Origin of the sequence: Variovorax sp. SRS16, from assembly GCF_901827165.1 — a bacterium.
In the GTDB taxonomy this organism is placed as follows: Bacteria; Pseudomonadota; Gammaproteobacteria; order Burkholderiales; family Burkholderiaceae_C; genus Variovorax.
Window position 1 is genome coordinate 5,175,048 of the sequence record NZ_LR594666.1, and the last position, 112,950, is coordinate 5,287,997.

Annotated in this window: 100 protein-coding genes (2 of these 100 running past the window's edge); 42 read left to right on the plus strand and 58 right to left on the minus strand. The window is 69.5% G+C overall.

Annotation, left to right across the window (positions count from 1 at the left end; translation table 11 throughout):
• From E5P2_RS25040 to tssK, 19 genes are all read right to left on the minus strand, one after another.
• Positions 1-145, minus strand: the 5' end (the start) of a protein-coding gene (locus tag E5P2_RS25040; RefSeq protein WP_162569797.1) for a DUF3540 domain-containing protein. Its footprint begins 494 nt before the window's first position; 145 of the gene's 639 nt are visible here — the first part of the coding sequence; the start codon lies at positions 143-145; the stop codon falls past the left edge of the window.
• A 25-nt stretch (positions 146-170) separates the two neighbouring features.
• Positions 171-1,229, minus strand: a complete 1,059-nt coding sequence (locus E5P2_RS25045; RefSeq protein ID WP_162569798.1) for a pentapeptide repeat-containing protein — start codon at positions 1,227-1,229, stop codon at positions 171-173.
• Complete coding sequence (locus E5P2_RS25050) at positions 1,226-3,874, minus strand: DUF2169 family type VI secretion system accessory protein (RefSeq protein WP_162569799.1); 2,649 nt, start codon at positions 3,872-3,874, stop codon at positions 1,226-1,228. Before E5P2_RS25050 ends, E5P2_RS25045 begins: the two co-directional genes overlap by 4 nt.
• Before the next feature lie 7 nt (positions 3,875-3,881).
• Positions 3,882-6,251 carry a type VI secretion system Vgr family protein gene (locus E5P2_RS25055; protein WP_162569800.1) on the minus strand — a complete coding sequence of 790 codons (2,370 nt, stop codon included), beginning with the start codon at positions 6,249-6,251 and terminating at the stop codon, positions 3,882-3,884.
• A 319-nt stretch (positions 6,252-6,570) separates the two neighbouring features.
• Positions 6,571-9,255 (minus strand): type VI secretion system ATPase TssH, encoded by a 2,685-nt coding sequence (gene tssH / locus E5P2_RS25060; RefSeq protein ID WP_162569801.1) that lies wholly within the window; start codon positions 9,253-9,255, stop codon positions 6,571-6,573.
• A gap of 19 nt (positions 9,256-9,274) precedes the next feature.
• A complete protein-coding gene (tssG, locus tag E5P2_RS25065; protein ID WP_232080841.1) occupies positions 9,275-10,387 on the minus strand; it encodes a type VI secretion system baseplate subunit TssG in 1,113 nt (370 codons plus the stop codon).
• The gene (tssF, locus tag E5P2_RS25070) at positions 10,363-12,249 is read right to left on the minus strand and encodes a type VI secretion system baseplate subunit TssF (protein ID WP_232080842.1); all 1,887 of its coding nucleotides are present in this window, start codon (positions 12,247-12,249) and stop codon (positions 10,363-10,365) included. The genes tssG and tssF overlap by 25 nt, the downstream gene beginning before the upstream one ends.
• 24 nt (positions 12,250-12,273) lie before the next feature.
• Positions 12,274-12,789, minus strand: coding sequence for a type VI secretion system baseplate subunit TssE (tssE, locus tag E5P2_RS25075; protein WP_162569804.1), 516 nt, complete (start codon positions 12,787-12,789; stop codon positions 12,274-12,276).
• Positions 12,782-13,606 carry a type VI secretion system accessory protein TagJ gene (locus tag E5P2_RS25080; protein ID WP_162569805.1) on the minus strand — a complete coding sequence of 275 codons (825 nt, stop codon included), beginning with the start codon at positions 13,604-13,606 and terminating at the stop codon, positions 12,782-12,784. Before E5P2_RS25080 ends, tssE begins: the two co-directional genes overlap by 8 nt.
• A gap of 19 nt (positions 13,607-13,625) precedes the next feature.
• Entirely contained in the window at positions 13,626-14,177 is a 552-nt protein-coding gene (locus E5P2_RS25085; protein ID WP_162569806.1) for a type VI secretion system tube protein Hcp, read from the minus strand.
• Positions 14,178-14,198: 21 nt separating this feature from the next.
• Positions 14,199-16,196: a caspase family protein gene (locus tag E5P2_RS25090; RefSeq protein WP_232080843.1), complete on the minus strand. Its 1,998-nt coding sequence runs from the start codon at positions 16,194-16,196 to the stop codon at positions 14,199-14,201.
• Between the two features lie 7 nt (positions 16,197-16,203).
• Positions 16,204-17,313 (minus strand): hypothetical protein, encoded by a 1,110-nt coding sequence (locus E5P2_RS25095; protein ID WP_162569808.1) that lies wholly within the window; start codon positions 17,311-17,313, stop codon positions 16,204-16,206.
• Between the two features lie 25 nt (positions 17,314-17,338).
• Positions 17,339-18,103 (minus strand): hypothetical protein, encoded by a 765-nt coding sequence (locus tag E5P2_RS25100; RefSeq protein WP_162569809.1) that lies wholly within the window; start codon positions 18,101-18,103, stop codon positions 17,339-17,341.
• A gap of 75 nt (positions 18,104-18,178) precedes the next feature.
• A complete protein-coding gene (gene mltA, locus E5P2_RS25105) occupies positions 18,179-19,792 on the minus strand; it encodes a murein transglycosylase A (protein ID WP_162569810.1) in 1,614 nt (537 codons plus the stop codon).
• 57 nt (positions 19,793-19,849) lie between these two features.
• Positions 19,850-21,754 carry a serine/threonine-protein kinase gene (locus E5P2_RS25110; protein ID WP_162569811.1) on the minus strand — a complete coding sequence of 635 codons (1,905 nt, stop codon included), beginning with the start codon at positions 21,752-21,754 and terminating at the stop codon, positions 19,850-19,852.
• Positions 21,751-22,404, minus strand: a complete 654-nt coding sequence (gene tagF, locus E5P2_RS25115) for a type VI secretion system-associated protein TagF (RefSeq protein WP_232080844.1) — start codon at positions 22,402-22,404, stop codon at positions 21,751-21,753. The genes E5P2_RS25110 and tagF overlap by 4 nt, the downstream gene beginning before the upstream one ends.
• Positions 22,405-22,486: 82 nt before the next feature.
• Entirely contained in the window at positions 22,487-26,086 is a 3,600-nt protein-coding gene (tssM, locus tag E5P2_RS25120; RefSeq protein ID WP_162569812.1) for a type VI secretion system membrane subunit TssM, read from the minus strand.
• Entirely contained in the window at positions 26,083-27,408 is a 1,326-nt protein-coding gene (locus E5P2_RS25125; RefSeq protein WP_162569813.1) for a DotU family type VI secretion system protein, read from the minus strand. Before E5P2_RS25125 ends, tssM begins: the two co-directional genes overlap by 4 nt.
• Positions 27,405-28,736 (minus strand): type VI secretion system baseplate subunit TssK, encoded by a 1,332-nt coding sequence (gene tssK, locus E5P2_RS25130; RefSeq protein ID WP_162569814.1) that lies wholly within the window; start codon positions 28,734-28,736, stop codon positions 27,405-27,407. Before tssK ends, E5P2_RS25125 begins: the two co-directional genes overlap by 4 nt.
• Before the next feature lie 160 nt (positions 28,737-28,896).
• Between tssK and E5P2_RS25135 the strand changes: the two genes are divergently transcribed.
• Genes E5P2_RS25135 through E5P2_RS25150 form a run of 4 tightly spaced genes read left to right on the plus strand, consistent with a single transcriptional unit; the run spans position 28,897 to position 32,507 of the window.
• Positions 28,897-29,571: a Crp/Fnr family transcriptional regulator gene (locus tag E5P2_RS25135; protein ID WP_162569815.1), complete on the plus strand. Its 675-nt coding sequence runs from the start codon at positions 28,897-28,899 to the stop codon at positions 29,569-29,571.
• 59 nt (positions 29,572-29,630) lie between these two features.
• On the plus strand, positions 29,631-30,212 hold the full coding sequence (locus tag E5P2_RS25140; RefSeq protein ID WP_162569816.1) for a hypothetical protein: 582 nt from the start codon (positions 29,631-29,633) through the stop codon (positions 30,210-30,212).
• On the plus strand, positions 30,212-31,516 hold the full coding sequence (locus E5P2_RS37885; RefSeq protein ID WP_162569817.1) for an amidase: 1,305 nt from the start codon (positions 30,212-30,214) through the stop codon (positions 31,514-31,516). The genes E5P2_RS25140 and E5P2_RS37885 overlap by 1 nt, the downstream gene beginning before the upstream one ends.
• Positions 31,517-31,535: 19 nt before the next feature.
• Complete coding sequence (locus E5P2_RS25150; RefSeq protein WP_162569818.1) at positions 31,536-32,507, plus strand: Bug family tripartite tricarboxylate transporter substrate binding protein; 972 nt, start codon at positions 31,536-31,538, stop codon at positions 32,505-32,507.
• A gap of 6 nt (positions 32,508-32,513) precedes the next feature.
• Here the strand turns inward: E5P2_RS25150 and phnD are convergent, their stop codons facing one another.
• Positions 32,514-33,539 (minus strand): phosphate/phosphite/phosphonate ABC transporter substrate-binding protein, encoded by a 1,026-nt coding sequence (phnD, locus tag E5P2_RS25155; RefSeq protein ID WP_162570661.1) that lies wholly within the window; start codon positions 33,537-33,539, stop codon positions 32,514-32,516.
• A 242-nt stretch (positions 33,540-33,781) separates the two neighbouring features.
• Between phnD and E5P2_RS25160 the strand changes: the two genes are divergently transcribed.
• The 3 genes from E5P2_RS25160 to E5P2_RS25170 all read left to right on the plus strand — a co-directional run bounded on the left by E5P2_RS25160 (position 33,782) and on the right by E5P2_RS25170 (position 38,880).
• Entirely contained in the window at positions 33,782-35,674 is a 1,893-nt protein-coding gene (locus E5P2_RS25160) for an ATP-binding response regulator (protein WP_162569819.1), read from the plus strand.
• Between the two features lie 168 nt (positions 35,675-35,842).
• On the plus strand, positions 35,843-36,880 hold the full coding sequence (locus tag E5P2_RS25165) for an ABC transporter substrate-binding protein (protein ID WP_162569820.1): 1,038 nt from the start codon (positions 35,843-35,845) through the stop codon (positions 36,878-36,880).
• Positions 36,877-38,880, plus strand: coding sequence for an ATP-binding response regulator (locus E5P2_RS25170; protein WP_162569821.1), 2,004 nt, complete (start codon positions 36,877-36,879; stop codon positions 38,878-38,880). Before E5P2_RS25165 ends, E5P2_RS25170 begins: the two co-directional genes overlap by 4 nt.
• A gap of 39 nt (positions 38,881-38,919) precedes the next feature.
• Here the strand turns inward: E5P2_RS25170 and E5P2_RS25175 are convergent, their stop codons facing one another.
• Positions 38,920-39,798, minus strand: a complete 879-nt coding sequence (locus E5P2_RS25175) for a hypothetical protein (protein WP_162569822.1) — start codon at positions 39,796-39,798, stop codon at positions 38,920-38,922.
• Positions 39,799-39,833: 35 nt separating this feature from the next.
• Positions 39,834-40,697, minus strand: coding sequence for a hypothetical protein (locus E5P2_RS25180; RefSeq protein ID WP_162569823.1), 864 nt, complete (start codon positions 40,695-40,697; stop codon positions 39,834-39,836).
• A 160-nt stretch (positions 40,698-40,857) separates the two neighbouring features.
• On the opposite strand from E5P2_RS25180, the gene E5P2_RS25185 reads away from it, so the two are divergent.
• Both E5P2_RS25185 and E5P2_RS25190 read left to right on the plus strand, forming a co-directional pair.
• Positions 40,858-41,634, plus strand: coding sequence for a hypothetical protein (locus E5P2_RS25185; RefSeq protein ID WP_162569824.1), 777 nt, complete (start codon positions 40,858-40,860; stop codon positions 41,632-41,634).
• Complete coding sequence (locus E5P2_RS25190) at positions 41,631-42,506, plus strand: FkbM family methyltransferase (protein WP_162569825.1); 876 nt, start codon at positions 41,631-41,633, stop codon at positions 42,504-42,506. Before E5P2_RS25185 ends, E5P2_RS25190 begins: the two co-directional genes overlap by 4 nt.
• Here the strand turns inward: E5P2_RS25190 and E5P2_RS25195 are convergent.
• From E5P2_RS25195 to E5P2_RS25220, 6 genes are all read right to left on the minus strand, one after another.
• Positions 42,503-46,243: a beta strand repeat-containing protein gene (locus tag E5P2_RS25195; RefSeq protein WP_162569826.1), complete on the minus strand. Its 3,741-nt coding sequence runs from the start codon at positions 46,241-46,243 to the stop codon at positions 42,503-42,505. The genes E5P2_RS25190 and E5P2_RS25195 overlap by 4 nt on opposite strands.
• Positions 46,244-46,417: 174 nt before the next feature.
• Positions 46,418-48,139, minus strand: a complete 1,722-nt coding sequence (locus E5P2_RS25200; protein ID WP_162569827.1) for a ShlB/FhaC/HecB family hemolysin secretion/activation protein — start codon at positions 48,137-48,139, stop codon at positions 46,418-46,420.
• Positions 48,136-50,268, minus strand: coding sequence for a CHAT domain-containing protein (locus E5P2_RS25205; RefSeq protein ID WP_162569828.1), 2,133 nt, complete (start codon positions 50,266-50,268; stop codon positions 48,136-48,138). Before E5P2_RS25205 ends, E5P2_RS25200 begins: the two co-directional genes overlap by 4 nt.
• 210 nt (positions 50,269-50,478) lie before the next feature.
• Complete coding sequence (locus E5P2_RS25210; protein WP_162569829.1) at positions 50,479-50,841, minus strand: SPW repeat protein; 363 nt, start codon at positions 50,839-50,841, stop codon at positions 50,479-50,481.
• 79 nt (positions 50,842-50,920) lie between these two features.
• Positions 50,921-53,098 carry a catalase HPII gene (gene katE / locus E5P2_RS25215; protein ID WP_162569830.1) on the minus strand — a complete coding sequence of 726 codons (2,178 nt, stop codon included), beginning with the start codon at positions 53,096-53,098 and terminating at the stop codon, positions 50,921-50,923.
• Between the two features lie 50 nt (positions 53,099-53,148).
• The gene (locus tag E5P2_RS25220) at positions 53,149-53,295 is read right to left on the minus strand and encodes a hypothetical protein (RefSeq protein ID WP_174262698.1); all 147 of its coding nucleotides are present in this window, start codon (positions 53,293-53,295) and stop codon (positions 53,149-53,151) included.
• 299 nt (positions 53,296-53,594) lie between these two features.
• On the opposite strand from E5P2_RS25220, the gene E5P2_RS25225 reads away from it, so the two are divergent.
• Complete coding sequence (locus tag E5P2_RS25225; RefSeq protein WP_162569831.1) at positions 53,595-54,413, plus strand: transglutaminase-like domain-containing protein; 819 nt, start codon at positions 53,595-53,597, stop codon at positions 54,411-54,413.
• 15 nt (positions 54,414-54,428) lie between these two features.
• Here E5P2_RS25225 and ligD read toward each other — a convergent pair whose 3' ends face one another.
• Complete coding sequence (ligD, locus tag E5P2_RS25230; RefSeq protein ID WP_162569832.1) at positions 54,429-56,990, minus strand: DNA ligase D; 2,562 nt, start codon at positions 56,988-56,990, stop codon at positions 54,429-54,431.
• 11 nt (positions 56,991-57,001) lie between these two features.
• On the minus strand, positions 57,002-57,946 hold the full coding sequence (gene ku / locus E5P2_RS25235; RefSeq protein ID WP_162569833.1) for a non-homologous end joining protein Ku: 945 nt from the start codon (positions 57,944-57,946) through the stop codon (positions 57,002-57,004).
• A 153-nt stretch (positions 57,947-58,099) separates the two neighbouring features.
• Here ku and E5P2_RS25240 point away from each other — a divergent pair, with 153 nt between their 5' ends.
• On the plus strand, positions 58,100-58,483 hold the full coding sequence (locus E5P2_RS25240; protein ID WP_162569834.1) for a hypothetical protein: 384 nt from the start codon (positions 58,100-58,102) through the stop codon (positions 58,481-58,483).
• A 4-nt stretch (positions 58,484-58,487) separates the two neighbouring features.
• On the opposite strand, the gene E5P2_RS25245 is transcribed toward E5P2_RS25240, so the two are convergent.
• Together E5P2_RS25245 and rpe are read right to left on the minus strand one after the other, a co-directional pair.
• Positions 58,488-59,501 (minus strand): succinylglutamate desuccinylase/aspartoacylase domain-containing protein, encoded by a 1,014-nt coding sequence (locus E5P2_RS25245; protein WP_162569835.1) that lies wholly within the window; start codon positions 59,499-59,501, stop codon positions 58,488-58,490.
• A 53-nt stretch (positions 59,502-59,554) separates the two neighbouring features.
• A complete protein-coding gene (gene rpe / locus E5P2_RS25250) occupies positions 59,555-60,250 on the minus strand; it encodes a ribulose-phosphate 3-epimerase (RefSeq protein ID WP_162569836.1) in 696 nt (231 codons plus the stop codon).
• A gap of 107 nt (positions 60,251-60,357) precedes the next feature.
• Between rpe and E5P2_RS25255 the strand changes: the two genes are divergently transcribed.
• The 4 genes from E5P2_RS25255 to E5P2_RS25270 all read left to right on the plus strand — a co-directional run bounded on the left by E5P2_RS25255 (position 60,358) and on the right by E5P2_RS25270 (position 62,172).
• Positions 60,358-60,744, plus strand: coding sequence for a DUF4345 family protein (locus tag E5P2_RS25255; protein ID WP_162569837.1), 387 nt, complete (start codon positions 60,358-60,360; stop codon positions 60,742-60,744).
• A 37-nt stretch (positions 60,745-60,781) separates the two neighbouring features.
• On the plus strand, positions 60,782-61,033 hold the full coding sequence (locus E5P2_RS25260; RefSeq protein WP_162569838.1) for a hypothetical protein: 252 nt from the start codon (positions 60,782-60,784) through the stop codon (positions 61,031-61,033).
• Between the two features lie 99 nt (positions 61,034-61,132).
• Positions 61,133-61,447 carry a copper-binding protein gene (locus tag E5P2_RS25265; protein ID WP_232080845.1) on the plus strand — a complete coding sequence of 105 codons (315 nt, stop codon included), beginning with the start codon at positions 61,133-61,135 and terminating at the stop codon, positions 61,445-61,447.
• A gap of 80 nt (positions 61,448-61,527) precedes the next feature.
• Positions 61,528-62,172, plus strand: a complete 645-nt coding sequence (locus tag E5P2_RS25270) for an FABP family protein (RefSeq protein WP_162569839.1) — start codon at positions 61,528-61,530, stop codon at positions 62,170-62,172.
• 189 nt (positions 62,173-62,361) lie between these two features.
• Here E5P2_RS25270 and E5P2_RS25275 read toward each other — a convergent pair whose 3' ends face one another.
• From E5P2_RS25275 to E5P2_RS25325, 11 genes are all read right to left on the minus strand, one after another.
• Positions 62,362-62,946 (minus strand): molybdopterin-dependent oxidoreductase, encoded by a 585-nt coding sequence (locus E5P2_RS25275; RefSeq protein WP_162569840.1) that lies wholly within the window; start codon positions 62,944-62,946, stop codon positions 62,362-62,364.
• Positions 62,947-63,036: 90 nt separating this feature from the next.
• On the minus strand, positions 63,037-63,477 hold the full coding sequence (locus E5P2_RS25280; protein WP_162569841.1) for a cupin domain-containing protein: 441 nt from the start codon (positions 63,475-63,477) through the stop codon (positions 63,037-63,039).
• Between the two features lie 71 nt (positions 63,478-63,548).
• Positions 63,549-64,943, minus strand: a complete 1,395-nt coding sequence (locus E5P2_RS25285; RefSeq protein WP_162569842.1) for a GntT/GntP/DsdX family permease — start codon at positions 64,941-64,943, stop codon at positions 63,549-63,551.
• Positions 64,940-65,461 (minus strand): gluconokinase, encoded by a 522-nt coding sequence (locus E5P2_RS25290; RefSeq protein WP_162569843.1) that lies wholly within the window; start codon positions 65,459-65,461, stop codon positions 64,940-64,942. Before E5P2_RS25290 ends, E5P2_RS25285 begins: the two co-directional genes overlap by 4 nt.
• Positions 65,462-65,603: 142 nt before the next feature.
• Positions 65,604-65,969: a cupredoxin domain-containing protein gene (locus E5P2_RS25295; RefSeq protein ID WP_162569844.1), complete on the minus strand. Its 366-nt coding sequence runs from the start codon at positions 65,967-65,969 to the stop codon at positions 65,604-65,606.
• A 28-nt stretch (positions 65,970-65,997) separates the two neighbouring features.
• Entirely contained in the window at positions 65,998-66,939 is a 942-nt protein-coding gene (locus E5P2_RS25300) for a metallophosphoesterase family protein (protein ID WP_162569845.1), read from the minus strand.
• Between the two features lie 67 nt (positions 66,940-67,006).
• Positions 67,007-67,444 carry a CBS domain-containing protein gene (locus E5P2_RS25305; RefSeq protein WP_162569846.1) on the minus strand — a complete coding sequence of 146 codons (438 nt, stop codon included), beginning with the start codon at positions 67,442-67,444 and terminating at the stop codon, positions 67,007-67,009.
• A gap of 44 nt (positions 67,445-67,488) precedes the next feature.
• The gene (locus E5P2_RS25310) at positions 67,489-68,544 is read right to left on the minus strand and encodes a 2-oxoacid:ferredoxin oxidoreductase subunit beta (RefSeq protein ID WP_162569847.1); all 1,056 of its coding nucleotides are present in this window, start codon (positions 68,542-68,544) and stop codon (positions 67,489-67,491) included.
• Positions 68,541-70,394 (minus strand): 2-oxoacid:acceptor oxidoreductase subunit alpha, encoded by a 1,854-nt coding sequence (locus tag E5P2_RS25315; RefSeq protein ID WP_162569848.1) that lies wholly within the window; start codon positions 70,392-70,394, stop codon positions 68,541-68,543. The genes E5P2_RS25310 and E5P2_RS25315 overlap by 4 nt, the downstream gene beginning before the upstream one ends.
• On the minus strand, positions 70,391-72,223 hold the full coding sequence (locus tag E5P2_RS25320) for an FAD-dependent oxidoreductase (protein ID WP_162569849.1): 1,833 nt from the start codon (positions 72,221-72,223) through the stop codon (positions 70,391-70,393). The genes E5P2_RS25315 and E5P2_RS25320 overlap by 4 nt, the downstream gene beginning before the upstream one ends.
• Positions 72,224-72,351: 128 nt before the next feature.
• Positions 72,352-72,609 carry a DUF3297 family protein gene (locus E5P2_RS25325; protein ID WP_162569850.1) on the minus strand — a complete coding sequence of 86 codons (258 nt, stop codon included), beginning with the start codon at positions 72,607-72,609 and terminating at the stop codon, positions 72,352-72,354.
• A 90-nt stretch (positions 72,610-72,699) separates the two neighbouring features.
• On the opposite strand from E5P2_RS25325, the gene apaG reads away from it, so the two are divergent.
• The 4 genes from apaG to thiL all read left to right on the plus strand — a co-directional run bounded on the left by apaG (position 72,700) and on the right by thiL (position 76,581).
• Positions 72,700-73,095, plus strand: a complete 396-nt coding sequence (apaG, locus tag E5P2_RS25330) for a Co2+/Mg2+ efflux protein ApaG (protein ID WP_162569851.1) — start codon at positions 72,700-72,702, stop codon at positions 73,093-73,095.
• Positions 73,096-73,161: 66 nt separating this feature from the next.
• Complete coding sequence (locus tag E5P2_RS25335) at positions 73,162-74,430, plus strand: cation:proton antiporter (protein WP_162569852.1); 1,269 nt, start codon at positions 73,162-73,164, stop codon at positions 74,428-74,430.
• 35 nt (positions 74,431-74,465) lie between these two features.
• Entirely contained in the window at positions 74,466-75,590 is a 1,125-nt protein-coding gene (locus E5P2_RS25340) for a YbdK family carboxylate-amine ligase (protein WP_162570663.1), read from the plus strand.
• 7 nt (positions 75,591-75,597) lie between these two features.
• Entirely contained in the window at positions 75,598-76,581 is a 984-nt protein-coding gene (gene thiL / locus E5P2_RS25345) for a thiamine-phosphate kinase (protein WP_162569853.1), read from the plus strand.
• Between the two features lie 42 nt (positions 76,582-76,623).
• On the opposite strand, the gene E5P2_RS25350 is transcribed toward thiL, so the two are convergent.
• From E5P2_RS25350 to parS, 3 genes are all read right to left on the minus strand, one after another.
• Positions 76,624-77,784, minus strand: coding sequence for an MFS transporter (locus tag E5P2_RS25350; RefSeq protein WP_162569854.1), 1,161 nt, complete (start codon positions 77,782-77,784; stop codon positions 76,624-76,626).
• Between the two features lie 81 nt (positions 77,785-77,865).
• Positions 77,866-78,318 carry an RES family NAD+ phosphorylase gene (locus E5P2_RS25355; protein WP_162569855.1) on the minus strand — a complete coding sequence of 151 codons (453 nt, stop codon included), beginning with the start codon at positions 78,316-78,318 and terminating at the stop codon, positions 77,866-77,868.
• Positions 78,318-78,671 carry a type II RES/Xre toxin-antitoxin system antitoxin gene (gene parS / locus E5P2_RS25360; RefSeq protein WP_443083531.1) on the minus strand — a complete coding sequence of 118 codons (354 nt, stop codon included), beginning with the start codon at positions 78,669-78,671 and terminating at the stop codon, positions 78,318-78,320. The genes E5P2_RS25355 and parS overlap by 1 nt, the downstream gene beginning before the upstream one ends.
• A gap of 2 nt (positions 78,672-78,673) precedes the next feature.
• Here parS and E5P2_RS25365 point away from each other — a divergent pair, with 2 nt between their 5' ends.
• Genes E5P2_RS25365 through E5P2_RS25380 form a run of 4 tightly spaced genes read left to right on the plus strand, consistent with a single transcriptional unit; the run spans position 78,674 to position 81,770 of the window.
• On the plus strand, positions 78,674-79,600 hold the full coding sequence (locus E5P2_RS25365) for a LysR substrate-binding domain-containing protein (RefSeq protein ID WP_162569857.1): 927 nt from the start codon (positions 78,674-78,676) through the stop codon (positions 79,598-79,600).
• Positions 79,601-79,633: 33 nt separating this feature from the next.
• Positions 79,634-80,335: a phosphatase PAP2 family protein gene (locus tag E5P2_RS25370; protein WP_162569858.1), complete on the plus strand. Its 702-nt coding sequence runs from the start codon at positions 79,634-79,636 to the stop codon at positions 80,333-80,335.
• Positions 80,332-80,571: an acyl carrier protein gene (locus tag E5P2_RS25375; protein WP_162569859.1), complete on the plus strand. Its 240-nt coding sequence runs from the start codon at positions 80,332-80,334 to the stop codon at positions 80,569-80,571. Before E5P2_RS25370 ends, E5P2_RS25375 begins: the two co-directional genes overlap by 4 nt.
• Complete coding sequence (locus tag E5P2_RS25380) at positions 80,568-81,770, plus strand: beta-ketoacyl-[acyl-carrier-protein] synthase family protein (RefSeq protein WP_162569860.1); 1,203 nt, start codon at positions 80,568-80,570, stop codon at positions 81,768-81,770. Before E5P2_RS25375 ends, E5P2_RS25380 begins: the two co-directional genes overlap by 4 nt.
• A gap of 55 nt (positions 81,771-81,825) precedes the next feature.
• Here the strand turns inward: E5P2_RS25380 and E5P2_RS25385 are convergent, their stop codons facing one another.
• Together E5P2_RS25385 and E5P2_RS25390 are read right to left on the minus strand one after the other, a co-directional pair.
• On the minus strand, positions 81,826-83,658 hold the full coding sequence (locus tag E5P2_RS25385) for an ATP-binding response regulator (RefSeq protein ID WP_232080846.1): 1,833 nt from the start codon (positions 83,656-83,658) through the stop codon (positions 81,826-81,828).
• The gene (locus E5P2_RS25390) at positions 83,651-84,271 is read right to left on the minus strand and encodes a response regulator (RefSeq protein ID WP_162569862.1); all 621 of its coding nucleotides are present in this window, start codon (positions 84,269-84,271) and stop codon (positions 83,651-83,653) included. Before E5P2_RS25390 ends, E5P2_RS25385 begins: the two co-directional genes overlap by 8 nt.
• A 149-nt stretch (positions 84,272-84,420) precedes the next feature.
• Here E5P2_RS25390 and E5P2_RS25395 point away from each other — a divergent pair, with 149 nt between their 5' ends.
• Positions 84,421-84,702: a hypothetical protein gene (locus tag E5P2_RS25395; RefSeq protein WP_162569863.1), complete on the plus strand. Its 282-nt coding sequence runs from the start codon at positions 84,421-84,423 to the stop codon at positions 84,700-84,702.
• Here the strand turns inward: E5P2_RS25395 and E5P2_RS25400 are convergent, their stop codons facing one another.
• Entirely contained in the window at positions 84,703-85,614 is a 912-nt protein-coding gene (locus tag E5P2_RS25400) for a LysR family transcriptional regulator (RefSeq protein ID WP_162569864.1), read from the minus strand.
• A gap of 95 nt (positions 85,615-85,709) precedes the next feature.
• On the opposite strand from E5P2_RS25400, the gene E5P2_RS25405 reads away from it, so the two are divergent.
• The 11 genes from E5P2_RS25405 to E5P2_RS25455 all read left to right on the plus strand — a co-directional run bounded on the left by E5P2_RS25405 (position 85,710) and on the right by E5P2_RS25455 (position 99,663).
• On the plus strand, positions 85,710-86,696 hold the full coding sequence (locus tag E5P2_RS25405) for a Bug family tripartite tricarboxylate transporter substrate binding protein (RefSeq protein ID WP_162569865.1): 987 nt from the start codon (positions 85,710-85,712) through the stop codon (positions 86,694-86,696).
• 7 nt (positions 86,697-86,703) lie between these two features.
• A complete protein-coding gene (locus E5P2_RS25410; RefSeq protein WP_162569866.1) occupies positions 86,704-88,365 on the plus strand; it encodes an FAD-dependent oxidoreductase in 1,662 nt (553 codons plus the stop codon).
• Positions 88,366-88,465: 100 nt separating this feature from the next.
• The gene (locus tag E5P2_RS25415; RefSeq protein ID WP_162569867.1) at positions 88,466-90,664 is read left to right on the plus strand and encodes a hypothetical protein; all 2,199 of its coding nucleotides are present in this window, start codon (positions 88,466-88,468) and stop codon (positions 90,662-90,664) included.
• Positions 90,665-90,699: 35 nt separating this feature from the next.
• Positions 90,700-91,518, plus strand: a complete 819-nt coding sequence (locus E5P2_RS25420; protein ID WP_162569868.1) for a class I SAM-dependent methyltransferase — start codon at positions 90,700-90,702, stop codon at positions 91,516-91,518.
• Between the two features lie 130 nt (positions 91,519-91,648).
• Positions 91,649-93,250, plus strand: a complete 1,602-nt coding sequence (locus E5P2_RS25425) for an AMP-binding protein (RefSeq protein ID WP_162569869.1) — start codon at positions 91,649-91,651, stop codon at positions 93,248-93,250.
• A gap of 91 nt (positions 93,251-93,341) precedes the next feature.
• Entirely contained in the window at positions 93,342-94,445 is a 1,104-nt protein-coding gene (locus E5P2_RS25430; protein WP_162569870.1) for a mandelate racemase/muconate lactonizing enzyme family protein, read from the plus strand.
• Positions 94,446-95,828, plus strand: a complete 1,383-nt coding sequence (locus E5P2_RS25435; RefSeq protein ID WP_162569871.1) for a phenylacetate--CoA ligase family protein — start codon at positions 94,446-94,448, stop codon at positions 95,826-95,828.
• Between the two features lie 51 nt (positions 95,829-95,879).
• Positions 95,880-96,983 carry a thiolase family protein gene (locus E5P2_RS25440; protein ID WP_162569872.1) on the plus strand — a complete coding sequence of 368 codons (1,104 nt, stop codon included), beginning with the start codon at positions 95,880-95,882 and terminating at the stop codon, positions 96,981-96,983.
• Positions 96,980-98,191, plus strand: coding sequence for a thiolase family protein (locus E5P2_RS25445; RefSeq protein ID WP_162569873.1), 1,212 nt, complete (start codon positions 96,980-96,982; stop codon positions 98,189-98,191). Before E5P2_RS25440 ends, E5P2_RS25445 begins: the two co-directional genes overlap by 4 nt.
• A complete protein-coding gene (locus E5P2_RS25450) occupies positions 98,188-98,658 on the plus strand; it encodes a Zn-ribbon domain-containing OB-fold protein (RefSeq protein WP_162569874.1) in 471 nt (156 codons plus the stop codon). Before E5P2_RS25445 ends, E5P2_RS25450 begins: the two co-directional genes overlap by 4 nt.
• A 42-nt stretch (positions 98,659-98,700) precedes the next feature.
• Positions 98,701-99,663: a Bug family tripartite tricarboxylate transporter substrate binding protein gene (locus E5P2_RS25455; RefSeq protein ID WP_162569875.1), complete on the plus strand. Its 963-nt coding sequence runs from the start codon at positions 98,701-98,703 to the stop codon at positions 99,661-99,663.
• 23 nt (positions 99,664-99,686) lie between these two features.
• On the opposite strand, the gene E5P2_RS25460 is transcribed toward E5P2_RS25455, so the two are convergent.
• Positions 99,687-100,610 (minus strand): LysR family transcriptional regulator, encoded by a 924-nt coding sequence (locus E5P2_RS25460; RefSeq protein ID WP_162569876.1) that lies wholly within the window; start codon positions 100,608-100,610, stop codon positions 99,687-99,689.
• Positions 100,611-100,818: 208 nt separating this feature from the next.
• Here E5P2_RS25460 and E5P2_RS25465 point away from each other — a divergent pair, with 208 nt between their 5' ends.
• From E5P2_RS25465 to E5P2_RS25480, 4 genes are read left to right on the plus strand one after another with little or no spacing between them, the layout of a single operon-like run.
• Positions 100,819-101,352, plus strand: coding sequence for a phosphatidylglycerophosphatase A family protein (locus E5P2_RS25465; RefSeq protein WP_080696298.1), 534 nt, complete (start codon positions 100,819-100,821; stop codon positions 101,350-101,352).
• A 5-nt stretch (positions 101,353-101,357) separates the two neighbouring features.
• On the plus strand, positions 101,358-101,855 hold the full coding sequence (locus E5P2_RS25470) for a CinA family protein (RefSeq protein ID WP_036088355.1): 498 nt from the start codon (positions 101,358-101,360) through the stop codon (positions 101,853-101,855).
• A 10-nt stretch (positions 101,856-101,865) separates the two neighbouring features.
• Positions 101,866-102,351 carry a nuclear transport factor 2 family protein gene (locus E5P2_RS25475; protein ID WP_443083532.1) on the plus strand — a complete coding sequence of 162 codons (486 nt, stop codon included), beginning with the start codon at positions 101,866-101,868 and terminating at the stop codon, positions 102,349-102,351.
• Between the two features lie 21 nt (positions 102,352-102,372).
• Positions 102,373-102,681, plus strand: coding sequence for a GNAT family N-acetyltransferase (locus E5P2_RS25480; protein ID WP_162569878.1), 309 nt, complete (start codon positions 102,373-102,375; stop codon positions 102,679-102,681).
• A 6-nt stretch (positions 102,682-102,687) separates the two neighbouring features.
• On the opposite strand, the gene E5P2_RS25485 is transcribed toward E5P2_RS25480, so the two are convergent.
• The 3 genes from E5P2_RS25485 to E5P2_RS25495 are packed head-to-tail and all read right to left on the minus strand — an operon-like array spanning position 102,688 to position 105,402.
• Positions 102,688-103,689, minus strand: coding sequence for a Bug family tripartite tricarboxylate transporter substrate binding protein (locus E5P2_RS25485; RefSeq protein ID WP_162569879.1), 1,002 nt, complete (start codon positions 103,687-103,689; stop codon positions 102,688-102,690).
• Complete coding sequence (locus E5P2_RS25490; RefSeq protein ID WP_080696291.1) at positions 103,686-104,018, minus strand: DUF4387 domain-containing protein; 333 nt, start codon at positions 104,016-104,018, stop codon at positions 103,686-103,688. The genes E5P2_RS25485 and E5P2_RS25490 overlap by 4 nt, the downstream gene beginning before the upstream one ends.
• Complete coding sequence (locus E5P2_RS25495) at positions 104,011-105,402, minus strand: acyclic terpene utilization AtuA family protein (protein WP_162569880.1); 1,392 nt, start codon at positions 105,400-105,402, stop codon at positions 104,011-104,013. The genes E5P2_RS25490 and E5P2_RS25495 overlap by 8 nt, the downstream gene beginning before the upstream one ends.
• 136 nt (positions 105,403-105,538) lie before the next feature.
• Here E5P2_RS25495 and E5P2_RS25500 point away from each other — a divergent pair, with 136 nt between their 5' ends.
• The gene (locus E5P2_RS25500) at positions 105,539-106,261 is read left to right on the plus strand and encodes a GntR family transcriptional regulator (protein WP_162569881.1); all 723 of its coding nucleotides are present in this window, start codon (positions 105,539-105,541) and stop codon (positions 106,259-106,261) included.
• 45 nt (positions 106,262-106,306) lie between these two features.
• Here E5P2_RS25500 and E5P2_RS25505 read toward each other — a convergent pair whose 3' ends face one another.
• Positions 106,307-107,080 (minus strand): YecA/YgfB family protein, encoded by a 774-nt coding sequence (locus E5P2_RS25505; protein WP_162569882.1) that lies wholly within the window; start codon positions 107,078-107,080, stop codon positions 106,307-106,309.
• Between the two features lie 65 nt (positions 107,081-107,145).
• On the opposite strand from E5P2_RS25505, the gene E5P2_RS25510 reads away from it, so the two are divergent.
• Both E5P2_RS25510 and E5P2_RS25515 read left to right on the plus strand, forming a co-directional pair.
• Complete coding sequence (locus E5P2_RS25510) at positions 107,146-108,801, plus strand: FMN-binding glutamate synthase family protein (protein WP_174262701.1); 1,656 nt, start codon at positions 107,146-107,148, stop codon at positions 108,799-108,801.
• A gap of 97 nt (positions 108,802-108,898) precedes the next feature.
• Positions 108,899-109,756, plus strand: a complete 858-nt coding sequence (locus E5P2_RS25515; protein WP_443083563.1) for a hypothetical protein — start codon at positions 108,899-108,901, stop codon at positions 109,754-109,756.
• A 1-nt stretch (position 109,757) separates the two neighbouring features.
• On the opposite strand, the gene E5P2_RS25520 is transcribed toward E5P2_RS25515, so the two are convergent.
• From E5P2_RS25520 to E5P2_RS25535, 4 genes are all read right to left on the minus strand, one after another.
• Positions 109,758-110,276, minus strand: coding sequence for a Dps family protein (locus E5P2_RS25520; RefSeq protein ID WP_162569885.1), 519 nt, complete (start codon positions 110,274-110,276; stop codon positions 109,758-109,760).
• A 74-nt stretch (positions 110,277-110,350) separates the two neighbouring features.
• Positions 110,351-111,304 (minus strand): ribokinase, encoded by a 954-nt coding sequence (gene rbsK, locus E5P2_RS25525; RefSeq protein ID WP_232080847.1) that lies wholly within the window; start codon positions 111,302-111,304, stop codon positions 110,351-110,353.
• Positions 111,301-111,708: a PIN domain-containing protein gene (locus tag E5P2_RS25530; protein ID WP_162569887.1), complete on the minus strand. Its 408-nt coding sequence runs from the start codon at positions 111,706-111,708 to the stop codon at positions 111,301-111,303. Before E5P2_RS25530 ends, rbsK begins: the two co-directional genes overlap by 4 nt.
• A gap of 26 nt (positions 111,709-111,734) precedes the next feature.
• A protein-coding gene (locus E5P2_RS25535; RefSeq protein ID WP_162569888.1) for a THUMP domain-containing class I SAM-dependent RNA methyltransferase crosses the window boundary here: on the minus strand, positions 111,735-112,950 show its 3' portion. Its footprint extends 11 nt past the window's final position; the window shows 1,216 of its 1,227 coding nt (coding positions 12-1,227); the start codon falls outside the window, past its right edge; its stop codon occupies positions 111,735-111,737.

A 112,950-nucleotide genomic window follows, 5' to 3' on the forward strand; every position in this document is an offset into this window, starting at 1 on the left:
GGCAGCTCGCCGCCTGCCTGGCGACCTGCTCGCCTTGTGCCGTGCGCAGCGTGCACAGGCCACTGTGGTCGATCGCCGTCACGGTGCCGACGCCGTGCAGGGGCATCGCGCAAAGCTGCATCAGGGGCTCGTCTCGTGTGCTCATTCAATGCTCCATCGTCATCCGGGCGTCATCCGGGCAAAGGCACCGGCCGCCATTGCTCGGCGGCCAGCAATTCGGGTTCGCTTTCCAGCGCACGCGGCCGGTCGGTGTACTGCGCGCCCGGGTCCGTCACGGCATGCAGCTTGGCGCGGAACATCTGCGCGCCGCGCAGGTCGGCCTGGCTCAGGTCGGCATGCGAGAAGTCCGCATAGGTCAGGTCGCAGCCGCTGAGCACCGCGCCCGGCAGCACCGCGTTCGCCCAGTTGCTCTGGTAGAGATCGGCCGAACGGAAACTCGCCTTCGACGCGCGCGCGCCGGCGAAGATCGCCTGCCTGAGCACCGCGTGGTCGAAGCAGGCACCCGACACATCCGCCTCCATGAAGATCGCGTTCGGCGCATGCGCCTTCTCGAAGCGCGCCTCGGCCAGCTGCGCGCCCTGGAAATTGGCCTGCGCGATGCGCGCCTGCGAGAAGTCGCAGCCGCGCAGGTCGGCGCCGATGAACTGGGTGTTGACGAAGCTGTGGTGCGCCAGCTTCTTGCCGGCCAGGTTGGACTTGAGCAGCACCACGTTGGAGAACGCGGTGCCCTCGAACTTGCAGTGGCGCAGGTCGCATTCGAGCAGCACCGAGCGCTCCAGCGTGGCGGCAGAGAAATCGATCATCGCGGTCGTGCAGCTGGCCATCGTGACCTTTTCCAATGCAGCATCCTTGAACAGCAGCTTGTCGACCGTGCACTGCGAGAAGGTCACGAAATCGAGCGTGCTGCCCGTCAGCGCCAGGCCCGCGATCGCGCACTGGAAGAAGGAGGCATTGTTCAGCTGAGCGCCCACCATCACGACGCGCTCGAAACGGGTCTCGAAGAAGGTGGTGCCGAAGGCGCGGCAGTCGCCGAGGTCGGTGCGCACGAAGTTGCAGCGCACCAGCTGGCTGGCCGACAGGTCGGCGCCGGCCATGCGGGTGCCCTGGAAGGTGCAGCCGTCGAACAGCGTCGCCGACAGGTCGGCGCCTTCGAAGTCCATGCCCGACAGGTCCTGCCCCATCACCGGCTCGGCGTTCTGCACATGGCGCAAGACCTCGGCGCGGTTCATGACGGGCTCGTGGCGCCGGCCGGCGGCCGGTGGCGCGGATAGGTGCGCATGCGGGTGATCAGCGCATCGTCGAAACGCTCGCCGCCGCCGAGGCGCACGCGCGCGAAATCGCTCTGGAACAGATTGGCCCGCCGGTAGTCGGTGGCTTCGAGCCTTGCATGCTGGAAGACGGCTTCCTGCAGGTTCGCTGCGCTCAGTTGCGCCTGCTTCAATTCGGCGCGCACGAAGCGCGCCTGGCGCAAGTCGGCCTGGCGAAAGTCCGCTCGGGCCAGATCGCATTCGCTGAAGTCCGCGCCCTGCAGTTGCGCCTGCATGAAGCGCGAGCCCGCGAGCGCCGCGCCGCGAAAGCTGATGTTCGGCAAGTGCGCGCCGTCGAAGTCGGTGCCCGTCAGCATGCAGTGCTGCGCGAAGCAGCCCGACGCGATGCGCAAGCCGCGAAAGGACGCGCGCTCGGCACGCACGCTGACGAAGGCGCACTTGGCGAATTGCGCCTGCGAGAAATCGGCGCCGCCCAATTCGCATTCGACAAAGCTGCATTGCGCGAAGCGCGCGCCGGCAAAGCTGCAGCCGCGCAGGTCGCGGCGAAAGAACACCAGCATCGCCTCGCACGTGGCCTCGCCGAAATCGAGCGCCACCATCACGGCCTCGTCGAAGCGCACGCCGTCGAGCTTCGCGCCGCGCAGGCGCACCTCGTGCAGGCGCGCCTTCTGGAACCCCGTGCCCACCAGACTGGCACCGCCGAAGTCGCATTTCTCGATGCGCGCGGCGCCCAGGTTGGCACGGTCGAAGCGTGCGCCCTGGCATTGCGTGGACAGCAGCGTCGCATGCGCGAGCACGGCGTCGCAGAGGTTGGCGCCGGCCAGCAGCGTGCCCGTGAGGTTCGCGCTTTCGAGCAGCGCGCCCTGGAAATCGGCGCCCTGCAGGTCGAGGCCCGAGAGGTTCGCACCGGTCAGGTCCCAGCCCGCGAAGCTGCCCTTGTGCGCATGGTGGGCGCTCACGCGCGCGCGCAATGCGGTCGAGGCCTTGCCGGCCACGCCGTCGGCCGCGTGCTGGTAGTGGGCCATCGCGCGATAGGCCTGCAACTGCTTCTTGTCGCCGTCGTGCCACTGCGCGATCAGCTTCTCGTCGGCCAGCATGTCTTCGAGTTCGCGCACGTCGCCCTTGTGGGCCTTGCCGAGTTCGACGAACCTCCTGAAGTCCTCGACCAGCGCCGCGGCGAAGGGCTTGGGCGGCCCGCGTGTTTCGAGCCCGGCCATCTCGCGCTCGATCACGCCGAAGTCCTTGTTCTGTTCCGCGAAGACTTTCTTCACGTCCGCGAGCATCGCGGCCTTGTCCTTCTCGGCCTGGGCGTTGAGTTCGATGCGTTGGGTTTCCATCTGCGCGCGCAGGCGGATCAGGTCGTCGAGCGTCTTCACCTCGGGCTGCGGCGGTCCCTTCACCGCGGGCGCATGGCCGGCATCGGGGTCGAGCCCGTAGGACGCGACTTCCGCGCGGGCCGCCACGCGCTCGGCTTCGGCGCGGCGCTGGCCGCGGACCAGCGCGCGGTTCTCGATCGGCGTCAGGTCGAACAGCGGCACGACGAGATCGGCCGGCATCAGGTCGTCCTCGCGCAGGGATTCGAGCGCACCGTTCTCCTTGTCGAGCCGCTTGTCGCGCACATGGAGGTAATGCGCGGCAGGACGCGGCGCATCGAGGTCCTCGATGCCGGCCAGCACATGGACCACGTCGGCGCCGTCGTCCTCGGCGATCTCGTGCATGCCCTGGAAGATCAGGATCGCGCGCTCCGCGTCCGGAAAGCACCACAGCGTGTTGAACCGCATGCGGACTTCCCTGAACTTCTCCTCGCCCGCGCGCCGCTGCGTGACGAACACGCGCGTGCGCAAGCCAGGCAGCCGCCCCTGCAACAGCGGCTGCGTGGGATGCAGGTTGTGGAAGGCATAGGCTTCGTCGCCCTTGAAGGGCTCGGCCTGCTGCTGGTCCTCGGGCGCGCTGTTGAAGGTGGTCCAGTCGGCATCCGAGGCCACGGCCGGAAACTCTTCGGTCATCCAGCGCTGGTCGTAGGTGCCGCGCTTGGCTGCGCGCTGCGGCCACATGCCGTCGAGCGGGCCGAAGCCGGCCGGCATGCCAACGGCCTCGCGCGAGTTCAGCGCGAAACGCGGATCCTCGATGCGCGGCAGCAGGCGGATGCGGTGCCCATCGAGTTCGTGGTCTTCCATGCCCATGCCGAGCGGGTTCTCCGGCAGCGCCGGCCCGCCCCACGCATGCGACCAGCCGAGCGGCAGACTGGCGAAGGCTTGCGCGGGCGAGATCGCATTGCCGTCCCAGTAGCGCTCGCCGTGCACGATCAATTGCTTGCGCAGCGCGCCCACCTGCGCGGCCACGGCACAGGCCGTGCGGTCCTTGCCATGGGTGTAGGCCGAACCCGAGATCAGGTATTCGCTGCGCACGCGCGGCATGCCTTCTTCCAGCGGCCACTGCGCCTCGGCGCGCGTGGCCCAGAAGGTCCACAGGTCCTTTTCGGTCCACAGCTTGCGCGCCTCGCCCATGGCCACCATCAACAGCGCCGACACGCCCAGCGAGGTGCGGCCGCGGAACTCGAAGCAGCGCGTCACCAGCGAGACGGGAAAGGCCTTGATGACTTTCACGCGTGCCTCACAGGAAGATCTTCAGCGTGTCCATCTCGATGCCGGTCGCGTTGCTGAGCGCTTCGAGCGCCGAGGCCTTCTGCACCGCGGTCGCGCCCACGGTCTCGACGCCGACCACTTCGGTCTTGATGCCGATGGCCGCATTGGTGCAGGCCGTGGCTTCGCCCTTGACGATGTTGGCTTCGAGATTGATGCCCGAGAAGTTGAACTGGAACGCATAGCCGATCTGGTTCTGGCCGCCGATCTGGCCGAGCTGGAAGTCGACGATCTTGGTGCCGCCCGGCGCGATGACGTTGAAGCCGCCGGCCGCGATGAAGGTCATCGGCCCGCCCGAGGTCACGTTGATGGCGGCGCCCACCGTCTGCGTGATGCCCGCGCCGACGGTCTGCGTCACGCCGGCGCCGATGGTTTGCGTGATGCCCGCGCCCACCGTCTCGGTGCGCGAGGCGCCGATGTTGACGGTCTCGCTGGCGCCGACCGTGAGGCTGCGGTTGGCGCCGATGGTCACGCTCTCGCTGCCGCCCACGGTCTCGGTGCGGTCGGCGCCGATCGTGATCTTCTCGTTCGAGCCCACGGTCTCGGTGCGGTTGCTGCCGATGTCGATCTTCTCGTTGACGTCCACCGTCTCGGTGCGGTTGTTCTTGATGTGGCTGGTCTCGTCGTGGTCGATGGTCTTCTTGCGGTCATGGCCGACCCAGTGCGTCTCGTCGTTCTCGACCTCGATGTCCTGGTTCTTCTCGGCATGCAGAAAAACCTGCTCCGAGCCCTTCTTGTCGTCGAAGCGGAACTCGTTGCAGTTGGCGGCGCTGCCCTTGGGCGTGGAGCGCGTGCGAAAGCCGCTCTGCGTGTGCGAGTCGAAGGGCTTGGGCTGGTCGTCGTCGTACAGGCGGCCGATGATGATCGGACGGTCGGGGTCGCCGTTGAGGAAGTCGACGATCACCTCCTGGCCGATGCGCGGGATGAAGTAGCCGCCCCAGCCCTTGCCGGCCCAGGGCTGCGACACGCGCACCCAGCAGGTGGATTTCTCGTTGCTCTCGTCGTAGCGGTCCCAGTGGAAATGCACCTTCACGCGGCCGAAATCGTCGGCATGAATTTCGTCGCCCTTCGGGCCGACCACGATCGCGGTCTGCGGCCCCGGCATGGTGACGCGCGGCGTGAGGCGCGGCGGGCGGAACAGCATGTCGAGCGGCGTCACGGTGAGCAGGAAGGCGCTGGTGCCGGGCATGCCGGTTCGCAATGCGGGCGCGCTGTCGATCAGTTCGGCGAGCGCGCTGCGCGTGTCGGCGTTCACCGCATCGTCCGCGAGCGCTTCCTTCAGCACGGCACCGAGCGGCTTCGGCTCTTCCTTGAGGTCGAGGCTCTCGTAGCCGGGGTGCGTGGCGACGAAGGTGCAGGCCGCGATCAGGTAGTCGCCGTCGCGCGTGCCGTCGGGATCGCCCGCGAACTTGAAGGCCTTGCCTGCCGCCACGTCGGGCCAGGTGGTCAATGCCCAGTGGCGCTGGCGGCGCGCGACCAGTTCGTCGAGACGGAGCTTGGCGGTGTGGTCGGTGTCGTCGCCATCGAAGTAGCCGCCCGGGAATTCGAAGGCTTCGAGGTCGGCGAGTTCGTGCGTGTCCGGGTCGCCCTTGTCGGCGCTGAGCTTCTTGCGGATGGCCTTGAAGTCGCTGTCGCGGGAGGCGAACTTGCCGGTGTCGAACTGGTGCGTGCTGACGAAGCGGGTGATCTCGTTGTAGCGGCCCTCGGTCACGCCGCTCTCGACGTGGTGCAGGGTGTCGGCGACGGGCAGCTTGTCGTGCGCAACGTCGCTGGTGTCCGACAGGTGCATGGTGCCGGGCGCGTCGTGGGCATCGAACCAGTAGTAGATGCCCTCGTCCTCCATCAGCCGCGAGAGAAAGCCGTAGTCGCTCTCGCCATGCTGCACGCAGTAGCGCCGCGGCTTGTGGGTGCCGATGACCTTGTCGGTGCGGGTCTTCTTGAAGCGCTTGATCGGGCTGTCCTCGAACACCGCGTCGAGCACGTCGAGCACCTTCTTCTCCTGCAGGATGCGCGAGTTGGTGCGCCGCGCGAGCAGGCCGAACCAGGATTGCAGCGAGATCTCGTAGCGGAAATAGCGGCCGACTTCGCCGACGTGCGTGAAGCGCACCGCGTGCCCCTGGCAATGGCGCTCGTGCTTGGCGCCGTCGGCATCGAGGAATTCGATCACCACGTCGAAGGCATGGCCGAGGATGTCCTTGTGCGCGAGCTTCTCGTTCTTCGAGAGCACCGTGAGCACGTAGAACGACGGCCGCGACAGGGTCTCGTGGCCGATCACGCGCCAGAACATCAGGTCTGGGGCGGCTGGGGAGTCGCTCTGGATCTTGAATTCGTATTCGGCCATTTATCAGGTCCTCTCCCTTGGATGGTCCACCCCGCACCGTCCACAAGGCTCCGGGTTGATGCAAGAACTACTGCGCTCCTCAGACCGCACCCACGCCGCGCCGATCGAATCGTTGTGCAGCACCGAGGCCCGCGAAGACCACGGGTCGTCAAACCGGCCGAGGAATACAAGCCTTCGAGCCACCACAGAGCCCGGCAGGCGGTGCGGGCTGTGCCGACGCAGTGAAGCCGGCACGGCCCGCACCGCCTGCCGGGCGGCCCATCGGTGGGGCAACCACACCCCGCGCAGCAAATCAGCGCGAGACAAGCGACGTGAGACCTCAATCGAAGGCATACGTGAACTCACTCTCCTTGACGTCAAGCGCCACGCGCCGGATCTCCCCACCCGCAGCCAGCCGCTGCAGGTACTCGACCGAGATGGTCGGCAGCACGGTGTTGGTCAGGATGGCGTCGATCACGCGCCCGCCCGACTCCGGATCCTGGCAACGCGCGACGACCTGCTCGACCACCGCCTCGCTGTACTCGAAGGGCACGCCGTGGTTGGTCTCGACCCGCTTCTTGATGCGGCCCAGCTGCAGCCGGACGATCTTCTTCATCATGTCGGGCGACAGCGGGTAGTACGGGATGGTGACGATGCGGCCCAGCAGCGCCGGCGGAAACACCTTCATCAGCGGCGCCTTCAGCGCATCGGCCAGCGCGTTCGGCTCGGGCAGCAGCTCGGGGTCGCGGCACATGCTCATCACGAGCTCGCTGCCGGCGTTGGTGGTGAGCAGGATGATCGTGTTCTTGAAGTCGATCATGCGGCCCTCGCCGTCTTCCATCCAGCCCTTGTCGAAGACCTGGAAGAAGATCTCGTGCACGTCCGGATGCGCCTTCTCGACCTCGTCGAGCAACACCACCGAATAGGGCCGGCGCCGCACGGCCTCGGTCAGGATGCCGCCCTCGCCGTAGCCCACATAGCCGGGCGGCGCGCCCTTGAGCGTGGAGACGGTGTGCGCCTCCTGGAACTCGCTCATGTTGATGGTGATGATGTTCTGCTCGCCGCCGTAGAGCGCCTCGGCCAGCGCGAGCGCGGTCTCGGTCTTGCCGACGCCCGAGGTGCCGCACAGCATGAAGACGCCGATCGGCTTGCTCGGGTTGTCCAGCCGCGCGCGCGAGGTCTGGATGCGGCGCGCGATCATCTCCAGCCCGTGCTTCTGGCCGATCACGCGCTGGTTCAGCGTGTCGGCGAGCTTGAGCACGGCCTCGACCTCGTTCTTGACCATGCGGCCGACCGGGATGCCGGTCCAGTCGGCGACCACCGAGGCCACGGCCTGCGCATCGACGGAGGGCAGGATCAGCGGTGACTCGCCTTGCACGGTGCTGATCTTTTGCTGCAGTTCATGCAGCTCGGCCAGCAGCGCGGCGCGGTCGGGTGGCGCTGCGGCGCCCTCGGCCGGCGCATCCACCGGCTGATTGCCCTTGCGCAATTGCGCACGCAGTTCGAGCAGCCGATCGACCAGGCCCTTCTCTTCCTTCCACCGCGCATCGAGCACTTCGAGCTGCGCCTTCGATTCGGCCAGCAGCGCCTGCACCTGCGCGGCGCGCTTCGTGACGTCGATGCCGATCGTCTCCTCGCGCCCGATGATTTCCTCCTCGACCGTCAGCGCCTCGATGCGCCGCATGCAGTCTTCCACTTCCGGCGGCGTCGCATGCTGCGAGACCGCAACGCGCGCGCACGCGGTGTCGAGCAGGCTCACCGCCTTGTCGGGCAGCTGCCGCGCGGGAATGTAGCGGTGCGACAGCTTGACCGCGGCCTCGATCGCCTCGTCCATCAGCTGCACGCGGTGGTGCTTCTCGAGCACGCTGGCCACGCCGCGCAGCATCAGGATCGCCTTGGTCTCGTCGGGCTCGGGCACCTGCACGACCTGGAAGCGCCGCGTCAGCGCCGGATCCTTTTCGATGTATTTCTTGTACTCGGCCCAGGTGGTGGCGCCGATGGTGCGCAGGTTGCCGCGCGCGAGCGCGGGCTTGAGCAGGTTGGCCGCATCGCCGGTGCCGGCCGCGCCGCCGGCGCCGACCAGGGTGTGGATCTCGTCGATGAACAGGATGATCGGCGTCGGCGACGACTGCACCTCGTCGATCACCTGCCGCAGCCGCTGCTCGAACTCGCCCTTCATGCTGGCGCCGGCCTGCAGCAAGCCGATGTCGAGCGTGAGCAGCTTCACGTCCTTCAATTGCGGCGGCACATCGCCGCGCGCCAGGCGCTGCGCAAAGCCTTCCACCACCGCGGTCTTGCCGACGCCGGCCTCGCCCGTGAGCAGCGGGTTGTTCTGGCGTCGCCGCATCAGGATGTCGACGATCTGGCGGATCTCCTCGTCGCGACCGGTGACCGGGTCCATCTCGCCCTTCTTCGCCTTCTCGGTGAGGTCGACCGCGAACTTCTTCAACGCATCGCCCTTGCCCATCGCAGCCGGTGCCATCGCGCCCGTGTCCTCGCCGGGCGCGCCGCTGCCCATGCCGGTGCCGTCCTGCGCGCGCATCTTCGATTCGGGCGAGGCGTCGCAGATCTTGGCGAAGTTGTCGGCCAGGTCCTCGACCTTGACCTTCTCGAACTGCTTCGAGAGGCCGAAGAGCGGATTGCGCAGGCTCGGCGTCTTGAGCATGCCGACCAGCAGGTAGCCGGTGCGCACCTGGGCCTCGCCGAACTGCAGCGTGGCATAGGTCCAGCCGCGCTCGATCGCGTTCTCGATGTGCGGCGAGAAGTCGCTGATCGCGGTGGCGCCGCGCGGCAGGCGGTCGAGTGCGGCCGTCATGTCCTTGGCAACGACCGAGATGTCGAGCTGGTAGTGCTGGATCACGCGGTGCAGGTCGGAGTCCTGCGCCTGCAGCAGTTGCGCGACCCAGTGTTCGAGCTCGACGTACGGATTGCCGCGCATCTTGCAGAACACGGTCGCGCCCTCGATGGCCTTGTAGGCCAGCGCATTGAGTTTGCCGAACAGGGCGGTGCGGCTGATTTCACTCATGGGAAGTCTCCGTGTGATGTCAAGACGAACGAGCGTCCGTGGATGAAAGTGCGACAGCGCGCACAAGGCGCGCATCGCCGTCGATGCGGACGTCGGCTGCGTCGCCGGCCCGTGGCCGTTCGCCGAGCCACGAGATCCAGCCGAGCCGCGGTGCGTTGCCGCCGCGCTGGCGGCCGAGGCGCGTGGGCGGCACCTCGGCCTTCTCCAGCATCAGCTCGGCATCCCAGTAGAGTTCGTCGCCCAGCAGCTGCTGCATCCAGCGTTGCAGCGCGGGGCGTGCGGCGCCGATCGGCAGGAACTCGCGATAGCGTTCGAGCGAGAGCGGCCCGAGGTGCAGCCGCACGCGGTGCTGGCGGTCCCAGGCGCGCCGGCCCAGCATCGCGCCCAGGCCCATCGTGCGCGAGGCCTCGCCGCGGCCGAGGCGCGTGAGCTCTTCGGCGGGCAGCGGCATCCAGTGGCCGACCCAGGGCTCGAGCCGCACCGGCACGCCGAAGTAGCTGCACAGCACGGCTTCGACACCCTCGGCGTTGTGCACGCGGCGCGCGAGCCAGCCCGAGAAATGCAGGCGCGCATCGTCATGGATCTCGTCGCGCTGCTGGCGCGCTTCGGTGCCGATGCCGACCAGCGCGCCGACATGGCGCCGAAAGCCGTCCTCGCCCGGCCGGTCGAGTCCGACCGCGGGCCGCGATTGCGCCCACGCGCGATAGAGGTAGAGCGCGAAGCGGTGCGAGAAGGTGTCGAGAAAGGCAAGCCAGGTCGGGTCGCCGTGATTGAGGGTGCGTTCGCGGATGAAGTCGCTCAGGTGCACCGGCAGCGGCCCGTTCGGCCCGAGGTAGCCGAAGAACTGCTGGCGCAGGCGCGGCGGCGAATCGGCGGTCGCGGGCTCGAAGCGGCTGAAGCTCGCGGGCGCGAAGGACAGCGAAGGCTCCTGCCCGACGCGCACCGGCTCCGCGCTCGGCAGCAGCGCATGGCCCCAGCGCGGCGACGCGGCCGCGAGCGATTCGAGCCGGCGCATGACGGCGAAGTAGTCATACGCCCACGGATCGGCCGACCACGCGAGCAGCCGTTCGCCGACGCTCTCGGCGGGCCGCGCGGTCGATGGCGGCGCTACAGGATCTGGCGTGTCCCGCACAGCGGCCTCCATCGCATGGTCTCGCCGCGGCCGGAGATCGTGAGCACGGTCTCGACGAAGTGATTCACCTCGACATGCCGCGCGAGGTAGCGCGCCAGCACCGCGCCGAACAGGAAGGCGCTGTGCCCATGGAAGGCGCCGCGGTCCACTTCGAGCGTGACCTCCAGCCCGCGCCCGAACGCGATCGGCCCGGCCAGCGGCAGCCGGCGCGCGACCGGCTTCGCGCGCACCGACAGCAGCCCGCGCACCTGGCCCTGGCGCACCTCGTCGGCATGCACGGCGTAGAGCATCAGCATCTCGCGCAGCGCGGCCGCACCTTGTTGCGGCGTGCTGTCGGCGAGAGAAAGATAGTTGAGCGCGAGATGGTCGATCACGCGCCAGCCCAGTCCCTGGCTCACCACCGGCGACACCGGCCGCGACGGACCGCGCACCATGCGCACGCGCTGCACCGGAAACGCATCGATGCAATCGAAGTCGTTCTCGCGCCCGAGCGGCATCAGCAAGGGCAGGTCGCGGTTGGTGACCTGCGCCGTGACGGCCAGCTGCCGCATCGCACTCGCATAGGGTGCCTGCTGCGGATCGACGATCTGCATGTAGAGCTCGGAGCCGATGTGGCTGCTGCGATGGCCTTCGGTGCGCTGGCGCACCGACAGCATGCGCGGCTCGCGCGTGGTGGTGAAATAGGCCGGGTGGCTGTGGCGGCTGCCGTGGAAGGCGGCATAGAAAGGCAGGAAGACCTGCTCGGACGCGGCCTCGGCACCGGGGCTGCCGTGGCCCACCACCTCGGTCACGGTGTGCACTTCGAAGTCCTGCGGCCGCGTGCGGTCGGCCAGCAGATGGAACTGGCTCACGCCCTCGGTCACCGCCACGCGGTCGAGCCGCTTGCTGAAGAGGTTGACCGCGGGCACGCAGTTCAGCTGGATGTTGTCGGCGCTCACCAGCTTCTCGAGCGCCGCGTCGCCGCGCGAGAAGAGCACGACGATCTCGATGTCGCTCGTCGCCATCGTCGCGAGCACGCGCGCAAGGCCGGTGATGCGCGCGAACTGGAAGCGCTGCGGAAACGCGAAGTACTCCTGCACCAGCCGATGGCCCGAGAAGCCGGTGGCCGTCGCCGGCAGCAGCGCCTCGTCGTCGTCGAAGCCGACCGGCTCGACCACGCTGCCCGGCAGGCTGCGCACCGCGCTGCCGGCCGCGCCGCTGGCCGTGCCGTTGGCACCCAGCGGCTGCACCAGCACGCCCAGCGGCTTGCCGAGCATGCATTCGTGCAGCTGCCAGGCCACGTCCTCGGCGCCGCCGAAATGGATCAGCAGTTCATCGAGCGGGATCTGGTCGAAGCGCAGCGCCGCCGTGGCACGCAGCGCGACGCGCAGGCCGCCGCGGATCTCGCGCGACTGCGGATGCTGGTTGAGCGGCAGGTCGGGCGCATAGGTGAAGTACTGCGCGCGCTGCACCTCGATCGGCCAGACGCGCAGCGCACGCGCGGTGCGGAATTCGCAGTGCGTGTTCTGCCCCACCGCCTGCCGCGCGCGCAGCCCGCTGCCGCGCGGCAGCACCGGGCCGCTCGCAAGGCTCGCGTCGTCGGGGTCGGTCGCCATCGACACCACGATCATCGACGGCGTCGGCGCCATGAAGTGCGGATAGACGATGTCCAGCAGATGGCCGGTGAAGCGCGGGTACTCGGCATCGAGCTTGAGGCCGACGCGCGCCGACAGGAAGGCCGTGGCCTCGATCAGCCGTTCGACATAGGGATCGGCGACTTCCTGGCCCTCGATGCCGAGGCGGTTGGCGATCTTCGGAAACGCGCGCGCGAACTCCGACGCGCTCTCGCGAAAGTAACGCAGCTCCTGTTCGTACAGGGTCAACAGGCGCGGGTCCATCGAACGCCCCTATCGCTGTGGCAAGGCCATGTCCTGGATCTCGATGCGGCCCTCTTCGAGGTCGATCCGGCTGCGCATCAGGAATTCGAGCGGCACGGGCTGCGCCCAGAGCATGCCGCGGATCTGCAGGCCGATGCGGTTGTGGGAATCAAGTGCCGAGCCTTCCATGACGAGTTCAACTTCGAGTGTGCGAGGCAGGATGCGGGGCTCGAACTGCAGGATCGCGTTCTTCAAAGCCTGTTCCATGCTGACACGCTGAACGGAGGACGTGAACTGGCCGGACAGCATAGGCAATCCGTAGTTGAGCACCGAGCGCGCCGCGTTCGGATAGCGCTTGTCGTCGAAGGCCAGGCCGTAGCCCGTCGCGTTGAAGAGCCAGGACAGATCGCGCAGCACGGCCTGGCGCAGCGCCTGCCGCGTCAGCGTGCGCTTGTCGTCGCTCTCGCGCTTCTCGCCCGGCGCGTTGTCGACCAGGCGATCGAGCAGCGAGGGCTGCAGGCGCTCCTGCGCGGTGAGCTCAGCCATCGCGGCCTTCCGCGGGCGATGCGGCAGCGGCATCGAAGAGGATCTCGCGCACATCCAGCAGCGCATGCTCGCCGGCATCGCTGCTCCACATGCGCTGGCCGAGGCCGGCCCAGACCTCGGGGCGCAGCTCGCGCCACTCGGTCTTGCGCGCAAGCTGCAGCGCGCCGTCGCCGCTCTTCTCGGTGCCTTCGTAGCGCGCCGGGACCAGCGCCAGCGTCTCGCCGCCGTTTTCGAACTGCAGGTGCGCGGGCAGCCACACGGCGTCGCGCAAATCTTCGGGCGGATCGAACTTGAGGTGCGCCAGGCGCGCGAACGGCACCCAGTAGTAGCGCCCGTTCACGAAGGCTTCGAGCACCGGGCCGAGGCGCATGTCGGCATCGGCCAGCCATTCGAAGGGCTGGCCGTCGAGCGTGCCCGCGCTGCCCGGCGCGGCATCGAAGGCGCGCTGGCGCAGGTCCTCGGCCATCGCGACCTCGCCGCGGCCCTGGCGCAGCAGCGATTCGATCAGGAGCGCCAGCCACTCGTCGGGCTGGCCGAACACCATCGGCGTGCGCGTGCCGGCGAACACATCGGCGCGCAATCCTTCGCAGCGGATCGCCTCGCCATAGACCTGCTTCATCGGCACCGCGAGCGCATCGAGCTCGGCCGCGACATTGAGCTGGTTGAGCGCGCGCTCCCATTGCCCGAGCACGCACAGGAGCTGCGCCATGAAGACGCGCAGCTTGCTGTCGCCGGGCTTGGCGCGCACCTCGTCGCTGAGGGCCCTGAGCGCACCCGTGGGATCGGCGGCTTGAAGGAGTTCGGCGGAAAGTGTCATGACGGCCTCTCTTGGTGGTTCACCCGAAGACACAACTGCGGACTGCACCGCGTTGGCCCGTAACTTTTTGAGGTGCCGATCGAATCTCGATCTTCCGGTACGCGAAGCACACGATCTCGCACGCCCGCTTCGGCTTGCCGCCGGTGAGGATCGCGTGCGAATCGACGCGCGCACCCTCGAGCACGAATTCGAGCGTCGGCTGCATGTCCTTGGCGGTGTCGCCTCCGGCCTTGAAGACCGACAGCTGCACCTTGATGTCGCTGTCCTGGTTCTTCATCAGGCTCGCGATCGAGGCCGTGGCCGCGTCGCAGTCGCGGATCACGATCAGCGACTTGTTGCGCACCTTGCCCTTGCTGGCGCCGGGCGGCGTGACGACCTCGGCGAGGTAGGTGTAGCCGGCGATGTCCATGCGCTGCTTGCCGTCCTCGTAGGCGCGCTCGGACTCGCCCTCGACCACCGCGCCCTTGTTCTCGATCAGCATCACGAAGTCGTTGCCGGATTCACCCGACATGTGGTCCAGGAGGCGCAGCGCCTCGTCGGGGTCCAGGGTTCCATCGAGGGTCCAGCTCATGTGCGTCTCCTGAAGAAAAAATCATTTCGAAAGCGGTGCGTCGGCCGGCCATCCGGGCATCGCGGCATAGACCTGGTGCTGCCGCTCGGGCCGCGGCAGGCCGCGCACGCGCAGGTCGGGCATCGCGTCGGTGGGGCCGACGCCGAACAGGCGCGGTGCGCTCCACGGCGCGGCGGGCGCGGCCAGCACCAAAAGGCGGCTGCCGCCGGCGCCGAGCCAGGGCAGCTCGAAGCGTTTGGCAGCGGGCGCGTCCGGCGCGCCGCGCTCGAAGCGGTTGGTCTCGCCGTCGTCGCGCGGGAACACCGGATGCAGGCCGCCCTCGGCATCGATGCCGACGATCACCAGGTCGAGCGAACGGCCGCTGGTGTTGCGCACATTGAGCGCCATGCGCTCGCCGGCCGCGGGCGCGGCGATGGGCTCGGCCGACTGCGCCGCGCCGCTGCGCGCGAGGCGCGGGCCGTTCCAGACTTCGAGCACGGCTTCGAAGCCATCGAGCTGGCCGCCCTGCGCGAGCGCATTCAGCCGCAGCAGCCACTTGAGCTGCGCCAGCGCTTCGAGCCGCCGGCGCAGCCCGGGCAGGTCGGCGATCGGCGCGCCGCCGCGCGCCTGCGGGCCGAGCAGCGCGGCCAGTTCGGGCGAGACGACGTCGAGGCGATGGCCGCCGCCGGCAAGTTCGGTCCAGCGCACGTCGGGCTCGCCTTCGCGCACGCGGCGGATCGCGCTCGGGTAGCGCAGCGCCAATCCCTCGGGCAGGCCGCGCGCGGCGGCGACGCGCAGCATCACGGAGGCCGGCTCGTCCTGCGGCGTCAGGCTCCAGTCGACGCTGCCCGGCAGCGCCGCGAGCTCGGCCGGCACATCGAGCTGCGTGCGCCCGGCCTCGACCTGGGCCAGCCGCGCGTCGGCGCTGCGCACGATGCCGTCGTCGCGGGTCGCGAGCACGCGCACCGCCTGGCCGGCTTCGAGCCCGTCGAGCTGGCCGGCATCGATCGCCAGGCGATCGCCCGCGCGCTGCGCCGGCCACACGGGCCGCGTCGACAGCGGCGCCAGGCTGTTGGCGAACAGCGCGAGATCGAGATTGCCTTCGGCCACCGGCGAGGGCAACTCGCGCGTCGGGAAGCGCGCCGCGAGTTCCTCGATCACCGGCGGGTAGAGCGCGAGCACGTCGTTGAAGAGCTCGCGCCAGGTGGCCGGCTGGCGCTGCAGCGCCTCGGCGACGGCCCAGGTCAGGAGGCCCTGCGGGCGCGCCGTGCGGTCCTTGCGCGGCAGCTTCAGTTCGGGCGTGACCTGGTGGCTCTCGGAGGCGAAGAAGGCGACATAGCGGGCACGCGGCATGCCGGTCTCGCCGCTCGGCGCGGCCGGTGCGGGCGCTGCGGCCGCGCCGCGCGCCAGCTGGTCGACGCGGATGCCGCGAAAGCGCACCTCGTCGTCCGGCGGCCCTTCGGCCACCGGCAGCGCATCGCGCAGGCCGCGCGTCATCGAGGTCGCCGAGCAGGTGTCGAACACCGACCAGACGAACACGTCGCGCGCCAGCAGGGCACCGATCCAGGCATCGAAATCGACATCGCGCACGCCGCCCGACAGCACGGCATCGGTGCCGATCGTGCCGCGCACATCGCGCGCCAGGAAGTTCTCGGCCAGGCCGTCGGGCTCCTGGTAGGTCTTGACGACGTTGCGCAGCCGCGTGCCGTGGCCCGAGAAATACAGCAGCACGAAATCGCCGCGGCGCGACTGGGCCACGAGCCGCGCCAGCGCGTCGTGGATGCGCTGCGCGTCGGGCAGCTGCGCGCCGTCGACGCCGTCCGCCAGCACCGTGATGTCGGCCGCCGCGAAGCCGCGCCGCAGCAGCGCCTGGCGCATCAGCAGCACGTCGTTGCGCGGCGCCTGCAGCCACAGTGCGGGCGGCTGGTTCACCAGCTCGGACACACCGACCAGCAGCGCGCGCTGGACCGCGCCCGCGCTCGCCGCCGCGCCCGCCATGAGCAGCAACAACACGAGGCGCAGGGCGCGCGACATGGCCATGCGCCGCTCAGGGCGCCCCCACCGATTCGACCAGCGGCGAGGCCGCCAGCAGCGCCTGGCCTTGCGCGACGTCCACCAGGTGCACGCGCCAACGGCCCTGCGCATCCGGACCGCCGACCACGACGGCGCCCGTCGCGGCCAGCAGTGCGTTGGCCTCGTCGAGGCCGATGCCCTTCTTCCATTGCACGACGAGGTCTGCCGACAGCGGCTCGGCGGGATCGGTCGGCACCGAGCGGAACTGCACATCGTCGGCATCGCCCGCATCCGGCACGCGCAGCAGCGCGGCGTTCTGCACCACGACCACCAGCGCGAGGACCGCGAGCGCCGGCCGCACCAGCGCATCGGCGGCGAACCAGCGCCGCGTGCGCGTCCACCAGCCTTCGTGGTGCAGCGGCACGACGGCCTGGCTGCGCGGCGCCGGATCGGCGGGTGCCGGCACGGCCAGCCGGGCAGCGGCTTCTCGGTACAGGTCCTGGTAGTCGGTGCGCGGATCGGCCTCGCCCAGCGGCGTGCCCGACAGCACGGAAAAGGCGCCGCCCGCGTTGCGCAGCGCGATGCGGCCGGGCTCGGGCGCGATGGCCGGCGCCTGCTGCGCCGCCCATTCGTCGTGCACCGCGCGAACGGCCGCGAGCCGGGTGGCCGAGAGCTCGCCCAGCACGCGTGCGCGCGGCGGCGGCGCCTCCTCGAGGGTGAGCAGGTTCCAGGCCTGGACCATGCCGAACATCGGTTCGAAGGGTTCGTCGCCGGGTTCGAGCAGCACGTCGAAGGCACCCGCCCAATCGGCTTCGCCGGCGGCCATCCAGCCGCGCCAGAGAGCGCCCTGCACGCGGCGGTCCAGCAGCACGCCGAACAAGCGGCCTTCGTGCGTCACGCCGACCAGCCGGCCCGGCGCCCAGTGCGCCGCGAAGGCGCGCCGCGCCACGGCCTCGCGGCGGCGCGCCAGCTCGGTCAGCGGCAGCAGCAACAGCGACTCGAGGTTCGGTCGCGGCGCGGCGGCAGCGCGCGACGGCCGCCATGCCACGCAGGTGTCGCCATGGCCTGGCGCGCCGTCGTCCGAGGCATCGCGCGCGAACATGCCGCGAATGAGGTTCAGCGGTGGCCAGAGCTCGGGGGTCATGCAGTGTCCTGAAGGAGTGAGGGCTTCAGGCACAAGACGCTTCAGCGCCGAGGATTTTGAAAACCTGCAGGATCGCGCCCATGTTGTCGGCATCGATCGCGATGCCCAGCGTCTGCGTGATCCACCGGCCGAGCGTGGTGCGCGCATAGTCGGCCGGCAGGCCTTCGCGCTTGTGCACGAGGCCGAGCCGGCCGGCGCGGTAGTGGTAGGACGCGATCAGATGGCGCGAGGCGATGCCCGCCAGGCCGCCCTCGGCTTCGCGGCCGAAGCCCTCGCACAGCAGGATGCGCTCGGGCTCGGGCAGGGTGGCGATGAAGGCGCGCGCGGCCGCATGCACCGCGCCCGCGCTGAGGCCGTGTTCCGCGAGCTCGTCGTCCGCGCTGTCCGCGGCGCCGACCTGCGCCTCGAACTGGCTTTCGCTGATCTGGTCGCCGATCGAGAGCTTGCGGCGAAAGGCGCTGGCGCGCGTGCAGTCGATCAGGTAGCGGCGGAAGTACGCGCACAGCGCGAAGGCATTCGTCGGCGCGCTGTGCCCGCTGGCCTCGCGCCGCGCCGCATCGTCGGCCTCGTCGGGATCGGCATCGAGGCGCAGCACCTTGACGTAGATGAACTGCGCCACCAGCTCCTGCCGCCCTTCGCCGAGCGCCTGCAGCTCGGGTGGGTTGCAGGTTCTGAGCGCGCCGCCGACGATGCGGTACATCGATCCCATCTCCTCGGAGGACAAGCGCTGGCGATGCCGCCAGAGGCGGACGAGCTCGACGCTTTGTTCGGGGGAGAAGACTTCCTGCATGGGGATCAATGGGCCTACGCGCGCGGGGCTCTTGTTCCCTCTCCCAGAGGGAGAGGGAGCAAGACAGACGGGCAATCAATCGTCGACACAGGAACCCTCTTCAGGGACGAGGCACTGCGGCAAGTCCGCCCCCACCGCCCCACCCCGCGTGCGGATCGTCGAGCTCGCCGCGGCCGCCACCGCCAGCCCGCGCGGCAGCAGGATCCACAGCTGTCCGCGTTCCTTCATGCGCCGCGCCTGCGTCGCGGCCTGCTGGCCGTTGCCGAAGAAATAGTCGGCGCGCACCGCGCCGCGGATCGCGCCGCCCGTGTCCTGCGCGATCGTCAGCCGCTGCATCGGCGCGCCGCTGCCCGGCGTACGCGTCGAGACGAACACCGGATAACCCAGCGGCGTGCTGCGCGGATCGACCGCGATCGAGCGTCCCGCCGACAGCGGCACCCCGAACGCGCCGACCGGCCCGCCGGCCGCCGTGTCCGCCGACTCCTTGAAGAACACATAGCTCGGATCCTTGATGCCCGAGCCGATCACCGGCCCGGTCACGCGGCGCCCCGGCACCATCACCGCGCCGCTGGCCACCGGAACCGCCAGCGTGAAGCCGCGCGTGCGGATCACGCTGCTGTCGTTGACCTCGTCGTCGCCGTCGTCGAGCTCCAGCTCGATCGCGCCGCCGCGCGTCTTCACCGGCGAGCGCGCCTTGCCCGACGAGGACTGCGCCAGCGTCGGCCGGAAGGGCTGTCCGTTCTGCTCCGCATAGGCGACGCGGATGATCTCGCCGTTGGCGAGGCGGATGCGGCCCGAGCCCTGGATCTGCATCTCGTACAGCGCGGTCGCGCTGCTCACGAAGGCCAGCACCTTGGCGTTCGGCGCGCCCTTGGTCTCGATCTCCTCGCGCGTGTAGTAGGGCAGCAGCCGCCGGCCGTCGGCGCGCAAACGCACCTTGCGGTCGAGCGTGTCGCGCGTGATGGTCGAGAGATCGAGCGCATAGAGGCCCGGCGCGCCCATGTCGCGCGTGCTCAGCCCGCTCTGGATGACCACGTTGCGCCCCACGATGCGCGCGGCCACGGTGCCGCTGCCCGGCGGCAGCTTGCGCGCGTCGGCGAACACCATGTCCTCGGGCTGGCCGTACACCGGATAGATGAAGGGCGCGGCGTACTGGCGGCTGCCCGCGATCTCGGGCTCGAAGTAGCCGGTGACCACGCCGTCGGGCCGGCGGTCGTCGTCACGGATCTGGTAGGCCGAGAACTCGCGCTCGAAGAAGTTGCGGATCGCGGGGTTGTTCCTGCCGTCCACCTGCGCGGCGCGCGCGCAGACTTCCTTCCATTCGGTGCCGCGACCGGTCAGCACCTTGCAGCTGCCGAGGAAGGCCGGCCAGCTTTCGGAGAAATCGTCGCCGCGCCAGCCGGGCACGGTGTCGAAGGGCACCGAGGTGTAGGTCGCGAGCTGGGTCGAGAAGGTGCGCGCCTGCCCGGCCACGCTGGCGCCCAGCGTGCTCGGCCGTTGCGACGGCGTCTCGGGCTCGGGCGCCGCGATGACCACGGGCCGCTGCGGTGCCGGCGCGGGCGCGGGCGCCGCGGTCGTCGATGCCGTGTTCGACGCCGGCATCACGCCGCAGCCGGCGAGCGAGGCCGCAAGGGCCGCGGCGGCCCAGCGCCGTGCAGGCGAAGGGAGGATCGGCGACAGTGGCTTCATGAAGGTCTCCTGGTCGGAAGGGAAGAAAGGCCCGTGGGGCCGCTGCCCTGCAGACGATTACTTCTCGGTGATTTGGAAAGTCCCGACGCCATAGACGTCGTTGCAGGGCGCGCCCGGAGCGCACACCGGTTTGCCGAGCAAGGGCGGCGGACCGCTGCCGCGCGAGGCTTCGAGCGCGGCCAGCACGGGCAGCGGGAACTGCGGGAACACGCCGTCGTTCTGCACGCCGGCGGCGCTGAAGTCGCGCTCGTGCTCGCTCACCAGCACCGCGAAACGATCGATGCCCTTCGGCCCGCCCGCATCCATCGGCCACGAGGCGCGCGGCAGCGACAGCGTGGCACCGGCGCCGATCTTGTTGTACTTATCAAGCAAATTCGGGAACAGCAGGAACATCTCGTTGGCACTGGACAGCAGGAAGACGTAGACGAAGCCCTCGCGCTGGCTGCGCACCTCGAACGAGAGCTTGTCCTTGCCGACCAGCACCTCGGGCTTGCGCGTGCTGGCGCTGACGACGAAGCCGGGCGCGGCGCCTTCGGCCAGCGACTGCAGCGACTCGGCCGGCGTGCGCGGCGTCGGTGGCGGCGCCGGTGGTGGCGGCGGCACGGGCGCAGGCGCGGGTGCCTGAGCGACCTCGACCGGCGCCGGCGGCGCGGCCGCCACCGCCGGCTGCGTGTCGGCGGACCGGCCCTGCAGGAACCACCATCCGCCCGCGGCGGCCAGCACCGCGACCAGGCCCGCGGCCGCGACGACGGCGCCCTTGCGCGAGGGCGCCGCGGCCGGCGGCGACGCAGCGCCCGCACCCGAAGCCACCGGCGCCGCGGGTGCCGGCGGCGGCACGCGGTACGCGGCCGGCACGGCCGGCGGCCGGATCACCGTCGCGCCGCCATCGAGGCCGAGCGCCTCGCGCAGTTCGGCCATCGACTGCGGCCGCGATTCGGGCCGCACGCCGAGGCCGGCATCGATGGCGGCCAGCAGCCCGGCGCCGTAACGCTGGCGCAGCAATTCGTTGCCGGCCAGCGGCACGTAGCTGTCGGACAGGAGGCGCGCGACCGAGGGCGGCGGCGCGCGGCCGCAGACCGCGACGTGCATCACCGCGGCCAGCGCATAGACGTCGGTCCACGCGCCCTGCGACATATCGGGCATCTCGGCGTACTGCTCGATCGGCGCATAGCCGGGCTTGAGGATGACGGTGATGGCCTGCGTCTTGTCGGTGATCACGCGGCGCGCGGCGCCGAAGTCCAGCACCACCGGCCGGCCCGAGCCTTCGAGCAGGATGATGTTGTCGGGCGCGATGTCGCGGTGGTAGCAGTGCGCGGCGTGCATCACCGACAGCGCCTGCGTCACGCCGTCCATGATGCGCAGCAGCCAGCCCTCGTCGACGCCGCCCGGCATGCCGGCGAGCGCCTGGCGCAGCGTGTCGCCGCGGTAGAAGGGCATCACCATGTAGGTGGTGCCGCGCTCCTGCCAGAAGCGGTAGACCTTCAGCAGCGAGGGATGGTCGAACTGGGCCAGCAGCCGCGCCTCGTTGATGAAGCTGCGCATGCCGAGCTCGAAGGTTTCGCGATGGCGTTCCGACAGCGGCATCACGGTGCCGTCGAGCTGCCGCGTCGACAGCGAGGTCGGCAGGTATTCCTTGATCGCGACCACGCGCTCCAGGGTCGGGTCCCAGGCCTCGTAGACGACGCCGAAGCCGCCCTGCCCGACGATGCGCGTGACCTCGAACTCGGCCAGCCGGCTGCCGACCGGCAACAGGCCGGCCTCGGCATGGGACGGCGTCTCGTTGCGCGAGGCCGCGGCGACGGTCGGGATGTCGCGCGCCGCGGCGGGCGAGCCCGAGCCCGCGGTGATGATGGTCGCGCCGTCGTCCGCGGCCGGTGCGGGCGCAGGCCGGCCGGTGATGACCTGCGTCGGATCGAAGTCGTCGCCCGGCGGCGCGGTGGAGGCAGGTGGCTCGTTGTTCACTTCGCCTCCGTGCCCTGCGCCGGCGCGCCGGCCGCGAAGCCGAACAGCGCATCGAACTGCTCGTCCTGCGGCAGGCCGTGCGTGGCCATGCCCGGGCCGGCCTCGCCGGCCGGATCGATGAACCAGAGCGACTGGCCGAACTCCGGCAAGGCCATCGCGGACGCGCTGTCGCCGCCGCCGGCGACGGCCTCGCCGGAAAAGAGCTGCAGCAGCCGGGCCTCGAAGCGCACCGCATCGAGGTCCTGTTCGAGGCCGTCGAAGGCGGCCTGTGCGGCCAGTGCCCACCATTGCTGCGCGCGCGCCAGCACCTGGCCGTGCAGCTCGGTGGGCGCCCACACGAGCTCGTCGGCGACGGTCAACGGAAAGTAGCGCCCGACCGCATCGACCGAAGGCATCAGCACGCCGAGCCAGGACTGGTTGCCGATCACGCCGTCGCCGAGCACGAAGAACCACAGCGGCGCTTTCAGGTAGCGCTCGGTCCAGTCCGCATGGCGCGCGCGCAGGCGGGCCATGCCGGCCTGCAGCCAGCGGTCCCAGGCGGCGCGGAAGACTTCGGGCAGCCGCCGGTACGCGAAGTCGCCGATGCCCGGCAGCTTGCCGAACCAGCCCGGCATGCCGTCCGCCTCCAGGACGCTCGACGGATTGCTCACTTGCGCCCCCACGCTCGGCACTTCGTGTCCTCGCTGCCCCCCGAGGGGGCGCGAGCTTGCTTGGGGCGGCCCGGCGCGGCGCTCACAACCCCTCCGGGCACGAGAACTCGCGCAGCTCGCGCAGGCGGATCGGGTGCTGCACGCTGTTGGTCGTGACTTCGAAGCGCGCCTTGCGCGCGCCGATCTGGAAGGTGATGAAGAACTTTTCGGGCGCGTCACCGGCCTCGAGCTGGCCGCCATCGAGCACGCGGAACAGGGCCCAGGGGCCGTCCACCGCCAGGCCCGAGGGACCGCTGGCCGAGGGTGGGCTGACTTGCACGCGCACCTGGTTGCTGCCCTTGGGGCCGGGCCACTGCACCGCCATCGGCACCACCGGGCCGTGTGAGTACTTCACCAGCTGGCCGTCGACGTCGAGGATGAATTGCGTGATGGTCTCGTCCATCTCGACCGGCTTGAAGTCCAGGCGCATGGCGGGCGTGCGGCCGGCGGCGCGGAAGAAGATGTCCTTGATGCGCGCGGCGCGCTCGAACTGCGCGAGCGCCTGCGTGGTGACGGCTGCGCGCTCGGCCACCGGCTTGTAGCGCCAGGGCTTGGTACTGGTGTCGACCAGCGCGGCCAGGCGCTTCTGGAAGAAGTCGTCCATCAGTCCGCCGGGGCCGAACATCTGGCCGAAGTCCTCCGGCAGCACGTCGCGGCTGCTGCCGGGCACGAAGGGATAGCGGCCGGCGATCGCACGGTTGCAGAAGTCGGTGACCGGGCGCAGGTCCTGGCTCAGGTTGCCGCGCTCGGCCACGCTGGCCTGCGTGGCGCCGGCCTGGCTGAGGTTCTCGACCATCGAGCGCACCGGCTCGGGCAGGCGGCCGGCATCGGACTTGAGCTTGCCCGCGACGTCGCCGGGCGGCGGCGAGGTCCGCGCCTTGACCGCCGTGTCGACCGCGGTGAGGTACACGTAGACCTCGTTGAAGAGCTTGAGCGCATCGTCGATCGGCGCCGGCTGGCCCGGCGCGACCGCGGTGACGAGGCGGCGCAGCGGCTCGAAGCGGTCGTCGACGATGCTCTCGATGCGCTTGCCCGGCGCGACCGCCTTGTTGGGGTCGCCGCCGAACAGATCTTCCAGGCCCTTGCGCGTATTGCGCACGGTCTCGGTGGCCTTGCTGACCACGTCCTTGGTCGTCTCGGCGGGGATCAGCGTGGTCTGCTTGACCACCGCACGCAGGAAGTTGGCCAGCGGCGAGTCGACGCCCGAGAGGATGCGCGCGGTCTCGATGTTCTTCTCCAGCCCGGTGGCGCGCACCAGGCGCACGTCGGCCAGCATCGCTTCCCAGACCTTCACGTACTCCTCGAGGTAGAGCCGGCGCACGCGGTCGGTCAGCGCGCCGAGCTGGGCCGCATCGCGCAGCTTGTCGGCCACGCCGCGGTCCTGGCCGAGCACCCACGGGTCTTCCTGCGCCAGCAGCGCGGTCTGCACCGTGACCGCGCTCTGGAAGCGCTTGTGGTAACCGTCGTAGGTGAACATGCCCGGCACGCCCTCGGTCAGCGGCTTGCCGCTGATGCGCTCGAACACCAGCGGCGCCGACGGTCCGGCCGCGGTCGCGATGCTGAAGGGCGGCACGTCGCTGCCCAGGCGCTGGCGCTTGAGGCGGCTGAAGACGCGCTGCTCCAGCGGATAACTCGCGAGCACCGCGCGCACGTTGCGCACCAGGTTCTCGTCCATCTTGAGCGGCGAGCGCGGCGGGCCTTGCGCGATCAGCACGTCGAGCTGGTCTTCGAGCAGCTTGCGCTGGTCCTCGGGAACGCCGCGGTCCAGACTGCGGGCCCAGTCGAGCGTGATCCAGGCCTTGAGCGCCTCGGCATCGAAGTGCTCGGGCTGGTTGAGCATGAGGTAGGTCTTGAGCGCCTCGTAGCTGAATTCGAGGTTGTCCTTCTGCGCGGTGCGCAGCTGGTCCTCGATGCGCTTGGCGAGCTGCGGCAGGAAGGCCTCGTTGAGCGCGCGCTGGTGCGCCAGCATGGCGGCGGCATCGAGCTTGTCGCCCTGGTAGAGGCCGAGCGTCATCGACAACGGCGGATCGCCCTCGCGGTTCTCGGGCGCGCGCCAGATGTTGCGCAGGCCCTGCAGCACGGGCGCGACCTCGACCAGGTTCTGCACGCGCGCCGGCAGTGCCGCCAGCGTCTGGCGTGCCGGCTCGATGCGCGCCTCGACCGCATGCAGGTACGCCAGGTTGCGCCAGCTGCTGTAGCCCCAGCCCGCGAGCAGCGCGACGGTGACCAGCGTCATCGCCGTCACCGCGGCCAGCCGCACGGCATGGCGCCGGCGTTCGAGCTTGACGTCGGCGCCGGCCAGCCGCTGCTCGGGGAACACCACGTCGCGCAGCAGCGACGTGAGGAAGTAGCTGCGGCCGCTGCTCTTCTGCGGCGGCAGCATCGCGCGCTCGAGGCCGAAGCTGCGCGCGAGGCTGCCCATCACGCGGTCGATCGGACTGCCTTCCTGCGTGCCGCTGGTGAAGTACACGCCTCGCACCCATGGCGGCTGTGCGAAGCGAGAGCCGGTGAAGACCTGGTCGAGCAGATCGGACAGCAGCGGCCCGACGGCGCCGAACTGCGCCGGGAAGCCGAAGATCGCAGCGCGCCGCGTGCCGTCGGTCTCGCGCTGCATGCGCGCGATGAGGCCGTCGTTGACGCGCGCGTGCAGCAGGGCGAACTCGCGCTGGAAGGCCGCGCCGAGCCCGGCTTCGTCGACCTGCGCGCTCTCCTCGACCGGCAGCGTGAAGCCGAAGACCTGCGCGCGCTGTTCCTTGCCGAGGTCGGCGAAGTATTCGCCGAAGCCGTAGAGCAGATCGCTCTTGGTCACCAGCACGTAGACCGGCAGCCGCGTGGTGAGCTTGGCATCGAGTTCGAGCAAACGCGCGCGGATCGAGGCCGCGAGCGAGGTGCGCGCCTCGGCGCCCTGGCTCAGCAGGTCGGCCACGCTGACGGTGAGGAACACGCCGTTGAGCGGGCGCCGCGGGCGCACTTTCTTCAACAGGCCGAGAAAGCCTTCCCATGCACTCTTGTCCTCGGCCTCGTGGCTGTCCTGCGTGGTGTAGCGGCCGGCGGTGTCGATCAGCACCGCGTCGTCGGTGAACCACCAGTCGCAGTTGCGCGTGCCGCCGACGCCGCGGATCGCGCCGGGGCCGAACTTGTCGGCCAGCGGGAACGAGAGGCCGGAGTTGACCAGCGCCGTGGTCTTGCCCGCGCCCGGCGCGCCGATGAAGACGTACCACGGCAGGTCGTAGAGATAGCTGCCGCCCGACAGCGAGAGCCAGTCGCGCCAGCCGGGCTTGCGGCCGGCCGCGTGCAGGCGCATCTGCTTGAGCGTGGCGACGGCTTCGGTGAAGCGCGTGCTGAGGATCTTCTGCTCGCCGTTGTCGGCCTGCGCGGTGGCCTGCGACGCGGGCGCCTTCATCAGGCCTTCGGTCAGGTGCCGGCTCGCCTTGCGCGCACGCCAGCGCCGCCACAGTGCGCGCAGGACCACGATCAACACGATGACGCCGATCAGCACGGCGCGCGCCATCTCGCTTTCGAGCGGCGCCAGCGCGCCGATGCGGATCAGCGGCCCGACCCACCAGATCAGGATCGCGATGACGAGCAGCGCGAGCGCGGTGAGCAGCAGCGGACTGAACAGCCAGCCGAACAGCTTCTTCATCGCTTCACCTCCGCGAGATCGGCGGCCACGCGCTCGGGCGGACTGAGCAGCACGATGTCGACGCGGCGGTTGCGCGCGCGGCCGGCCGGCGTGTCGTTGCCGGCGATCGGCTCGGCATCGGCCTTGCCGTCGGAGCGCATGCGCGCGGGATCGACCAGCGTCGACAGCGCGCCCTTCACCGCATCGGCGCGCGCGGCGGACAGATGCCAGTTGGACGGGTAGCGCATCGAGCGGATCGGCTGGTTGTCGGAATGGCCGGTGATCAGCACATCGCCCTTGACCTCGGCCAGTGCCTGGCCAATGCGGTTCAGCACCGGCAGCGACTGCGCCATCGGCTCGGCGCTGCCGGAGCCGAAGAAGCTGTCGCCGCGCAGGCGCACCGTGCTGCGGTCGGCCTCGTCGGTCACGGTGACCAGGCCCTGCTTGATCTCGGGCTCGAGGAATTTCGCGAGCCGCGGCGCCTTGGCCATCACCGCCGGCGGCGCAATCTGGACGTTGGGCACGCGCAGGCTCGAAACCGCCGCGTAGGTGGCATCGGAGCGGTTGTTGAGCGAGATCCTGAGGCCGAACCACGCGAGCGCCAGCACCAGCAGGAAGCCGACCGCGAACACCCACAGCGGCAGCGACTCGCGCAGCCGCGCCGTGCCCGCGGCCTGGCCGCGCCAGTGCGGCGACAGCTCGGCCTCGGGCGCGGGCCGGTCCTTGGCGATCAGGTCGGCCAGGCGCTGGCGCACGGTGTCGAGCTGCGCGCGGCCGTTCTCGACCACGCGATAGCGGCCTTCGAAGCCGAGCGCAAGCACGCTGTAGATCAGCTCCAGCAAGGGGCGGTGCGTGGGCACGTCCTGCGCGAGCTTGGCCAGCAGCTGGAACACCTTCTCGCCGCCCCAGGTCTCGTTGTGGAACTGCACCAGCAGGCTCTGCTTGTTCCAGCCGGCCTGCACGCCCCAGGGCGTGTTGGCCACGGCCTCGTCGAGCGCGGTGCACAGCACATAGCGCGCGGCCAGCACCGATTCGTTGGCGACGCCGGCGCGGCGCGCGTCGGCATCGAACTGGTTGACGGCCTCGGCGGTGGAGGCGCGCAGCGCCTGCACGTCGCGCGGCTGCACGAGGTTGCGCAGCTTGCCGATCAGCACCAGCAGCTTGCCCGCGGCCGACACCAGCGGGTTCAGCAAGCCGAGCTCACCGAGTTCACCCGGCAAGGCATCGCCGCCGCCCATCTGCGTCGGCGGCACCGCGGCCGCGCCGCCGCCCGGCGCGCGCGGCTTGGGCTTGATGACCGTGCGCTCGGATTCGTAGGCGGCAAAGGGATCGGGCGTGGTCATGATCTGATGGCCCAGAACGCGAGGTCCAAACCAGGGAAGTCGCCTGCGATGTGCATCGCGACGCCGCCCGACTGTTCGAGCTGGCGCCAGAGATCGCTGCTGCGCGTCTCGAGCTCGAAGTAGTTGGCGCCGGTGTGGAACGGGATCTGCCGCGGCGCGACCGGCATCGGTGTCAGCGTGACGCCGGGCAGCGCGAGATTGACGAGATCGCGGATGCGCTCGACCGGACCGATCTTGACCTGCGTCGGAAAGCGCGCGCGCAGCGCCTCGCTCGGCATCTGCGCGTTGACCGCGAGAACGAAAGTCGCGTTGCGCTGCAGCTCGACATCGGGGATCACCGCCACGCGCACGCCATGCTTGCGGTCGTGCAGTTCGATGCGGATGGCCGACTGTTCGAGCACCATCGACAGGCTGCGCCGCAGGTCGTCCATCACGGGACGGAAACTCAGGGCGAGGTCGTCATGGATGTAGGGACCGAAGCGCGTGACGCGCCGCGCATCGCGAAAGGTCGCGAGATCGCCGGCCAGCGCCAGGGCGTGTTCGAAGAAGCGCTGCGGATGCAGCATCGCGCTTCGGGCCATGTGCGCGAACACGGCCTCGTTGCGGTTGACCGTCTGCAGCAGCATGAAGTCGGCGATCTCGGCCACGCCGCCGGTGCCGCCCTGCGTCATGCGCCCGGCCAGCGCCTCGCCGCGCTGGCGCAAGAGGCCCAGCAGTTCGTCGAGCCAGGCACGGATGACCGCATGGCCGGCGACGTCGAGCAAGGGCGGCAGCAACGCGCGGTCGAGCTGCACCTGGTTGTCGACGCGGCGCTCGACCACGCGCGTGACGTTGAGCGTGGTCCAGGCGTCGGTCGCGTCGCCGGCGCGCATCAGGCGCGTGTGCAGCGTGCCGAGCTGCAGCGTCGCGGTGCGCTCGCCGGCGGTGTTGGAGTCGGGCACCTCGGATTCGAGCACGCGGTGCCGCACCAGGTCTTCGTAGGCTTCGGCATCGGCCTCGCGCGCGCCGGCACGGCGCAGCGGCAGCGCCAGCACCACCGGCTCGTCGCGCATCGTGGACGGGATCTCGATCGGCTCGGGCAGCGGATCGACCGCCGGCATGTCGAACACCGTGCCGTCGCCGAACAGGCCGACCGCGCGCACCAGCGCCAGCTTGCCGAGCGACAGCGCAGCGGCATCGATCTCGAGCTCGGCAAAGCCCCAGGCATAGGGCGTGGTGCTTCGCAACAGCAGGTGCCGCGCATGGTCGGCATGGCGCTCGCTTTGCTGCAGGTGCTGGGGTTGCAGCAGCATCCCCTCGCTCCAAACCACTTTAGTACGCCAACTCATCCGCGCTCCGTCGACGGCAGGGAAATCCCCGCCTGAATGGAAACATCTAGTTTCCGGCGCGGGGGTGCGGCGGCAAATCTGGCGAATGGCCTAGGGCGGTGTGGCGGCCTAGTGCGAAGGGGTTAGGTGATGGCGCGGCCGGTGTACGCTTTCGGGGCCGATGAGCATCTACGCGACCTGGGACGGTTCCCTCCAATGCACCCGGCCCTGGCTCGATGCCCGGGGCCTGGGCGAGCGCGTGTGGGTGCCGGCCGGCACCACGCTCAGCGAAGCGCAGGCCGTGCACGGCCACTTCCATCTGATCCGCGCCGGCTACATCAGCGCGACCATGGCGCGCGCCAACGGCGCGCCGCTGCTGCTGGAGATCCTCGGACCGGGCACGCTGTTCGGCGCCGGGCCGGCCTTCGAGCGCAGCCCGCGCTTCGCGACCACCTTCGCGATCACCGATTGCACGCTGGACTGTTTCGATGCGGCCACGGTCGAATCCGCATTCGGCACGCGGCCCGAACTCGCGGTCGCGCTGATCCGCCTCATGAACGTCACGCAGCGCTCGCTGGCCCGCAAGCTGATGCGCTTCACCTCGTCGACGCCGGAAGAACGGCTGCTCGAACTGCTGGCGCGCGTGTCGCGCGTCGAGCAATTGCAGAACCCGCAGCGCGATCGGCCCCAGGTGCATCTCACGCACGATCAGCTGGCGGCGATGTCGGGCCTGTCGCGCGTGACGGTCACGCGCACGCTCAAGAAGCTGGCGACGCAGGGCCTGGTGCAGACCCAGCCCGGACACGTCGAGGTGCTGCGGCCCGACCTGCTGGAGCGCAGGGTCGAGGGCCTTTAGCGCAGAACCTGTATCTGCGGATACAGGCCTTTGCCGGACCGCGCTCTTAGAGTCGGGCCATGAAGACCTTCGCGACGCTGGGCCCGGCCGGCAGCAACCACGACCTGAACACGCAGCGCTACATCGACTTCCACGGGCTGCAGGGCGCGAAGATCGTCTACGTGAGCCACTTCTTCGATGCGCTGGAGATGATGCGCGCCGGCACGGTGGACTTCACCATCCAGGTCTGCGCGCATCCGGACGTGGCGCTGACGATCGAGCGCCATCACACCGAGATCTTCCTGGTCGACTGCTTCATCGGCACCACCAAGGCGATGGGCGTGCTCACGCGCAGCGATGTCGCCGAGCCGAAATCGCTGGGCTACATGGTCGCGACGCGCGGCTACTTCGACACCTCGCGCTGGGAGACGCGGCTGGAGCAGGTCTCCAACTCGGCGGTGGCGCAAGGCCTGCTCGAACATCGCTACGACTCGGGCTTCACCGCGATCGAACTGGCTGCGCAGCACCCGGGCCGATTCCGCATCGACCAGGTGATCGGCGAGGTCGACGTGGTGTGGCTGGTCTACGGCAAGCGGCGGCTGAACCGCGGCACGCTGCTCGCGTGGAAGGATGCGCCGGTCCATGCCGAGCTGCACGCGTGATGGATGCGGACGCGCTCGTGCGTTGTTCGGCCGCCGAGTTGGTCGCCGCGGTGCGCGCGCGACAGGTCAGCGCATCGGCCGTGGTGCGCGCGTTCCTCGATCGCACCGATCGCATCGAGCCTCGCCTCAATACCTGCGTCACGCGCACCGACGAGCTCGCGCTGCAGGCGGCGCGCCGCGTCGATGCGCGGATCGCCGAAGGCCATGATCCTGGCGCGCTGGCCGGACTGCCGGTCAGCGTGAAGGACCTGATCGCGGTCGGCGGCGTGCGCCAGACCTTCGGCTCGTGGGCCTTTGCCGACCACGTCGCGCGCGAGGATGCGCCGGCCGTGGCGCGGCTGCGCGCGGCCGGCGCCTGCATCACCGGCAAGACCACCACCAGCGAACTCGGTTCGAAGGCGGTCGGCGACGCGCCGCTGACCGGCATCACGCGCAATCCATGGAACCCGGCGCGCACGCCCGGCGGTTCGAGCGCCGGCGCTGCGGCCGGCGTGGCCGCCGGGCTGGTGCCAGCGGCCCTCGGCACCGATGGCGGCGGCTCGCTGCGCATCCCGGCCTCGTTCTGCGGACTGGTCGGCTTCAAGGCGACGTTCGGTCGTGTGCCGGTGTGGCCGGCCTCGGCAACGCCGGCGCTGGCCCACGTGGGCCCGCTGGCGCGCAGCGTGGCGGATTGCGCCTTGCTGATGTCGGTGATCGCGGGACACGACGCGCGCGACCCCGACAGCCTCGCGCTGCCGGTGCCGGACTATGCCGGCGCGGCGGCCGGACCGGATCCTTCGCCGACGCGCGAATGGCGCATCGGCTGGTGCGAGAACCTCGGTCCCGGCCGCGCGACGGCCGAAGTGCAGGAGCACTGCCGGCGCGCACTCGACCCGCTGGTCCGCGCCGGCTGCACGGTCGTCACGCTCGATCGGATCTTCGGTGACGACCCGGCCATCGCATGGAACGCCGAGTTCTACGCCGGCATCGCATCGCGGCTGCCGAAGCTCGACGACGACGCATCGATCGCGGCCCGCATCGACCTGCTGGCGACGCCGGCCACGCCGACCAGCGCGCCGCCGGTCGGCGTCGACGCGCCAGCCGGCCACGAGGGCCGCGGCCCGGTCGACTGGTCCTACTTCACCTACCCCTTCAACCTCACCGGGCACCCGGCCCTCTCGCTGCCCGCGGGCCTGGGCGCGGACGGCCTGCCCATCGGGCTGCAGCTGGTCGCGGCGCCGCGCAACGAGCTCGCGCTGCTGCTGGCCGCGCGAGCCATCGAACGCGCGCACGGCTTCGGCCTGGCCGCCATCGATCGAACATGACTTCATCGGGAGACTGCACATGTGGAAGCAACTGAATCGAATCCTCGTCGCCGCGGCGGCCGTGTTGACGCTGGGCCTTGCGCACGCGGACTACCCCGAACGGCCCGTGACGATCGTCGTGCCCTACGGTCCCGGCGGCGGCACCGACCTGCTCGCGCGGCTGCTGGCGGCCGAGATGTCGACGCAGCTGGGGCAGAAGTTCATCGTCGAGAACGTGCCGGGCGCCGGCGGCGTGGTCGGCACCCGAAAGGTGATGGAGTCGAAGGCCGACGGCTACATGCTGCTGCTGGGCAGCGGCAGCGAGCTGGAGCTGATGCAGATCACCGACCCGCAGGCGAAGCTCGAACGCTGGACGCCGCTGGCGCCGGTGGGCCTGATCGGCACGCAGCCGATGATCCTCGTCGGCCGCAGCACGATGCCGGCCAGGTCGACCGACGCGCTGATCGCGGCCATGCGGGCGGACCCCGGCAAATACAGCTACGCCTCGGCGGGCGTCGGCACGCAATTGAACATCCTCGGCGAGCTGATCAAGTCGAGCGCCAGGGTCGACATGCGCCACGTGCCTTACAAGGCCGCCGGCCAGATCCTCACCGACGTGGTCGGCGGCCACGTCGACCTCGCGGTGATGGTGCTGCCCAGCGTGCTGCCGCAGATCCGCAGCGGCCAGGTGATCGCCTACGGCATCAGCGACACGCAGCGCTCGCCGGCGGCGCCCGAGATCCCGACGCTCGACGAGAGCACCACGCTCCACGACATCGACATGAAGATCTGGTACGGCCTCTTCAGCCCCGCCGGCGTGCCGGCACCGATCGCCGACAAGATCAACGGCGCGATGCGCGCCGCCTTGAAGCAACCGGCCGTGAAAACCAAGCTGCTCGACATGGCCGTCACCGCGGCGCCGGATCCCAGCGCGGCGCGGCTGATGGCCATCAAGCAGGACGGCCTGGCGAAGATCAAGACCGTCTTCGAGGCGATCAAGCCCGAGAAGTAGAAGAATTCAGGGCGGGTTGTCGCGCAGCGCGGCGACCTGCTCCGCATAGCTGCTCTCGATGCGCTGCAGCCGCGCCTGGCGCGCGGCCTCGTTGACCCACTGCGAGGTCATCGCGCTCTGCCGCGCGAGCTGGTAGGACAGCTTGGCGGCCGGCAGCAGGGAGCTGTTGCCGGCGGCGAGGAAGCCGGCGAGGTCGTGCAGCGACTTCAGCGTCGCGCGTTCGGCTTCGCCGCGCTGGCCCTTGCCGCGCGCGTAATCGACCAGAAAGTCCTGCACCTTCTTCTGGAAGTCGCGGCTGTAGTCGCGCCGCATCACGATCTGCGCATGCGGGATCAGCTCCGACTCCCAGATCACCTGCAGGCGATCGGCCTCGGCCGGGAACTGGAGCCGGAAGCGCTCGAAGTCGGCGGTGTTGTTGGTGGCCACGTCGGCCTCGCCGTTGGCGACGGCGAGCGCGGTCACCTGGTGGGTGCCGACCAGCTCGCTGCGAAAGCGCGTCTCCATCACGATGTGGTTCGGCAGGAAGAGCTGCAGCTGCGGCACGATGAAGCCCGACACCGAGCGGCTCTCGCCGCGCGCCATGCGCCAGCGTTCGGGCGCGGCCAGCAGGTCCCTCAGCGAATTGAAGGGGCCGGCCTTGCGCGTCAGCAGCAGCGCGCGGTAGCCGGGCAGGCCGTCGTGGCGCGTGACCTGCGCGACCACGGTCATGCGATGCAGCGTCACGGCGTCGAGCGCCATCTTTCCGGACAGGAAGGCCATGTCGACCTCGTTGCGCTGGATCGCCTGTTCGAGCGCTTCGTAGGAGGTGACCGAGAGCACGCTGACCGGACGGCCGATGGCACGGCTCAGGTCCGCCAGCAGAGGCTCCCAGTCGTTGCGCGATTCGAAGGCGCCGCCCAGCGGCAGGATGCCGAAGCGCAGCGGCGCTGCATTGCCGGCGGGCGCCGCCGGCTGCGCCGTCGCCGCAAGCTGCACGCCGAGCAGCAGCGCCAGCGCACAGCGCCACAGCACGGCGCCGACACGCCGTACCATCGGCCCCTTGAGGCGCGCCGGAGCCGGGGCGTCGGCGGGGAGTGCGACACCGGCGGGGAGGTGGACAGTGGCCTGCATCGTCGGAAAGCGCAATGGCGGAAGGCCCGGTGAACGGGCTGGTCAAAACGGGGCGGTCAAGAACACAATTAGAAACCAACTTCTGCGGGAAACGTGGCGTTTTTAATCATTCATGGACCGAGGCCGATCGGCGATCGCCCGGCCCGCGCGCGCGCGCGCCGCCCATGAGCCGGCCCTTCCGCACCCTGCGCCTGCTGGTGCGCCTCACGCTGGCGCAGCAGCTCGTGCTGCTGGCGCTGCTGCCCGCCACGGTGGCCACGCTGGGCGCGATCGCGGTGCTGACGCGCCAGCACCTGGCCAACGTGACGGAACTGATGCGGGCCAACGCGCAGACCGTCGCGCTGCAGGTCGCGACCGTGGCACAGCCCCAGATCCAGCGCATGGACCGGCGTGCGCTGCAGCACAGCGCTGAATCCGGCAGCTCCCAGCCGCATGTGCAGCAGGTCCAGATCTGGTCGGAGGATGGCGAGATCCTCGCCAACTCCGAAACCCTCGACCGCAAGCCGGCCGAAGGCCTGCAGGTGGTGGCGCCGATCGTCGCCGAGGACGGCATGCATGCCGGCAAGGTGATGGTGGAGATCAACCTCGACGCGGTGCGCGTCGCCAGGCAATCGGTGTGGATCAACGTGGTGCTGGTGCTGGGCGCCAGCCTGGTCGGCGTGGGCCTGGCCGGCTGGTGGGCGGCGCGGCGCATCAGCGCGCCGATCCGCGCGCTCGGCGAGGCCGTGGACCAGCTCGGCGCCGGCGAGAACGCGCAGGTGGCGCTCGAAGGCACGGCCGAAGTACGGCGCCTGCAGCACGGCTTCAACCTGGCGGCACGCGCGCTGACGGAAAGCCGCAGCCAGCTGGAAAGCCGCATCACCGAGGCCACGGCCGAGCTCGAGAGCAAGAACCGGCAGCTCGAGGTGGCGAGCCAGGCCAAGACGCGCCTCCTGGCGGCCGCGAGCCACGACCTGCGCCAGCCGCTGCACGCGCTCACGCTGTTCTCGGACGGCCTGGCCAACGGCGAGACCGACCCGGTGCGGCTGCAGCGCATCGGCCACATCCGCGAGTGCGTCGATTCGCTCGACCGGCTGTTCTCGGAGCTGCTCAACCTGTCGCAGCTCGACGCCGGCGTGCTGCAGCCGCAGTGGACGGATTTCGCGCTCGACCATCTGTTCGACGAGATCAGCCGCAACTTCCGCGCCGTGGCCGAGCAGCAGAACCTGCGGCTGGTGGTGCGCAAGACCGAGCTGTGGGTGCGCTGCGACTACGTGATGCTGTCGCGCATCCTCAACAACCTGGTGTCGAACTCGCTGCGCCACACCACCGAGGGCGGCGTGCTGATCGGCGCGCGGCGGCGCGGCCGGGCGATCCGCATCGACGTGCTGGACACCGGCATCGGCATCGCGGCCAAGCACCAGTCGCGGGTCTTCGAGGAGTTCTACCAGGTCGAGCCGAACGGCCGCCAGGGCCGCGGTGCGCGCGGCATGGGACTCGGGCTGGCCACGGTGCAGCGGCTGGCGGCACTGCTCAACACGCGCGTCGATCTGAGCTCGCTGCCGGGCAAGGGCACCTGCGTGCGGGTGCTGGTGCGCGCGGCCGAGCCCGTGCCGGCCCAGGCGCTGCCCGCCGCGCTGCCCGCCGGCGGCATCGCGATCGACGAGGCGCCGAGCCTGCACGGCGTGCGCGTGCTGGTCATCGACGACGAGCGCACCATCCTCGAAGGGCTGCAGGTCGTGCTGTCGAACTGGGGCGCCGAGGTGCTGATCGCGCAGACGCGCAGCGAAGCGCTGGCGCTGGCCGACACCTGGGAGCGGCCGCCCGACCTGGTGCTCAGCGACCTGCTGCTGCAGGGCGGCGACAACGGACTGGACGTGCTGGCCGCGCTGGAGCGCCATCCGCACGGCATCGGCGAGGAGACCGGGCGCCTGCTCGTCACCGGCGAGACCAAGCCCGACCGGCTGCGCGAAGTCGCCAGCGCCGGCGTGGCCGTGCTCTACAAGCCCGTCTCGCCCCGGATGCTGCGGCAGGCGATCCATGCGCAGCTGAGCGCGATCCGGCAGGCTGTGCTCTAGGATCCGCCCGCGGCGGGCATCCCCCATCGGACATAGACCGAGCGGCCGCGAGACGGCACCGGCGGACGCCGCAATCCGGCCGCACGGGCGCCGACATAAGCCCTCTGCCTTATCGCGCGAAAACAGCCGCATCCGTACATTGGGTTCCATACCCAACGGCCTTGCACCATGTTTGCGAATTGCCTTTCCACGCCCGGTTCCGTGCCGTGCGCCGTCGCGGGCATCGCGCTGCTCTGCACCGCGCTGCTGTGCGGCGCCGCACAGGCGGCCGGGCTGACCGTGCTGCTGACCGACGACACGGCGGCGCATGCCGAATTCGTGCGCGAGCTGCGCGACACCCAGGAGAAGGACAGCCGCGTCGACGTGGTCCGCCTCGGCACCACCAACACCGCCGCCAACACCACTGTCGCTTCGGCGGCGGACAGCGCGAGTGCCGACGAGGACCGTGCAATGGCCGGCGTGCGCACCCGCGGCCTGCGCTCCGACGCTGGCGCCGATCCCGCGGTGACGGTCGCCGTCGGCATGGACGCGGCACGCTCGGCGATCGATCGGCCGGGCCGCGATCCGCTGGTGCTCGCGATGCTCACCCGGCTCGACTACGAAAGCCTGAAGAGCGACCCCGGGCTGCGGCGCGGCGAGCGCCGTGTCGGCGTGTTGCTGCGCGACCCGGCGATGGCCGACCAGCTGGCGCTGATCGATGCGGTGCTGCCGCAGAAACGGCGCCTCGGCGTGGTCGCCACCGCCGAGTCGGAACCGCTGGTGCGCGAACTGCGGCGCGCCGCGCAGGGCTGGGACGTGCAGGTCGAGTACGCGCCCGATGCGCAATCGCTGGCCGCCGTGCTGCGCCTGCTGGTGCCGCGCAGCGACGCGCTGCTGGTGCTGCCCGACCTGATCGGCGACAGCCAGGCGGCCACGCTGTCGGTGCTGCGCGCCGGCGCCGGTGCCGGGCTGCCGGTGTTCGGCGCCAGCGAGGGGCTGGTGCGCTCGGGCGGGCTGGCCGCCGCGATCTCGACCCCGGCCCAGCTCGCGCAGCAGGCGCGCGCATTGGCACGCAAGGTCGCCGCCGCCAATGCGGGAAGTGCCGGCGTGCTGGTCGAGCCGGCGACGCCGGCGAGCGTGCGAGTCAACGGCACCGTGGCGCGCGGACTCGGCCTGCACCTGCCCGAAGAACGCGAGCTGACCGCCCGGGTGACGGCCACCCGATGATCTCCTCGAGCCACCGCCTGGTCGTGCCCGTCTCCGCGGCAAGCCCCATCGACCCGCCGCTGCCGGACGGCCGCACGCTGGTGGTCCGCGGCAGCCTGCAGCGCGACCTGCTGCGGCTGGGCATCGTGCCCTGCGCAGTGGTCACGCTGGCGCTCACCGGCTGGTTCACGCACATCCGCCTCAACACGCTCGAAGCCGCATTCGATGCCGAGGGCGAAGCCGTGGCGCGCCAGGTCGCGGCGATGTCCGACCTCAGCCTCTATGCGGGCGACCTGCCGGCGCTGCAGAACGTCGCCAACGCCGCGCTGCGCGGCGGCCAGGTGACGCGTGTCGAGATCAGCAACAACGCCGGCATCTACGTCACGGCCGGGCCCAAGGCGCCGCCGCTCGCGCAGCTGCGCATGTTCACCGCGCCGGTCACGCTGCGCGAAGCCTCGCGCGCCAGCGCCTTCTCGCCCGCCGGCTCGACCGCGGCGGGCGAAGCGCCGATCGGGCTGGTGCAGACCTTCCGCGACACCACCTCCTACACGCACGAACGCACGCGCTCGCTGATGGCCGGCATCGGCGTCGGCCTGATCGCGCTGCTGGCGGCCTGGGCCTGGGTGCGCCATACCGCGCGCACCGTCACGCGGCCGCTGCGCCGCATCTCGCGCACCGTCGCGGCGCTCGAGGCCGGGCAGTTCGACGCGCGCTGCGACCTCGTCACCACCGACACCCAGGCCGCCGACATCGAGGCCGGCCGCCCGATCGGCACGCCGCGCGCGCGGCACGAACTCGCCACGCTCGCGCACGACATCAACCGCCTGGCCGACCGCCTGCAGCGAAACCGGCAGCGCAGCGAGGACAAGGTGCGCGAGGCCACCGCCGTCGCGCTGCAGCGCATGGCCGAGGCCGAGCAGGCGGCGCTGTCGCGCGCCCGCTTCCTGGCCGCCGCCAGCCATGACCTGCGCCAGCCGCTGCATGCCATGGGCCTCTTCATCGACGGCCTGCTGCCGACCGCCAGCGCTGCGCAGCGGCCCGCGGTGCTGCGGCTGCAGGAAGGCACTGCGTTCATGGGCGTGCTGCTCGATGACCTGCTGGAGATTTCGCGGCTCGACGCCCAGGTGCTGACGCCGAGCATCACCGGCGTCTCGCTGGCGGCGCTGTTCGACCAGCTCGATGCGCAACATGCCGCCGGGGCGGCCGAATCGCAGGTCCGGCTGCGCTGGAAGGACCAGGGCCTCGCAGTGCGCACCGATGCCGCGCTGCTGCTGCGCATCGTCGGCAACCTGGTCAGCAACGCGATCCGCCACACGCCGGCCGAAGGCACGGTGCTGGTGGCCGCGCGGCGACGCGGCAGCGCGGTGCGCATCGAGGTGCGCGACAACGGCGTCGGCATCGCGCCGATCCATCAGGCGCGCATCTTCGAGGAGTTCTACCAGGTCGCCAACACCGAGCGCGACCGGCGCCAGGGCTTCGGCCTCGGCCTCGCGATCTGCACGCGCATCGCGGCGCTGCTCGGCACGCGCATCGAGCTCTGCTCGGCGCTGCAGGCCGGCAGCACCTTCTCGCTCGAACTGCCGCTCGCGGATCCGCGCGAGGTGCCGCCGCCCGCGCCGGAAGCCGTGGCACCGGCACCGCTGGCCGGGCTGCGCTGTCTGGTGGTGGACGACGACCCCGCGATCCTCGACGGCAGCCGCGCGCTGCTGCAGCAATGGGGCTGCCTGGTCGAATGCGTGGCGAGCGGCGCCGAGGCGCTGGCCCGGATGGGCGAAGCCGGCGCGCGCTTCGATGTCGTGCTGTGCGACCTGCAACTCGCGGGCGACGAGGACGGCATGGGCGTGATCGACGCCACGCGCCAGCTGCAGCCCGATGCGCTGGCGGTGCTGGTGTCGGGCGCCACCGGACCCGAGGTGCTGCAGCGGCTGCGCCAGCGCGGCGTGATGCTGCTCACCAAGCCGGTCGCGCCGGCCAAGCTGCGGGCACTGTTGTCGACGCGGCGCGCCGGACAGATCGCTTGAGCGCACCGAAGGGCCGCATCCATCGGTGTCTCGAACGGGTCATTTCATCAGCACGGCGAGCTCGGTCATTCGCCGTCGCAACGACTCTGTGCCCAGCGCTTCGAGGTCCAGAGCGCATGCGAAGCGCATGAGATCGCGCTGCCGGGCCACGCTGAATGCGGCGCCATCGTCGCGCGAAAGTTCCCTGTTGAATTGAAGCAGGAGCGCCGTCTCGCCGGCGGGAAGATCGGCGCAGGGGCCGAGTGTCAGTTCGAGCGTCAGTCTGCGCGGGGCCTCGAGGGAATGCGCCATCGAGAACGAGATCCCATCATGAATGATCTCGACGTCCACGCTCGATCCGGCCTCGCCGACGTGGTCCCCGGCAGGTGCCCGCCCTGCGCCCAGCGATTCGACGGCGGCACGGAAGACGCGCCGCCAATGGACGGCATCGTCGCTCGTGGTTGACGAGCAGCGCGTGCACGTGCCGAGCACGCCTGGCCAATGGTCGTCATGAAGACCTGCCCGCACCCAGTCTCTGAGCGGACGAGCCAACGCGAGCGCCTCGGCGAGAAGATCGGCCGCCGTCAGCGACACGAGCGATCTCCATTGCGAGCAGAAGATCGCTTGCCGAACAGCATCCATGCCGAGGGATGCCGGCCGCATCCGAAACAATTCGCCGCTGGCGCAAAGCAGCCGGTATTCGGACGCATCGGCCGGGCCGTGCGGGACGCGGCCCACTTCGCAATCGAGCAATACCGACGAAGAATTCCGAGTCAATGAGTGGATGATCTCGATGGATGCGTCGCCCAGGTCCAGGGACAGGGCCATCGAATCGTCCGATTCGAGGTGAATCGGCGGCACGGGAACAGCGAGTTCGCGATGCATCTCCTGCGCCAATCGAAGGAAGGCCTGGCGGTCGGCGACATGGCGGTCGGGCATGGTGGGTCGTCATCCGCATCTGCGCTCGCGCTTCATCAAGGCAATCCTCCCCAGCGGTCTTCGTCCAGGCGCTGCATGGTGCCGGTCAAGCAGTGCATCCGATGCAGCGCAAGGAAATCCCGCACATCGTTCCTGGGCAGCCGCATCTCGTCGAACGCCGACAAGGGGTAGACCTTGTCAGCCCAGGGATCACACACCACCGCGTCCGGCCCCCAGGTGCTCATGTCTTCCAGATCCGAATCGGGTTCTCGGCCGATGACCACCAGCATGTGATCGCCCCCTTCAAAGCGGAAGACTTCCACCAGGCCGCCATGGGGATTGCACTCCCGGAGAAACCACCAGGCCGCCGACGCTTGCTCCTCGCAATGACCGTAGCCCCACTTCTTCAGCAAGTACGCCGAGATCCGCATCACATCGGCCTGCATGACGCACACGACCTCTTGCCCTTTCAAGTTGACCCCGCATCGCCATGGAATGTCGTTGTCCTCGACAAGTTCTTCCAGAATGCGTCTTCGCTCATCGCGCAGGGCGGCGATGCGCGTCCTGGCCTCGTGGGGGCCGAGCCTGGCGTCCGGCATCGCATTGGACCCATGCGTCAGCATCGCCCTCACATGAACCTTGGCAAGATCGGCCAACCCATAGTTCCTGGCGAAGGACTCTCTGGTCAGCGCGGAGGCGACCACGCTTTCTCGCGCGATGGCGGCCCGCTGCGAATCGAAGGCACGCTGCCTGATGCGGCGGACGAGCGTCTTGATCGCGACATCGGCCGGGAGGCTGGTTTTTTGCTCGATCACCTTGACGGCAATTTCGATCGATTCGGACTTCGCCGCCGACAGCGTGGTCGGGGGCGTGGTCGGAGGTGTCGTCGTGCGCAGATCCGGCATTTCGCGGATATTCATGATTCACGTTCCTTCCCTCGTTGATCAGTGGCTGCCATTGGCGACATGACGGTGAGCATCGTGGATGCTTCAGTAACCGGAGCCCCCATCGCGTTCCATCCTTCACATCCGCAGGCGAGGCCGTGCTGACCGCGTCCGCGCCAGTTCGCATAATGCGCAGATGCTCGACCCGCAGGCCCTGAAAGCCCTCCGCCCCTTCGTCGCCACGCCGTGCTATGCCGCGACGATGAGTTCGGTCTACGTGCGCAGCCTCATGGGCTTGGTGAATGCGGCCTGGACGCATGGTTTCTCGATGCAGACGCGCTTCCTGGAAGGCGACAGCCTGGTCACGCGTGCGCGCAACCGGCTGGTGGCCGAGTTCATGGCCGATGCGCGCTGGACCCATCTGTTCTTCATCGACGCCGACATCGGCTTCGAGCCCGAAGCGGCGCTGCGCCTGCTGCGGGCCGGCCGCGAGGTGGTGGCCGGTGTCTATCCGCAAAAGACCGAGGGCTGGCCCGAGCATGGGCTGGCGGCGCCTTTGCCGGCCGGCAGCACGCGCGCCGACTTCGAGGCGCGGCATGCGAAGTTTCCGCTCAATGCGCTGCCCGGCACGCGGGCCGAGGACGCCGACGGCTTCGTCGCCGTGGCCGATGCGCCGACCGGCTTCATGCTGATCGCGCGCAGCGTGTTCGTGCGGCTGGCCGCGCGCCATCCCGAGCTGCGCTACACGCCCGATGCGGACACCGATCCCGCCGCCGCCGCGTGGCCGCACTACCGCTTCTTCGACACCCTGGCCGAGCCCGGCAACGGCCGCTACCTGAGCGAGGATTTCGCCTTCTGCCGGCGCTGGCGCGAAGCCGGCGGCCAGGTCTTCGCCGACCTGCGCTCGGACTTCATCCACCACGGGCAGCGCAGCTACACCGGCAGCCTCGCGCGCAGCCTCGCGCAACGATGACGCACGCGCGCCTCGATGGCCGGGCCGTGCGCGATCTGCTCGCGCCGCAACGCACGACCGAAGTCGTCGACGTAGGCGCCAACCCGATCGATGGCCCGGCGCCCTATGCCGCGATGCTCGCGGCCGGCCTGTGCCGCGTGACGGGCTTCGAGCCGCAGGCCGATGCGCTCGCCGCATTGCAGGCGCGGCAGGCACCGAACGAACGCCATCTTCCGCACGCCGTGGCCGATGGCGCGATGCACACGCTGCACGTCTGCCGCGGCAGCGGCATGACCAGCCTGCTCGCGCCCGACGCGGCCACGCTCGCGCTGTTCGCGGGCCTGGTGCCGCTGGCCGAGGTGCTGGCGCGCGAGCCGGTGCAGACGCATCGGCTGGATGAACTCGCGGAGATCGCTGCCATCGACCTGCTCAAGCTCGACGTGCAGGGCAGCGAGCTGATGGTGCTGCAGGGCGGCCGCACGAAACTCGCGCAGGCGGTCGCGGTGCACACCGAGGTGTCCTTCGTGACGCTCTACCAGGGCCAGCCGCCTTTCGGCGAGATCGATCGCGAACTGCGTCTGCAAGGCTTCATGCCGCACTGCTTCGACCAGATCAAGCAGGGGCCGATCGCGCCCTGCGTGGTCGAGGGCGACCAGGGCCGCGGACTGCGGCAACTGCTCGAGGCCGACATCGTCTACGTGCGCGACATCGCGCGACCCGCGCCGATGAGCGACGAGCAGCTGCGCCAGCTGGCGCTGATCGCGCACTGCGTCTACGGCTCCTTCGACCTCGTGCTGCGCTGCATCGTGCTGCTCGAGGCGCGGCATGCGATGGCCGCGGGTTCGCAGCAGCGCTATGCGGCGCTGCTCAACACGCCGCGATCAACCGGCTAGAAATCCGCGCAGCCGTTGCGCCGCTCCGTGTCCACGCAGCTCGTGAGATTGGGCCGCGATCGCACGCGCGTCCATTCGCGCGCGAGGATGTCGCCGCCCTGGTCGGCGCGGTCGCCTTCGAGCGGGCCGGTGGCGAAGCAGATCGGCGGCGGCCCGATGTTGCGGTCGTAGGTCCAGGTGTTCGGCAGCTCGCGCAGCACGTCCGGCATCGGCAGCTGCACGAAGGCGCCGACCACCAGCTGCCCCGGTATCACGTTGACCGCGTAGCCCGCGGCCGATGCGAAGACGCCGTTGATCGGGTACACGCCCGGCGGACTGGCCGGGCCCGCCGGCGAACTGACGAAGCCGGGGAAACCCGCCGCGGTATCGCCGAGGATCAGGCCGGTGATGCTGTAGATGAAAGGCGGATTCGGCAGCCCGCCACGCCGCGAGGCATCGCCGATCACCACCGTCGCCGTCGGCTGCTGCGCGTAGATGAAATGGTTGTCGGTCGCCGACACGGTGACGCCGCACAGCCCGAGGTAGGCGCAGTGGTAGAGGTTGGGCAGCAAGCCCGAGCCGAACAGGCCGCCGCGCGTCTCGCCGATCCAGGTATCGGCCCACACGCGCCAGGGCGCGCCCGCGATGGTGTAGGCCGCGAGGTTCTGGAAGCGTGCCGCAGCGACGAGATCCGCGCCGCCGGTGGTGCTGACGTTCGTGCCGAGCGAGAGATCGCCGGTGAGCGTGCGCACCAGCGCGCTGCCCGCGGCCATCGAGGTCGCGCTGACCGGCTGCGGCAGGTTGGACGCGGCGTCGTAGCCCGTGACCGTGGCCGAGCCCAGCGTCAGCGCATTGGCATCGGTGTATTCGAAGCGGCCGGCCGCGCCGCCCGCCACGGTGCCGACATCGTTGCCCGGTTCGTTGAGCAGCACGTTGCCGCCGCTCGAACGCGCGAGCAGCGTGCCGGCCGTGATCGTCGCGCCGGCGGCCTGCGTGATGTTGCCGCCGCTCAGCAGGCCGAGCTGCGGCGTCGCGACCGGTGCGCCGAGCGTGATGTTGCCGCCGCCACCGTTCTGCAGCGTCAGCGGCGAGGCCAGCGCGAGCGGGCCGACGACGTCGATGCCGCCCGCGTGCAGGTTGCTGCCGGCCACGATCGTGCCGGCCGTGATGCGCGTGAACTCGTCGGCGCTGACGGCGAAGCCGCTGGCCGCGGTGCCGCCGAGCGTGATCGGATTCGCGGTGAGGTCGCTCGCATTGCCCAGCACGTCGACGCCGCCCGGCCGCAGGTCGAGCACGTTGCCGGCGCGCACCGTGCCGCTGATGTCGAGCGCATCGCCCGCGCCGCCCGTGGCTGCGCGCAGCACGACGTTGTGGTTGCCGTCGACGCGCGAGGCCACGCTGCCGGTCACCGCGGTCGCCGCCCCGATCAGGACACCCGGATCGGCGCCCTGCGATGCGCCGGTGATCTCGATGTTGCCGCTGCCGAGCGCGGTGACGACGGAACTGTTGACCACCGCCACGCCGTTGCCGCCGCCATCGATGGCGGCCGCCTCGTGCAGGCCGTGGAGCACGATGTCGCCGTCCGTGCTGCGCAGCGTGGTGCCGTTGATCTCGATGCCGTAACCCGGGCTGACGATGCCGCTCGACGAGATGCCGCTGCCCACGCCCGTGATGCGGATCGCGCCCAGCGTCGTGGAGACGCTCGTCGCGACCGCGTTCGCGCCCACGGTCGAGATCATCTGCACGCCGGTGCCGTTGGTGCCGCCGATGCCGGTGATCGACACGTTGCCGGTCGAGCTCTGGATCGTCGTGTCGGTGATCTGCACCACGTTGTTGAAGACACCCGTGGTGGGCGAGCGCGTGCCGGTGATGCTGACCGAGCCGCCCGGGTTGGCGTCGAGCTGGCCGATGCGCGTGTCGATCTGCGTGTTGTTGAGAATGATCGGGCTCGCGCCGGTGTCGCGGCTGCGCGCATTCATCACCACGTCGCCGCCGTTGGTGGTGATCACGCCGTTGAAGCCGATGTTGCCGTTCTGGTCGGGCAGCGCGCCCAGGCCGGCGTTGAACACCACGTTGAGCGGACCGGCGCTCGAGCGGATGGTCGTGTTGGTGTTGAGCGCGTTGATGCCGAGGTTGGCATCGACCTCGAAGGTCAGCGGCGCGGTGCCCACCGTGCGGTCGATCAGCACGCCGCCGCCGAAGTTGACGTTGCCGGCCGTCGCCGGGCCGGACGTGCCGGTGGTGATGGTGACGCCGGTGCCGGCATTGAGCGCTGCGTTGATGTCGCCGTCCTGCACGGTCGAGGTCGCGATCGGGTCGAAGGGATTGGTGGGCAGCGTGCCCGCGGCCGCGCCATTGACGATGGTGACGTCGAACGGGTCGATCAGCCAGGTGCCCGCGCGGCCGGCCGGCGCCGAGGCGTCGGTGCGCAGCCCGAGCAGTTCGATGCCGCCGTTGGTGTCGCCGGCAGGCACGGCGAAGCCGCCCGAAGTCTCGATGAAGCCGCCATCGCCGCCGCCGGGGCCGCCCCGGGCCGACAGCGTGCCGTAGGCGCGCAGCGTGCGCTCGCCGAGCAGCTGGATCTGGCCGCCGTTGCCGGTGCCGGTGGCATCGGCACGGAGGGTGCTGCCGGCCGTCATCGCGATCGCACCGGTGTCCGGCGCACCGGCGACGGCGGACGCGCGCAGCGTGATGCTGCCGCCGCCGGCCTTGCCGCTGGCATCGAGCGTTGCCGGGTCCAGCACCGAGAAGGTCTCGTCGATCGGCGTGTAGGAACCGATCAGGATGCCCTGGCCGGTGGCCGTGATCGTGCCGCCCTTCACGCCTTCGCCGTGGCCGGCGACAGTCACCTCGCCGCCGGCCAGCGTGATGCCGGCCGGCGCGCTGCCGCTGTCGAGGACGATCTCGCCGTTGCGCGAGCTCAGCGAGCGCGCGCGCAGCACGCCGTCGACGTTGACCACGCCCTGCGCGACCTCGCTGCCGGCGGTCGCCATCAGCACCACACGGCCGCCGTCGGCCTGCACCGTGCCGCCGTTCAGCACGCTGCTGAACAGGCCCGGCGAGACCTTGAAGGTGGTGAGCCCGTCGCCCGCGAAGTCGATCGTGACGCCGTCGGCCGACACCAGGCCGGCGGTGCCGTGGTTGGCGACCAGGCGGCCGCTGTTGCGCACGTCCGCGCCGATCAGCGCCACCGTGCCGCCGCCCGTGGCGGTGATGCTGCCCTGGTTCTCGACCCGGCCGCTCAGGCCGCCCTGCTGGTTGAATTGGAAGCTCTCGGTGCCGCCCATGAACGCGTCGTTGCTGGTGCCCATCTGCAGCGTCGATGCGACCAGGCCGCCGACGTTGACCGACGAGGTGCCGGTGAACAGCACGCCGCTCGGGTTCACCAGGAACACGCGGCCGTTGGCCGTCAGCGAGCCCGCGATGGTCGACAGGCCGCCGCCGGTCACGCGGTTGAGCAGGATGCTGGTCGCACCGGGCTGCGTGATGTTGACCGCGTTGCCGACGCCGATCGAGAAGCCCTGCCAGTCGACGATGGCGCGCTGCGTGGTCTGCGTGATCGGCAGCACGCTGCCGCCGGCCGTCGGCATGCCCACGTTGACGGCGCCGCCGCGCACGGTGAAGTTGTTCCAGGTCGGCAGGATCTGCGCCATGGCCGGCGCGGCGCCCATGCAGGCCAGCGCCAGCGCCACCGGCCGCATGGCGAAGCGCACGCCTTGCGCGCGCGCCGCGCGCCGAGAAGAGAGGGCCTGCTTCATTTCAACTGCTCCAAAGCGCCTCGCGCGACTCGCGACGAATGAACGCAGCGGCAAGCAAAGCGACGCCCGTTCGGGAAACACCGCGGAACCGGCTTTGCCGGGCCGCCGGTGTTGCCCCCGGTGAGGGGGTTGGCGAAGCGACACGGAGTGCGCGAAGCCTGGGGGAGAGTTTCATCAGAACACCTTTTGGGCCTGGATGAAGAGGCGGGGGTTGTGGCCGCCGCCGTCGGACTGCGCCGGCCGCGTGCCCTGGCGCCATGCCAGCGTGGCGTTGATGCTGAAGTTGCCGGGCCGCGACCACGAGATGCCGAAGCCGAGGCCGCGCAGGCTGATGTTGTTGGCGGTGTCGAAGGACGTCGGCGCACGCGCCAGCTTGCCGCGCGAGGCGTCGTAGAACGCGAAGGGCGTGAGTTCCTCGTTGTACGACCAGCGCCACTCGGCGGTGCCGATCAGCCCCTGGTCGACCAGCGCCTCGTCGGACGAGTAGGCCCGCACCGCGCGCGGGCCGCCGAGCGCGAGCTTCTCCGAGGCATCGAGGTTCTTGCTCGCCCACTGGCCGCCGAGCGCCAGGTAGAGCGAGTGGCGCGGCAGGATGGCCTGCAGGCGCGACATCTGGAAGGTCAGCTTGCTGAAGCCGCCTTCGGTGTGGTGGCCGGTGACGCCCTGGTCGAGAGACAGGCTCTCGCCGTCGCGGATGTCCAGGTTGCCGTGGTAGAGCGTGCCCGAGCTGGCCCAGTAGCCGCCGCCGAACACTTCGTCGCGCCGCTCCCAGGTCCAGCCGAGGCCGAGCCCGTGCACGCGCTTCTTCGAGGTGAACGAGACCGCATCGAGCTCGTCCCTGAGGTCTTTCACGTCGGCGCCCAGGCGCAGGAACAGGTTCTGCTGGCGCTGCCGGATCAGCGGGTAGTTGAGCGAGACGTCGAGCACGTTGGCGCGGCCCTGCGCATCGAGATCGGCGAACTGGCCGCCCAGCGAATAGCTGATGCGCGACAGGCCGATGCCGGCGCGCAGGCCGCTGGTGCCGATCGGCGCCTCGTAGGCCAGCCGGCCGAGCTGCAGCTTGTCGCCGTCGGACACCAGCACGCGCGCATCGAGGTTGTCGCCGATGCCGAAGGGGCTCAGCCAGCGCACCGTGCCGCCCACGCGGTAGCGGCCCGATTCCAGCGTGCCGTAGTTGTCGGCCTCGGCCGCGAAGGCGAAGCGCGGCGCCGCGGCGACCTCGACGCTGAGGTCGGTGGTGCCGGCCTGCACGCCTTCCTGCAGGCCCGAGGACACGCGCACGCCGGGCTGGTCCGACAGCAGCAGCATCGCACGTTCGTAGCGCTGCGCGTTGACCGCCTGGCCGGGTGAAAGCGGCGCCAGGAAGCCGCGCACGCGCGCTTCGCCGAGCGGCGCATCGGGCGCGACCGCGACATCGATCTTGCCCAGGCGGCCTTCGATGATGCTGATCTCGACCACGCCGTCGCGCACCGTCTGCACCGGCACCACGGCCTGCGCGAGGAAGTAGCCGCGCTCGCGGTACCTGGCGGTGATGGCCTGCGCCAGCGATTGCAGGTCGTCGAGCGTCACCTCGCGGCCGATGTAGGGCTGCGTGGTGCTGCGCAGCTCCTCGTCGGTGAGCGCCTGCGCGCCGTTGAGCCGCAGGTCGTTGAGCTTGAACGAGGCCGCCGGCGCGGGCGGCGCAGGCAGGCTTTGCGGCGCGGCCGGGGCCTGCGCGATCGGGCGGTCGCAGCTGCCGCACGGGTCCTTGGTCGGCCGCAGCACCGGTGCCGCGTCGTCCGCCGCATGCGCGCGCTGCGCGGCGACGGCCAGGGCCAGCGCGACCAGCGATCCCGCGGCCAGCGCGACCGGATGCAATGAACGGGCGTGTCGTGCGTGAATGGGCGTGCGCTTCATCCCGGCGCCCCCACCTTCAGACGCCAGTTGCCGATCAGGTTGAACGGCGCCCAGAAAAATGGATGCGACATGCGGGGTTCCTTCAGTACGGCCAGCTGGCCGGCCTGCATGGCCAGCTGGATATCCTTGCCCTTGGCCAGCTCGGCATAGAGCGTGCTCATCAGGATCTCGGTCGCGTCGTCGGACACCGGCCAGAGCGAGGCGATCAGCGTCGAGGTGCCGGCCGACAGGAAGGAGCGCGTGAAGCCCAGCACTTCGTCGCCCTTCTCGATGCGGCCGAGGCCGGACTCGCAGGCCGACAGCGTGACCAGCGCATTGCCCTGCATCGGCAGGCCGAGGATCTCCTGCGCCTCGAGGAAGTTGTGCTGGCCGTTCTCGTTGGCCAGCAGGATGCGCGAATAGAGCGGATCGACCTGGTCGGCTTCCGCATGCGCCGCCACGTGCAGCAGCGGCGCGCGCGAGGCGACCTCGCGGAACTGCGTCTTGGTCGCCGCGGCACCCATGTAGACGCTGTTGCGCGGGAAGGACTTCGCCAGCTGCCTGACCTCGGCCTCGGCGCCGGGCAGGTCGTACTTGTCCTCGATGCGCGGGTTGCCGAAGGCGGTGAGCACGGCATCGACCTGCGGCGAACGCTGCGCCAGCCGCACCGCGATGCTCATCGACGGCGCGACCGAGACGGGGTGCGTCTCGATCACGTAGCGGCCGTCGAGCCGCAGTGCCTGGAAGGGCAGGTAATGCAGCGGCCCGTGCGGCACGATGATGAGCCGCTCGCCGGCCGCGAGCCGGAGCGGGCCGAGCAGCGCGGCGCCGAGCTTGTCGGCATTGGCGATCGCCGCGCGGCGCCCGCGCACCACCGAGTTGCGGAAGGTCTCGACTGCTTCGTTCAGGTCGTCGCGCTTGATCGGGATGCTGGTCGCACGGATGTCGGTCGGACTCACGACCCAGACCTGCAGGCGCTCCGGCAGCGAATGGAACTGCACCACGCGCTCGTCCGGCCGCAGGGTGCGCTGCAGCGTCGCGAGGTCGACCGTGGCCGCGGCTTCCTCGCTCACGCGCGCGCGGCCGCGCACGGCGTCGAGCAGCGCGCGCGAGCGGCTGCGCTCGCTGACCTCGAAGGCGCGGCGCGTGTCGCCGATGTCGCTGTAGAGCCCGACCCCGCGCTCGAACACCGTCTGCAGGTCCGAGAACAGCCCCATCTTGAATTCCTCGCTGCGGAACTTGGCGCGCACGCCGTCGACGTCGCCGAGCGCATGGCCCACCGCTTCGGCCGCGGCCTGCTTGTCGCCCAGCGCGAGATCGCTCTGCGCCACGCCGTCCCAGGCCCAGAGCTGGAAGTAGCCGCTGTCGACGCCGGCCTGGCGCGTGGTCAGCTGGCGGTAGAGATCGCGTGCCTCGGCCGGCTTGTTCTCGGCCAGCAGCAGGCGCGCGCGGGTGCGGTCGAGCTGCGCGGCCAGCGAGGCCTCGCGCGGCGGCGGCAGCGTGCCGAACAGCTGCCGCGCGCGCGGCGCGTCGCCCGATTCGATCAGCGCGTTGACCAGCGAGGCCTGCACCAGCGGCGCATAGCGCTGCGAGCTGTTGGCGAGCGCCGTGTCGTAGCTGGTCACCGCGATCGCGTAGTCGCCGCGGCGCGTCTGCACGTCGCCGATCACCTTGTAGGCCGGCCCGACCACCAGCTTGGGATCGCGCGCCGGATGCTTGAGCGCCTCGCGCGCGAACTCCTCGGCCTTGTCGAGCTGGCCCGAGTAGCTGTAGACGATGGCCAGATCGCGGTTGGCCATCGCCAGCAGGTTCGGGTCGCGCGTGGTGTTGGCCAGGTGCAGCGCCTTGCTGGCGGCGCGCACGCTCTGGCGGAATTCGCCGGCCTCGGCCAGCGCGACGGCCTGGCTGCAGTACTGGTAGCCCGAGAGCTTGATGCTGTCCTGCGCGTAGAGGATGGCGCCGTCGTTGGTCAGCGCGAGCAGGGTGTCGGTGTCGGCGAGCCGCGCCTGCTCGGCCTTGTTCGCCGCCGCCTCGGCGTCGGGCGCCTGCGCCGCTGCCCATTGCATCGCGGCGAGTGCGCCGGCGCCGAGCGCCAGCACGATCCACCTGCGCGCGCGGCGCGCCCATCCGAAGCTCGACAACCGTTCCATTCGACCCCCGCGCGCTGCCTGTAGGCCCGCAGTGCGCGAACCACCGACGCCGCGAAAGTGCGCGCCTCTCAGACCTCGTGCTGAAAGTCTAGGAGCGGGGTCCGACCCCGCCTATTCGCAATACGGTCTAGCGCAAAGGGCGTAGGCCCGGTCCATCCCCGGCCCGGCGCGGGCCGGGCCTTCGAAAACGGATGCGATCCGCCGTGCGCCTCAGTGCGCCGCGCGATGCCAGCCGGCGCTGTAGTCCTTGTCGGTCAAGAGCGTCCACAGGGCCAGCGCCGCGATCACGATGCCGGTGACGACGGCCGCGAGCATCGCGTCGCGCTGCATGCTGAAGTCGAGCACCCAGGGCGAGGCGATGAGCCACAGGCCCAGGATGCCTTCGCTCCATTCCTCCCATGCGCGCGGCACGAAGATCGCGCCCAGCGCGGCCGCGATGAGCAGCAGGCCGACGAGGACCGCGTTGCTCATCGCGTTCATCGTGTCCTGGAAGCCCAGCGCCCAGGGCGAAAGAATGACCCATACGCCGAGGATGGCATTGACGAGGTCCTGCCAGTGTTTCAGTCGCTTCATGATCGCACCTCCTATGGCCGGCCGGATGCCGGCAGGTGTTGGATCGGGCGCGGGCGGCGATGTTCCTGGCCGATGCGCCTCAGGCCGGCACGGCATCCACGTTCGGCCGGTCCCAGTGCCGGTGCTTCGCGATTGCGGCGATGAAGTCCTGCGCGATCTGCGTCGCGGCCGTGCTGTCGCCGAGGTTGGTCACCGGCGTGGCGGCCACCACCACACCGGGCGGCGGCGACTTCTGGCCGGGGCCGATGCCCAGCGTCGCGAGCAGCAGTACGCCCTCGCCCACCGTGCAGATCGCCTTGCAATGCTTGTAGGCCTCGAGCACGAAATGCACTGCATCGCCGTTGCGCGCGAGCGCCTCGACGCCGTGGCTGCCGGCCGGCACCAGCACGGCGTCGAACATGATCGAAGGCATGTTGACGAAGGTGGCATCGACCCCGAGCTGCCGCTTCGACGCGCTGGCGACGGTGCCCAGGCGCGGGCCGACCATCCTGCATTGCGCGCCGGCCGCCTCGATCGCTTCGCGGATCGGCTTGAGCGAGGCCGAGTCGATGCCGTCCGCGGCCAGGATCGCGACCTTGCGGGTCTTCACCGAACCGTCGCCGGTGTCGAGCATGCTGAGCGCCGGCGATTCGGAGATCGGCAGCGTGTCGCGATGGTCGCGAAAGCCCGCGCGGCCGGCTGCCGCCTTGGCGTCGGGCGCGCCGATGCCCAACGGCTCGGCCACGCGGCGCGCCAGCTTCTCGTCGACGTGCACGAGGTTGTCGACCATGCGCTGGCGGATCGCCGGCACCGCGACCTTGGACAGCTCGAAGCGGAAGGCCGCGATGATGTGTTCCTTCTCCGGCACGCTCTGGCTGTTGAAGAAAAGCCGCGCCTGGGTGAAGTGGTCGTCGAAGGACGGACTGCGCCGCCGTACCTTGGGCGGCTCGATCTCCTCGGGGAAGGACTGGAAGCCGGCGCTGCCGCCATCGACCCGGAACTCCTTGCCGTCGGCCAGCGAGTTCGGCTCGTACGCGACCTGCCCGCGCGCGATGGTCTGGCGGTGCATGCCGTCGCGCTGGAAGTTGTGGAACGGGCACACGCCCTTGTTGATCGGCAGCTCGTGGAAGTTGGCGCCGCCCAGGCGCGAGATCTGCGTGTCGGTGTACGAGAAGAGACGCCCCTGCAGCAGCGGGTCGTTCGAGAAATCGATGCCCGGCACGACGTGGCCCGGATGGAAGGCCACCTGCTCGGTCTCGGCGAAGAAGTTGTCCGGATTGCGGTTGAGCACCATGCGGCCGATCTTCTGCACCGGCACCATCTCCTCGGGCAGCAGCTTGGTCGGGTCGAGCAGGTCGAAGCCGTAGGCATGTTCCTTGTTGGCCGGGATCATCTGCACGCCCAGTTCCCATTCGGGGAAATCGCCGTGCTCGATCGCTTCCCAGAGGTCGCGGCGATGGAAGTCGGCATCCTTGCCGGCGATCTTCTGCGCCTCGTCCCAGAGCAGGCCGTGGATGCCGAGCCTGGGCTTCCAGTGGAACTTGACGAAGTGGCTCTCGCCGCGCGCATTGACAAAACGGAAGGTGTGGATGCCGAAGCCTTCCATCATGCGCAGGCTGCGCGGGATGGCGCGGTCCGACATCGCCCACATCAGCATGTGGGTGCTCTCGGGCATCAGCGAGGCGAAATCCCAGAAGGTGTCGTGCGCGCTGGCGGCCTGCGGCATCTCGTTGTGCGGCTCGGCCTTGACGGCGTGGATCAGGTCGGGGAACTTGATCGCGTCCTGGATGAAGAACACCGGGATGTTGTTGCCGACCAGGTCGTAGTTGCCTTCGCGCGTGTAGAACTTGACGGCGAAGCCGCGCACGTCGCGCACCGTGTCGGCCGAGCCGCGCGAGCCGGCCACGGTCGAGAAGCGCACGAACACCGGCGTCTTGACCGCCGGGTCCTGCAGGAAATCGGCCGAGGTGAACTGCGACATCGACTTGTAGACCTCGAAATAGCCATGCGCCGCCGAGCCGCGTGCATGCACCGCGCGTTCGGGGATGCGCTCGTGGTCGAAGTGGGTGATCTTCTCGCGCAGGATGAAGTCCTCGAGCAGGGTCGGTCCGCGCACGCCGGCCCTGAGCGAGTTGTGGTTGTCCGGGATCTGCAGGCCCTGGTTGGTGCTGAGCTGCGCGGCGGGGCTTGTGGTGAAGGCGGCCAGCTGGTCCTGCTTGGCATTGCTGCCGTCGCTGGTCTTCGGGCGACGGGCAGCCGCCTTGTTCTGTGACGTCATCGGAATTCTTTCAGTAGAGAGGAGAAGCGGCGCCTCCCGGCGCCGCGGTATCAGCGGGCTTCCGCTTCGAAGAACATGTCCAGCACGCTGACCACCGCCACCACGCCGACCAGCCCTGCCGCGACGGCAACCGTCCAGACCAGGAAGTTGCCGATCCACCCATCGCTCAGGACGCCGGACAACGAGGAAAACTCCATGATTCGCTCCAAGGCCTTCGATTGAACAAGCGGCATGCGGGGCAGGCATGCCACGGACGGTGCACCAGCTTAGGTTCAGGCCGTGCGCAAACCCGTAGTGGCCGCGCGCCCCGGGGTGTGGGAGCGGCGATCTGTTCACGGTAGGAGCACACTGACGGCCTCGTGCTGCGTCCCCCGCCTACGCGGCTTCGGGCTGGTTTCGGCGCGGCGGCACGGCATCGATCGATAGGATGCGCCGAAGGCCGGCATCAAAGATGCTTGCATCGCCTCACTGCTTTCAACAGGACGACTGCCGCAACATGCTCATCCGAATCGGCTACGACATCGAACTCGGTGTCACCGCGCCCACCGCGCTGATCTACATGCTGCAGGTGCATCCGTCGCGTGCCGCCGACATCCCGGCCGGCGAGGCGATCACGATCAGCCCGCCGCTGGCCACCGACCACTACCGCGATGCGTTCGACAACCAGTGCGCGCGCGTGCATGTGCCGCTCGGTGTCGGCAGCGTGCGGCTGCGCAACACGGCGGTGGTGCACGACAGCGGCCTGCCCGATCCGGTCGACGCCGGCGCGATCGAGCACGCGCCCGCCGATCTGCCCACGCACACGCTGGCCTTCCTGCTGCCCAGCCGCTACTGCGAGGTCGACAGCGAGCTGCTGCCATTCGCCTGGGCCCATTTCTCCGGCACGGCGCCGGGCTGGCCGCGGGTGCAGGCGATCTGCGATTTCGTGCACCGGCACCTGCGCTTCGACTACCAGCGCGCACGCGCCAACCGCACCGCGCTCGAGGCCTGGCGCGAACGAATCGGCGTCTGCCGCGACTTCACGCACCTGGCCGTCACGCTGTGCCGCTGCATGAACATCCCCGCCCGCTACGTGACCGGCTATCTCGGCGACATCGGTGTGCCGCCGGTGCCCTATCCGATGGACTTCAGCGCCTGGTTCGAAGTCTGGCTCGGCGATCGCTGGCACACCTTCGATGCGCGCCACAACACGCCGCGCATCGGGCGCGTCGTGATCGCGCGCGGGCGCGATGCGGCGGACGTGCCGATCACGATGGTGTTCGGTGTCAACAAGCTTCAGCGCTTCGATGTGGTCACGCAGGAAGTCAACGCTTGAGGTGGCGTTGCACCCTCACGGCGGCGCATGGCCCAGCTTCTTCATCGCCGCGCCCAATCCCTTGCGGCTGGCGTCCATCGCGGCCCAGGGCCGGTTGCCGACGGCGAGACGCCCGGCCGCGTTGCGCACGGTCCATTGCGCGGCGCTCTGCAGCGCCGGCAGCTCGTCCCAATCCAGCGGCACCGAGATGCCCAGCCCCGGACGCGAACGCGCCGACCACGCGCTGACCGTGGTCGCGCCGAAGCCGTTGCGCAGGTAGTCGACGAAGATCTTGCCGACCCGGTTGCGCGGACCGCTCCTGGCCACGAAGCGATCGGGAATGGTCTCGGCCAGATGCGCGACCACGGCCTGCGAGAAGCCCTTCACCGCGTCCCACCCGTAGCGGCGGCGGATCGGCACCACCACGTGCAGGCCCTTGCCGCCGCTGGTCTTGAGAAAGGCCGGCAGGCCGAGCTCGGTGAGCAGCGTCCGGACCAGCAGCGCGGCCTCCTGCATGCGCGCCCAGGCAACGCCTTCGCCCGGATCGAGGTCGAAGGTCATGCGGTCGGGCTGGCCGATCGCGTTCGAGGTCGCGTTCCAGGTGTGGAATTCGATCACATTCATCTGCGCGGCCGAGAGCAGCCCGCGTTCGGCATCGATCTGCAGCAGCGGATCATGGTCGGGGTCGAGCGCTGGATCGAGCAGCTTCACGCCGGGCAGCTCGCTTTTCTGCGCATGCTTCTGGAAGAAGAGCTCGCCGCCGACGCCATCGGGCGCGCGCACCAGCGCGACCGGCCGGCGCTTCAGGTGCGGCAGCATGAGCGCGCCGACCTGCGCGTAGTAGGCGACCAGCTCGCCCTTGGTGATGCCGCTCGCCGTGTCGATCACGCGCTCGGCGTGGGTGATGCGCATGTCCATGGGTTTCGATGCTCCTCGACGGGGCCCACGCGCGGCCGGCGCGGCGGCGGCGCAAGCGATGGATGAAAGGGCTTGCGGCGTCTCGCGCCGGACCTCGGCCGCAGGCTTGTCGATGCGCAGGCCCTGGAAGGCCGAATGGCGAATGCGCCCTTCGTGCGTCCACGCGCCGAACACCACCTCGGCCACCAGCACGGGCCGCACCCATTGCGCCTTGACGCCGGCGGGCCGGGTCGCGAACGGGCAGTCGCCGGTCTGCTCGCGGTCGAGCCTGGCCTTGATGTCCTTCAACCGGCCGGCATCGAAGCCGGTGCCGACATTGCCGCAGTACTGCAGCGCGCCTTCGTCGTCGTACACGCCGAGCAGCAAGGCGCCGAAGCCCGTGCGCGCGCCCTTGGGCGCGGTGTGGCCGCCGATCACGAACTCCTGCCGCAGCTGATTCTTGAGCTTGATCCAGTCGGGCGAGCGCCGCGACACATAGCCCGAGCCCTTGCGCTTGCCGACGATGCCCTCGAAGCCGAGGCGCGCCGCGGAAAGCAGCAGGTCGCGCGGCGCGGCCTCGAAGGCTTCGCTCAGGCGCAGCGGCGACGGCGGCCTGTCGCCGAGCAGCGCGGCCAACCGCGCCCGGCGTTCTTCCACCGGCATGGCGCGCAGATCGCGGCCGTCCAGGAAAGGCGCATCGAAGAGCCAGTAGACGATGGCGTTCGTCGACGCGCGGTCGAAGGCATTCTGCAAGGCCTGGAAGTCGGGCGCGCCCTGCGCGTTCTCGACCACGATCTCGCCGTCCAGCCAGGCCGAACGCGTGGGCAGCTTCGCGAGGGCCTTCGCCAGCGCGGGCAGCCTGTCGGTCCAGTCGTGGCCGTTGCGCGTGATGCAGCGCACCTTGCCGCCGTCGATGCGGGTCAGCAGCCGATAGCCGTCGAACTTGAGTTCGTAAAGCCAGTCGCCGGGCGATGCGGGCGGCGCGGCGACCAGCGTCGCGAGCTGCGGCGAGAGCTCGGGCGGCAGCGCCGCCTTGGGTGCCGGGTTCTTGGGCGCGGCGGGCTTCGGCGCCGTCGCCCTGGCGGCCTTGGCCGCCGCGGACGTCTTCTTCGGTGCGGAGGCCGGCAGGTCGTCGACGCCGCGGCCGCTCAGCACGCTGTCGGGCAGCGCTCGGACCACGTCGTAGTCGGCGAGCGGCCGGGCCGCGTCGTCGTGCTCCTTGATCAGCAGCCACGGTTCCTGCTTCTCGCCATGGCCGCGCATGCGCACCAGCGTCCAGTGGCCATGCAGCTTCTCGCCGCGCAGCTCGAACTTGAGCTTGCCTTCGGCGAGCGCCCGGCGCGCGTCGCCCTCGGGCAGCCACTCGCCGCGGTCCCAGACGATGACGCTGCCGGCGCCGTACTGCTTCGGCGGGATGGTGCCTTCGAAGTCCGCATAGGACAGCGGATGGTCCTCGACGTGGACGCCCATGCGCTTGACGCTGGGATCGAGGCAAGGCCCCTTGGGCACGGCCCAGCTCTTCAGGGTGCCGTCGAGCTCGAGCCGGAAGTCGTAGTGCAGATGGCTCGCATGGTGCTTCTGGATGACGAAGGACAGCACGCCCTTGCGCTGCCTGCCGCCGGCCCGAGGCTCCGGCGTGCGCGCGAAGTCGCGCTTGCCGTGGTAGCGGGCCAGCGATTCGCGCGCGCTCGCGTGAGCCATGGCCTCTGGCCTCAGGCTGCCTTGCGGCGCGGCGCCGACTTGGCCGTCGCGCGCTTGGCGGCCGCCTTGCGTGCGGCCGGTTTCCTGGCACTGCGGGCGCCGTCATGGTCGTCGCCATCGTCCGCCGCGGCGGCCTTGCCGCCCTTGCGCAGGCTGCGTTGCAGCAGCTCGGTGAGATCGAGGATCTTCGCGCTGCCCGGTCCCTCTTCGATCGGCTCGGGCTGGGTCACCTGCTCGGTCTGGCCGGCTTCGACCTTGCGATCGATCAGCTGCATGATCTCGTCCTTGAACGAGTCCTTGAAGGCATCGGGATCCCAGTCCGAGCTCATGTCATCGACCAGCTGGCCGGCCATCTTGAGCTCGCGCTCCGACAGGCCGGCCTGCTTCGCGTTCTCGGACGGCAGCGGCAGATCCTTCCACGAGCGGATGTCGGCGCCCCAGCGCAGCAGGTTCAGCACCAGCCCCGGGCCGACGGGCACCAGCACCGCGAGGTGCTGTTTGGTCTGGATCACGACGCGCGCCACGCCGACGCGGCCGCTGCGCTGCAAGGTTTCGCGCAGCAGTGCGTAGACCTTGGCGCCGCGGTGGATCGGCGCCACGTAATAGGGGCGCTCGAGGTAGACGAAGGGAATGCCGTTGGCGGGAACGAAGGTCTCGATCTCGATGGTCTGCGTGGTCTTGGGATAGGCGGCGGCGATCTCCTCGTCGCTCAGCACCACGTACTGGCCATCCTCGTACGCGACGCCCTTCACGATCTGCTCGCGCTGGATCTCGCGGCCGGTCTTCTTGTTGATGCGCTTGTAGCCGACCGGGTCCATGGTGCGCTTGTCGAGCCAGTCGAAATCGATGCCGTGGTCGACCGTGGCCGAATACAGCGCCACCGGGATGTGGACCAGGCCGAAGCTGATCGCACCCTTCCACAACACGCGCGGCGCAGGGGTCTTGGATGTAGCCATGGCGAGAACCTCCAGCCTTGTAAACTAAGTCGCGTGGCCGCGCGCCGGTGTAGGAACGCGGCGGCGCGCGGCGTCAGGGCCGGACGCGGCCGGCGCGCCGGCGATGCCGAAAAACCGACTCGCGAACCCCAACTGCGGATCCTCCATTCACCCATGAAGAAACATGCCGTCCTGGTCACGCTGACCCTCCTGAGCACCTTCAGTGCCTGGGCCCAGCGCGACGCCTACGTGTACGAGAACGACCGCCGCTATTGCGCCAGCGGCAGCTCCGGCGTCGACTTCGACCGCTGCATGCGGCGGCTTCGGCATGACCGCGAGCGCAATGAGCGCGACAGGTACGAACAACGCGAATACGACGGCCGCCGGCAGTGGGCGCAGCCGCCGGCGCCGCCGCCCCCTCGGCAGTGGGAAGGCCCGCCGCCGGCCGAGCGGCCGAGGCTGAGCGACATGCAGCAGCGCGCCCTGGACAACTGCGCCATGCTGGCGCCGCGCGACCAGCCCCGATGCCGCGCGACGGTGATGTCGACCGTGCGCTGAGCCCTCAGGACGCGCGGGCCGGCGGCGCTGGCCGCTGCAGGTCGCGCTCGCTTTCGACCGCGAAATAGAACCACTCGGTGCCGGGCAGCGCAGCCGAGTTGGGGAACACGATGAAGCCGTCGCGCGCGGCATGCAGCATGCTGCCGTCCTCGCGCACGCCGATCGGCTCGCCGCGCGCGACCGGATCGAAGGTGGCCCACTCGCGCACGAACTGGTCGTCCTCGTGCTGGCGGTCGGTCACGCTGACGAGCCGCAGCAGCGTCGGCCGTGCCGGCGGCGCCGCATCCGGAACCGGCGCGACCATGCCGAGCAGCCGCAGCGCCGCGAGGATCGCCGCCTGCGCGACATCGGGCGCGGCCGGGTCGGCATGCTGGCCGCATTCGAGCGTGACGCCATAGCCGCCGCGGCTTCGCATGTACTCGTTGGTGCCCCAGCCGAAGGCCAGCGCCGCCTCGTCGGCCGGCCGGCCGCCGGCACGCTGCGCCAGCCCCGCGGCATAGATGTCGAGCCAGCCCTCGACCACGCGCGAGGTGCCCAGATGCAGCGCGAGCTGGCCTTCCTCGAAGGCGCGCGCGAAGGGCTCGAGCGTGCCGCTGTTGTCGCGCGGGCCGATCATCGCGAAGGCTTCGCCCTCGCTCTGGAACGAATGCAGGTCGAGCAGCACGTCGTGCTGGTCGAGCAGCGGGCACAGCACATCGGTGATGCGACCTTCGTAGTCGGCGGGACCGTCGCCGGGCCGGCTGGGACGGAACAGGCGGTTGAGGTTGCGCTCGCCTTCGCGCCGGCCGAGGCGCCGTGCGAGCGGATTGGCGACCGGCACCATCGTCAGCTGGCCGCGCAGCAGCTGCAGCGCGCCGGCATCGAGCTCGGCCAGCGTGCGCTCGATGCCGACGGTGCCGCAGGTCTCGTCGCCATGCACGCCGCCGATCACGATCAGCCGCGGGCCCGGCTGCAGGGCGGCGAAGCCATGGATGCGCAGGGTGTCGCCGGCGATCGGGTCGATGCGTGGAACGGTCATCTCGCTGGCCATCCTACAGGCCGGCCTCGGGCGGTCCTACCGTGTTTTCGCTATCAGGCCTTGCGCACGGCGCCGAGTTCGGCGTGCATCGACGCGATCACGCCCGCATAGTCCTTCGCGCCGAACACCGCGCTGCCGGCCACGAAGGTGTCGGCGCCCGCGCTCGCGATGCGCGCGATGTTGTCGACCTTGACGCCGCCGTCGACCTCCAGCCGGATGTCGCGTCCGGTGGCGTCGATGCGCTTGCGCGCGAGTTCGATCTTGCGCAGGGCCGAGTCGATGAAGCTCTGGCCGCCGAAGCCGGGGTTGACGCTCATGATCAGGATCAGGTCGATGTCGTCGATCAGCCAGTCGAGCACTTCCAGCCCGAGCCCCGGATTGAAGACCAGCCCCGCCTTGCAGCCGGCCGCCTTGATGGCCTGCACGCTGCGGTGCGCATGCGGCGATGAATCCGGGTGGAAGCTGATGTAGTCGGCGCCGGCCTCGGCGAAGGCGACGGCCAGCGCATCGACCGGATGGATCATCAGGTGGACGTCCATCGGCACCGGCGTGCCGTCGGGCTTCTGCGCGTGCGGCTTGAGCGCGCGGCAGACCATCGGGCCGAAGGTGAGGTTGGGCACGTAATGGTTGTCCATCACGTCGAAGTGAATCCAGTCGGCGCCGGCCGCGATCACGTCGCTCACTTCGGCGCCGAGGCGCGCGAAATCGGCCGAGAGGATGGAGGGTGCGATACGAAACGGGCTGCTCATGGTGACAATTGTCGCAGGGCAGGCTCCAATGTAGGCTGCGTCGGGCATTCCGATGCGTGCCGGCCCGGCTCGAAGGCCATTCGCAAATCGGAGCGAGGAAAAAAACAATGAGTCCTGATACACCCCTGCTTGCAGGCCAGATCGTCGTGCGCGTCTGCCTGTTCCTGGCGGCCGCCATCTCGCTGTTCGGCGGTTCGCTCCAGATGGTTCTCGGGCAGCCCGACACCAGCCCGCGTCTGGACAACGTCCACCGCTTCATGGCCGGCATCTATTTCTCGATGGGCCTGATCTGCATCTGGACCGGGATCACCGTGCGCCAGCAGGACGTCCTGATCTACCTGATCGCATTCGGCATCCTGCTCGGGGGCATCGGCCGGCTGGTGTCCATGCGCAAGGTCGGGCTGCCCGAGCCGAGGGCCGTGTGGCTCGGCTACCTGATCCCGGAACTGGTCCTGCCCTTCGTCATCGCGATCGCGCACTGCGCGGGCAGCTGAAGTCGCGGGCCCATGGCCCGATGGCAGAATTCCCCGCATGCCCCAAGTCCAAGTCACCGTCGCGAACCTCAGCGGACATGCCCAGACCGTCCATGTGTTCGACACGCTCCGGGGCGGCACGCGCCCCGTCACGGGCAGCCCGTTCTCGCTCGGCCAGGGCGATCGATCGGCGCCTTTCGGCGTCAATGCCGACCCGCGCGGACACGGCCTGGTCGCGTTCCGGTGCGCCAGCGGCGTCACCTCGTCGGGCATCGAGGTGAGCGAAGGCGCGAACATCGCCATCCGGTGACGGGTTGCGGCCACCATCAACTCCCCAGACCGACCGAGGAACGAACACATGTCGATGGCGCTGCACCCACGGGCCCTGGCCGGGATGAGTCTCTTGCTGATGAGCGTTGCATCGGCGCAGCCCATCGAGCGCCGGCCGGTCGAGCCCGCGCACGAAGCGGCGCCGGTCTTCACGCGTGCGCGCTTCACCTCTACGCACGAAGAAGCCGACGGCAGGCTCTATGTCCGATTGAAGCTGCTGCCGAGGTCCAAGATTCCGTTCACCACCCAGACCTTCCGCGTGGCCGACCGCGCGCTGCTGGCGGGCATTCCCGAAGGCGCCTGGGTCGAGTTCACCTCGAGGCACGTCGAAGGCGAGAACCGGGTGACGGCGATCCGGGCCGTTGCAGAATGCAGGCGCTTTCAGACCTGCTGACCGGGCCGCCGTCGTCGAGGCGTCCGCCGGCGGACGCTGCGATCCCGGAACGGCCAACCGATTCCCCACCTGGAGTCCTCATGTACCACTACCCCGCGGACATCTACACGGAACCCGAACCGAATGCCGACACGCTGGCCAACCTCGGCCCGCTTTCCGGCATGGCCGGCATCTGGTCCAGCGATGCCGGCCAGGACGTCAATCCGAAGGCTGACGGCCCCGAGCATCAGCGCTTCATCGAGCGTTACGAACTCCAGCCGATCGACGCCCAGACCAACGGGCCGCAGCTTTTCTACGGGCTGCGCTATCACACGCGGATCGTGAAGCCGGACGATCCGGAGACCTTTCACGACCAGGTCGGCTACTGGCTGTGGGAACCCGCCACGCACGCCATCCTGCTGACGCTGTCGATTCCCCGGGGCCAGACCGCGATGGCCACCGGCCAGGCCAGTCCCGATGCGAAGTCCTTCACGCTCGAAGCCGTGCGCGGTTCGCTCACCAACGGCATCGTGTCCAATCCCTTTCTCGAGCAGGCGTTTCGCACGGACCGCTTCACGATCAAGGTCGACATCCACGCGGATGGCACGTGGTCGTACGAGCAGGACACGCTGCTGACCATCCCCGGCCAGACCGAGGCGTTTCACCACACCGATCGCAACCGGCTGCACAAGATCGCCGAGCCCACGCCCAACCCGACGGCGCTGGCGGCGCGACAGGCGGCCTAGGGTCTCAGGTCATCCCGGCCCGATCTGCGCGTGTATCTCCTGGATCACCCCGGTGGCAGATGTGGATGTTGATGTTGAACCTGCGTCCGTCGTGCTGAATGCACCCGCAGACATAGGGCTTCTCATCCTTGTCGATCCACACGGGGCGCCGGTGAAATCCAAGCCTCTCGGCGCGGCGACAGCCGGCCATCAGCCGCGCGTCACCTCGATGCTGTAAAGCCCCCAAGGACACAGCGCGAAGCGTTCCTTGAGCGGCTTGTCCTTGAACGCGGCGAGCGTGTCGGCCTCGTAGACCGCCCACTGCGGCCCGAGGCCACCCAGCGCGAGCGGCTTGCCGTCCATCTCGGTGGCCACGATCATGCGGTAGCTGCGCACGTCGGCCATCTTGACCGGAACGACATAGCCGTCCACTGCGCGCAGCCCGAGCATCACGTCGCCCGCCGTCGGCACGCCCACCGACTCGAGCACGCTGGTCAGCAGTGGGCCCGCGAGCGAGTGCATCCTGGCGTCGTATTCGAGCGTCGGGCGGATCCGCACGACCGGCAAGCGGTTCAACGCGTCGGCATCGACCACGTAGGCCTTGTCGAACTTGACGCCGTGCTTCACCATCAACTGGTCGAGCGCAGGATCGACCGGGCCGCGGTTGGACTTGCCGACGAGTCCGCTGATGGTCAGAAGACCAGGTCCCTTGCGGGTCTGCGGCGCCGCCGACGCGCCGACCGCGGGGAAAAGACCGGCGAGTGTCGCCGTGCCGAGGAAGTGTCGTTTGTTCATCGGCCGATTGTGGAGCGGGACGCTGGCACCGTCCATCGCGACCGGTACGCCTGCGGTGCAAGGAGCGCCGGGCCGTGACATCGCGCGTCGCTACGCGCCGGCCGGCGGCGCGGCCGGGACCAGCCCGTAGCGGGTCATGACGGCGACCAGCGCCGCCTTGTCCGGCGGGCCGCCGGCATTGACCACGCCGGCGACATCGCGAAAGTACTGCGCGCCGATGTCCGGCGACTGCACGACGAGCGCGCGTGCCGGCGCCGCGAAGGGATTCGAGAACTGGTGAACGCTGCCTTTCGGGCTCGACATGGTCTCGCCGGCGGCGAGGTCGCGCGTCTGGTCATCGACCGAATAGCGCAGCGTTCCTTCCAGCACGTAGATGCACTCGTCGTTCCTCGTGTGGCTGTGCGGCGGCGGCACGTTCGAGCCGGGCGGCACCGTGAGCTCGAACATGCCGACACTGTCGGTCTGCGACCCATCCACGAGATAGCGGATGGACAGCTGGCCGGCGCGGATGGTCGCGGAAGAATCGGTCATTTCATTTCTCCATGGAGTCGAACAGGAAAGAATGCGGCGCGTGCCGGAACGGGACGGCGACGTGTCTACCGCTAGAGAACGAGCGACAACGCAAAGGTCAGCACGAGCCCCATCACCGAGATGATGGTCTCCATCACCGACCAGGTCTTGATCGTCTGCCCCACCGTCAAGCCGAAATATTCCTTCACCAGCCAGAAGCCGGCGTCGTTGACGTGCGAGAAGAACAGCGACCCGGCACCGACGGCCAGCACGACCAGCGACAGGTGGTTGGGCGACAGCCCAACCGCCAGCGGCGCGACGATGCCCGCGGCCGTCACCGTCGCGACCGTCGCCGAGCCGGTCGCGAGACGGATCAGCACCGCGACGATCCAGCCCAGCACCAGCGTCGACAGGCCCACCGCGAGCGCGATCTTGGCGATGGCCGTGCCGGTGCCGCCATCGACCAGCGCCTGCTTGAAGCCGCCGCCGGCGCCGACGATCAGCATCACGCCGACCACCGGCGTCAGGCTGGCGCCGATCTTCTTCGCCAGCTGGGAGGCCGAGAAGCCGACCGCGGTGCCGAAGCTCACCATCGCCAGCAGCACGGCGATCAGCAAGGCGAACACCGGATCGCCGATGAAGTCCAGCGCGGGGCGCAGTGCGGAGGTCTTGTCCATCCAGATGTCGGCGCCGGCCTTGATCAGCATCAGCACGAGCGGGGACAGCAGCGTGATCAGCGTCCACGCGAAGCTCGGACTGCGGCTCGGCCTCGGGTCCTGCGCGTTCGCGGCGCCGTCGGCCGCGGCGCCCGTCGCGGTGACCGCGAGCCCGGCGCCGGCCGCGCCGATCGGCACCATGCGCGCCGCGAGCGCGCCGAACAGCGGGCCGGCGACGGCCACGGTCGGGATGGCGATCAGCAGTCCGAACGCGAGGGTCACGCCGACATCCGCATGCAGCACCGCGATGGCCGCGAGCGGACCGGGGTGCGGCGGAATGAAGCCGTGCAGCACCGACAGCCCGGCCAGCGCCGGAATCCCGAGCCGCATCGCGGGCCCCTTCGAGCGGTGCACCGCGAGCATGACCACGGGGATCAGCAGCACGAGTCCGATCTCGAAGAACATCGGAATGCCGATGATGCTGGCGACCAGCGCCATCTTCCAGGGCAGCGTGGCGGGGCGCCCGCGCAGCAGCGTCTCGACCAGCTTGTCGGCGCCGCCGGAATCCGCGAGCAGCTTGCCGAGCATGGCGCCGAGTGCGATCAGCACGCCGACGTAGCCGAGCACGCCGCCGACGCCGTTTTCGTACGAGGCCGTCACCTTCTCCAGCGGAATGCCCGAGCCGACGCCGACGAACAGGGCGCCGATGGTCAGCGCGAGAAAGGCATGCACCTTGAGCCAGACGATCAGAAGGACCAGGATCGCGATGCCGGCGGCCGCGACGACCAGCACCTGGATGTCGTGTGCGCTCAGGGGGGAGGAAGTGGTCATGGCAGCTCGAGTGTGTCGACGATGATCTGGGCAATGGCGGAAGGCGCGGGGCCGATGTCGACGCGCATCGCGGGTTCGTCCGCCGTGGGTTCCTCGAGGTCGGCGAACTGGCTGTCGAGCAGACTCGGGGGCATGAAGTGACCGTGGCGTGCCGCGAGGCGCGCGGCGATGGTCTCGCGCGAACCGGCGAGGTAGACGAACTCCACGCCCGCGCCGCGCCGGCCGATCACGTCGCGGTAGGCGCGCTTGAGCGCCGAGCAGGTGATGATGCCGCTCGCGCCGGCATCGAGGCGCTCGTCGACCCAGCCCGCGACCTTCTCGAGCCAGGGCGCGCGATCCTCGTCGTTGAGCGGATGCCCGGCCTTCATCTTCTCGATGTTCGATGGCGGATGCAGCGCATCGCCTTCCTCGAAGGGCCAGCCGAGGCGGCCGGCCAGGATCGCGGCGACAGTCGTCTTGCCGCAACCCGAGACACCCATGAGCACCAGCACCACGGGCTTCGCGACGGGACGGGACATCGAGGGTTCTCCTTTTGGACGATCGCCGTCAGTCGACGGCGATGTCGTGATTAGAACCACAAACCGCCCGCCGTGCCATGGCCCGCGGCAGCGAACGGCACGATGAGGAATTCCGCACCGCGGATCGGGCGGCCTCGGGCGACTACTGCTTGCGCACGTGCACGACCCCGGTCATGAACGGATGGACGCTGCACACGTAGGTGTAGTCGCCCTCCTTGGCGAAGACGAACTCGAACTTGTCGTCCGTGTCCATGGCCTTCGAGACGAACAGCTTGGTCTTGTCCCGACTGATCACGGTGTGCGGCGTCTCGTCATGGTTGATCCAGCGCACGGTCGTGCCTGGCGCGACGGTGATTTCCATCGGCATGAACATGAACTTGTTGATGTCGACGGTGGCGACGGATGCGGCATGGGCCGCGAGGCTGACGAAGGTCGCAAGGGTGCCCAGCACCACGCCGCGCAAGGCTCTGGCGCGCGGGCTGGCGCCGCCGAAAGAGACTCGGTTCATTGAAAAATCTCCTGTGAAAACGAGTTGATCAGCGATCGAGCGGGCGGTCGACCATCGCGAGTTCGCGCTGGCCGCGCACCAGGTTCAGCTGGCGCGTGCCGAGCAGCTTGCCGAGCTCGCCGGCCGGGACCGTGACGGGCCCCGGTTCGCCGATGCCTTCCTGTCCGGGCGCGGGCAGCGGGTAGGCCAGCGACATCGCGGTGTGCAGCGACACGTGACCTTCGACCTTCTGCAGCACCTGATGAATATGGCCGTTGAGCACGGTGACGGAGCCATAGGGACGCAGCAGCGCAAGCGCCTGATCGGAATCGGCGGTGCCCCAACCCCAGGGCTCCCAGATGGTCCACAGCGGAATGTGCGCGAGCACGACGATCGGCGTCGAGTGCGAGACGCCCGCCAGGTCCTTCTTGAGCCAGGCCAGCTGATCATCGCCGAGCGCAGCCATCGTGCCGGCCTTGAAGTTGAGCACGTTCGTCAGCCCGACGAAATGCACGCCGCCCTGGTTGAAGCTGTACCAGCCGCGGCCCTTGCCGTCGTGGTCGAAGTACTTGAGGTAGCCGGCGATGCCGTCGTCGATGGCGTCGTGTTCGCCGGGGACCGTGTGGATCCGATCGACGTGCAGCTCCTGGAAGATCTCCTTGGCACGACCGAACTCGTCGGCCCTGGACAGATGGCTCACGTCGCCCGTGTGGACGGCGAAGGCCGGCGCGACCGGAAGCGCGTTGATGTCCGCGATGGCGTGGCGCAGGCTGCCGACCACGTCCGGGTTGGCGGCCTTGTTGAATCCGATGTGCGTGTCGCTGATCTGCACGAAGGTCAGCGCGCCCTTCGCGCCCGCTTGCGGCGTTGCGGTGTGGGTCGCGCCGAGCGCGACGGGTATGCCGCCGGAGAGGGTCCAGACGACGGCGGCTCCGCTCCATGCGGACAGGCAACCGAGCGCCTGGCGGCGGCCCGTATCATGGGTTTTCATGGCTTTCGCTCCTTGAGGTAGATGGCTACCCCATGCATGACTGCACGAGCGAAAGATCTATTCCCGATCAGCCCAGAACGTCGTTGACCTGTTCGTTGAACTCGGTCTGGCTCACGGCCGCGCCGATCTCGCGCGGCAGCGCGTCACGTGCCGAGAACACGCCCAGGATGCGCGTGCCAGCGACCATCGGCAGATGGCGAAAGCCGCGCTCCAGCATCAGCACCACGGCATCGGAGACGCGCATCTCCGGCGGCACGCAGATCGGATTGGGCGTCATGACTTCGCGCGCCGTGGCACGGTCGGCGTCGAGCCCGCGCGCCAGCACGCGGGTCATGAGGTCGCGCTCGGTGAGGATGCCGAGCAGGATGTCCGGCGGCTCCATCACGAGCACGCTGGTGCAATTGGCGCGGGTCATCACGCAAGCGACATGGCGCGCGGTGGCCTGCGGGCCGACGCGAATCACCTGCTTGTGCGTAACGGACTGATACACGGTGCGTTCTGCCATGGTGGTCCCTCCTGGCGATTCGCTATGTTGCGGCCGCCGGCCGCTCAGCGCAAGCTGTCGTTGAGTTTTTCGAGGGCCCGCGCGCCGGGACACAGCTCGGCGGTGCCGAGCGCGTTGAGCGGATGGTCGCTGGTGTTGAGCGCCCCGTGCAGGTCGGTCGCCAGCGGGTCGACGTAGAGCAGGCCCGTCACCACCTCGCCCATCTCCTGATGCCGCTGCATGTAGGCCATGGCGGCATAGCGGTCGCCGGGGTTGTAGTCCGGGTGCAGGCTGCGCAGGCGCAGCAGCGTGCCGTCGTGCTGGCGCACGTCCAGCACTTCGCCGGGCGCCATGTCGACGCTGATCTCGTCGCGGCCGCTGATGAAGTCGATGCGGCTCACCGCCTCGTTGTGCTCGCGCACGTAGTCGTAGCTCTTGGTGCTGCCGGGGTGGTTGTTGAAGGCCACGCAGGGGCTGATGACGTCGATGAAGGCGGCACCGCCATGGCTGATCGCGCCCTTGATCAAAGGCACCAGCTGCGCCTTGTTGCCCGAGAAGCCGCGCCCGACATAGGTGGCGCCGAGCTGCAGCGCCATGGCCACGAGGTCTACCGGGCTGTCGCTGTTGACGACGCCTTTCTTGCTCTTGGAGCCCTGGTCGGCGGTGGCCGAGAACTGGCCCTTGGTCAGGCCGTAGACGCCGTTGTTCTCGACGATGTAGGCCATGCGCACGCCACGCCGCATGGCGTGCGCGAACTGGCCCAGGCCGATGGAGGCCGAATCGCCGTCGCCCGACACGCCCAGATACAACAGGTCGCGGTTGGCGAGGTTGGCGCCGGTCAGCACGCTGGGCATGCGGCCGTGCACGGTGTTGAAGCCGTGCGAGGCGCCGAGGAAATAGTCCGGCGTCTTGGAGCTGCAGCCGATGCCCGAGAGCTTGGCCACGCGATGCGGTTCGATGTCCAGTTCCCAGCAGGCCTCGATGATGGCGGCGGAGATGGAATCGTGGCCGCAGCCGGCGCACAGGGTGGAGATCTTGCCCTCGTAGTCGCGCCGCGTGTAGCCGACCTTGTTGGTGGCCAGCGTCGGATGGCGCAGACGGGGCTTGGCGAGATAGGTCATGCAGGCTCCTTGCTGCCGGTGGCATCGGCCGCGTGCGCCTGCGCCTGCAGGTGTGCGCTGATGGCCTGAACGATGAAACGTGCCGTGATCGGGGTGCCGTCGAAATGCAGCACACGCACGAGGCGCGCCGCATCGACGTCCAGCTCGTTGGCCAGCAGGCTGCGCATCTGGGCGTCGCGGTTCTGCTCGACCACGAAGACCTGACGATGCTGCGCGAGGAACTGCGCCACGCTGTCCGGAAACGGAAAGGCCCGCAGCCGCAGCGCGTCCAGATGGATGCCGCGCGCCTCCAGCGTCTCCAGCGCCTCGCGCATCGACGGGCTGGTCGAGCCGAAATAGATCACGCCGAGATCGGTCTTCGCAGCGGCCGGCTGCAGCACCGGCTGCGGCACGAGGGTGGCCGCGGTCGCGAACTTCTTCAGCAGCCGCTCCATGTTGTAGATGTAGTCGGGGCCGCGTTCCGAGTAGCGCGCATAGGCATCGCGCGTGGTGCCGCGCGTGAAGAAGCTGCCCTTGGTCGGGTGCGTGCCCGGCAGCGTGCGCCACGGGATGCCGTCGCCGTCCACGTCCTTGTAGCGGCCGAAATCGCGGCCGGCTTCCAGCGCCTCGGCGCTCATGACCTTGCCGCGGTCGTAGGCCTTGCTGTCGTCCCAGGCGAAGGGCTCGCACAGGCGCTGGTTCATGCCGATGTCGAGGTCGGTCATCACGAACACGGGCGTCTGCAGGCGGTCGGCCAGATCGAGCGCCGCGGCCGCGTGCTCGAAGCACTCGTGCGGATCTTCCGGAAACAGCAGCACATGCTTGGTGTCGCCGTGCGAGGCATAGGCGCACGAGAGGATGTCGGCCTGCTGCGTGCGCGTCGGCATGCCGGTGGAAGGCCCGCCGCGCTGCACGTTGATCAGCGTGACCGGTATCTCGGCGAAGTAGGCCAGGCCGATGAATTCGGTCATCAGCGAGACGCCCGGCCCCGAGGTCGCGGTGAAGGCCCGGGCGCCGTTCCAGCCGGCGCCGACCACCATGCCGATCGAGGCGATCTCGTCTTCCGCCTGCACGATCGCGAAGCGATGCTGGCCGGTTTTCGGATCGACGCGCAGCTTGCTGCAGTAGCGCTGGAAGGCCTCGGCCACCGAGGACGAGGGCGTGATCGGATACCAGGCCGCGACCGTCGCGCCGCCATACACGCAGCCCAATGCCGCCGCGCTGTTGCCGTCGACGAAGATCCGCTGGCCCACGCGGTCGGCGCGCCGCACCTGCAGGCCCAGCGGTTCGCGCAGATGCTCGCGCGCGAAGTCGCAGCCCAGGTGCAATGCCTGCACGTTGGAGGCCAGCAGCTTTTCCTTGCCCTTGTACTGCTCGCCGAAGAGCTTCTCGACCACCTCCGGCTCGATGCCCAGCAGGATCGCCAGCGCGCCGACGTAGACGATGTTCTTGAACAGCTGGCGCTGGCGCGGGTCGTTGTAGACCGCGTTGCAGATCTCGGTCAGCGGCATGCCGATCACGCGCACGTCGCTGCGGAACTTCGACGGCGGCAGCGGCCGCGTGCTGTCGTAGAACAGGTAGCCGCCGGGCTCCAGTTCGGCCACGTCGGCGTCCCAGGTCTGCGGGTTCATCGCCACCATCATGTCGGTGCCGCCGCGGCGTCCCAGGTGGCCTTGCTCGGTGACCCGCACTTCGTACCAGGTCGGCAGGCCCTGGATGTTGCTGGGGAAGATGTTGCGCGGACTCACCGGCACGCCCATGCGCAGGATGGCCTTGGCGAAGAGTTCGTTGGCCGAGGCCGAACCCGAGCCGTTGACGTTGGCGAACTTGATGACGAAGTCGTTGACTGCCTCGATCTGCTTCACGCTCATGCCGGAACTCCTTGCGTCGGCGCGCTCTGCGCCTTGCGCGCGTCAGGGCCTGCCGGCGTCATCTTCAACAGGAATTTCTGCATGTCCCAGGCCCCCGTCGGACAGCGCTCGGCGCACAGCCCGCAATGCAGGCACACGTCCTCGTCCTTGACCATCACGCGGCCGGTCTTCAGGCCGCCGGACACGTAGAGGTCCTGCGTCAGGTTGAGCGCGGGCGCCTTCAACCGAGGTCGCAGATCCGCTTCCTCGCCGTTGGTGGTGAAGGTGATGCAGTCCATCGGGCAGATGTCCACGCAGGCATCGCATTCGATGCAGGCGGGCTCGGTGAACACGGTCTGCACATCGCAGTTCAGGCAGCGCTCGGCCTCCTTGAAGGCGGTGGCGGCATCGAAACCCAGCTCGACTTCGACGCGGATGCTGGCCAGCGCGGTCTCGGCCTTGCTCCACGGCACCTTGTAGCGCAGGTCGTTGGAGGTGTCGTTGTCGTAGCTCCATTCGTGGATGCCCATCTTCTGCGACACCAGGTTGGTCATGGGCGGCGGACGCACATAGACCGGCTCGGCATGCAGCAGCTTGTCGATCGACACCGCGGCCTCGTGCCCGTGGGCCACGGCCGTGATGATGTTCTTGGGGCCGAAGGCCGCATCGCCGCCGAAGAAGACCCGCGGCACCGAGGACTGGAAGCTCTTCTCGTCGAGCTTCGGCAAGCCCCACTTGTCGAAGGCGATGCCGCAGTCGCGCTCGATCCAGGGGAAGGAATTCTCCTGGCCGACCGCGACCAGCACCTCGTCGCATTCGAAGAAGGCCTCCGGCTCGCCGGTGGGCACCAGCGAGCGGCGGCCCTGCGCGTCGTACTCCGCGCGCACGATCTCGAAGCGCATGCCGATCAGCTTGCCGTTCTCGTGCACGAAGGCCTTGGGCACATGGAAGTTGATGATCGGAATGCCTTCGTGCTGGGCGTCTTCCTTTTCCCAGGGCGAGGCTTTCATCTCCTCGAAGCCGCTGCGCACGATGACCTTGACGTCGGTGCCGCCCAGGCGGCGCGCCGAGCGGCAGCAGTCCATCGCCGTGTTGCCGCCGCCCAGCACGATCACGCGCTGGCCGATCGACGTCACGTGGCCGAAGGAAACGGAGTTGAGCCAGTCGATGCCGATGTGGATGCCGGCCGCCGCCTCCTGCCGGCCCGGCGCGTCGAGGTCGCGCCCGCGCGGCGCGCCGCAGCCGACGAAGATCGCGTCCCAGTCCTCGGCCATCAGCGCCTTCATCGAGTCGATGCGCTGTCCGCTGCGGAATTCGACGCCGAGGTCGAGGATGTAGCCGGTCTCCTCGTCGATCACCGACTCGGGCAAGCGGAAGCGCGGGATCTGCGTGCGGATGAAGCCGCCGGCCTTGGCCTCGGCGTCGAACACCGTCACGGCATAGCCGAGCGGCGCGAGGTCGCGCGCGACGGTGAGCGAGGCCGGCCCGGCGCCGACGCAGGCGATGCGCTTGCCGTTCTTCGGCGCGACCTTCGGCATGCGCGCGCGCACGTCGTCCTTCATGTCGGCGGCCACGCGCTTGAGCCGGCAGATCGCCACCGGCTCCGGATCCTTGGCGTTGCTTTCCTCCACGCGGCCGCGCCGGCAGGCCGGCTCGCAGGGCCGGTCGCAGGTGCGCCCGAGGATGCCCGGGAAGACATTGGAAACCCAGTTGACCATGTAGGCGTCGCTGTAGCGGCGCTGCGCGATCATGCGGATGTATTCGGGGACGGGGGTGTGCGCCGGACAGGCGTACTGGCAATCGACGACCTTGTGGAAGTAGGCCGGGTTGGCAATGTTGGTTCGCTGCAAAGCGTGTCTCCTGGCTGCCGCCCGCGAGCCGGAGGGGCCGGCGCGGGGCTGCCACCAGTATGCGCCGCTCGGGCCGGCGCAAAACCTCGGTTAATCCCGCAGCGCATCGAGGCTGCGCCGGTGCCGGGTTACCGGTAGAAGGCCTCGACCCGGCCCTTGAGCTTGATCAGGAGCGGCTTGCCCTTGCGGTCCAGCGTCTTGCCGGCGGGCACCTTGATCCAGCCTTCGCTGATGCAGTATTCCTCGACGTCGAGCCGCTCGCGGCCGTTGAACCGGATGCCGATGTCGTGCTCGAAGACGGCGGCGACGTGGTGCGCGCTGCGCGGGTCGATGGACAGATGGTCGGGAAGAGGCGGCGGGGGCGGGAGGGGCGTGGCTTCGGTCATGGAGGTGGGTTTTCGGATCGGCACAGGCCGGTGACGGCGCGCCATGATAGGTCCGCGCCCGCGCCATGGCCTTCCGTTACCATCGAGGCGATGTCCACTGAACCGATCAGCATCCAGGTCGAGCCGCGCTACCTGCCCGACCAGTCTTCCGCGCAGGACCGGGTCCACACCTTCGCCTACACGGTGACGGTGACCAACACCGGCGACGTGGCGGCGCAGCTGATCGCGCGCCACTGGCTGATCAACGATGCGTCCGGCCACGCGCAGGAGGTCAAGGGCCTCGGCGTGATCGGGCAGCAGCCGCTCCTGGCGCCCGGCGAATCCTTCCGCTACACCAGCGGCTGCAGGCTGCAGGCGCCGAGCGGTACCATGCATGGCAGCTATTTCTTCGTGACCGAGCAGGGCGACCGTTTCGACGTTCCGATTCCGATGTTCGTGCTGGAAGCCGATGCGGGGGGCATGCCCACCTCGCGCGTGCTGCACTGAACGCGCCTTTTTCTTTTCTCGACCCATGAACACCGCGCGCAGGCCGGATGTTCTCGCAGCCGACCGATGATGTCTTTCCTGTCCAACGATCTGCTGGGCTTCTGGTCCGAATGGGTGCGCCCTTCGGCCGGTCTGCCGACCGTGCTGTGGTCGCTGCTGCTGGCCACGGCGGCGGCGGCCGGCCATCTGGTGCAGCGCTACATGGGCCTGCCCAAGGTGATCGGCTATTCGATCGTCGGCACCATCGTCGGCTTCGCCGGTTTCGAGGGCGCGATCTGGCCGCTGCAGGGCATCAGCCAGTTCCTGCTGGAACTGGGCGTGGCGATCGTGCTGTTCGAAGCCGGCGGCCGGCTGCCGCTGCGCTGGTTCCGCCACAACCCGATGGTGCTGTTGCAAAGCCTGCTCGAAGCGACGCTGACCTACTTCGGCGTGTTCTGGGCCCTGCACTGGCTGGGCGTGCCCGACCCGGTGGCCAATCCGGTCGCGCTGATGGCGATCGTCGCCTCGCCCGCGGTGCTGAGCCGCGTCGTGATGGACACGCGCGCCTCCGGCCCGGTCACCGAGCGCGCGATGACGCTGGCAACGCTCAACACCTTCTATGCGCTCGCGCTCGGCTACGCGCAGGCCGGCCTGATCGAGCGTGCACCGCTCGGGCTGCTGCAGAAGCTCTATCCGGTGGCCGTGGTGCTCGGCCTGTCCTTCGTGGTCGGCGCGGTGATGGCGCTGGCGCTGCGCTCGGCATTGCGGGTGATGAGCCCGACCAGCGAGAACACCTCGATCCTGCTTTTGGCCATCATCGCAGCCGGCGCCGCGCTGGCCGCGCACTTCGGCGGCGCGGCGCCGCTGGCGGCGCTGATCGGCGGCGTGCTGCTCAAGGTGCTCAATCCCAAGCCCTGGGCCTGGCCGCGCCAGCTCGGCACGGCGGCCTCGCTGCTGACCATGCTGATGTTCGTGCTGGTGTCGATCGTCGCCGCGCAGGCCGACTGGAGCCTGCCGGTGGCCAGCGTGGTGCTGGCGGTGATCGGCGTGCGCGCCTTCGCCAAGATCGCGGGCGTCGCGATTGCCAACCCGGGCAGCGGCGCGAGCTGGAAGCAGGCCTTCTGGGTCGGCTGCGCGATGTCGCCGCTGTCGTCGATCGCGCTGCTGATCACGTCGAGCTTCGTCGCGGCCTCGCCGCTTCTGGGCACCATGATCACCCAGATCGCGCTGCCGGCGATCCTGCTGATGGAAGTACTCGGCGCCGTGCTGGCGACGATCGCGATCCACGGCGCCGGCGAGAGCTCGATCCCCTGGACGCCCGAAGCCTTCGGGATCATCGAGGAGACCCAGCGATGAGCACCGCGATGCCGGCGTCGCCGGCGAGCCGCGTGGTGCCGCTCGAGCGCTTCAACAAGTCGGTGGCGCTGTCGCTCGGCGTCGAGCTCGAGCTGCAGCTGGTCAACACCCACGACTACGACCTCGCGCCCTATGCCGAGGACATGCTGCGGCTGATGGCGCAGACGCCGCTGCCCGGCAGCGTGGTGCCCGAGATGACCTCGAGCATGATCGAGATCTCGACCGGCATCTGCCATTCGGCGCAGGACGTGATCCACCAGCTCACGCCGATCCGCGATGCGCTGGTGAAGAACGCCGACAAGCTCAACATCGCGGTGGTCGGCGGCGGCACGCATCCGTTCCAGCAATGGCACGAGCGGCGCATCTACGACAAGCCGCGCTTTCGCGAGCTGTCGGAGCTCTACGGCTATCTCTCGAAGCAGTTCACCATCTTCGGCCAGCACGTGCACATCGGCTGTCCCGATGCCGATGCGGCGCTGCTGATGCTGCACCGCATGTCGCGCTACATCCCGCACTTCATCGCGCTGTCGGCCTCCTCGCCCTTCGTGCAGGGGCAGGACACGCAGTTCGATTCGGCGCGGCTCAACTCGGTGTTCGCATTCCCGCTCTCGGGCCGCGCGCCTTTCACGCTGTCGTGGAAGGAGTTCGAGAACTACTTCATGCGCATGACCCGCACCGGCGTCGTGCGCAGCATGAAGGACTTCTACTGGGACATCCGGCCCAAGCCCGAGTTCGGCACCATCGAGATCCGCGTCTTCGACACGCCGCTCACCGTCGAGCGCGCGGCCGCGCTGGCGGGCTACGTGCAGTCGCTGGCGGCGTGGTTCCTGCAGGAGCAGCCCTTCACGCCGACCGAGGACGACTACCTGGTCTACACCTACAACCGCTTCCAGGCCTGCCGCTTCGGGCTCGATGCGCTCTACGTCGATCCGGCCAGCGGCGAGCACATGCCGCTGCGCGAGCACATCCTCATGACCATGACGCAGCTCGAATGGCACAGCGAGGCGCTCGATGCGACGCGCGCACTCGGCGAGCTGCGCACCAGCGTCGAGGCCAACCGCAATGATGCGCGCTGGCTGCGCGAGCTGCAGGGGCGGGAGCGGCTGCTGGCCGAAGTGATTCGTCAGGCCGCATTGCGCTTTCGCAGCCAGGCGGTATGAGGACCTCATGAGCGGCCTCGGCGAATTCGACCTGATCGCGCGCTACTTCACGCGGCCCGCGAAGCGCTCTCCGCTGGGCGTGGGCGACGACTGCGCGCTGCTCGCGCCGGCGGCCGGCATGCAGCTGGCCGTGTCGTCGGACATGCTGGTCGAGGGCCGCCACTTCCTCTCCACGGTCGATCCGGCTCGGCTCGGGCACAAGGCGCTGGCGGTCAACCTCAGCGACCTCGCGGCCTGCGGCGCGAAACCGCTCGCCTTCACGCTGGCACTCGCGCTGCCGCAGGTCGACGAGGCCTGGCTCGAAGGCTTTTCGCGCGGCCTGTTCGCACTGGCCGACGCGCACGGCTGCGAGCTGGTCGGCGGCGACACCACGCGCGGCCCGCTCAACCTGTGCGTCACCGTGTTCGGCGAAGTGCCCGCCGGCGGCGCGCTGCTGCGCTCGGGCGCGCAGGCGGGCGACGATGTGTGGGTCAGCGGAACGCTGGGCGATGCACGGCTCGCGCTCGACGTGTTTCGTGGCCGGCGCGCGCTGCCGGCGGAACTGTTCGCGCTGGCACGCGCACGCATGGAAGAGCCCACGCCGCGCGTTGCGCTCGGCCAGGCCCTGCGCGGCATCGCCTCGGCGGCGGTCGACATCAGCGACGGACTGGCCGGCGACCTGGGGCACGTGCTGCGCGCGAGCGGCGTCGGCGCGCGGCTCGATGCCGACGCGGTGGCCGGGCGACTCGCGATCGGCGCCCACGCGCTCGCCGCGACGGCGGGCCTCGATGCGGAGACGCGCCGCGCCTGCACGCTCGCGGGCGGCGACGACTACGAACTGGCCTTCACCGCGCCGGCCACCGCACGCAAAGCAGTGGCGCAGGCCGGCCGTGCATCGGGCACGCCGGTCACACGCATCGGCAGCATCGAGGCCGCGCCCGGCCTGCGCATCGTCGATGCACGGGGCGCGCCGCTGACGCAGCGCTTCGGCGGCTTCGACCACTTCGCTTGAGCGCGGCGGCGGCATCGCGCCGGCGCGCAGCCGCCGAGCGTTTCAGCGCGCGGCCAGCGATGGCACCACGCCGCGCCCGCAGGCCAGCGCAGCGAGCGCCAGCAGCAGCGCCGCGACGCCGTAGATCCACGCCGACGGCAGCAGCGGCAGCAGCAGCCCGGCGACCATCGGCCCGGTGCCCGCGCCGATGTCGCGCCAGACCGAACGCGCGGCCAGCGCCTGCACGCGGCCGGGGCCCGGATGGCGGTGCGCCACGATCGGCGGCAGCAACGGCAACTGCAGCGCGCGCAACACCACGATGACGGCGGCGCAGCTCCACAGCCAGCCGGCGCCGAACCCGAGCAGCGCGGCGGCAGTGGCCAGCGACAGCAGCACCAGCAGCCGCTCGGCGCCCCAGCGTTCGGCGAGATGGCCGCCCACGGGACTCAGCACGATCTCGGCCAGGTAGCGCAGCGCCAGCAGCACGCCGGCGACCACCACCGCGCCGCCCGGCAGCAGATCCTTGCCGAGGAAGGACAGGCCGATGATGAACAGGCCATCGAGCGTGAAGCCTTCCATGAAGGACCAGGCATCGAGCGCGTTGGGCCACTTCAGTTTTCTCCTGGTCGCCGGCACCGGATGCGGCACAGCCGGCAGACGCCGCGTGACGACGAGCGCCATCAGCGCGCAAACCGCCAGCAGCAGGAAGATCGGCCGCGGTCCCGCCGCCTGCGCCAGCAAGGCGCCCGCGGGCAGCGCCACCACCGGCCCCATGGCGACGAAGGCGCGCGAGCGGCCCGAGCGCCGCGCCGCGCCCGCAGGCTCGGCGGTCGCGAGCGCCTGCGTGGCCAGGTTGAGTGCCGCGAACGAGAGGCCCCACAGCAGCCGCAACGGCAGCAGCGCCCAGAAGCCCGACAGCGTCGCATAGCCCAGCCCGCAGATCGCCGCGGCCACCACGGCCAGCGTGCAGGTCGGCCGGTCGCCGTGCCGGGCGTAGAAGCGTGCCACCCAGCCATAGCCCGCGATGCGCACCAGCCGGTTGGCGGCCAGCAGCATGCCGGCCTCGGCCAGCGTCACGCCGAAAACGTCGGCAAACATCGGCAGCAGCAGGTAGAGCACCGTATCGCCGGGCAAGGACAGTCCCAGCGCGATGGCGGCGCGGCGGGACGCGGCGTCGGCCGGCGGCATCGAGGAAGAGGAGGGAGACAAGGACATGGCCTGCATCGTGCGCGCGCGGGGCGGGTATCGACAAATGACATTAACGCGCGTCATGCGTGCGGAAAGCGCACGCATGGCAGCTCCGCGCTATGCGAACAGGCGCGCGTCCAGCGTCAATGTTTCATCGGCGACCAACGCAATCTCCGCGAAGCGCGCGTGACCGGGATTGACGAGCACGTTGCTCTCGTGCCGCGCCACGGCGCTCGGCACGCGCAAGGCCAGCGAACGGCCCGAGGCGATCCAGCGATCACCCACCGCCTGTACCGCAGGTGAATAGGGCAGCGCGCTCCATCCCGGCGGCAGCGCGTGCAGCGGCTGCACGGCGTCGTCGGGCAGCTCGTAGGAAAGCAGCCGCAGGCCCGTGGGCGCATCTTCCTTGTCGACGTGGACCAGCAACTCGAGCATGGCAAGGGCGGCCGAGCCCGCCATGTACGCCAGACGCACGCCCCTGGATTTCCATCGCCCCGCATACAGTGCCGCGCCCTGGCCCGACAGGGCGGTCGCGACATGGACGGCCTTGCTGATCCGGTAGACCCGCATCAGGCGAAGTCGCCGAACTCGATGCGGTTCAGCTCGGCTTCGACTTCGTGCGCGCCGGCATCGGTGGAGAGCATCTGCAGCGGTGTCGCGCCGAGCATCCGGTTGTCCCTGGACAGCCAGCGCCGGGCCTTTTCTTCGCTGCCGAAGACCTGCATCGCGTGGCTCGCGACGCGCGCGATCCGCAGGACCCGGTCCGTCTCGGTGGCGGACAGCGTTTCGGCCTTCTGCTGCCGGCGATGGAAGGTCCGTGCCGGAATCGCCATATGGCAACGATCCTGCGCCATATGCGCAGACTGCGACCATGAACGGATGAGGTGCCGCCGATGCCCCCTGGACGCGTGCAAAAATCGCACGCATGCCCGCCCGCCTGCCGCCCCTCAATGCCGTGCGGGCCTTCGTGGCGGCAGCGCGCCGGCAGAGCTTCACGCGCGCGGCCGCCGAACTGCATGTGACGCACAGCGCCGTGAGCCGCCAGATCAAGGGACTCGAAGCGCACCTGGGCGTGGCGCTGTTCGAGCGCCGCGTGCGCCAGGTGACGCTCACCGCCGAGGGCCAGCGCTTCTATGCCGAGGCGGCCGCCGGGCTGGCGCAGATCGGCGCCGCGGCGCTCGCGCTGATGGCGCGGGCACCGTCGCGCGCCGTGCGCATCAGCGTGCGGCCGTCCTTCGCGGTGCGCTGGCTGATCCCGCGGCTGCCGGCCTTCGTCGAACAGTACCCGGGCATCGAACCGCAGATCGTGACCAGCACCGAGCTGCCCGCCGACGTCCCCGAGGGCTTCGACGTCGCGATCCGGCGCGGCCTGGAGGGCTGGCCGCGCGCGATCGAGGTGCGGCCCTTTCTCGAGGACGAAGTGCGGGTGGTCGGTGCGCCTTCGCTGTTCAGGATGCTGCCGGTCGACGCGCCGCGCGGACTCGCGGCGCACGTGCTGCTGTCGGCCCGCACGCGCCGGCAGGACTGGGACGACTGGAAGCGGCAGTTCGGCATCGCGCGCCTGAAGCCGGCGGGCCGGCTGCAGTTCGACCACCTGCACCTCGTGCTGCAAGCCGCGATCGACGGCCTCGGCGTGGCGATGGGGCCGACTTCGCTGGTGGCCCACGATCTCGCCTTCGGCCGCCTGCAGTCACCGCTGCCGGAGATGCGCATGCCGCTGCCGCGCTACTACTACGGACTCGCGCCGGGCGCAGCGCCCGAAGCGGCCTTCTTCGCCGAATGGCTGGAGAACGCGCGGCGCGCCGATCCGCTGCCGCTCGGCGGGCCTGCGCCGGCATCGGCCGCCCATTAACATCGCCGCATGCGTTCGCCGATCGAGCTTCCCATGGCGCCCTCCCCCCTGCAGCCATGGACCGCCGAGATCTGGCTGCGGATCCGGCGCCACTTCGCACTGAAGCTGATCGGCACCACCGTCTTCACCTGGCTCTTCTTCATCGCCTACTTCCAGCTGCTGCGCCATCCGGTCCATGCGGTCACGGTGATGCCGCTGACCGCGCTCGACCACCTGATCCCGTTCCAGCCGCAGCTGCTCTTCGCCTACTTCTCGCTCTGGGTGTACATCGGCATCGCGCCCGGGCTGCAGCTGACTTTCCAGGAGCTGGTCGTCTACGGCCTCTGGGTCGGCGCACTGTGCCTCACGGGGCTCGGCCTCTTCTATGTCTGGCCGACGCAGATCCCGCCGCTCGACCTGGACGCCTCGGGCTTCCCCGGCTTCGCGATGCTGCAGGGGGTGGACGCGGCGGGCAACGCCTGCCCGTCGATGCACGTGGCGGCCGCCATCTTCACCGCCCTGCGCATCGAGCAGGTGCTGCGCGAGGCGCGCACGCCGGCCGTGCTGCGGCTGCTCAACGCGGCCTGGTTCGTGGCCATCGCCTATTCGACGCTGGCGGTCAAGCAGCACGTGGTGCTGGACGCGGCCGCCGGCGCGCTGCTCGGCCTCGCCTTCGCGCTGGCCTCGCTGCGCTGGCGGCCTGCAGGGCGGCGCACACCAGCGCGGCGGATTGCAACGGATATCATCAGACCATGAGTTCGCTCAAAGAATTACAGGATCTGATCCACGAGAAGTACGGCATCGAGGCCTCGGCGCTGGATCCCGATGCCTCCATGCGAGAAAAAGGCTTCGACTCGCTCTCCCTGGTCGAATTCGTGTTCGCGATCGAAGACCATTTCGGCATCACGATGCCCGATGACGACCCGAACATCGACACGCTGGCCCAGCTGGCGGCCGTGGTCGACAAGGTCAAGGCGGCGCAAACGACGTGAACCAGGTCGCCGTCACCGGGCTGGGCGTGATGGCGCCGCATGGCGATGACCCGGCCGCGCTGTTCGCGGCGCTGATGCGCGGCGAATCGGCGGTCAAGCCGATCCTGCCCGAACTCCCCAAGCCCGCCGCCGCCGCGGCCGCGCCCTTCGACCCCGCCGGCTGGTTCACCAAGCTGCAGCTCGCCGGCGTCGACCGCGTCAGCCAGCTGGCGGTGGCCGCCGCCGACCTGGCGATGCGCGATGCGGGCGCGCAAGGCGATGTCGATCCCGAACGCATCGGCATCTACGCGGGCTGCGGCATGGGCGGCGCGTCCGCCCTCGAAACGGCCTACCGCGGCGGACCGCGCGTGCCGCCACTCACCATCCCCGCCTTCATGCCCAGCGCGCCGGCCTCGCACGTCGCGATGCGCCACGGCGTGCAGGGTCCCGTGCTGACCTATTCGGTCGCCTGCGCATCGTCGGCCGTGGCCATCGCCGAGGCGGCCAAGGCGGTGCAATGCGGCGATGTCGATCTCGCGATCGCCGGCGGCAGCGAGGCGCTGATCGTGCCCGGCGTGGTGCTGGCCTGGCAGGCGATGCAGACGCTGGCCGGCTTCGCGCCCGGCGAAGAGGCGAGCGCGGTGAAGCCCTTCGCCACCGACCGCAGCGGCTTCGCGCTCGGCGAGGGCGCCGCCTTCCTGATCCTCGAATCGGCCGAGCGCGCACGGCGGCGCGGCGCGCGCATCTATGCCACGCTGGCCGGCTGGGGCCACAGCTGCGATGCGGTGCACCTGACCAAGCCCGACGCCCAGGGCCAGGGCCGCGCGCTGCGCGCGGCCCTGCGCAGCGCCGGCCTGCAGCCGGCCGACGTCGGCTACTGCAACGCGCACGGCACCGCCACGCGCATCGGCGACGTGGTCGAGCGCGACGCGCTGGCCGCGGTCTGGGGCGAGGACCTCGACCGGCTGCGCGTGAGTTCGACCAAGGCGCTGCACGGCCATCTGCTCGGCGCCGCCGGCGCGCTCGAAGCGCTGATCACCGTGCTCGCGCTGCACCAGCGCCGGCTGCCGCCGAACGCGCACTGCGAAACGATCGATCCGGCCTGCAGCCTGAACCTGGTGCGGGACACCGAAACCGCCGCGCCGCAGCTCGAGGCCGCAATCAGCAATTCCTTCGCCTTCGGCGGGACGAACTCGGTGCTGCTGTTCCGGCGCGCCTGAGCATCACGCCCAGGCCGGCACGGCCTTCGGCGGATGGATCATCTCGCCGCGCTCGTCATCCGTTGGCCCGCCGCCGTTCGGCGAGCGCCGTGCCCGGCGCCGCATCGAGCAGCGCGAAGGCCGAATCCATCTCGACCGCGTTCAGCACGCACAGGAGGCCGTGGTGCAGCTGGCTCGGCGAGACCGGCTTGTGCAAGAGCGGCACGCCGCTGGCGCGGGCTTCGCGCAGCCGCTGCGGCGCGGTGTCGCCGGTGATCAGGAGCGCTGGCAGCTCGGCGCCGAATTCCTCGCGCAGCAGGGCGATGGCCTCGGCGCCGGTGCGCAGCTCGCGCAGCCGGTAGTCGCTGATGACCAGGCCCGGCGGATGGGCGCGCGCCAGGGTCTGCGCCTCCTCGATGGAATCGGCCACGTCGCATTCGCAGCCCCAGGCGTTCAACAGCTGGCGCATGCCGGCGCGCACGGTCTCGTCGTCGTCGATCACCAGCACCCGCACGTCGAAGACGCGTGCGTGGCTTGGTGCGATGCCGAGCGTGCCGTCCGCCGCGGCCTGCTGGGCGACCGGCAGGCCGAGCCGGAAGACGCTGCCGCGCCCCGGCGTGGACGCCAGCGACAGCGTGTGCCCGAGCGCGCGCGCCAGGCCCTGCGCGATGGCCAGGCCGAGGCCGAGACCCTTGCGGCGATCGCGCTCCGCATTGCCGAGCTGGTGGAACTCGCGAAAGATGTCCTGGTGCTGCGTCGGCTCGATGCCGATGCCGGTGTCCCACACTTCCAGCAGCACCTCGCTGCCGCGCGCGCGGCAGGCCACCAGCACGCCGCCCTGCTCGGTGTAGCGGATCGCGTTCGACACCAGGTTGCGCAGGATCAGCGCCACCAGCGCCGGGTCCGAGCGCACGACCACCGGCGTTTCGCGCGAGCGGTAGACGATGCCCTTGGCATCGGCCTGCGGCGCCAGCTCGTTCTCGATCCTGTTGAGCAGCGGCTGCAGCGGGAAGGTCTGCATCTGCGGCTCGACCACGCCGGCCTCGATGCGCGAGAAATCGAGCAGCGTGTCGAGCATCTCGGCCGAGGCCTGCCAGGTGGCGCGCGCGTTGGCCAGCGCGTCGTACTGGCTGGCCGACAGCTTGCTGCGCGCCAGCACCTCGAGGAACAGGCCCTGCGCATGGATCGGCTGGCGCAGGTCGTGACTGGCCGCGGCGAGGAAGCGGGACTTGGCGAGGTTGGCCTCGTCGGCCGCGCGATGCGCGGCCTGGGCATGCTCGGTCTCGACGCGCAGGCGCTCGATCAGCTCGAGGTTCTCGAAGCGCAGCGCGATCGCCGCGCGCGCCGCACGCGAACTGTTGCGTGCCTGCCCCAGCAGCGTGGCCACGTACAGGAGGCCAGCCACCCCCAGCGCGTTGTAGGCGCGGTCGCCGAGCAGCCACAGCTTGGACGCCAGCACGATCAGCTCGACGGCGCCGAAGACGACGAACACGGGCAGCACCGGCGCCAGCGAGGACATCGAACTCCCCGCGATGCCCGCCAGCACGGCGACCACCAGGATGCTGCCGGCGACGGTGGTCGTGTCCAGCGTGGCCCAGGCCAGCGCGCCCCAGGCCGCGGCATCGACGGCGTTCAACACGATCTGCCGCCAGACCAGCGCGCGTGCGCGCTCCTGCGCGATGACCGAGGCCAGCAGGCGCCGCGCGTCGCGGGCGCAGTAGAGCTTGATCAGGATCACGGCCCCGCACCATGCCCGCAGCGCGAGCTGGTTGCCGTCGTTGGACAGGATCCCCACCAGCAGCAGCGCGAGCAGGATCGACGGAACGACCGAGCTGCCCACGTTGCCCAGCTGCAGCCGCAACTGCTCGACCAGCGTGCGTCCGTCGGCGAGCCGCAATGGATCAGTCAACCAGCCCCCTGCGGCGCGCAGCGAAACCCGCCTCCGACCGGCTCGACACCTGCAGCGCCGACAGCACCGCCTGCACATGGCCGCGCACCGTGTTCTCCGAGAGATTGAGCCGCCGGCCGATCACCTTGTTCGGGAGCCCCTGGCACACCAGGTCGAGCACCTCGCTCTGGCGCGGTGTCAGGCGCTGCCGCGCGTCGTCGCCTTCGCCCGGCGGTGCGAGCGCGGTCGACGCGGAGGCGATCGGCAGGCCCTTTCGCAGCTGATCGATGACGCCGAGGATCCGGTCCGCCGGCTCGGCCTTGGACACGAAGGCGGCCGCGCCGCGCTCCATCGCGAGGCGGACGTTCTTGTGGGCAATGTCGGAAGAGAGGATGATGATCAGCGCCTGCGGCCACTTGCGCTTGACCAGCGCGATGCCTTCCAGGCCGTTGAGGCCCTGCAGCTGGATGTCCAGCAGCACCAGCGACGGGTTCTCGATCGGCGAGCGCATGGCCTCGTCGAGCGAGGCCGCTTCCGCCGTCTCCAGGTCCGCAATGCCTGCGGCCAGCACCATGCGCAGTCCGCAGCGGAACAGCGCATGGTCGTCGATGAGAAGGATTCTGGGCGGCAGCATGAAGGCGTTGCGATGGTCGAAGGCGCGGTCATTCTGCGTCAGTCCGCCGGGTCTTCATCCGGTCCAAATGGACTATTTACTCGCCGCGGCGCGAGGGCGACCATCGGGCGGCCAACAATTTCACGAATACCCTCCTCTTTGCCCGCCGCATGAAGCCCTTGATCGAAATCCACCGCATCGGATCGGATGGCTACGCCTACCGCATCAGCGCCCTCGGCTCGGAGACGCAGGAGTCCGGCAAGAGCGGAACCTTCGATTCGCTGGCGCGCTGCCTGTTCGACGCCGGCGCCTCGCTCGATCACTACTTCGCGCGCGTCGATCTCAAACTCGAAGGCATGTTCATCGGCGCCTGCACCACCGACGCCCTGCGCCGCGAACCGAAGGCCGTGGCCCGGCGCATCCAGCAGCACTTCCAGCCGGCCTCGGCCTGATCAACCCTCTTTCAGCGCGCGCCGCAGCGCGTCGATGAAGCTCTGGCTCGCGGCCGACAGCGAGCGCCCGCGCTTGGTCACGACCGAAATGTCGCGCGACACGCGCGGCGCGGTGATGGGCCGGATGACCAGCGCCGGATCGCCCGCGGCCCTGGCGAAGGCCGAGGGCATGATCGACGGCCCCATGCCGCACGCCGTCATCCACAGCGCGGTCGACAGGAAAGACACTTCGTTGACGATCTCGAGCACCACGCCCGCGCCCGCCGCGGTGCCGTCGATCAGCGGACGGATGCCGTAGCCGGGCCGCACGGTGATCACCGGATGGCCGGCCAGGTCGGTCCAGCGCACCGCCTTCTTCGCCGTCGCCGCCAGCGGATGGTCGCGCGTGCACACCAGCGCCAGGTGGTCGCGCAGCAGGGTCTGGGTCTCGACCTCGGCGCCCGGCCGCTCGGGCGTGCCGATGCCGAAGTCGACGTGCTCGCCGATGATGCGCGAGACGAACTGGTCGGGCGCGCAGTCGTCCACCACCACGCGCACCTGCGGATGCGCCTGGCCGAAGCGCCGGATGGCGGTCGGCATCAGGAACGAGGCCAGGGTCGGCGTGATCGCCAGGCAGACGCGGCCGCGCTGCAGCGTCGACAGTTCGCGAAAGCCGGCGCTCAGCGAGTCGACGTCGCGCAGGATGCGCTCGGCCGTGGCCAGCATCTCCGCCGCCGCGGCCGTGGGCTGCAGCGAGCGCGTGGTGCGGTCGAACAGCCGCGCGCCCAGGCCGTCCTCGAGCTGGCGGATCAGCATGCTCACCGCCGACTGCGTGACATAGAGCTTCTCGGCCGCGGCGCCGAGCTTGCGCAACTGGTGCACGGCAAGGAAGGCGCGCAGCTGCTTGATCGTCGGGCTGAATTTGGGACTCATCAGAAAACATCATATTTCATTCGGAATTTATTGATTTACGAATGAATGGCCTTGTCGTCCAATGCGCGGCTGGAGACAAAACCGAAGGACCCTCGATGAAGAAACTTGCCCGCGCCCTGGGCCTGATCGCCGCCGGCTGCGCGCTGCTGGCAGGCCCCGCATCCGCGCAGACGCAGGCCGCGGCCTTTCCCGACAAGCCGATCCGCATGGTCGTCACCTTCCCGCCCGGCGGCAGCGCCGATGCGGTGGTGCGCATGCTGGTGCCCAGGCTCAACGCATCGCTCGGGCAGCCGGTGGTGGTCGACAACCGGCCCGGCGCCGGCGGCAACGTCGGCCTCGCGCTGGTCGCCAAGGCGGCGGGCGACGGCTACACGGTCGGGGTCGGCGCGGCCGGCGCGCTGTCGGCCAACATCAGCCTCTATGCCCAGATGCCTTTCGATCCGATCAAGGACTTCAAGCCGGTCGGCATGCTGGCCGCGATTCCGTTCGTGATCGTCGGCCATCCGTCGCTCGGCGCGAAGGATCTTCACGCGCTGATCGAGATGGCACGCGCCCAGCCGGGCAAGCTCGCGATCGGCCATGGCGGCAACGGCACGGCGATGCATCTGTCGGCGGCGCTCTTCGGCCAGATGGCCAACGTGAAGCTGACCGAAGTGCCCTACCGCGGCTCCGGCCCGGCAGCGCTCGATGCGATGGGCGGCCAGATCCCGCTCGCGGTGGTCGATCTGCCGTCCTCGCTGCAGCAGATCAAGAGCGGCAAGCTGATCGCCTATGCGGTCACCAGCCCGGAGCGGCTGCCGATGCTGCCCGACGTGCCGACCGTGGCCGAGGCCGGACTGCCGGGCTACGACTCGACCGGCTGGTTCGGCGTGGTGGCGCCCGCCGACACGCCGCCGGCGGTCGTGACACGGCTCAACGCGGCCATCGTCGCCGCGCTCAACGACGAGCAGATCAAGACCACGATGCGCAACCTCGGCGTCGAGCCCGCGCCGGACACGCCCGAGGCTTTCGGCAACTACATCCGCTCCGAAACGACGAAGTGGCGCAAGGTCATCCAGACCGCCCACATCAAGCTCGACTGAACCCCCGATGACCAACGAAGAACTGAAGACCGACGTGCTGATCGTCGGCGGCGGCCCCGTGGGCCTCACGCTCGCGATGGACCTGGCCTCGCGCGGCGTGCAGGTGGTGATCGCCGAGATCCGCCGCTACGCCGAGCCGCCGAACGTGAAGTGCAACCACGTGGCGGCGCGCACGATGGAAGTGTTCCGCCGCCTCGGCGTGGCGCAGAAGCTGCGCGACACCGGGCTGCCGGCGGACCATCCGAACGACGTCGTGTTCCGCACCGCCGTGACCGGCATCGAGCTCACGCGCATCCCGATCCCGTGCCGGCGCGACCGCTACACCGAAACCCAAGGCCCCGACGCCTGGTGGCCGACGCCCGAGCCGCCGCACCGCATCAACCAGATCTTTCTCGAGCCGGTGCTGCTCGAGCACACGGCCGCGCTGCCGGGCGTGACGCTGCTCAACCGCACGCAGGTCACGGACTTCACGCAGGACGACGACGGCGTGCTCGCGACCGCGGCCGATCTCGATGCCGGCACCACGCGCCGCATCCGCGCGCGCTACATGGTGGGCTGCGACGGCGGCGCCTCGGGCGTGCGCAAGCAGATCGGCGCCAGGCTCGAGGGCACGGCCGTGATCCAGCGCGTGCAGTCGACCTACATCCGCGCGCCGCAGCTGCGCGCGATGATTCCCGGCAGGCCGGCCTGGTCGTACTACGCGGTCAACCCGCGCCGCTGCGGCACGATGTTCGCGATCGACGGCCACCAGACCTGGCTGGTGCACAACCACCTGAATCCCGACGAGCCCGAGTTCGACTCGGTCGACCGCGACCGCTCGATCCGCGAGATCCTCGGCGTCGGGCCCGACTTCGCGTACGAGGTGATCAGCAAGGAAGACTGGGTCGGCCGCCGCCTGGTCGCCGACCGCTTTCGCAACGGCCGCGTCTTCCTCGCCGGCGATGCGGCGCACCTGTGGGTGCCGTATGCGGGCTACGGCATGAACGCGGGCATCGCCGATGCGATCAACCTCTCGTGGCTGCTCGCGGCCCGCGTGCAGGGCTGGGCCGACGAGCGCATCCTCGATGCCTACGAGGCCGAGCGCCAGCCGATCACCGAGCAGGTCTCGCAGTTCGCGATGGACCATGCGCAGAAGATGATCCGCGCCCGCCGCGCCGTGCCGCAGAACATCGAGGCGCCCGGTGCCGAGGGCGACGCGCTGCGCGCCGAGATCGGCCGCGAGGCCTACGAACTCAACGTGCAGCAGTTCTGCTGCGGCGGCCTCAACTTCGGCTACTTCTACACCGGCTCGCCGATCATCGAGGCAGACGGCGAGGCGCCGCCGGCCTATTCGATGGGCGGCTTCACGCCGTCGACGGTGCCGGGCTGCCGCGCGCCGCACTTCTGGCTGGCCGACGGCCGTTCGCTCTACGACGCCTTCGGGCCCGGCTACACGCTGCTGCGCTTCGATCGCCGCACGCAGGTCGCGGCGCTGGAACAGGCCGCGCAGCAGTGCGGCATGCCGGTCGCGCTGGTCGATGTCGATGCGCCCGAGGTACCCACGGCGTACCGGCATCGCCTCGTGCTGTGCCGCGCGGACCAGCACGTGGCATGGCGTGGCGACGGGCTTCCGGCCGACGTGGCGGCGCTGGTGGCACGGATGCGAGGAATGGCGCCGGCCGGCGCCTGAGGCGGCGAACGGCGGCGCTACCCCTTCGGCCATAGGCCGGCTCGCCATGATGACGGCGAAGGCCAAGGCATGCCATCCTCGCGCACTCAGGAGGATTGTCATGATTCGCTTCGTCCGCAAGGCCGACTTCGGCTCGCTGAGTCTGCAGGATCTGCTGGATGCCCGCGATCATTACCACGTGCACCTGGCCAATCTGCCGACCGTCACCGGCACCGCGGTCGGCCGCTACCGGATCCGCCTGAACGACCGCAACATCGACGACGCCTCGCTGAACACGGCAGCGCCTGACAAGGCGCTCGGACCGCGGACGCTGCGCGGCAGCGACATCCGCCCGTGGTCGTGGCCGTCGGTGCTGGTGTTCGTGTCCGAGTGGGTCGACCCGGACACGCTGGCCAGGCATCCGGACCTCACGGTGCCGCCGATCCTCTATCTCCCCGACGGCCGGCAGGTGCGGACCTGCGTGGTGCTGGTGGAGCGCCGCGTCGCCAACCTGCCGGCAGCGGAGACGGTGGTCTTCGCCGCCCATCGGGTCGGGCCGGGCTTCCAGGTGTATTCCCAGGACCAGGGCTTCACCCGCCTCGGCGTGGCGAGCGCCGTGGTCAGCGATGGCGCCTGCGCCTACGCACTGATCAGCCGCCATCTCGCCAGCGGCGCGGAAGGCCCGGTGTTCGCGCTGCCGCGCGGCCGGCGCGTCGACCTGGGCCAGACGCGGCTCGGCGCGCGCGACGCGCCGTCGCTGTCCGATCTCTATCCGGGCTTCGCCGGCCGGGACGCACGCCTGACGGTCGATGCGTCGCTGGTGAAGCTGGACAACGTCGCCGCATGGACCTCGCAGTACATGGGCGTGGGACGCATGGGCGAGCCGATCGACCTGAGCACCGACACGATGACGCTGAACCTGATCGGCTGTCCGGTGTTCACCGAGCTGCCGGGCGGCCATCGGGTGGAGGGCTCGGTGCAGGGTCTCTTCTACCGCCACGCAACCATGGGCGGCGTCGATTCGCTGGCCGAATTCCTCATCGGTCCGCGCCATCCCGAAGGCAGCGTCGCGACCCGGCCCGGCGACTCCGGATCGATGTGGTTCTGGGACCATGTCGCCGACGGCTCCGCGGCCGGCACCGCCGGCGGCCGCGGCACGCTCGAATACCGGCCGCTCGCGGTCCAATGGGGCGGCCAGGGCTTCCTCGCGAACCCGGGCAGCGCATCCACCGAGTTCGCCCTCGCGACCAGCCTGAGCGCGATCTGCAAGTCGCTGCGCGTCGAGCTCATCCGCGACTGGGAGAGCGACCAGAGCCGCTACTGGGGCAAGGTCGGCCACTATCACATCGGGTACGCCGCCTGCTTCGCGCTGCGCTCCGACAAGGCGCGCGCGCTGTTCGAGGCCAACGCGAGCTCGATCGGCGTGAGCGACGCGGACATCGTGGCCGGCAAGCTGCCGAGTGCCACGCAGACGAGCAAGTTCATCGCGCTGGCCGACGTGCCCGACCTCGTGTGGCGCCGCACGCGCGGCAAGGACAAGGCCAACCACTTCGCCGACATGGACGAGCCGGGCAAAGGCCCCTTCGCCGGCAAGACGCTGCTCTCGCTCTGGAAGAGCGACAAGTCCTCGCGCACGCCCAAGGTGTGGAACGATTTCTACGGCAGCATCGATCCGAAGCGCAAGGCCGAGAACCGCGGCGCGCTGCCGTTCCGCGTGGCCCAGCTGTACGGAATCATGGTCGACGCCGTGCACCGCGGCGCGCTGGACGAGTTCGTGTGCGCCGCCGGCGTGCTCGCGCACTACAGCGGCGACGCCTGCCAGCCACTGCACGTGTCGTACCTGCACCATGGGTTGCCGGGCGATGCATCGGACGACGGTGTGCACGCGGTCTACGAGGACGACATGCTCGACCAGGCGGCGGCCGAACTCGTGGCCGGCGTGTCGGTGCGGGTGGCGAAGGCGCCGAAGCGCGCCGCCTTCAAGGGTTCCGCTGCCGCCGCGGATGCGGTGGTGCAATTGATGCGGCGCACGATCGCCAAGCTGCCTCCGGCCGACATCGTCGACTGCTATGACCGGGTCCGCGGCAAGGGACAGGCCAAGGCGATGTGGACCGAGCTGGGCGAGCGCACCATGGATTGCATCGCCGATGGCGTGCTGACGCTCGCCACCCTCTGGCAATCGGCCTGGACCGAGGGCGGCGGCGATGCGGGCCAGCAGGTTTCGCTGAAGGCCGCCAGGACGCCCGTGCCGACGGCGAGCCTGAAGAAGCTGTACGACACCAAGACTTTCGCCGAGTCGAAGTGGCTGTCGGAGATGTAGAAGATCGCAGGCGTTGCGACGCAAGGAGAAGACCCATGGACAAACCCGCTGCCGACACGCTCTTCACCGGCTCGATCCCCGAGCTCTACGACACCCATCTCGTGCCGCTGATCTTCGCGCCCTACGCCGCCGATCTCGCGGCGCGCGCGGCGGCGCTCGAACCCGCGCGCGTGCTCGAGACCGCCGCCGGCACCGGTGCACTCACGCGCGCGCTGGCCGGCGCATTGCCCGCGCAGGCCGACCTGACAGCGACCGACCTGAACCCGCCGATGCTGGACCGCGCCATGGCAACCGGCACTTCGCGGCCGGTACGCTGGCAACAGGCGGACGCGATGCGCCTGCCTTTCGACGACGCATGTTTCGACCTCGTCGTCTGCCAGTTCGGCGCGATGTTCTTCCCCGACAAGGCCCACGCCTTCGCCGAATCGCGGCGCGTCCTGCGGCCGGGCGGCGTGCTGCTGTTCAACGTCTGGGACCGCATCGAACACAACGAGCTCGCCGACACCGTCACGACGGCGCTCGCCGGCCTGTTCCCTGCAGACCCCCCGCGTTTCATGGCGCGCACGCCGCACGGCTATGCCGATACGGCGCTGGTGGCACGCGACCTCGCGAACGCGGGATTCGCCATGGCGCCGCACATCGAGACGATCGCGGCGCGCAGCCGCGCGCCATCGGCGAGGGTGCCGGCCGTCGCCTACTGCCAGGGAACGCTGTTGCGCAGCGAGATCGAGGCCCGCGCGGGCGCAGACCTGGCCGAGGCGACATCGGTTTGTGCCACCGCGATCGCCGGCCGCTTCGGCGTCGGCGAGGTCGACGCAAAGATCCAGGCGCACATCGTCATGGTCCGACGCTGAGCGTGCCGGGCGGCCGAAGGCTCGCTACGATGGCAGACCCCTCTGCGCAAAGGAGCGTTCAGTGAACCCGTCCAATTCCCAGCCGGCCCGAAGATCCCACGCCGAGGCCTGTGCAGGTTTCGATGCGCAAATGGCTTATGCCGATCTCTCCGGTCGCCTGGCCGAGGGACTGAACGCCTGCATCGAATGCTGCGACCGCCACGTCGGCGCGAACCGGCTGGCCCTGCAATGGGAAAGCCAGGACGGCCGCAGCGAAAGCTACACCTTCGACCAGCTGCAGGCGCTGTCCGCGCGCTTCGCCAATTTCCTGCAGGCACACGGCGTGAAGCCCGGCGACACCGTGGCCGGGCTGCTGCCGCGCCGGCCCGAACTGCTGATCACCATCCTCGGCACCTGGCGCGCGGGCGCCGTGTACCAGCCGCTCTTCACCGCCTTCGGATCGAAGGCCATCGAGCACCGCGTGACGACCTCGGGCGCGAAGCTGATCGTGACCGATTCGGCGAACCGGTCCAAGCTCGACGAGATCGACGTGCTGCCGCCGGTGGCGGTGACCGATGCGCAAGGCGCGGCGCAGCGCCCGCACGACCTCGCGTTCTGGCCCGCGCTCGATGCCCAGACAGCCGTCTTCGCGCCGGTCCTGCGCAGCGCCGACGAGGCCTTCCTGACGATGTTCACCTCGGGCACCACCGGCGCGGCGAAATCGCTCACGGTGCCGCTGCGCGCCATCGCCGCCTTCGTCGGCTACATGCGCGACGCCATCGACCTGCGGCCGGAAGACAGCTTCTGGAACATCGCCGATCCGGGCTGGGCCTATGGCCTCTACTACGCAGTGACGGGTCCGCTGGCGATGGGCCATGCGACGCTGTTCTACGACGGCGGCTTCAGCGTCGAGAGCCTGGTGCGGGTGGCGCGCAAATATGGCGTGACGAACCTCGCGGGTTCGCCCACGGCCTTCCGTCTCCTGATCGCGGCCGGGCCCGAGGCGCTGAGCCCGCTCAAGGGGCAGTTGCGCGCCGTCAGCAGCGCGGGCGAGCCGCTCAACCCGGAAGTCATCCGCTGGTTCGGCGAACACCTCGATGTCGTGATCCACGACCACTACGGCCAGACCGAGCTGGGCATGGTGCTGTGCAACCACCATGCGCTCGCGCATCCGGTGCACCTCGGCGCGGCGGGCTTCGCGGTGCCGGGCCATCGCGTCGTGGTGATCGACGACGCAGGCAACGAACTGAAGGCCGGCGTGCCGGGCAACCTCGCGCTCGATGTCAAGCGCTCGCCGCTGCTCTGGTTCAGGGGCTATGCGAACGCGCCGACGCCGTCGCTGAGTGAACGCCACTACGTGACCGGCGACACCGCCGAGCTGAACGAGGACGGCAGCATCAGCTTCGTCGGCCGCGCGGACGATGTGATCACCTCGTCCGGCTATCGCATCGGGCCCTTCGACGTCGAGAGCGCGCTGATCGAGCATCCTGCGGTGATCGAAGCCGCGGTGGTGGGCAAGCCGGATCCCGAGCGCACCGAGATCGTCAAGGCCTTCGTCGTGCTGCATCCCGGCCACGAGCCCAACGAGGCGCTGGCCGAGGCGCTCAAGCAGCACGTGCGCCACCGCCTGTCGGCGCATGCCTATCCGCGCGAGATCGCCTTCGTCGAGGCGCTGCCCAAGACGCCGAGCGGCAAGGTTCAGCGCTTCATCCTGCGCAACCAGGAGATTGCCGCGCTTCGCGGCGGCCGCTAGCCGGATATCTCATCGAATCTATTCAATTTAGTTAAAGCACCCTGTCGTAAATATCAATCGATCCGGTGACCCGCCTCCTAGACTGGGTCGCATGAAGATCGAGCGAATCGAAGTCTTCGGCGTCGCGATACCGCTGTTCGAGCCGAGGACGGTTTCCTATACGCGCCATGCCGTGCAGAGAAGCGCCATCGTGCGCATCCGCACCGACGACGGCACGGTCGGGCTCGGAAACGTCGACCCCTTTCCCGGCTACTCCGCGCATTCCGTCGACGAGACCATCGAAGCATTGACGGCCCGGATCGGGCCGCTCGTCATGGGGCATGACCCGCGCGACCTCAACGCGCTGATCGACCGCCTGGATTCGAAGATCGGCGGCTTTCTCGATGCCCAGGCCGCGATCGAGATGGCGTGCATCGACCTCGCCGCGCGCGCATCGAACATGCCGGTGCATCGGTATCTGGGCGGTGCGCTCAGGCCGGCGTTTCGCCTGAACGGATGGATTGGCATGGTTTCTCCCCAGGAGGCCGCCGCCCAGGCCGCCGGATGGAAGGAAAGAAATTTCCGCTCGCTCAAGATCAAGGCCGGAAGCGGCGTCGAGGCGGACGTCGAAAGAATCAAGGCGGTGCGCGAGACCGTCGGCAGCGACTTCGGCTTGCGGGTCGATGCCAATTCCGCCTATTCCACGGATGATGCGATCGCCCTTTCGCGCCGGATCGCGCCCCTGTCCATCGAGCTTCTCGAACAGCCCGTCCATGAGGACGATCTGGAAGGCATGGCCCGCGTCAGGAAGGAGGGCGGCGGCGTGCCGGTGATGGCGGACGAGTCGGTGCGCGATGGGCGCAGCATCATCGACATCCTCAAGGCGGACGCGGCGGACCTGGTCAAGGTCAAGGTCATGAAGCAAGGCGGAATCGTGCGCACCCGCCAGGTCCTTGCGATCTGCGAAGCGGCCGGCATCCGATGCGTGATCGGACACGGATTCGGCCTGGCCATCAACACGGCGGCCGAAGTGTCCGTTGCCGCGGTCACCCGCAACATCGTCGACGGGCTCGAATGCGTAGGCGCGCTCAATGTCTCCGATGACATCGTCGAGAAGACCCTCAGGTCGCGGGGCGGACAGATCGATCTTCCGGACGGACCCGGCTTCGGCTTGTCGCTCGACATGACCAAGATTCAAAAGTACAGATTCAACTGAATGAGCCTGGATCCCAAGATGGAACACGTCGAACTGCAGGAAGACGCCTTTTCCGACATCGAACAGCTGTCGCGCGAACAACTGCGCGAGCTGCAGTGGACCCGGCTTCGGCGCCAGGTGGCCTACAACTTCCGGAATTCGCCCTACTACCGGCGATCGATGGAAGCCGCAGGCATGCGCCCCGAGGACCTGAAATCCTGGGAAGACCATGCGCGCGTGCCGTCGATGGACAAGCATGACCACCGCGCCGCGCAAGAGGAATCGCTGGCGCGTTTCGGGCATCCTTTCGGCATGCTGGTCTGCAAGCCGCTCGAAGCCCTGGTCATGTTGTCGGGCACCTCGGGCACGACGGGGCTGCCGACCTTCTACACGGTGACCGCGCGCGACCTGACGCTCTACAGCAGGCTCATGGCGCGCAAGCTCCGGCGCATCGGACTGCGTCCCGGCGACCGTGTGCTGCACGGCTTCTCCTTGAGCATGATGGTCGGCGGCCAACCGCTGCTGCAGACGCTGATGAATTACGGCGCCTGCGTAGTGCCGATCGGCGCCGAGGTCGGCAGCCGGCGCCTGCTGGAATTCGCCAGGCTGGTCAAGCCGCGCGCCATGGTCTGCACACCTTCCTACGCGGAATACCTGGCGGAGAACTGCATGGAGGTTCTCGGGCGTCCGATCAAGGACCTGGGCCTGGAGCTGCTGATGTGCGGCGGCGAACCCGGTGCCGGCCTGCCGACGGTCCGGGCCAGGATCGAAGGCGCGTACGGCGCGCGACTGCACGACTACACGGGCGTGATTCACACCTTCCATGGAATCAGCTGCGGCGCTCCCGATGCCTGGATGCACTTCACCTCCGAAGACTACTGCGTGCTGGAACTGCGCGACCCGGACACCAGGAAGCCGATCCCGGTGCAGGACGGCGCCATCGGCGAGATGCTCTACACCGAGCTCGGCATCGAGGCCACGCCCTTGATGCGCTATGCACTGGGGGACGTGATCTCGATATCGACCCAACCCTGCAGCTGCTGCGGCTGGCGTGGCATCAGCTTCAAGATCCTGGGACGCGCGGACGACATGCTGATCGTCAAGGGCGTCAACGTCTATCCGGCAGCGATCCGTACCGTCGTCGCCAGCCTGACGCCGCGCACCACCGGGCAGATCCGCATCCAGCTCGACCAGCCCGGACACAAGGTCACGCCGCCGCTCAGGTTGGTGGTCGAACATGGCGAAGGCGTATCGGAAGATCAGTTGCCGGCGCTCAAGACCGAACTCGAGGCGCTGCTGCACGACAAGGTGAAGGTGCGCCCCGACATCCGCCTGGTGGCGCCCGGGAGTCTGGCGCGGACCCACCACAAGACCAAGATCATCGAAGTGCTCGCGCAGGACTGAGACGCGCGGCCCGGCACGCACATTCATCGATCGTTCCCGAAGGACAAACCCTTGAGCAACGTTTTCGTTCTCGGCCTCGCGACCCACCCGCCCGCAGCAAGACTGGCGCATCTGCGCCTGGAGGAGATCGCCTACTACACGGCGAAGGCGGCACTCGCCGATGCCGGGGTGACGCGGCGGCAACTCGACAGCGTCACGCTGGCGTCCTCCGATGAACTGGACGGGCGACCGATCTCCAGCATGCTGATGAGTGCCGCGGCCGGAGGCTACGAGACCGACGAGATCAAGATCGCCGACTCGGGCGCGAGTGCCATGTGCATGGCCTATGCGCGATTCCTGTCCGGCGAATCCGAACTGGGCCTGGTGTCGAGCTGGTGCAAGAGTTCGAAGACGGACGTCGACGCGATCTCGCGCTTCGGCGCCGATCCGTTCTTCTACCGGCCGCTCGGCATCGACCGCCTGGTGACCGACGCGGTGCTGGCCCAGTGCCTCAGCGAGGAGTTCGCCATCGATGCGAACGAGGTCGCCGCGCGCGTTCACAACGGCTACCTGCGCGGCGCGCGCAATCCGCGCGGCATGCGGCACCAGGTGCCGAGCCTCGAGCACATCCAGGCTTCGCCCTACGAATCCACGCCGCTGCGCAGGCTGCACCGGGCACCGCTCACCGATGGCGCTGTGTCGCTCGTGCTGGCATCGGCCGATTACGTGCGGGCCCGCGGCATCCAGCCGCTGGCAGAACTGATGGGCATCGGCTGGGCCACGGATGCCTATCAGATGGGCGCCGCGCGGCTGCGCCGGATGGATTCGGCGCGCAAGGCGGCCGACATGGCGCTGAAGGCGGCCGGCCTGAAGTCCTTCGATGATCTGGATGTCGTCGAACTGGAATGCCAGACCGGCTTTCACGAAGCCGCGCTGGTGCGGGCGCTCGGCATCGACAAAGAAGAAGCACTGTGCCCGTCGGGCGGCGTGTACGCCCAGAATCCGCTGTTCTGCACCGGCCTCGTCAACGCGGCCGAGGCAGTCCTCCAGGTATGCGGCCGCGCGGGTCCGGTGCAGCGGCCGAACGTGCGACGGGCCGCGGCCCATGGATGCCACGGCTTCGCGCAGCAGGGCAACACGGTGATGGTCTTCCAGAGCGTGGAGGCGATGCAATGACGAAATCGACCGTCGCCGTGCTCGGCACTTTCCAGACCGAGTTCAGGAAGCAGCACCTCGCACATACCTTCGTCGAACAGGCCCAGCTCGCCGCGGTCGGCGCGCTCGCCGATGCCGGCATGACACCGGACGACATCGACGCCGTGGTGTTCGCACTGGCACCCACCTTCTTCATGGGGGTCGCGGATGCGAACAAGTGGGCGGTGGATTCCATCTTCGCGCAGGGCAAGCCGAGCTTTCGCGTCCACACGGGCGGCGCCACCGGCGGCTCGGCGATCCAGGCGGCCTACAACCTGGTTCGCGCGGGCCTGTTCCGTTCCGTGCTGATCGTGGGCGCGGAGCGGATCGCGGAAACGCCGGATGCGCAGAAGGTGCTCAACCTGATTTTCGACGTCTTCTACGAGCGGGACATTCCGCTGTCCACGAATACCTCCGCCGCGCTGTGGGCGCAACGGTATCTGCACCGCTACGGCCACACCCAGGAGGACCTGGCACGGGTGGTCGTGCGAGCGCGCCGCAACGCGTCGCGCAATCCCTTCGCCCATCTAAAGACGCAGGTCACGGTCGAGGAAGTCATGGCCTCGCCGATGATTTCCTACCCGCTCAAGCTCTACGAAGTCTGTCCCAGGTCGTCCGGCAGCGCAGCGATGGTGGTCGGCAACCTCGACATGGCGCGGCGCTTCCAGTCCCGCCCCGCATTCATCAATGGCGTCGCGAGCCGCACGACGACGCACTGGTTCGGCGACCGGATGACGCCGACGGCCGATTCGGATTTCTTCGACTTCGACGTGGTCGCCACGGCCTCCCGGAATTGCTACGCGCAGGCGGGCATTCGATCGCCCATCGACGAGATCCAGGCCGTCGAGCTGTATGACCCCTACAGCATCACCGCCGCGGTTCAGCTGGAACGACTCGGTTTCTGCAGCCCGGGGACGGCGTTGAAGCTGGAGCGGGAGGGCCACTGGGATGTCGAAGGCGGAGAACTGCCGGTGAATCCCTCGGGCGGAACGCTGTGCACCAATCCGATCGCGATCGCAGGCCTGGTGCGGGGCATCGATGCCGCCAACCAGATCATGAACAAGGCCGGCGAGATGCAGGTGCGCAATGTCAAGAACACGCTTTCAAGCTCGGTGGGCGGTATCGGGCAGTTCTACAACTGCACGATCTTCGGCAACGAGCCATTCGATCACGGAGGTCACAAGCCATGAATGAGGAAACATCGCTCGTCGTCACGGACCACATCGAGCTGCGCTACGACTACGCGTTGGGCGAGGTCGCCGGAACCTTCATGGAAGGACTGAAGCAGGGAAAGATCCTCGCGAGCTACTGCTCGAAGTCCGGCTTGACCTACCTGCCGCCGCGCAGCTATTGCGAGCGCTCGTTTCAGCCATGCGACGGCTGGACCGAGGCCGGCCTGGAGGGAACGATCGAAGCGGCAACGATCGTGGTGCGCGGCTTCGAGGGCAAGCGAAAGACGCCGGTGGCCATCGCGTTCGTCCGCCTGGATGGCGTCGACTCGGCCATCGCCAACTTCGTGGATGGGCTGGACCTGTCCGACTGCGATGTTGCGATGAAGGCGCTCGCGCCCGGAAAGCGTGTCGCCGTCGTGTTCGCCGAGCACCGGCAGGGAAGGATCACCGATTTTTCGTTCAAGTGCATCGGTCAGGATTCGTGACCGGGCGCAGGCGCGCTATTCCCATAAAAGAAGGAGACAACCATGTCCAGATGGCTGATATCGATAGGCCTCATGCTCGCGAGCTGCCTGGCGGCGGCCCAGGGTTATCCGGAGCACCCGATCCGGATGATCGTGCCCTCGACACCGGGCGGCGGCACCGACTTCGTCGGGCGGCTCATGGCCTCCAGGCTGCAGACCCTGAATTCGTGGACCCTGATCGTCGACAACCGGCCGGGCGCCGGCACCGCGCTCGGCATGGCGGAGGCTGCCCGCGCGCCGGGCAAGGGCTATGACCTGGTCGTCGGCCAATCGGACAACATCACGCTGGCGCCGCTGCTGACCAAGGTCACCTACAACCCGGTCAAGGACGTGATCCCGGTCGCTCTGGTGGGCCGGGTGCCGATCGTGCTGCTGGTCAACGAGAACGCGCGATGGAAGAACATTCGCGAGTTCCTGGACGATGCGAAATCTCGTCCTGGTGCGATCAACTACGGCTCGTCCGGCATCGGCGGCTCGGTGCACATGGGATTCGAGATGCTGCAGCAGGCCACCGGCGTCAAGCTGCACCACATTCCCTACAAGGGCGGCCCGCAGGCGATGGTCGACCTGATGGGCGGCCAGCTCGACATGGCCGGCGCCTCCGTCACGGCAGCCACCACCTTGATCAAGTCGGGCAAGCTCAGGGCGCTGGCGGTGACATCCGGCGCGCGCAATGCGGCGCTTCCGGACGTGCCGACGGTGGCCGAGTCCGGCTATCCGGGCTTCGACCTGGATATCTACTACGGCATCTTTGCGCCCTCCAACACGCCGGCCAGCATCGTGGCGAGGCTCAACAACGACTTCAACCGGATCCTCGCGCAGGACGAGGTGAAGTCCTCGCTTCAGGCGCAGGGCTTTTTCGTCGATCCGCTCTCGCCCGGTGATTTTTCGAGTCTGGTGGCCACGGACATCAAGAAATCGAAGGACGTCATCGCGGCCGCACACATCAAGGTGGATCAGGACTGACCGGCAACCACCTCGGCCGGAATCTAAGGCCCGGCCGCCGGCGCGCAGCTTGACCGCGAGAAGTGGGACAACACCGTGTCGAGCATGAATTGACGCCCCGGACTCCAATAGGAGCCGGCACGCACGATCGCATAGGCGGGACGCTCGAATTCGAACTCCGGCAGATGCACGCTGAAAAGCAGCTGGTCCTTGCCCGGATAGTTGCGCGCGCCGACGCGCAGCAGCAGCAAGTCGGTGGTCTCGACCAGCCGATGGATCGAATTCCCGACATAGTCGATTTCGATGCTGGGCCGCGGCGGTGCCAGGCCGCATGAGATGAAGCGCTCGTTCAGCCACATCGTGGCGCGGGCATTCTGGCGCGGAAGAATCCATCCGTAGCGCAGCAGGTCCTTCGGCGTCGGCGTCAGGTTGAAGATCGGGTGATGCTTGCGGGCCACGATGGACAGCTCGTCGCTGCCGATCGGCACGATGTCCACCTCCGCGCCGGACACGCTGTAGAGCGGAGAAAACACGATGTCCAGATGCCCTTGCTGCAGCAGCGCGATCAGCTCGGCGCCGATGTCCAGCGTGAAGTTCAGCTGAATGTCCGGAAACCTGTCCACCATCCTGAACAGGCAATTGACCAGCACATCGTCGAAGATGGGCTTGGTGGCGCCGACCCGCAGCAACCCTGCATGGCCCTGCCGAAGATTCGATGCCCTGCCCGCCAGATCTTCGTGCGCGAGCATGATCTTCATGGCATCGCCATGGATGGCCTTGCCTGCGGGCGTCAGCAGCATGCCGTTCTTGCTGCGCTCGAACAGGACCAGGCCGACCGCCTCTTCCAGGCGAGCCACGGATTTGGACAGCGTGGCCTCGGTGACGCAGCAGGTCTGCGCCGCGGCGGTCAGGCTTCCCGCCTGGGCAACGGCGATGAAATACCGGATATCCCGGGATGCGGTTTCCACTCTCTCTGGTCTCCCGAATTTCTGGCTCGTCGTCCCTACACCACCACACGGCGCTGGTTCGGATCGCGCATCGGATGCATGGTAAAGGCATCGGGACCGGGCTCGTCATTTCCATTGCGTCTTCGACGACGTCCGAGCTTGCGCTTCAAGCCCGGACGCGGATGCGCGACACTCTGGTCCGATGTCCTCCACTCCCGCTTCCGGCGCCATGCCCCGCCCCTCGCTGCGCCGACCCACGCTGCGCTTCCTGCTCTCGCATCCCGCGCACCTCATCGCACTCGGTTTCGGCTCCGGCCTGTCGCGCTTCGCGCCGGGCACCGTGGGCACGCTGTGGGCCTGGGTCGCGTTCCTGGTCATGCAGCGCTGGCTTTCGAGCGCGGTGATCGGCTGGGTGATCCTGGTGTCGGTGCCCATCGGCTGGTGGGCCTGCACGGTGACGGCGCGCCACATGAACGTGGCCGACCCGGGCGCCGTCGTCTGGGACGAGGTGGTGGCCTTCTGGCTGGTGCTGTGGCTGGTGATGCCGGCCGGCTTGCTGGCACAGACCATCGCCTTCGCGCTGTTCCGCTTCTTCGATGCCGCCAAGCCCGGACCGGTGGCCTGGGCCGACCAGCTCTTCAAGCAGCGCGATGCGACATCCGAAACGATGCGCTGGACCGCCGCGGGCTTCGGCATCCTCTTCGACGATTTCGTGGCGGCGTTCTGCGCGCTGCTGGTGATCGCGCTCTGGCGCGCATGGTGAGGATGATGGAACAAGAACACGACACGCCCGCGCTGGTGCTGCGGCTGGCCGAGCTGCTGCAGCAAAGGCGCTGGATGCTCGCCACCGCGGAGAGCTGCACCGGCGGCCTGATCGCGGGCGCCTGCACCGATCTGGCCGGTTCCAGCGCCTGGTTCGAGCGTGGCTTCGTCAGCTATTCGAACGAGGCCAAGAGCGAGCTGCTCGGCGTCGACGCAGCCTTGATCGCGGCGCACGGCGCAGTCAGCGAAGCGGTCGCGCGGGCCATGGCCGCGGGCGCGATCGCGCACTCGAAGGCGCAGGTCGCGCTCGCGGTCACTGGTGTGGCCGGCCCGAGCGGCGGCACGGCCGACAAGCCGGTCGGCACGGTGTGGTTCGGCTGGTCGGTCGACGGCCAGTTGCGCACCGAACGCCGCCGTTTCGACGGCGACCGCGCCACCGTGCGCGCGGCCACCGTGTTCCATGCGCTGCAGACGCTGGTCGCGCTGATTCGTCATCAACCTTAGGATGCGTCCCATGCAGAACGAAGACACCATCCACCGCTTCTACGATGCCTTCGCCAAGCTCGATGCCGACACGATGGCGGCCTGCTATGCGCCGGATGCCAGCTTCGACGACGAGGCCTTCTCGCTGCGCGGCCGGCGCGAGATCGGCGGCATGTGGAAGATGCTGTGCGAAGGCACGCGCGCCAAAGGCGCCGACGTCTGGCAGCTGAGCTACCGCGACGTGCAGGCCGACGCCACCGGCGGCCAGGCCCACTGGGACGCGCACTACCGCTTCAGCGCCACCGGCCGCATCGTCGACAACGCGATCGATGCGCGCATGCACTTCACACCCGAAGGATTGATCGCGACGCACCGCGACCGTTTCGATTTCTGGCGCTGGTCGCGCCAGGCGCTCGGCCTGCCCGGGCTGCTGCTGGGCTGGTCGCCGATGCTGAAGAAGAAGGTGCGCGCCACGGCGGCCGCCAATCTCGCCACGTACCTCGCCCGCAATCCCTGAAACCCCTGCAACGGAGATTCCATGGTCGACATCACCGTCTCCAACCATCCCGACAAGCACCGCTACGAAGCCTTCATCGACGGCGTGCTGGCGGGCTACTGCGAATACAACCTGCTCGACGGAGCCATCATGTTCACCCACACCGAGGTGCTGCCCGAGCGCGAGGGCCTGGGCGTCGCTTCCAGCCTGGCGCGGCATGTGCTCGACGACGCGCGCGCGCGGGGCTTGCAAGTGATCCCGGTCTGCCAGTTCATCGCCGGCTGGATCCACAAGCACCACGAATACGCCGACCTCGTGCGTCCGGACGTGCAGCGCGCCTTCAAGATCTGAGCGCGCTCATTCGGGCTTGACGTTGGCCTCGCGGACCACGACCCGCCAGCGCTCGATGTCGGCCTTCAGGAAGTCGCTCATGTCCTTGCTGCTGCCGGACCACGGTTCGGCGGCGCCGACGCGCAGCAGCTCCACGAACTTCGGCGCCTGGATGGCCTGATTCAGATCCTTGTTGAGGCGATCGACGATCGCCTGCGGGGTTCCCACGGGCGCGAAGAGACCCGCCCAGACACGCGTGTCGAAGCCCGGGACGCCTTGCTCCACCAGCGTCGGGATCTCGGGCGTGAGGCTCGAGCGCGTCGGCGTCGAGACGGCCAGCACGCGGACCTTGCCGCCGCGCACCTGGGGCAGCAGCGACCCGCCGGCATCGAAGGCAAAGGGGATCTGTCCGCCGATGACATCCTGCAGCACCATCGGCGAGCCCTTGTAGGGCACATGCACCATCTCCATCCCGGTGGCCTTCTTCAGGATCTCCATCGAGAGGTGCTGCGTGGTCCCGGTGCCGCCGGAGCCGTAGGAGACCTTGCCCGGCCTTGCCTTGACGTAGGCCACCATCTCCTTGAGGTTGGTCACCGGCACGTCGTTGTTGCAGTAGAGATAGAGCGCGCCCTTGGTGAACGGCCCGATGGGGACGAAGTCCTTCACCGGGTCGTAGGTCAGCTTCGAACCGTAGACGGAAGGGTTGATCGACATCGGCCCGCCGGTCGACACCAGCAGCGTGTAGCCGTCCTTGTCGGCCACCTTGGCGGCGTTGCCGACGATCATGCCGTGCGCGCCGGCCTTGTTCTCGACGATCACCGGCTGGCCCAGGCTGGCGCTCAGGCCGACCACCAGTTGCCGGGTCCAGCCGTCGACGGTGTCGCCGGGCGGCGTGCCGATCAGGATGCGAATGGGATGGCGCGGGTAGTCGGCCTGCGCCCATGCGGTGGCCGGCAGGATCGGGCCGACGGTGGCAAGGCCGAGGGCCGTGCGCAGGAACTGGCGGCGTTGCGAATGGCTGTGGTTCATGTTTTCACTCCTTCATGACTCGCTGCCAGCTCGACATCGAGCAGGCGGATGTATTGCTGGCCGCCGTGCATGTCGCGCTCCATCGCGCCGCCTTGCGGCCGCAGGCGCGGATAGGAGATCTTCAGGATCAGCAGGTCGGGCAGCGGGAAATGCTTGACCATGGCCCGGTCCACGCCGTAGAGCGCGCCGATGGCCGCGGGCTGGAGCTGCGGCGCGTTCGCGTAGCGGTCGAAGCCCTCGCGATCATGAAAATACAGATCGAGGGTGATCCAGAACGGACCGGCATTCTTGGACCGCACGTAGCGGCAGACCTCGCGGACCTCAGGCATGCGCGGCCTCCCTGATCCCGACGAATTCCATGCGGACCAGTTCGCTCGGATGGTCGACGTGCACGACATGGTTGAGCTTGAACTCGAACACCTGCCCGCGCTCGACCTCCGCCGGCGAGAAGGGGAAGGCATAGCTGGGCATCGGCGTCTCCGGATTCAGCGGCAGGTGGAAGAACCACGGGTTGCAGGTCTTGGCGATCTGCGTCGCCAGTTCCTGCGTGGCCGCGGTGGCGACGAACATGAGGCCGATCTCGCGCGCAGGCGCGGCCGCCGGATCGACCGGCATGCCGCTCACGGCATTCCATCCGTAGGGCCTGAGCGAGATGTCGAACACGCCGGCCTCCGAGCCCATGCTGTTGCGCACGCGCTCCACCAGCACCTCGTGCATCTGCGACACGAAGCGGTCGATCTCCGCCAGCACCCCGGGGTCCTGGATGCCGACCAGCATCAGCGTCTGGTAGCCGCCGCCGCCGGCGCCTTCGAGCTTCATCGTGTAGGGCTTCGGCAGGAAGACCGAACCCGTGACCTGCACCGTTCGATCGTCGACCGGCTCGTAGCGCGCCCCCGTGACGTCGAGCACGCCGCCGGGCTCGTGCAGCAGGAAGGGATCGCTGTTCTCGTACAGCATGTGGCTGGAGACCGTGCGCGGCGTGCAGCGCGCAATGGCGCTCAGCGGCTCCACCTCGAAGCCGTTCTTGCCGACGCGGATCATCACGCCGCCTTCGCGTGCATGCGTGGTGCACAGGCCGCCGCATTCGGCGGTCTTGCCCGCATGCCAGGCGGGGCCGGCGCCGGCGCCGCGCATCAGCGGCACGGCGGCCAGCACGGCCGTGTCGGTGGTGCGGCCGCCGAGCACGATGTCGGCACCGGCCTCGAGCGCCGCGATGTAGGGCTCGGGCCCCATCAGGGCCACGATGTGATCGCATTCGCCGAACAGCGCCGCGTCGACCGAACTCATCGGTGCGAGCGGCTCGATGCGGCCCTGCGCGGCACGGGCCGTGAGCAGCGCCGGATCCTGTTCGGCATAGAGCAGTGCGATGCGCGGCTTCAATCCGTTCTCGCGCGCGATCTCCAGCGCGATGTCGCGCATCCAGTCCAGCGCCACATCGCAGCCGGAGGTGCCGCAGGAGCCGATGAGCAATGGGATCTTCGCCCGGGCCTGGGCTTTCATCAGGATCAGCAGATCGGCCTTGACCGCGGCTCGCGAATACTTGGGCCGGCCGGTGGCGAGATAGGCCGGCCCGCTGTCGGTGGAGCCGGCATCGCAGGCGATGGCGTGCGCGCCGGCGGCCACGCCGGTGGCCACGTCGGCCTCCGACAGGCCGAGGCCGAGCGCGCCGATGGGGACCAGCACGTTGGTGGTGGAGTGGAGGCGTTGTGGCATGGGAAGGAAAGAGAAGGTCTGACGCGGCACCGATGTTCGGCGTCGGAATTGTTGTAGACAATCAACTGGATTGTCTACACTCTGGCATAAGTGTTTACACTCAAGATCGCCCGTCCCTCCACCATCCGTCTTCTTCATGCCCGAAGCCCCAGCAGCCACCGGCAGTGCGCCGATCGAGGAAACCATTCAGTGGTTGGAGCACGCCATCCTGTCCGGCGAGCTGAAGCCCGGCGACCGCGTTCCCGAATCGGTGCTGGCGGCGCGTTTCGGTGTCGGCCGCGGCCCGCTGCGCGAAGCCTTGCGCACGCTGGAGGGCCGGCGGCTGCTGGAGCGCACGCCGTTCTCGGGCGTCCGCGTGGCCGAGCTCAGCATCGACGACCTCGAGCAGTTGCTGATCACGCGAGAGGCGCTCGAGGGCATGGCGGCACGGCAGGCAGCGGAAGTGATGACGCTGCCCGAGACACGGCGGCTGCGCGAGCTGCTGAACGCCAGCAAGGCCGCCGGCGACCTCGGCGAATTCTTCCGGCGCCGCACACAGGACAACGACTTCCACACCCAGATCGTGCGCGGCAGCCGCAACCATTGGCTGGCGGAATTCCTGTGCCGGGATCTCTACGCGCTGCTCAACATCTGCCGCTTCCGCGCCGCGAGCGTGCCGCAGCGCATGAAGGCGGTGCATGGCGAGCATGAACGGATCCTCGAGGCCATCGAGCAGCGTGATCCGGAACTCGCGGAACGCCGCATGCGGGAACACGTCGCACATGGGCGCGAATCTCTGCTTCGGCGCCTGCGCGAAACGCAGGCGCAAGAGCAGGCGTCATCCCGGCGAGCACGCCCCGCCGCGCGCGAGCCGACCTGAATCGACGGCACCGGCGCCGGGATGCGCCCGGCGCGGCGCCACGACTCAGCCGGCGCCGTGGCACTTCTTGTATTTCTTGCCGCTGCCGCAGGGGCACGGGTCGTTGCGGCCGGGCGTGGCCTCCTTGCGGATCGTCTCGACGCGCGGACCCATGCTCTTCCAGAGCTGGCGCAGGTCGTAGACGGCCCAGATCGCGGCACCGAAATCGTCCACGCGCTGCTGGCTCACGCTGGGCGGGCCGTCCTCGCTGTACATCGAGACCGTGGGCTTGCCGGTGTCGTCCTCGGTCAGCGTGACGATGGCGCCGAGCGCCTCGTCGAGCATGCGCGCCGCTTCCTTGTCGCGCGGCGGCGTCCAGTCCTCGGGCCAGTTCTCGACCGCAAACATGAAGCCGAGCGCCCAGACCTGCGCGAAGGACGGAATGGCTTCGCCAGCCATCTCGCCTCGCTCCTCCTCGGGCAGCGCCGTGATCGCGCCGCGCGTGTCGAGCACCTCGGGCTGCCAGGTGCGCTCGTCGTCGAGCGATTCGACATCGGCGTCGAGGCCGGTCTCGATCTCGCGCCAGCGCCGCTTCCAGCGCCAGACGAATTCCATGTGCTGCGCGGCGACGAAGCCATCGCCCAGCAGCACCGGCCAGTACTCCGAGGGCTCGATCGGGCGCCGCGTGCAGACCAGCGCGGCCATGAAGCCTTCGCAGAATTCCCACTGCGGCGTCTCGTCGTCGTGCTCGCGCATGGCGTCGAGCGCCAGGTCCTGGGCATCGAAATCATCGGGGCCAAGCGGGGTCTGCTCGGGCGGGGTGTCGGGGATGGTTGTCATGTCGTTGCAGGAAACAGCCCTCTATGATGCAGCAAGGCTCCCGGAGACCCATCATTTCTACCCCCATGATTTCGCCCCTCCCGGCGCGTTACAGCACCTTTGCGCTGTGCGTGGCCGGCCTTGTCGCCAGCGTGGCGGTGGTCGTGGTGCTGCCCACGCTCTGGGCCGCATGGATCGCCGTCGCGCTCTTCGCGGTGCTCAGCGGCACCGGCGTGCACGACCTGCGGCAGGCGCGCCACGCAATCCTGCGCAACTACCCGGTGATCGGCCACCTGCGCTTCCTGCTGGAATTCATCCGGCCCGAGATGCGGCAGTACTTCATCGAGAGCGACGCCGAGGCCGCGCCCTTCTCGCGCGCCCAGCGCTCGCTGGTCTACCAGCGCTCCAAGGGCGAGCCGGACAACCGGCCCTTCGGCACCCAGCTCGACGTGACGATCTCCGGCTACGAGTGGATCAACCACTCGATGCAGCCGACCCGCCTGGCCAGCCACGACTTCCGCATCGTCATCGGCGGCACGCCGGGGCCGGCCTCGCCGGCATCGCATCCATGCACGCAGCCCTACGAGGCGAGCGTGTTCAACATCTCGGCGATGAGCTTCGGCGCGCTGTCGGCCAACGCCATCATGGCGCTGAACCTCGGCGCGAAGATGGGCGGCTTCGCGCACGACACCGGCGAGGGATCGATCTCGCAGCATCACCGCGTGCATGGCGGCGACCTGATCTGGGAGATCGGCTCGGGCTACTTCGGCTGCCGCAACGACGACGGCAGCTTCAGCGAGGAACGCTTCGTCGCCAACGCGCGCGACCCGCAGGTCAAGATGATCGAGATCAAGCTGAGCCAGGGCGCCAAGCCAGGCCACGGCGGCGTGCTGCCGGGCCCCAAGGTGACGGCCGAGATCTCGGCCGCGCGCGGCGTGCCGATCGGCGTGGACTGCATCTCGCCCTCCTCGCACGGCGCCTTCTCGACGCCGGTCGGGATGATGCATTTTGTCGCCCGGCTGCGCGAACTCTCGGGCGGCAAGCCCTGCGGCTTCAAGTTCTGCCTCGGCCATCCGTGGGAGTGGTTCGCCATCGTCAAGGCCATGCAGGAAACCGGCATCACGCCCGACTTCATCGTGGTCGACGGTGCCGAGGGCGGCACCGGCGCGGCACCGGTGGAGTTCAGCGATCACGTCGGCGCGCCGCTGCAGGAAGGCCTGCTGCTGGTGCACAACACGCTGGTCGGCGTCGGGCTGCGCGATCTCATCAAGATCGGCTGCGCCGGCAAGGTGATCACCGCCTTCGACCTCGCACGCATGATGGCGCTGGGCGCCGACTGGTGCAACGCGGCGCGCGGTTTCATGATGGCGCTCGGCTGCATCCAGGCGCAGAGCTGCCACACCGGCCACTGCCCGACCGGCGTCACAACGCAGGACCCGGTGCGCCAGCAGGCGCTGGTGGTGCCGACCAAGGCCGACCGCGTGCGCAACTTCCACCGCAGCACGCTGCATGCGCTGCAGGAACTGGTGCAGGCCGCCGGCCTCGCCCATCCGCAGGACATCACCGCCCACCACATCGTGCGGCGCATTTCCGACACCGAGGTGCGGCTGCTCAGCAACCTCGTGATGCAGGTGCAGCCCGGCGCATTGCTCGGGCCGCTCGATGGACTGCACAACGTGTTCCGCACCTACTGGCCGCTGGCGAGCGCGCACAGCTTCCAACCGGTGACACTGGCCGTATGAGACGCCCGGCCGCTCCGAAGGCGAACGCCGCAGCGCGCAGCGCGAAGGCTGCTCCGTGAGTTCTGTCCGGCGCGGCGGCGCATCGACGCGCGTACAGATGCACAAGGGCATCGCCTCGGCGCCGGCGCCGCTGGAGACGGGCGCGCTGTCCCCGGCGGCCGGCGACTACGCGGCCTTCCTGCGCGCCATGCTGCCGCAGCAGACCCGCGCCGTCACCAGCCATCGGCTCGGCAACGAACGGGTCTGGCTCAAGAAGGCCGGCGCGCGCCACGGCAAGCTGCGCTATCACCTGCAGGCCGTGATCGCCGGTGTGCTGCGCCTCGAGGTATTGCAGCCGGTGCCCAATCCCGGTGGCGAGGCCGCCATCGCGATCGAAGCGCGACGCTTGCGCGCGCTCGGCGCGGCGGGACTGCGCGTGCCGGCGGTGCTGGCCCAGCAGCCCGATGGCCTCCTGATTTCCGACCTGGGCCAGAGCGGCCGCCCGCCCGTGGTGCTGCAGGAGCGGCTGGACCAGGCCGCGGCCGTCGGTCCCGCCGCGTTGCTCTCGGTATGGCGCGAGGCACTGTCCGCGATCGCCATCGTCCATGCGCGCGGCGCCTACCTGAGCCAGGCCTTCGACCGCAACCTGGTGCAGTGCCCGGACGGCGCGATCGGCTACATCGATTTCGAGGACGACCCCGGCGAGACGCTGGCACTGGCCGAATGCCAGGCGCGCGACTGGCTCAGTTTCCTGCACTCCACGGCGATGCTGGTGGATGCCGCTTCGCCGCATGCGGCCGGCACGCACTGGCATGCGGTGCTGGCCGATGCGGACGACGAGGTGCGCGAGCGGCTGGTGGTGGCCGCGCGCCGCATGCGCTGGCTGCGGCATCTGCCGGCGGGCCGGCGCTGGGGCCGCGACACGCAGCGCATCCGCGCCGCCGCGCGGCTGCTGGCGCTGTGGTACGGGCGATGAGTCAGGTCGTGCGGCCCGACTCGAACAGGAACCAGTTGCGGCGCTCCGCCTCGTCGATCCAGACTTCGAGCAGGCTCGCAGTGGCGACGTCGCCGTAGCTGTCGCACAAAGCGTGCGTCTCGCGCATGAAGCCGGCCAGGCGCTGGTTGTCCTCGCGCAGCTCGGCCAGCATGTCGGCCGGCGTCACGAAATCGGCATCGTTGTCCGCGAGCCGCTGCAGCCGTGCGATCTGCCCGGTCGAACGCAGCGTGGTGCCGCCGAGCTTGCGCACGCGCTCGGCGATCGGGTCGGTGGTGGCGTAGATCTGGTCGGCCTGCTCGTCGAGCAGCAGGTGGTAGTCGCGGAAGTAGGGCCCCGACATGTGCCAATGGAAGTTCTTGGTCTTGAGGTACAGCGCGAAGGTGTCGGCCAGGAGCGCATTGAGTTCCGCCGAGATGTCGCGCGTGGCGTCGGCGCCCAATGCCGTCGGCGTGTTCAATGGCGCCAGGCGCCGTTTCTTCGCATTCTTCAGGTTGGCCATAGGCTGTGCTCCGTGGTGAATGTTCGTCGGCGTCGGCGGTGCGGCGCCAGGATGGGGTGTACCACGTTCGGCAGCTACAGAGATATCCAGTCGGGAGGCAGGGCGCTCTGCAGCACGGCATCGCGCCGTGGAATGGAAGGCTGGGCGCCGGGCTGCGTGATGCACAGCGCCGCGGCGCGGATGCCGAGCCGCACGGCGTCGTCGAGCGCATCGCCGCCGGCCAGCGACACGGCCAGCGCGCCGAGGAAGGTGTCGCCGGCGCCCGTGGTGTCCACGGCCTGGATGCGAAGCGCCGGATGGTGGCGCGCGCCGGCCGCATCGATCGCCACGGCACCGCGCGCGCCCAGCGTGACGACCACCCGCTCGACGCCGCGCACGCGCAGCGCCCGGCCGGCGGTGGCCGCCGCGTACGGGCTGTCGGCCGGCTGGCCGGCCAGCATCTCGGCCTCTCGCTCGTTCAGCACCAGCGTGTCGATCAGCGGCCAGAGCGCGTCGTCGATGGATTGCACGGGCGAGGGATTGAGCATCACCTTGCAGCCGGTCCGGCGTGCGATCCTCATCGCATGCGCGACCTGCGGCAGCGGGCTTTCGAACTGCGCCACCAGAAACGCCGCGCCCTGCAGTTGCGCGGCCAGCGCGGCCTCGTCGATCTCGAGCCGCGCATTGGCGCCCGCGATCACCACGATGCGGTTCTGGCCCGTGTCCTCGACCATCACCAGGGCCGTGCCGGTGGGCGCATCGGCATCGGTGCGGATCGCCGCGATGTCGATGCCGTCCTGCAGCAAGCCCTGGCGCAGCGCCTCGCCGTAGTCATCGGCGCCGACGCAGCCGACCAGGCCGACGCGCGCGCCCTGGCGCGCGCAGCTCACCGCCTGGTTGCCGCCCTTGCCGCCCGGCATGCGGTGGATCGAATGGCCCTGCAGGGTCTCGCCCGCGACCGGCGCATGCGGCACGCGCAGCACCAGGTCCATGTTGAGGCTGCCGAGCACGACGATGCGCGGCGGCACGAGGGGAAGCTTCGGATTCATGACACGACGACGCCCCATGCCGCGAGCCGCTTGCGCAGCGCCAGCACCGCGCGGTCCTTGCTCAGCAGACGCGCGCGGTGGGCGACCGCGAGATCGATGAAGACCTGGTCGTCGGGATCGCTGCACACGCAGGGCGCGCGCGGCGGCACGCCATCCACCCGCTCGGTCCGCGCATCGAAAGCCGCGAGCACTTCGCGCGCATCGCGCGCCTTCTGCGCCAGGCGCGCAACGATGATCGGATAGCCGAGCACGCGCGCGAATTCGTCGCGCATCGCCGCAGTGACCAGCCAGCGCAGCGTCCCGGCCTCGAGCGCCGCAGCGAGCGCCGCGCAGCCGGGATCGTCGAACACCAGCAGGTCGAGCGCGATGTTGGTGTCGAGGACGATCGCCTCGTTCGCGGACATGGACACGCGCGCCGCCGATCCGCGATTCAGCTGCGTCCGCGCGCCGAGCCGGCGACCATGTCGAAGCGGAACAATCGGCACTCGATCGGCCCGTTCCACATCGGCACGCGGCGCGATTCCTTCAGGCGCATGCGCTTGGGCAACTGCAGATCGGGCGTCAGCACCCAGGCGGTCCAGCCGGCGTAGTTCTTCTTCCAGTGGCTCGCGAGCTGCACGAAGAACTCGCCACCGTCCTCGGTCTGCGCTGCCTCGCGGCCGCCAGCCTTGGCACGCGCCACGCCCGCGACTTCGATGCGCTCGCCGTACGGCGGATTGAGCACGATCACGCCCGATGCGGCCGGCGGCATGCGCTGCAGCGCATCGCCGCCGCGGAACTGCAGCGCCGCGGCGACGCCCGCACGTTCGGCATTGCGCTCGGCGAAGTCGACCATGCGATGCGACACGTCGGAGCCGAAGATCACGGGCTCGCCCGAACGCGCGGCCGGCACCGCCTCGGCCTTCAGCCCCGACCACACATGGTGCTGGAACGGCAGCAGCTTCTCGAAGCCGAAGCGCCGCAGCGATCCGGCCGCGATGCCGCACGCGATCTGCGCGGCCTCGATCGCGATGGTGCCGCTGCCGCAGCATGGGTCGTAGAGCGCTTCGGCCGAAACCTCGCCGGTTTCGGGATTCCACCAGCCGCTGGCGGCCAGCATGGCGGCGGCCAGCGTTTCCTTGAGCGGCGCATCGCCCTTGTCCTGCCGCCAGCCGCGCTTGAAGAGCGGCTCGCCGGAGGTGTCGATGTAGAGCGTGCAATGGTCGGTCGTGAGGTGCGCGAACACGCGCGCATCGGGCCATTGGGTCTCGATGCTGGGCCGCACGCCGCCGGCCTTGGCGCGGAAGCGGTCGGCGATCGCATCCTTGATGCGCAAGGTCGCGAAGTTGAGGCTCTGCAGCGGGCTGTGCTGCGCGGTGGTCTCGATCTTGAAGGTCTGCTTCGGCGTGAACCAGATCTCCCAGGCCACGCCGCTCGCGATGGCATAGAGGTCGTTCTCGCTGCGGTAGGGCGCGTGCGCGAGTTCGATCAGAACGCGCTGCGCGAGCCGGCTGTGCAGGTTGAGCTTGAGCGCCTCGCGCCAATCGGCACGCACGCGCACGCCGCCGCGCAGGGTCAGCAGGTCTTGGCCGGCGCGGCCGGTGAGCGCGTGGACCTCCTGCGCGAGGAAGTCTTCGACGCCGGCGGCGCAGGGCAGGAAAAGAGAG

What these genes read in the sequence shown, in the direction of transcription:
- E5P2_RS25045 (WP_162569798.1), bottom strand. Translation starts at nt 1,229, where the DNA reads ATGAACCGCGCCGAGGTCTTGCGCCATGTGCAGAACGCCGAGCCGGTG.
- ligD (WP_162569832.1), bottom strand. Translation starts at nt 56,990, where the DNA reads ATGGCTCACGCGAGCGCGCGCGAATCGCTGGCCCGCTACCACGGCAAG.
- E5P2_RS25415 (WP_162569867.1), top strand. Translation starts at nt 88,466, where the DNA reads ATGATTCGCTTCGTCCGCAAGGCCGACTTCGGCTCGCTGAGTCTGCAG.
- thiL (WP_162569853.1), top strand. Translation starts at nt 75,598, where the DNA reads ATGAGCGGCCTCGGCGAATTCGACCTGATCGCGCGCTACTTCACGCGG.
- E5P2_RS25190 (WP_162569825.1), top strand. Translation starts at nt 41,631, where the DNA reads ATGACGCACGCGCGCCTCGATGGCCGGGCCGTGCGCGATCTGCTCGCG.
- E5P2_RS25325 (WP_162569850.1), bottom strand. Translation starts at nt 72,609, where the DNA reads ATGACCGAAGCCACGCCCCTCCCGCCCCCGCCGCCTCTTCCCGACCAT.
- E5P2_RS25285 (WP_162569842.1), bottom strand. Translation starts at nt 64,943, where the DNA reads ATGACCACTTCCTCCCCCCTGAGCGCACACGACATCCAGGTGCTGGTC.
- E5P2_RS25135 (WP_162569815.1), top strand. Translation starts at nt 28,897, where the DNA reads ATGAGCATCTACGCGACCTGGGACGGTTCCCTCCAATGCACCCGGCCC.
- E5P2_RS25275 (WP_162569840.1), bottom strand. Translation starts at nt 62,946, where the DNA reads ATGAACAAACGACACTTCCTCGGCACGGCGACACTCGCCGGTCTTTTC.
- E5P2_RS25455 (WP_162569875.1), top strand. Translation starts at nt 98,701, where the DNA reads ATGTCCAGATGGCTGATATCGATAGGCCTCATGCTCGCGAGCTGCCTG.
- rpe (WP_162569836.1), bottom strand. Translation starts at nt 60,250, where the DNA reads ATGAGCAGCCCGTTTCGTATCGCACCCTCCATCCTCTCGGCCGATTTC.
- ku (WP_162569833.1), bottom strand. Translation starts at nt 57,946, where the DNA reads ATGGCTACATCCAAGACCCCTGCGCCGCGCGTGTTGTGGAAGGGTGCG.
- E5P2_RS25490 (WP_080696291.1), bottom strand. Translation starts at nt 104,018, where the DNA reads ATGCCTGAGGTCCGCGAGGTCTGCCGCTACGTGCGGTCCAAGAATGCC.
- E5P2_RS37885 (WP_162569817.1), top strand. Translation starts at nt 30,212, where the DNA reads ATGGATGCGGACGCGCTCGTGCGTTGTTCGGCCGCCGAGTTGGTCGCC.
- E5P2_RS25480 (WP_162569878.1), top strand. Translation starts at nt 102,373, where the DNA reads ATGGTCGACATCACCGTCTCCAACCATCCCGACAAGCACCGCTACGAA.
- E5P2_RS25220 (WP_174262698.1), bottom strand. Translation starts at nt 53,295, where the DNA reads ATGGAGTTTTCCTCGTTGTCCGGCGTCCTGAGCGATGGGTGGATCGGC.
- E5P2_RS25255 (WP_162569837.1), top strand. Translation starts at nt 60,358, where the DNA reads ATGAGTCCTGATACACCCCTGCTTGCAGGCCAGATCGTCGTGCGCGTC.
- E5P2_RS25370 (WP_162569858.1), top strand. Translation starts at nt 79,634, where the DNA reads ATGGCGCCCTCCCCCCTGCAGCCATGGACCGCCGAGATCTGGCTGCGG.
- E5P2_RS25510 (WP_174262701.1), top strand. Translation starts at nt 107,146, where the DNA reads ATGATTTCGCCCCTCCCGGCGCGTTACAGCACCTTTGCGCTGTGCGTG.
- E5P2_RS25150 (WP_162569818.1), top strand. Translation starts at nt 31,536, where the DNA reads ATGTGGAAGCAACTGAATCGAATCCTCGTCGCCGCGGCGGCCGTGTTG.
- E5P2_RS25450 (WP_162569874.1), top strand. Translation starts at nt 98,188, where the DNA reads ATGAATGAGGAAACATCGCTCGTCGTCACGGACCACATCGAGCTGCGC.
- E5P2_RS25185 (WP_162569824.1), top strand. Translation starts at nt 40,858, where the DNA reads ATGCTCGACCCGCAGGCCCTGAAAGCCCTCCGCCCCTTCGTCGCCACG.
- mltA (WP_162569810.1), bottom strand. Translation starts at nt 19,792, where the DNA reads ATGAAGCCACTGTCGCCGATCCTCCCTTCGCCTGCACGGCGCTGGGCC.
- E5P2_RS25160 (WP_162569819.1), top strand. Translation starts at nt 33,782, where the DNA reads ATGAGCCGGCCCTTCCGCACCCTGCGCCTGCTGGTGCGCCTCACGCTG.
- E5P2_RS25260 (WP_162569838.1), top strand. Translation starts at nt 60,782, where the DNA reads ATGCCCCAAGTCCAAGTCACCGTCGCGAACCTCAGCGGACATGCCCAG.
- tssM (WP_162569812.1), bottom strand. Translation starts at nt 26,086, where the DNA reads ATGAAGAAGCTGTTCGGCTGGCTGTTCAGTCCGCTGCTGCTCACCGCG.
- E5P2_RS25425 (WP_162569869.1), top strand. Translation starts at nt 91,649, where the DNA reads ATGGCTTATGCCGATCTCTCCGGTCGCCTGGCCGAGGGACTGAACGCC.
- E5P2_RS25350 (WP_162569854.1), bottom strand. Translation starts at nt 77,784, where the DNA reads ATGCAGGCCATGTCCTTGTCTCCCTCCTCTTCCTCGATGCCGCCGGCC.
- E5P2_RS25170 (WP_162569821.1), top strand. Translation starts at nt 36,877, where the DNA reads ATGATCTCCTCGAGCCACCGCCTGGTCGTGCCCGTCTCCGCGGCAAGC.
- katE (WP_162569830.1), bottom strand. Translation starts at nt 53,098, where the DNA reads ATGACGTCACAGAACAAGGCGGCTGCCCGTCGCCCGAAGACCAGCGAC.
- E5P2_RS25430 (WP_162569870.1), top strand. Translation starts at nt 93,342, where the DNA reads ATGAAGATCGAGCGAATCGAAGTCTTCGGCGTCGCGATACCGCTGTTC.
- E5P2_RS25175 (WP_162569822.1), bottom strand. Translation starts at nt 39,798, where the DNA reads ATGCCCGACCGCCATGTCGCCGACCGCCAGGCCTTCCTTCGATTGGCG.
- E5P2_RS25375 (WP_162569859.1), top strand. Translation starts at nt 80,332, where the DNA reads ATGAGTTCGCTCAAAGAATTACAGGATCTGATCCACGAGAAGTACGGC.
- E5P2_RS25530 (WP_162569887.1), bottom strand. Translation starts at nt 111,708, where the DNA reads ATGTCCGCGAACGAGGCGATCGTCCTCGACACCAACATCGCGCTCGAC.
- E5P2_RS25165 (WP_162569820.1), top strand. Translation starts at nt 35,843, where the DNA reads ATGTTTGCGAATTGCCTTTCCACGCCCGGTTCCGTGCCGTGCGCCGTC.
- E5P2_RS25265 (WP_232080845.1), top strand. Translation starts at nt 61,133, where the DNA reads ATGAGCGTTGCATCGGCGCAGCCCATCGAGCGCCGGCCGGTCGAGCCC.
- E5P2_RS25270 (WP_162569839.1), top strand. Translation starts at nt 61,528, where the DNA reads ATGTACCACTACCCCGCGGACATCTACACGGAACCCGAACCGAATGCC.
- phnD (WP_162570661.1), bottom strand. Translation starts at nt 33,539, where the DNA reads ATGGTACGGCGTGTCGGCGCCGTGCTGTGGCGCTGTGCGCTGGCGCTG.
- E5P2_RS25365 (WP_162569857.1), top strand. Translation starts at nt 78,674, where the DNA reads ATGCCCGCCCGCCTGCCGCCCCTCAATGCCGTGCGGGCCTTCGTGGCG.
- E5P2_RS25390 (WP_162569862.1), bottom strand. Translation starts at nt 84,271, where the DNA reads ATGCTGCCGCCCAGAATCCTTCTCATCGACGACCATGCGCTGTTCCGC.
- tssH (WP_162569801.1), bottom strand. Translation starts at nt 9,255, where the DNA reads ATGAGTGAAATCAGCCGCACCGCCCTGTTCGGCAAACTCAATGCGCTG.
- E5P2_RS25195 (WP_162569826.1), bottom strand. Translation starts at nt 46,243, where the DNA reads ATGAAGCAGGCCCTCTCTTCTCGGCGCGCGGCGCGCGCGCAAGGCGTG.
- E5P2_RS25090 (WP_232080843.1), bottom strand. Translation starts at nt 16,196, where the DNA reads ATGGCCATGTCGCGCGCCCTGCGCCTCGTGTTGTTGCTGCTCATGGCG.
- E5P2_RS25515 (WP_443083563.1), top strand. Translation starts at nt 108,899, where the DNA reads ATGCACAAGGGCATCGCCTCGGCGCCGGCGCCGCTGGAGACGGGCGCG.
- E5P2_RS25295 (WP_162569844.1), bottom strand. Translation starts at nt 65,969, where the DNA reads ATGAACCGAGTCTCTTTCGGCGGCGCCAGCCCGCGCGCCAGAGCCTTG.
- E5P2_RS25245 (WP_162569835.1), bottom strand. Translation starts at nt 59,501, where the DNA reads ATGACCGTTCCACGCATCGACCCGATCGCCGGCGACACCCTGCGCATC.
- E5P2_RS25200 (WP_162569827.1), bottom strand. Translation starts at nt 48,139, where the DNA reads ATGAAGCGCACGCCCATTCACGCACGACACGCCCGTTCATTGCATCCG.
- E5P2_RS25305 (WP_162569846.1), bottom strand. Translation starts at nt 67,444, where the DNA reads ATGGCAGAACGCACCGTGTATCAGTCCGTTACGCACAAGCAGGTGATT.
- E5P2_RS25485 (WP_162569879.1), bottom strand. Translation starts at nt 103,689, where the DNA reads ATGAACCACAGCCATTCGCAACGCCGCCAGTTCCTGCGCACGGCCCTC.
- E5P2_RS25205 (WP_162569828.1), bottom strand. Translation starts at nt 50,268, where the DNA reads ATGGAACGGTTGTCGAGCTTCGGATGGGCGCGCCGCGCGCGCAGGTGG.
- E5P2_RS25505 (WP_162569882.1), bottom strand. Translation starts at nt 107,080, where the DNA reads ATGACAACCATCCCCGACACCCCGCCCGAGCAGACCCCGCTTGGCCCC.
- E5P2_RS25085 (WP_162569806.1), bottom strand. Translation starts at nt 14,177, where the DNA reads ATGAGCTGGACCCTCGATGGAACCCTGGACCCCGACGAGGCGCTGCGC.
- E5P2_RS25445 (WP_162569873.1), top strand. Translation starts at nt 96,980, where the DNA reads ATGACGAAATCGACCGTCGCCGTGCTCGGCACTTTCCAGACCGAGTTC.
- E5P2_RS25280 (WP_162569841.1), bottom strand. Translation starts at nt 63,477, where the DNA reads ATGACCGATTCTTCCGCGACCATCCGCGCCGGCCAGCTGTCCATCCGC.
- E5P2_RS25520 (WP_162569885.1), bottom strand. Translation starts at nt 110,276, where the DNA reads ATGGCCAACCTGAAGAATGCGAAGAAACGGCGCCTGGCGCCATTGAAC.
- E5P2_RS25225 (WP_162569831.1), top strand. Translation starts at nt 53,595, where the DNA reads ATGCTCATCCGAATCGGCTACGACATCGAACTCGGTGTCACCGCGCCC.
- E5P2_RS25240 (WP_162569834.1), top strand. Translation starts at nt 58,100, where the DNA reads ATGAAGAAACATGCCGTCCTGGTCACGCTGACCCTCCTGAGCACCTTC.
- E5P2_RS25300 (WP_162569845.1), bottom strand. Translation starts at nt 66,939, where the DNA reads ATGAAAACCCATGATACGGGCCGCCGCCAGGCGCTCGGTTGCCTGTCC.
- E5P2_RS25435 (WP_162569871.1), top strand. Translation starts at nt 94,446, where the DNA reads ATGAGCCTGGATCCCAAGATGGAACACGTCGAACTGCAGGAAGACGCC.
- E5P2_RS25410 (WP_162569866.1), top strand. Translation starts at nt 86,704, where the DNA reads ATGACCAACGAAGAACTGAAGACCGACGTGCTGATCGTCGGCGGCGGC.
- E5P2_RS25420 (WP_162569868.1), top strand. Translation starts at nt 90,700, where the DNA reads ATGGACAAACCCGCTGCCGACACGCTCTTCACCGGCTCGATCCCCGAG.
- rbsK (WP_232080847.1), bottom strand. Translation starts at nt 111,304, where the DNA reads ATGAATCCGAAGCTTCCCCTCGTGCCGCCGCGCATCGTCGTGCTCGGC.
- E5P2_RS25335 (WP_162569852.1), top strand. Translation starts at nt 73,162, where the DNA reads ATGATGTCTTTCCTGTCCAACGATCTGCTGGGCTTCTGGTCCGAATGG.
- E5P2_RS25125 (WP_162569813.1), bottom strand. Translation starts at nt 27,408, where the DNA reads ATGACCACGCCCGATCCCTTTGCCGCCTACGAATCCGAGCGCACGGTC.
- E5P2_RS25400 (WP_162569864.1), bottom strand. Translation starts at nt 85,614, where the DNA reads ATGAGTCCCAAATTCAGCCCGACGATCAAGCAGCTGCGCGCCTTCCTT.
- E5P2_RS25470 (WP_036088355.1), top strand. Translation starts at nt 101,358, where the DNA reads ATGGAACAAGAACACGACACGCCCGCGCTGGTGCTGCGGCTGGCCGAG.
- E5P2_RS25500 (WP_162569881.1), top strand. Translation starts at nt 105,539, where the DNA reads ATGCCCGAAGCCCCAGCAGCCACCGGCAGTGCGCCGATCGAGGAAACC.
- E5P2_RS25210 (WP_162569829.1), bottom strand. Translation starts at nt 50,841, where the DNA reads ATGAAGCGACTGAAACACTGGCAGGACCTCGTCAATGCCATCCTCGGC.
- E5P2_RS25140 (WP_162569816.1), top strand. Translation starts at nt 29,631, where the DNA reads ATGAAGACCTTCGCGACGCTGGGCCCGGCCGGCAGCAACCACGACCTG.
- tssK (WP_162569814.1), bottom strand. Translation starts at nt 28,736, where the DNA reads ATGAGTTGGCGTACTAAAGTGGTTTGGAGCGAGGGGATGCTGCTGCAA.
- E5P2_RS25310 (WP_162569847.1), bottom strand. Translation starts at nt 68,544, where the DNA reads ATGACCTATCTCGCCAAGCCCCGTCTGCGCCATCCGACGCTGGCCACC.
- E5P2_RS25080 (WP_162569805.1), bottom strand. Translation starts at nt 13,606, where the DNA reads ATGACACTTTCCGCCGAACTCCTTCAAGCCGCCGATCCCACGGGTGCG.
- apaG (WP_162569851.1), top strand. Translation starts at nt 72,700, where the DNA reads ATGTCCACTGAACCGATCAGCATCCAGGTCGAGCCGCGCTACCTGCCC.
- E5P2_RS25180 (WP_162569823.1), bottom strand. Translation starts at nt 40,697, where the DNA reads ATGAATATCCGCGAAATGCCGGATCTGCGCACGACGACACCTCCGACC.
- E5P2_RS25475 (WP_443083532.1), top strand. Translation starts at nt 101,866, where the DNA reads ATGCAGAACGAAGACACCATCCACCGCTTCTACGATGCCTTCGCCAAG.
- tssE (WP_162569804.1), bottom strand. Translation starts at nt 12,789, where the DNA reads ATGGCTGAGCTCACCGCGCAGGAGCGCCTGCAGCCCTCGCTGCTCGAT.
- E5P2_RS25465 (WP_080696298.1), top strand. Translation starts at nt 100,819, where the DNA reads ATGCCCCGCCCCTCGCTGCGCCGACCCACGCTGCGCTTCCTGCTCTCG.
- E5P2_RS25395 (WP_162569863.1), top strand. Translation starts at nt 84,421, where the DNA reads ATGAAGCCCTTGATCGAAATCCACCGCATCGGATCGGATGGCTACGCC.
- E5P2_RS25055 (WP_162569800.1), bottom strand. Translation starts at nt 6,251, where the DNA reads ATGGCCGAATACGAATTCAAGATCCAGAGCGACTCCCCAGCCGCCCCA.
- E5P2_RS25290 (WP_162569843.1), bottom strand. Translation starts at nt 65,461, where the DNA reads ATGTCCCGTCCCGTCGCGAAGCCCGTGGTGCTGGTGCTCATGGGTGTC.
- E5P2_RS25355 (WP_162569855.1), bottom strand. Translation starts at nt 78,318, where the DNA reads ATGCGGGTCTACCGGATCAGCAAGGCCGTCCATGTCGCGACCGCCCTG.
- E5P2_RS25100 (WP_162569809.1), bottom strand. Translation starts at nt 18,103, where the DNA reads ATGCAGGAAGTCTTCTCCCCCGAACAAAGCGTCGAGCTCGTCCGCCTC.
- E5P2_RS25405 (WP_162569865.1), top strand. Translation starts at nt 85,710, where the DNA reads ATGAAGAAACTTGCCCGCGCCCTGGGCCTGATCGCCGCCGGCTGCGCG.
- E5P2_RS25095 (WP_162569808.1), bottom strand. Translation starts at nt 17,313, where the DNA reads ATGACCCCCGAGCTCTGGCCACCGCTGAACCTCATTCGCGGCATGTTC.
- E5P2_RS25315 (WP_162569848.1), bottom strand. Translation starts at nt 70,394, where the DNA reads ATGAGCGTGAAGCAGATCGAGGCAGTCAACGACTTCGTCATCAAGTTC.
- E5P2_RS25495 (WP_162569880.1), bottom strand. Translation starts at nt 105,402, where the DNA reads ATGCCACAACGCCTCCACTCCACCACCAACGTGCTGGTCCCCATCGGC.